This window comes from Intrasporangium sp. DVR, assembly GCF_040365325.1.
GTDB lineage: Bacteria > Actinomycetota > Actinomycetes > Actinomycetales > Dermatophilaceae > Intrasporangium.
In genome coordinates this window covers 1-113,332 of the sequence record NZ_BAABZW010000015.1, presented here as the reverse complement: position 1 = coordinate 113,332, position 113,332 = coordinate 1, and the positions used below count along the sequence as shown (strand labels likewise).

Here is a 113,332-nt window from a genome sequence, read left to right as displayed (position 1 = left end):
CCAGGTAGGCGACCAGCTTGGCTGCCCCGACGATGGGGCGCCGGGCGGCTCCGCGGACCTTGCCACCGCCGTCGGCGACGGAGACGACGTCCGGTGCGAGCACGTCCATGAGGCCCTGGAGGTCGCCGGTGTTGAAGGCTCTGAGGAATCGGCCCAGCACCTCTTGCTGCTCGGTGCGGTCGACCGTGACGCGAGGGCGCCGGGCTGCCACGTGTCGCTTGGCCCGGTGGGCGATCTGCCGCACGGCGGCCGTCTCCTTGTCGACGGCTGCGGCGATCTCGGCGTAGGGCACGTCGAAGACCTCGCGCAGGACGAAGACGGCCCGCTCGGCCGGCCCGAGGGTCTCGAGCACGGTGAGCATCGCCATCGACAGGCTCTCGGCGAGCTCGACGTCCTCGGCGACGTCGGGGCTCGTGAGGAGCGGCTCGGGCAGCCACTGCCCCGTGTACTCCTCCCGCCGGCGCGACAGGGTCCGCAGGTGGTTGAGCGCCTGCCGGGTGACGACCCGCACCAGGTAGGCGCGGGGGTCGCGCACGACCGCCTGGTCGGCCCCGGCCCACCTCAGCCACGACTCCTGCAGGACGTCCTCGGCGTCGGCGGCCGAGCCGAGCATCTCGTAGGCGACGGTGAAGAGCAGGTTGCGATGGGTCATGAACGGGTCGACGTCCATCTCCCCACCCTAGGAGGCGGTCGGCGTCGACCGGGACTGCGTGCCCTGCGCGAGCGGCGGCAGGCCGCAGGAGTCGGCGAAGTGCTCGGAGCGGATTCCGAGCGCGACGTTCTGGCGGGCGGTGGCGTTCATCAGGCCCACTCGGGCCGCGAGCTCGACGAGAGCCGCAGGTCCGAGGTCCGCGAGCAACGCGTCGGAGAGCTCGTCCGTGACCTCCACCGGCGTCTGGCACATCGCCTCCGCGTACTCCATGACTCGCCGCTCGAGTGGGCTGAAGACGGTGGAGCTGCGCCAGCGGGGCACGTCGCGCGCCTTGCCCTCGTCGAGGTGCTTGTTGTGGGCCATGAAGTAGTGCAGGTCGAGGCAGAAGCTGCACCCGACGCTGGCCGCTGCAGCCATGGTGGCGAGGGAGGCGAGGGTGGGGTCGAGGGCGTCCCACTTCTCGGACTTCCGGCCGAGCGTCATGAAGTCCTTGAGCACGGGGCGGTGGTGCCACGCGACTCCGATGGAGTCGGGGACCTTGCCGAGCATCTTCTTCGAGCCTGCCTTGATGAGCGCGCCGTACACCCCGGTGACGGGTGCCGGTGGAACCCTCGTCGTGTCGTTCATGGTGTCCTCCGTGAGTCTCGTTCTCGAGCTGTCCACATGGAGACACCAGTCGGCTGGCCGGCGTGACAAATCGGGGTGAGCTGGGCGGCCGGCTCTGGGAGATTGGGCCGTATGCCGCTGAGTTCCTTATCGTTCCGGTCCACCTCCGATCCAGCTGAGGCCACGACGTGGTTCGCCGACCTCGTCGCGGCCGAGCCGGTCCGCATGTCCGTGATCGCGAGCGTCACCCACGGTCTGGCCGGCGACCCGGGGCGGTACGAGGACCCCCGATGGTGGGCCGGCACCGACACCTCGGGACGGGTCGTCGCGGCGTTCATGCGCACCCCTCCGTTCCCCCTGCACGTGGCAGTCGCAACGGAGCCGCAGGCCGCCGCGCTCGCCGAGCGCCTCGCGGAGCAGGGTTTCTCCGTGCCCGGCGTCGGCGGTCGACGCCGGCCCGTCGAGGCCTTCTGCGATGCGTGGGTGCGGCTGACCGGCGGAGCGGCGCGCACGGTCATGGAGCTCGGCGTGTTCGAGCTCCCGGTGTCGCCGAGGGTGCCGTTCGCGGTCAGTGGGCACTACCGACAGGCCCACGAGGACGAGCAGGACCTCGTCTCCAGGTGGGCCCAGGACTTCGCCGACGCCGTCCACGATCCCACCGCGACGCCCCGCCCGGCGCCGCGTCTCGACTCCCACGTCGCAGCGGGGCGAGTCGGTTTCTGGGTCGATGGCGGCACGCCGGTGTCGATGGCGTACGCGTCCGCGGCGAACGGTGGCGTCACCCGGGTCAGCGGCGTGTGGACCCCGCCGGCGCTGCGTGGACGTGGCTACGCCAGCGGGCTCGTCGCGGCCCTGAGTGGCGAGCGGATGGAGGCCGGTGAGCGATGCATGCTCTTCACCGACCTGTCCAACCCGACCAGCAACAAGATCTACGCGGCGATCGGCTACCGGCGGATCGGTGACGACATCGAGGTCGAGCTGGGCTGATGAGCCGCCCGCGACGGGAGGAGACCGCGCCTGCCCACGCTCACCGCGTGACGCCGCCCGCGCGGAGGCCGGCCCGGATCATCGGCCACTGCAGCGGCAGGCGAGCCACGGTCGCCGCCAGGTAGGCGCGCCGCCCCGCGTCCGAGGGGTCGCGGCTCAGCCGACGCGCCGCCTGGGCCGTCATGGTGACGTTGGCCGGGAAGACCGCGACCAGCACTGCCGCTGAGGCGACTCCGGCTGCGCGACGGGTGGCGGGCAGGAGCAGGCCGATGGCACAAGCGAGCTCAGCGGCACCCGAGGCGTACACCAGACCGCGGCGGTTCGGCAGCGCCTTGGGCACGATCGGCTCGAAGACCTGCGGTCGGAGGAAGTGCAGCACCCCGGACACGAGGAACAGTCCGGCGAGCGCGGCGCCGTCCTTCCGCAGCCGGGTGTCCGGGGTGGTGCGGCTGCGCTCGTCCATGCGGGCCACCCTACGTGGCCTCTCCGGGTCAGAGCAGGACGGTCGTGAAGGCGCCGACCTCACGGAACCCGCACCGGGCGTAGGTCGCGCGAGCGGGGGCGTTGTAGTCGTTGACGTAGAGGGACACCTCGTCCGCGAGCGAGTCGAGGACCTGCTCCACGACGGCGGCCATCGCCGGCACGGCGAGGCCCTCTCCGCGCAGCCGCGGATGCACCCAGACACCTTGGACCTGGGCGCAGCCGAGGGCGAGCGAACCGACGTCGGCCTTGAAGATCACCTCGCCGTCCTCGACCCGGACGAAGGTGTGGCCCTGCCGGATGAGGGCCGCCACGCTGGCGCGGTAGCCACGGTCGGAGCCGAAGTAGGGCGGGTAGCCGATCTCCTCGGTGAACATGTGAGCGGCGGCGGGGACGACCGCGCTGAGCTCGTCGATGCGGGCCGGCCGGACCTGCGGGTCGATCGGCACGCCGAGCTCGGACGGCCGGGTCGAGGTGGCGAGCAGGGGCTGGTGGCTCCGGATCGCCCGGACCGGGCCCCATGACGGGCCGAGGCGGTTCCACAGACCGACGACTTGGTCGGTGGGACCGAAGATCGAGGCGCACTGCCGGCGCTGCCGGACGATCCTCGCTGCCAGGTCCGCGACGCCGGCGTCGTCCAGCCCCACGGGAACGACGTTGGCCGAGACCCACGCGAGCCCGTCGAGCCGCCCCTCCGCCCAGTGGCCCAACAGCGCCCCGGGGCTGGAGCGGAGCGCCCCCTCCTCGATTCGCGCCGCGACGAAGACGTTCGCCACCCGGTCACGCGCGCACCAGTCGAGGGCGGCACGGCGGTCGTCGGCCGTCACTGGCCGGACCGGGAGGCGTTGGCGAAGCACTCCCACACTCTGCCTCCCCGCACCGGCGCCTGTCATCCCGGCTCGCGGATCAGTGAGGTTCGGACGATGCCGCCGCCCACCTCGGGAGGAGCAGGAGGGTGCCGACCGGTGGAGCGAGCACAGCGGCATACCTCTCGGGTGAGAGGGCGCCGGAGCGCGGCATCAACTGACTGTCACCGTCGGGGTGCCCGCGGACTCCTCGTCGACGGGCTCGCCCATCTCCTCGGCGAGGCGCATGGCCTCCTCGATCAGCGTCTCGACGATCTGGCTCTCTGGCACCGTCTTGATGACCTCGCCCCTGACGAAGATCTGACCCTTCCCGTTGCCGGAGGCGACCCCGAGGTCGGCCTCCCGGGCCTCCCCCGGGCCGTTGACGACGCAGCCCATGACCGCGACCCGCAGCGGCACGGTCATGCCCTCGAGGCCCGCGGTGACCTCGTCAGCCAGCTTGTAGACGTCGACCTGGGCCCGCCCACAGGAGGGGCACGAGACGATCTCCAGCTTGCGCGGACGCAGACCGAGGGACATGAGGATCTGGCTGCCGACCTTGACCTCCTCGACCGGCGGGGCCGAGAGGGAGACCCGGATCGTGTCGCCGATGCCCTTGGAGAGGAGCGCACCGAAGGCGGTGGCCGACTTGATCGTGCCCTGGAACGCCGGCCCGGCCTCGGTCACGCCGAGGTGCAGCGGCCAGTCGCCGCGCTCGGCGAGCAGCTCGTAGGCACGGACCATGACGACCGGGTCGTTGTGCTTGACGGAGATCTTGAAGTCGTGGAAGTCGTGCTCCTCGAAGAGGCTCGCCTCCCAGACCGCCGACTCGACGAGCGCCTCCGGGGTCGCCTTGCCGTACTTCGCCAGCAGGCGCGGGTCGAGCGAACCGGCGTTGACCCCGATGCGGATGGAGACGCCGGCCTCCTTGGCGCGGCGCGCGATCTCGCCGACCTGGTCGTCGAACTGGCGGATGTTGCCGGGGTTGACCCGGACCGCGGCGCACCCGGCATCGATGGCGGCGTAGACGTACTTCGGCTGGAAATGGATGTCGGCGATGACCGGGATCTGGGACTTCTGGGCGATCGCCGGGAGCGCGTCTGCGTCGTCCTGGCTCGGGCAGGCGACCCGGACGATGTCGCAGCCCGCGGCGGTCAGCTCGGCGATCTGTTGCAGCGTGGCGTTGATGTCGGTCGTCGGCGTCGTCGTCATGGACTGGACCGAGACCGGGAAGTCGCTGCCCACACCGACCTTGCCGACCCGGATCTGGCGGGTCTTGCGCCGCGGCGCGAGAACGGGGGCCGGCGCCGAGGGCATGCCGAGGGAGACAGTCATGGTCGCCATTATCCCCCGCCGATCGAGAGAGCAGTTCACGACACCTCCGCGGGGCCCGCGTCCGGGCGCCAGCGTTGCGACGTGCTCTCTCGACGGCTAGCCGAAGAGGCTGATCGGCTTGACGATGTCGGCGTAGATGAGCAGGACCGACATGGTGATGAGCACCAAGGACATGCCATAGGCGATCGGCAGGCCCTTGGCGACGTCGACATAGCCGGGGTCAGGGCGCTGGCGGACCTTCGCCCAGCCCCGCTTGATCGCCTCCCACGTGGCGCCGGCGACGTGACCCCCATCGAGCGGCAGCAGCGGGATGAGGTTGAAGACGAAGAGTGCCAGGTTGAGCGAGGCGATGAGCAGGACGAGCTGGGCGATCTTGAGCCAGTTGCCACCCTCGTCCGCCGGGATCTCCAGGGCCGCGACCTCTCCACCGATGCGGCCGACACCCACGACGGAGATCGGGCCGTTGGGGTCGCGCTCGCCGGACCCGAAGGCCGCCTGGGCCACCCCGACCATCTTCTCCGGGATCCGCCAGATGACCGAGGCCGTGTCGACGACCCGGTCCCACACGAAGCCCGGGGCCTCCGCGAGGGGCGTCGTGACCAGCTCCTGACCGGGCGTGATGCCCATGAAGCCCATCGTCTCGAGGACGAGCTCGCCGTCCTTGACGACGGGTTTGCCCTCGTCGTCATAGGTCGCCCGCTCGAGTCGCGCCGGCGTGACCGTCAAGGTCAGCTCCTGCTCGCCACGCTCGACGAGGAACGTCATCGGCGTGCCGGCGCTCCTGCGGATCGCCGTCGACACCTCCGTCCACGTGCTGATCGGCTCGCCGTTGACCGCGAGGATCCGGTCCTTCTCCTGGAACCCCGCGGCCTTGGCCGGGGCCGCCGGGTCGCCGGGCGCGCAGTCCGGGTGCGGTGTGGTGACGCTCGGGGCCGACGTCGGCACGCACTCGGAGATCAGCCCGACCTTCGGCGCCACCTGCGGCAGCCCGTAGAGGGTGATCACACCGGTGATGAGCACGGCCCCGATGAGGAGGTTCATGAACGGGCCCCCGAGCATGACGACGACCTTCTTGCCGGGGCTCAGCTTGTAGAAGACCCGGTCGCGGTCCTGCGGGCGCACCTCCTCCATGGAGTCGGCGCGGGCCTGGTCGACCATCTGGCTGAAGCGACCGGTCGACACGGTCCGCAGCTGGCCCTCGACGTCGCCGGGACGAGGCGGCAGCATCCCCACCATGCGCACGTAGCCGCCGAGCGGGATGGCCTTGATGCCGTACTCGGTCTCGCCGCGGCGGCGGGACCAGATCGTCGGGCCGAAGCCGACCATGTACTGCGTCACCTTGACGCCGAACTTCTTGGCCGGCAGGAGGTGGCCGATCTCGTGCAGCGCAATGGACAGCGCCACACCGACGACGACGACGAGGACCCCTAGGAGAAACAGCACCTCCCCATTGTCACATCCGCGCCCGCCACACCCTCCCCTGATTCGATGTGATCGATCGAGGCATGGCTCGATCGATCACATCGAACCGAGACGGTCCACATCCCCCTCGGGGTGTCCGCTGGCGTCCACAGCCTTCGCATCCGGCTCAGCGAGGGATCCGGCCGCGCAGCACCCTCACTCCATGAACCGCGCGGACTGCGAGCATGCCGTTGCCGAGCTGGTGGACGAGCAGGGCGGCGTGGCAGCACGCCGCCAGCTGACAGCCCTCGGCGTCAGCCATGACGACATCAGACGCGAGGTCGACGCGGGACGGTGGGCCCTGAGGGGCACGCAGACCGTGGCGCTCCACCACGGATCGCCCAGCGTGGCCGCACGACGATGGACCGCCATCTGGGAGACCGGGGCCGCGATCGGGGTGCTGGACGGGGTGACGGCACTGCACCAGGCGGGCCTGAGCGGCTACGAGGATGACGACGTGCACCTGTCCGTCGTGCACAACCACAACACACGTCTCCTGCCGGGGGTGCGCATCCACAAGGTGATCAGACGGGTCTCGGGCGAGGTCGTCAGCGCCGGCATCCCTCGGACCAGACCCGAGGTCGCTGCCATTCGGGCTGCGCACTGGGCCAGGAGCGACCGGCAAGCAGCACTCCTGCTCCTGCTCCCCGTCCAGCAGCGGCTCACCACGCCCGTCCGGCTCGCCGCGGCTCAGCGACTGGTCCGTGGCCGCACACGTCGAGCGCTCATTCGAGGAGTTGTGCGCGACATCGCCTTCGGCGTCCAGAGCCTCGGTGAGCTCGACTTCGCCCGACTCTGCCGGACGCGAGGGCTGCCTGAGCCGAGCCGACAGGTCGTGCGGCACGGCCCCCGAGGTCGCATCTATCTCGACGTCAGATGGGACCGCCACCGTCTGGTCGTGGAGATCGACGGGGTCCACCACGGCCTCGGGCTGAATCCGACGTTCGACAACCTCCGGCAGAACTCGATGACCTTGGCCGGCGAGCGCGTCCTGCGGATCGACGTGGTCGGTCTGCGCCTCGAGACAGACCGATTCATGGATCAAGTCGAGGGTGGCCTTCTCTCCGATTCGATGTGATCGATCGAGATATCACTCGATCGATCACATCGAATGGCCGAGGCGGCGGTCAGGTGAGGCGGGCCCGGGCGGCTTCCCGGGCCCACGCGTCGGCGGCGAGGACGTCGTCGAGCGTGAGGTCGGAGAGGCTGGAACCGGGCTCAGCGGCATACGAGTCCACGACGGCCGCCACGGTGTCGACGATGCCCACGAAGCTCAGCCGACCCTCATGGAACGCGTCGACGGCGACCTCGTTGGCGGCGTTGTAGACGGCCGGCCACGTGCCGCCCGCCTCCCCGACCCGCCGGGCCAGCGCCACCGCCGGGAAGGCCTCGTCGTCGAGCGGCTCGAACTCCCACGACTGCGCCTTCGTCCAGTCGCACGGCACGTCGGCGTCGGCGATCCGCTCCGGCCAGGACATCCCCAGGGCGATCGGCACGAGCATCCGCGGCGGGCCGGCCTGGGCGATCGTCGAACCGTCGACGAACTCGACCATCGAGTGGATCATCTGCTGCGGGTGGACGACGACGTCGATGCGGTCGAAGGGGATGTCGAAGAGCAGGTGCGCCTCGATGACCTCGAGGCCCTTGTTGACGAGCGTGGCGGAGTTCGTCGTGATGACCCGCCCCATGGCGAAGTTCGGGTGGGCGAGCGCCTGCTCCGGGGTCACACCGGCGAGCTCGGCGCGGGTGCGCCCGCGGAACGGGCCGCCGCTCGCCGTCACGACGAGCCGCCGCACCTCCTCCGCGCGCCCGCCGCGGAGGCACTGGGCGATCGCGGAGTGCTCGCTGTCGACGGGCACGATCTGGCCCGGAGCCGCCAGCGCCTTGACGAGCGGACCGCCGATGATGAGCGACTCCTTGTTGGCGAGCGCGAGGGTGGTGCCTGCGCGGAGGGCGGCCAGGGTCGGCTCGAGGCCGATCGCACCGGTGATGCCGTTGACGACGACGTCGGCGGGGCGGGCGGCCAGGGCAGAGCTCGCGTCGGGCCCGGTCAACAGCTCCGGGTCGTATGCCGCTGGGCTCGCTCCCGCTCCCCCGCTGCCCCAGGTGGGTGGCCGGGTGGCGGCGGCGGCGCTCGCGATCGCGGCCGCCAGCTCCTCCGGAGTGGCGCTGGCAGCGGCGACGACCGGCACCCGAAGGGCGACGGCCTGCTCGGCCAGCAGCCCGAGGTTGCCGCCGGCAGAGAGGCCGACGACCTCGAAACGGTCCGGGTTGCGCCGCACCAGATCGAGGGCTTGCGTCCCGATCGAACCGGTGGAGCCGAGCAGGATGACGCGACGGGGGCGCGGCGGGGCAGAGGCGGGCGCATCGGTCACGCCGCCATCCTCCCCCACCCGGCCGACGACGTGACTCCCCGGGCACGCACGACCCCGGTCGGGCAGGATGAGGGCGTGCGAGACACGACACGACGGCCACTCCTGCTGGTCCTGCTCGTCGTCAGTGTCGTGCTCGCCGTCTGGCTGGTCGCCCGCGCCGCCGGCCCGGGGCAGACAGGGGCCGGCCCCGTCGGCGGGCCGCTCAGCCGGAGCGCCACCGTCACGTCAGGCGCTGAGCCGACCCAGCGGCATACGGCATCGTCGGAGCCCACTGACGGCACGACGGACCCCGCGTCGGGGCTCCCTTGGATCGAGGAGTCGGACCTTCCCCCCGAGGCCCGTGACACGCTCGCGCTCATCGCAGCCGGCGGCCCGTTCCCCTACCCGCGCAGCGACAACCAGACCTTCCAGAACCGCGAGCGCCTCTTGCCCGCCCAGCCGCGCGGCTACTACCGCGAGTTCACCGTCGAGACCCCGGGCTCCGACGACCGCGGCCCCCGCCGCATCATCACGGGCGCCGCGGGCGAGAAGTACTGGACCGACGACCACTACGCCTCGTTCAGCCGGATCCGGGAGGGCCCATGACGACGTTCCTCGGCAGGCACGACGAGGTCGACGACCACCTCATCTCCCTCATCGGTCACGGAGCCGATGTGCGGATCGTGCGCGCGGGCACGGACAAGCGCTCGGTGCTGGAGGAGTTCGCTCACGCGCTGGGGCTGCCGCCGTGGTTCGGCCACAACTGGGATGCCCTCGTCGACGCGCTGCGGGAGCTGTCCACCGACGAGGGCCGCCACCTCCAGCTCGTCTGGGACCACACCCACGAGCTGCGCGACCGGGACCCGGAGACGTATGCCACGGTCGTCGACATCCTCGAGCAGGTCGCCGACGAGCGCGACGACCTCGGTCTCACGGTCATCGACCGCTGAGCGCGACGGCACCGGCTGGCGGCTGCTCAGGTGGTGAAGAGACGCTCGTCGATGAGCCGCTCGCGCACCTCGTTGCCCTGCGTGTGGAACCGACCGTGCTCGAAGTCCTTCGCGAACTCGAGCTCGACGTGCCCGCGCCCGTGGCGGTTCTTCTCCACCGTGAGGACGGTCCAGCCGCGGAAGCGCTGGACGTTGCCGAGGTCGTAGACGAGGTGCTCGCGTGAGACGACGTCGACCTTGTCGCTGAGGATGAGCACCACGTCGGCCTCGTAGGCGAGCGACGAGGTGCCGCGCAGGTCGTGGGTGCGCATCCGGTGGCCTGAGGCGAGCGCGTCCTTGTCCGCGGCGGAGATCGCCACGATGGGGGCGCCGACCTCGAGTGCCAGGTCCTTGAGGCCCTCGACCGCCACGGTCGTGCGCTCGTCCTCCGCCGCACCGGGGACGGGCACCTTCTGGAGGTAGTCGACGAGGACGAGCGGCGCTCTACCTCCGGCCGCCGTCACCTCCCGGACGACGTGGCTGATCTCGTCGAGTGTCGTCGTCGCGCCGGACGCCTCATGGATGTGCAGGCGGTCGCCGTACCCGGCCAGGGCCGCTTGTGCCTCGGCCCCACCCGGCAGGCCGGTGAGAAGCGCACTGAGCGGCGCCCCGCCGGAACCCGCCTCGAGGGCCCGCCGGACGGAGTGGACGTCGGCTGCGTTGCTGATCCCGAAGCTGTCGACGGCCCCGGCGCCCTCGAACCCCTCCATCGCCTCCATCGCCTCCATCGCCTCCATCGAGATGAGCCTCTCGAGGAGGGTGTGGGCCTCGTGCTCGTAGGAGAAGACGAGTGCGCTTCCTCCGGCCGCGACCGCGTTGCGCGCGAACTGGAAGCCGATCGTCGTCTTGCCGTTGCCCGCCGGGCCGCCGACGAGGATGAGCTCGCCCGAGCGGAACCCGCCGGTCAGCGTGGCGTCGAGGGCCGCGAAGCCGGTGGGGTGGACCGTGGCCCCCGGTGCCAGACCCCGCTGGAGCACGTGGTCGACCTCGGTCAGGAGGCTGCTCACCGAGTGGAGGGAGGTGCTCGTGCCGGTCGGGCCGTGTCCTGCCGCAGTCGCCATGCGCCGATTCGACCACACGGGAGCCCGGCCGCGTGGCCGTTCCCCGGCATCGGTCGAGTCGCCCGCGGCTCAGGTCCAGATCGCGGCGGGGTGGCCTCCCCTGTATCAGCAGTCCCGACGCCACTCTCTGAAACGCGTCGCCTCCACGGCGGGCTGGAGCAGCCCGCACGACACCTGAACGGGAGCCGGAATGCGCACCAGACCCAACATCGACTGCCTGTCGAGCGAGCAGCTGCACGACCTGCGCGAAGCACTAGCGGGGCTGTACGCCTTGCCTGCCAGTCATCCTCACGGCTTCGCCAACCTCGCGGGCTTCCATGGCGGACCGCCGACGAGCTACTGCAGACATGGGGCGCCCGGCTTCTTCACCTGGCACCGCGCCTACCTGATGGCCTTCGAGGACGCCCTCCGGGCGGTCCGTTGCGACGTCACCCTCCCCTACTGGGACTGGTCGTCGGGCCCGTCCACCGGGGTGCCGGCGGCTTGCCGCGACGCGACGTACGTCAACCGGGCCGGTGTGACGGTCGCCAATCCGCTCTTCGCGGGTCCCGCCCGCACCGGCGGCATGACCTCGCGCCGGTCGGACATCGACACCACGCCCTACGACGACCTGGCCAGCCAGGCGCAGACGGCACTGGGGGCGGCCGACTTCGTGTCGTTCCAGAACCAGGTCAACGCCGTTCACGGCGGCGTCCACGTCCGGACGGGCGGTGACATGTCGAACGTGCCCGAGGCCGCCTTCGACCCGATCTTCTATCTCCACCACGCCACCGTGGACCGCTTGTGGGCTCAGTGGCAGGCCACTCACCCGGCAGCCCTGCCACCCGGTGAGGCAACCTGGCCGCTGGCACCGTTCAACCGCCCCTTCTCGACGCAGTGGCAGGTCGGCTCGGACGTTGAGTCGACCGTGGCGATGGGGTATCGCTACCGGCGGTGGTGCTTCTTCCTGCCGCCCATCCGGCTGTGGGAAACCGTCATCCTCAAGCTGCCGCGGGAGATGCGGAGCGGCACCCCGTCGGCGAGGCTCGTCGTCGACGGCAGCGTCCCGATGTCCCGGTCGGCCGAGATCCGGGTCTTCGTCGGCGACCCCGGGGCCGACGACCGTACCCCCACGATCGGCAACCCGGCCTTCGCCGGCACCATCGCACTCTTCGCCGGCCACGCCGACCTCGACAGCACTCAACCGGTGCCGCCGCCGGGGCACTCAGGAGCCGACACCGACCAGTGCCGGGAATGTGCGCGGCTCGGCCACACCCACGACCATGACGGGCATGCCCAGCGCCATCAGAGGGGTGGCGGTGAGGTGCAGCACGTAGAGGAGCGCATCGACCTCGAGCTCGAGCTCGCACCCGCCATGGGCCGCACGGATGCCGAGGCGGACGAGCTGACCCTGCGACTCGTGGCGGTCGACGTCGATGGCAGACCGCTCAAGGATCTCCCCATCGGCGAGGTCAGGCTGGAGACGGACTGACTCAGGGGACGGGCTGCGCCCCGGCGAGGCCCGTCAGCTGCGGAGCTCTCACAGAGCCAGGCCGACGTACTTGGTCTCGAGGTACTCCTCGATGCCCTCGAAGCCGCCCTCGCGCCCCACCCCGGAGGTCTTGACACCACCGAAGGGCGCGGCGGGGTTGGAGACGATCCCCTGGTTGACCCCGACCATGCCGTACTCGAGGGCCTCGCTCGTCGTGATGGCCCGGGAGAGGTCGCGCGTGAACAGGTAGGCGACCAGGCCGAACTGGGTGTTGTTCGCGAGGCGGATGGCCTCCTCGTCGGTCCGGAAGGTGGTCACGGGCGCGACCGGCCCGAAGATCTCCTCCTGCGACAGGTCGGCCTCGATCGGCACGTCTGCGAGAACGGTCGGCTCGAAGAACCAGCCGGCCCCGTCCCGGGCGTTCCCCCCGACCATGACACGCGCACCCTTGGAGACGGCGTCGTCGACGAGGGACTGGACCTTGTCGCGCGACTTCTCGTCGACGAGCGGGCCGACGTCGACACCGTCCTCGGTGCCCCGGCCGAGTCGCAGGGCGCCCATCCGCCCGGCCAGTCGCTCGGAGAACTCCGAGGCGATCGACTCGTGGACGTAGAACCGGTTGGCCGCCGTGCACGCCTCACCCATGTTGCGCATCTTGGCGAGCATGGCTCCGTCGACGGCGCGGTCGAGGTCGGCGTCGTCGAAGACCAGGAAGGGGGCGTTCCCGCCGAGCTCCATGGACACCCGAAGGACACCCTCGGCCGCCTGCTCGATGAGCTTCTGGCCGACCGCCGTCGACCCGGTGAAGGTCAGCTTGCGCAGCCGGCGGTCGCGGATGATCGGCTCCATGACGGCTCCGGTGCGCCCGTGCGCCGTCGTGATGACGTTGAGGACTCCCTTGGGCAGGCCGAGCTCGTCGAGCAGGTCAGCGAGGGCGAGCATCGTCAGCGGGGTCTGGCCCGCCGGCTTGACGACCATGGTGCAGCCGGCCGCGATGGCCGGGCCGATCTTGCGGGTGCCCATGGCCAGCGGGAAGTTCCACGGCGTGATCATCAGGGTGGGACCGACCGGCTGCTTCATCGTCAGGAGGCGCGTCGCGCCGTTGGGGGCGACGCTGTAGCGGCCGTGGACCCGGACCGCCTCCTCGGAGAACCAGCGGAAGAACTCGGCGCCGTAGACGACCTCGGCGCGGCTCTCGGCCAGTGGCTTGCCCATCTCGAGCGTCATCAGCATGGCGAGCTCGTCGGCCCGCTCGACGATCTTCTCGTAGGCGGCGCGCAGCAGCTCCCCGCGGTCGCGCGGCGGCGTGCGGGCCCAGTCGGCCTGGGCGGCGACGGCGGCATCGAGCGCGGCCCGGCCGTCCTCCACCGTGGCGTCGGCCACGTGGGTCAGGATCTCTCCCGTGGCCGGGTCGTCGACGGCGAGGGTGGAGCCGTCGGAGCTGTCGCGCCACTCCCCCGCGATGAACAGGCCCTTGGGCACCGAGTCGATGACGGACTGCTGTGTCACTGCTGTCATGCGTTCAGCCTAGATCTGTCGTTCGTCGGGCGACGGGGCTCCGCCGCCTCATCGGTCCTCCACTCCCCACGGGGACTCGTAGCCGGCCGGTTTGGGCGCCGCGAGCAGCTCGAGGAACGGCTCTGCATCGAAGGCCTCCGGGCCGAGGACGCCGCTGCCGCTCCAGGTGCCCCGGGCGAGCAGCTCGAGGGCGACGACCGGGTTGACGGCGGTCTGCCAGACGACGCACTGGGCACCGTAGGTCGCCATCGACCACTCGTTGTCGACGACGTGGTAGAGGTAGGTCCGCCGCGGGCGGCCGTCGGTGCCGGTGCCGGTCACGAAGACCCCGGCACACGTCTTGCCCGTCATCTGCGGGCCGATCGTCGCCGGGTCGGGCAGGCACGCTGCGACGACGTCGCGGGGAGAGACCTCGACCGGGCCGGCGGAGCTCGGGACGCGCACCTTCTCGGTCCGGTCGAGGCCGAGGGTGTTGAGCGTCTTGAGCACGCCGATGAACTCGTCGCCGAGGCCGTACTTGAAGGTGACCCTCCTGGCGTCGATCCAGCGCGGCATGAGGAGGACCTCCTCGTGCTCCACGTTGACGCACTCGACCGGCCCGATGCCCTCCGGGAAGTCGAAGACCTCCGGCTCGCTGAACGGCTCGGTGGTGAACCACCCGCGGTCCTTCTCCCACACCACGGGCGGGTTGAGGCACTCCTCGATCGTCGTCCAGATCGAGAAGCTCGGCGCGAAGATCTCGTTGCCGTCCGCGTCGTGGACGACGAGGTTGGCGCCGTCTCGGGTGCCGAGCTCGTCGATCTCGCTGAACAGGTGGTCGCTGGCGTAGCGGGCGAGGACGTCGGAGAGGCCGGGCTCGACGCCGATGCCGACGAGCGCGAGCCGGCCGGCCGCCTCCCACTGCTCGGCCTGGGCGAACTGCTCGTCGCCGAGCTTGACCCCGACGGTGCCGTGCGGGTCCGTCGGGTGCCGGCGGGAGAGACTCATCGCCATGTCGAGGTAGTCGGCCCCGGCAGCCAGGGCCCCTTCGAAGATGGGCAGGACGAAGCGGGGGTCGACGGCGTTGAACACGTGGGTCGCGCCGTGCTCGCGAGCGAGCGCCGTCACCGCCGACGCGTCGGACGCGTCCACCTGGGCCGCGACGAAGCGCTTCGGGTCCCCGGGCAACGAGTGGGTCGTATGCCGCTGGGTCACCTCCCGCACGGTCCGCTCGGCCCGCGCCACGTCGTAGTCGGCCACCACCCAGAGGTCGAAGAAGCCGCGTTCGGCTGCGATCCGGGCGGCGGCGTCACCGACGCCTCCGGCGCCGATCATGAGAACCCGCATGGAGAATCAGGCCACCTGTCGGTTGCGTCGGTTGCTGACGACCTGGCCGCCGATGACGACGGTCAGGGCGATGAGGAACATCACGGTGCCGATGACGTAGACCTGGACCGGCACGCCGCGCGCCGACGCGCCCCAGACATACATCGGGAAGGTGATCGAGCTCGGGCTGGCGTTGAAGTTGGTGATGATGTAGTCGTCGAAGCTGAGCGAGAAGGCGAGCAGCGCGCCGGCGGCGATGCCGGGGGCGGTGAGCGGCAGGGTGACTCGCAGGAACGTCTGGAACGGGGTGGCGCCGAGGTCTGCGGCCGCCTCCTCCAACTGGGGGTCGAGGGTGGCGACCCGTGCCTTGACGGCGACGACGACGAACGAGATGCAGAACATGATGTGCGCGATGAGGATCGCGAGGGGGCCCACGGGCAGGCCCATCATGAGGAAGAGGGTCAGCAGGCTCGAGCCCATCACGACCTCGGGGGTCGCCATCGGCATGAAGATGAGCAGGTTGGTGCCGGACCGGCCGCGGAAGCGGTAACGGCCGAGCGCGAAGGCGATCATCGTCCCGAGCACGGTGGCGACGAGCGAGGCGGTGATCCCGATCCGCAGGCTGAGGCCCACCGCGTCGCAGATGCCGGAGGTGCCGCACGGGTTGGTCCACCCCTCGGTGGAGAACCGGTTGAAGTTGTAGTTGAACTTGCCCTCGGGGTCGTTGAAGGAGAAGACCGCGACGATGACGTTGGGCACGAGGAGGTAGACGAGGACCACCAGGGCCGCGAAGGCGATGAGGTGGCGCCGGATCCAGTTGACCAGGGTCATGTCAGAGCAGCTCCTCGGTGCCGGCCTTGCGGACGTAGAGGGCGACGAGGGTGACGATGATGACGAGCAGGACGAACGACAGGGCCGCCGCGAGCGGGTAGTCGAGGACCCGCAGGAACTGGCTGTCGATGACCGAGCCGATCATCGTCGTCTGGGTGTTGCCGAGCAGCCGGGCGTTGATGAAGTCGCCGCTGGCCGGGATGAAGGTGAGCAGCGTGCCGGCCACGACACCCGGCAGCGACATCGGCCAGGTGACCCGACGGAAGGCCTGCCAGGGGGTGGCGTAGAGGTCGCTGGCCGCCTCGAGCAGCCGGGGGTCGAGCCGCTCGAGCGAGGCGTAGAGCGGCAGGATCATGAACGGCAGGAAGTTGTAGGTCAGGCCCATCACCACGGCGAACGGTGAGAAGAGCAGGGAGTCCGTCGACGTGAGGCCGATCGCCTGGAGGACGTCGGTGATGCCCAGCTGCTGCGCCCACTGGGTGACGACCCAGTTGTCGGAGAGGATCGTCTTCCAGGCGAGCGTCCGGATCAGGAAGCTCGTGAAGAAGGGGGCGATCACCAGGACGAGGACGACGTTCTTCCACCGTCCGGCCTTCTGCGCGATGAAGTAGGCCAGGGGGTAGCCGAGCAGCAGGGCGAGCACCGTCGCCAGGCCGGCGTAGCTCAGCGAGCGGACCATGTGCGGCCAGTAGCGGCCCAGCGCGTCCGCATAGATGCCGACGTTGCCGGTGAAGACGTAGCCCTCGTCGATGTTGCCCTCTTGGAGGGACTGGGAGCCCAGGGTGATCATCGGCAGGACGAAGAACACCAGCAGCCAGAGCAGGCCGGGAAGCAGCAGCGCGTAGGGCACCCAGGTGCCACGCGCGGAGTCCGGCGGCGCCGACCCGGTCGGGCGAAGCGGCGGGGCGGGTGCCGTCGCCTCAGACATCGTCATCGATGATCGCGCCGGCGTCGGCGTCCTGCGAGGCGTCGAGAGCGAAGCCGTGCTCTGCGGCCCACGAGACGGTGACGTCCTCACCCAGCCTGGCTCGCGTGGACCCGTCGTTCTGCTGGACCACCGTCAGCTCGCGCCCCCACGGCAGGTGGACGATGTAGTGCGTCGCCACGCCGGTGAACGAGACGTCACGGACGGTGCCGCGCAGCCGGTTCGGGCCGCCCGACTCGCCGAGTCGCAGCTTCTCCGGGCGCACCCCGAGCCACACGTCGCTCACCCCGTCGGGCAGGTGCTTCTCGTCGACCTCGAGGTCGACGTCGTGACTGCGCACCATGGTGACCCCGCCGCGCCCGGAGCCGGGCACCACCTTGGCGCGCAGCAGGTTGGACTGGCCGAGGAAGTTGGCGACGAAGGTCGAGCGCGGCTGCTCGTAGAGGGTCGCGGGGTCGCCGATCTGCTCGACGTGGCCGGCGTTCATGACCGCGATGGTGTCGGCCATCGTCATGGCCTCCTCCTGGTCATGGGTGACGTGGATGAACGTCAGGCCGACCTCCTGCTGGATCCGCTTGAGCTCGATCTGCATCTGCCGGCGCAGCTTGAGGTCGAGCGCGCCCAGGGGCTCGTCGAGGAGCAGGACGTCAGGCCGGTTGACCAGCGCGCGGGCCAGGGCCACCCGCTGCTGCATGCCGCCGGAGAGCTGGGTCGGCTTGCGGGCCCCCAGGCCCTCGAGCTGGACGAGCTCGAGGGCCTCCAGGGCCTTGCTCCGGGCGTCCTTGTCCCCGCGGCGCTTCAGCCCGAACATGACGTTGTCGAGGACCGACATGTGCGGGAAGAGGGCGTACGACTGGAAGACGGTGTTGACGTTGCGCTGGTGCGCCTTCCTCGCCGTGATGTCCTGGTCCCCGATGCGAATCGTGCCGGCCGTCGGAGCCTCGAGCCCAGCGATCATCCGCAGGGTCGTCGTCTTGCCACACCCGGACGGACCGAGCAGGGCGAAGAACGACCCCTGCGGGATCGTCAGGTCCATCGGCTCGACGGCGGTGAACGTGCCGAAGGTCTTGGTCAGGCCGACCAGGTGCAGGTCGCCCTTGTGGGACTCCGCCATCAGCCCGTGACGATGGACTGGAACGCCCGGTTGTACTTCGTCTCCTCGTCAGGCGTCAGGCCGCGGAAGACGTGCGACCGGCTCAGCACCTCCGAACTCGGGGCGATGAGCGGGTTGTCGCCGAGCTCCGCGTCGATCTTGACGAGCTCGTCCCGAGCCCCCTTCACCGGCGGGATGTAGTTGACCCACGCGGCGACCTCGGCCATGACCTTCGGGTCGTAGTAGTAGTCGATGAGCATCTCGGCGTTCTTCTTGTGCCGGGCCATCGCGGGGATGACGAAGTTGTCGGACCAGATCATGAAGCCCTTTTCCGGCAGGGCGTACTGGATGTCCTCGTCGTCGAACTGGAGCTGGACGACGTCGCCCGTCCACGCGACGCAGGCGGCGATGTCGCCCTTGGCCAGCCCGTCGGTGTACTCGTTGCCGGTGAACTTGAGGATCTGGCCGGAGTCCTTCGCCTGCTGGATCATCTCCATCGCGGCGTCGAAGTCGGCGTCGGTGAAGCTCGCCGGGTCCTTGCCCTGCTCGAGCAGGACGAGCCCGACGGTGTCGCGCATCTCGGTGAGCAACGTGACCTTGCCCTTGAGGGCCGGGTCGGTCAGCAGCTGGGTCATCGACTCGATCTTCTTGCCCCCGGTCGCCTTGAGGTTGTAGCCGATCCCGGCGAAGCCGCTCTGCCACGGCAGCGAGTACAGACGGCCGGGGTCGAACTCGACGTTCTTGAGGGAGTCCTCGAGGTTGGCGGCGTTGGGGATGTTGGCCAGGTCGAGCTTCTGCACGTAGCCCTGGCGGATCAGGCGGGCGACGAGCCAGTCGGTCGAGCACCACACGTCCCGACCGGTGTCCTGCCCGCCCTCGAGCAGCGGTCGCACCTTCGCGTAGAACTCGTCGTTGTCGAGGTAGTCCTCGGTGTAGTTGACCTCGATCCCCGTCTTCTTGGTGAAGGCGTCGATCGTCGGGCGCGACTTGCCGTCGTCGGTCACGTCGATGTACTCGGTCCAGTTGGACCAGTTGACGATCTTCTCCGTGTCGCTCATGTCCTGCGCCGCCTTCGCGGTCGGGGCGGCGGACGTGGCGCTGGCGCCTCCGGTCCCCGGTGTCGAGGGGTTGCGCCCCTCCGAGCCGCAGGCGGCGAGGAATGCGGCAGCGCTGAGCCCGGCGGCGCCGAGCATCGCCGATCGCCGGCTCACGAGGCCCCTGGCCAGGGCGGCGCGGAAGGCGAGGTTGTCGTGCTTGTCGATGCCCGCGAGCGGGCGGTTCGAGTTGTCCATGACGGGCTCCCAGGGGTGAAGTGAAGGGGTGTGGACGAGTCCGTATGCCGCTGAGCTGGCTCCCGAGGTCAGCTGGCCGTGGGAGCGAGCCCAGCGGCATACGGCTCAATGACTGCTCACGACCGGCTCACTGGCTCATGAGTTGATGTTGGCCATCACGTGCTTGATGCGCGTGTAGTCCTCGAACCCGTACATCGACAGGTCCTTGCCGTAGCCGCTGTGCTTGAAACCCCCGTGAGGCATCTCGGCGACGATCGGGATGTGGGTGTTGATCCAGACGGCCCCGAAGTCCAGGCGCTTGCTCACCCGCATCGCGCGCCCGAAGTCCCTCGTCCAGACGCTCGAGGCGAGGCCGTACCTGACGTCGTTGGCCCAGGCGACCGCGCGGTCCTCGTCGGTGAACTGCTGGACCGTGATCACCGGGCCGAAGATCTCGTTCTGGATCTGCTCGTCCTCCTGCTCGAGGCCGGCGAGCACCGTCGGCTCGAAGAAGTAGCCCTCGCCGAGGCTCTTGACCCGCGAGCCGCCCGCGACGATCCGGGCGTGGTCCGGGAGCCGGTCGATGAAGCCGGAGACGTGGGCGACCTGGTTCGGGTTGTTGACCGGGCCGAAGGCCGCATCGGGGTCCTCGGGCATGCCGACCTTGACCGACGAGGCGGCGTACTCACCGAGGGCCGCGACGAAGTCGTCGTGGATCCGCGGACCGGCCAGAACGCGGGTCGCCGCCGTGCAGTCCTGCCCGGCGTTGAAGTAGCCGGCGCCCGCGATCCCCTCGACCGCAGCCTCGATGTCCGCGTCGTCGAAGACGATGACCGGCGCCTTCCCGCCGAGCTCGAGGTGCACCCGCTTGAGCCGGTGGGCGGCGCTCTCGGCGACCTGCATCCCGGCCCGGACCGATCCGGTGATCGCGACGAGCGCGGGTGTGTCGTGCTCGACGAGCAGTCGGCCCGTCTCACGGTCGCCGGTGATGACGTTGAACGTCCCCTCCGGGAGGAACTCCGAGGCCACCTCGGCGAGCAGCAGGGTCGTCTCGGGAGTCGTGTCCGACGGCTTGAGGACGACCGTGTTGCCCGCGGCGAGCGCCGGCGCGATCTTCCACATCGCCATCATCATCGGGTAGTTCCACGGCGTGACCTGCCCGACGACGCCGATCGGCTCCCGGCGGATCCACGAGGTGTGGCCGGCCATGTACTCACCGGCCGCCCGGCCCTCGAGCACCCGCGCCGCGCCGGCGAAGAAGCGCAGCTGGTCGACCATCGGCGGCACCTCCTCCGACGCCGTCAGCGCGTGGGGCTTGCCGGTGTTGTCGCCCTCGAGGCGGACGAACTCCTCCGCGCGGGCCTCGATCGCGTCGGCGAACTTGAGCAGTGCCTGCTGCCGCTCGCTCGGCGTCGTGTCCCCCCACGTCCCGAAGGCCTTCGCCGCTGCGGCGTAGGCGCGGTCGACGTCGGCCGCGGAGCTGACCGGCGCCTTCGCGACGACCGCCGCCGTCGCCGGGTTGACGATGTCGGTCGTGGTCCCGGCGTCGCTGTCGACGTACTGGCCACCGATGAAGTTGCGGAGCTGGCGAACCTCGGAAGTCATGCGCGCACTCTAACCACCGGACCTCCTGATTCGGAATAGATCTGTCCAACCATCTTCGGAATCCGTCGTGCGAGTGCTTGCCAACCGCGCGATCCACCCGTCAAGATCAGGCCATGCCCACGAAGCCGAGCGCCAACCTCGATGCCGTGTCCAAGGCGATCATCGAGCAGCTGCAGCATGACGGGCGCAAGTCGTATGCGTCGATCGCCACCGAGGTCGGGCTCTCCGAGGCGGCCGTGCGCCAGCGGGTCCAGCGCCTCCTCGACGCGGGCGTCATGCAGATCGTCGCCGTCACCGACCCGCTCCAGGTGGGGTTCCTGCGGTCGGCGATGATCGGCCTGCGGGTCTCCGGAGACATGACCGAGGTCGCCGACGCCCTCACCACGATGGACGAGGTCGACTACGTCGTCACGACGGCCGGCAGCTTCGACATCCTCGCCGAGGTCGTCTGCGAGGACGACGACCATCTCCTGGAGCTGCTGACCAAGCGGATCCGGACCCTCCCGAACGTCACTGCGACCGAGACGTTCGTCTACCTGAAGCTGAACAAGCAGCTCTACAACTGGGGTACACGATGACACTCAACCCGAACGACGTCTGGGAGCCCTCGTCGGACCGGCGCACACCGGCCGGCACGCTGCTCTCTGACGCGGCCCGCGACCACCTGTGGATGCACTTCACGCGCCACTCGGTCTTCGAGGAGCCCGGCTCCGGCGGGCTCGGGCACGCCGTCCCGATCATCACCAAGGGGGACGGCTGGAAGATCTGGGACGACCGGGGCAACGAGTACATCGACGGCCTCGCTGGCCTCTTCGTGGTCCAGGTCGGCCACGGGCGCGAGGAGCTCGCCGAGGCCGCGGCCAAGCAGGCGCGCGAACTCGCGTTCTTCCCCCTCTGGTCCTACGCCCACCCGAGCGCCATCGAGCTGGCGGAGCGGCTGGCGGGCTACGCCCCGGGCGACCTCAACCGCGTCTTCTTCACGACCGGCGGCGGCGAGGCGGTCGAGTCCGCGTGGAAGCTCGCCAAGCAGTTCTTCAAGCTGACCGGCAAGCCGACGAAGCACAAGGTCATCTCGCGGGCGGTGGCCTATCACGGCACGCCCCAGGGCGCCCTCTCGATCACGGGCATCCCTGCCGCCAAGGAGATGTTCGAGCCGCTCGTGCCCGGAGCGCACAAGGTGCCCAACACCAACCTCTACCGGGCGCCGGAGCACCTGCGCCACGACGAGAAGGCCTTCGGCCGGTGGGCGGCGGACCGGATCGCCGAGGCGATCGAGTTCGAGGGGCCCGACACCGTCGCCGCCGTGTTCCTCGAGCCGGTGCAGAACTCCGGCGGCTGCTTCCCGCCGCCGGCGGGCTACTTCGAGCGGGTCAGCGAGATCTGCGACGAGTACGACGTCCTGCTGGTCGCCGACGAGGTCATCACCTCGTTCGGGCGCATCGGCTCGATGTTCGCCAGCATCGACTTCGGCTTCCAGCCGGACATCATCACCTGCGCGAAGGGCATGACGAGCGGCTACTCCCCGATCGGCGCGATGATCGCGAGCGAGCGCCTCTTCGAGCCGTTCAAGAAGGGCACGACCTACTTCCCGCACGGCTACACCTTCGGCGGGCACCCCGTCTCGGCTGCGGTGGCCCTCGCCAACCTCGACATCTTCGAGCGCGAGGGGCTGAACCAGCACGTCAAGGACAACGCACCCGCCTTCAAGGCCACGCTGGACCGGCTCCTCGACCTGCCCCTCGTCGGTGACGTCCGGGGCGCCGGCTACTTCTACGGGATCGAGCTCGTCAAGGACAAGACGACGCGCGAGACGTTCAACGACGAGGAGTCGGAGCGTCTCCTGCGCGGCTTCCTCTCCAAGGCCCTCTTCGACGCCGGGCTCTACTGCCGCGCCGACGACCGGGGCGACCCCGTCGTCCAGCTCGCCCCGCCGCTGATCATGGGCCAGGAGCAGTTCGACGACATCGAGTCCCGGCTGCGCTCGGTCCTCACGGAGGCCGAGAACCACCTCTGACCCGCTCCAGCACACCGCCTTCCCCCGCAACACACCCGGATACCGACTGCCTGGGCCGCCTGTAGGCGGCCCAGGCGCGCCGCAACCGGGTGTGTTGCTCGGCGTCGGGTGCGGAACCGGCTGGGTACGGCTGTCGTTGACAGGACTGACGACGTCGCCGACACCTGGGAGTGGACATGGGATTCCTCGATCGACTGCTCGGGCGTGAGCCCCTCCAGCAGCAGCACCAGCCGGCCCCTCCGACTGGCCGCCCCTATGACGTGCCCACCCCGAGGGGTGGCGCGTCGAGCGAGGACGAGCGGGCCATCGCGCGCTACCGCTACCTGCTGCGCACCGCACCTCCCGAGGACATCGAGAAGGTCCACGCCGAGGCATTCGGACAGCTGTCGCCAGAACAACGCCAGATGGTGCTCCAGCGCCTGACCGAGGACCTGCCCGAGGCGGAGCGTCCCCGGAGCGACCAGCCCGCGGACCTGGCCCGCAGCGCCACCCGCGCCGAGATGCGCCAGCCGGGCTATCTCCAGGGCGCCTTCGGCGGACGCGGGGGCATGGGGATGGGCGGCATGTTCGCCGGTTCGATGCTCGGGACCATCGCCGGGTTCGTGGTCGGCTCCGCGATCGCCGACGCGATGCTCGGCGGCTACGAAGGCTCGCCCGAAGCAGCCGAGGCAGGCGACGCCGGTGGGGACGCCGGTGGGGACGCCGGTGGGGACGCCGGTGGGGACGCCGGTGGCGATGTCGGTGGTGGGGACCTCGGCAGTGATGCGGCCGGAGACGCAGGAGGCGGCTTCGGCGACTTCGGTGGCGGCGACTTCGGTGGCGGCGACTTCGGTGGCGGCGACTTCGGTGGCTTCGGAGACTTCTGACCCCTCGCCACCGCAACACACCCGCTTACCGTCTGCTCGCGCCGGCTGCAGCCAGCACCATCACGCGGTAAGCGGGTGTGTTGCGGGGTGACGGGTTCAGACGCCGGCGACGGCGTGGAAGAGTCCGGCGATCCCGATGATCACGGGCACCGACGCGAAGGTGCTGATGAAGATCGCGTCCCGGGCCAGCGTGACCTCGCGGCGGTACTTGACCGCGTAGGTGAAGATGTTCTGCGCCGTCGGCAGCGCGGCCGTGACGACGACAGCGAAGAGCGGCTGGTCCCGCAGGCCGAGGGCCAGGCCGAGGCCGAGCGCGATGGCCGGCATGGCCAGCACCTTGAGGCCGACGATGGTCCAGACGTGGCCGGCGGAGGCCCCGGCGGCTGGGCGCGGTCCCCGGCGCAGGGAGATCCCGAAGGCGACGAGCATCGAGGGCACGGCCATGTTGCCCAGCAGCTCGATCGGGTCGCTGACGACCCTGGGCAGGTGAAGGTCGAGGACGGCGATGAGCAGGCCGCCGATGGCCCCGATGGTGATGGGGTTGCTGAACATGCGGCGCACACTCCGAAGCAGCCGGGGTCGCTCCCCGCGGGCATCGCTGTCGAACAGCGCCATGTAGACCGGCGTGATGAGGAGCAGCTGCATCAGCAGCGTCGGTGCGACCCAGGCGACGTCGCCGAGCACGTAGAGCGCGATGGGGATGCCGAGGTTCCCGGCGTTGACATAACCCGCTGACAGGCTGCCGATCAGCCGCGAGCCCAGGGACTCTCGGGGCCAGCGGAGCCGGGCCAGGAGCAGGTAGAGGACCGCGATGAGTCCGAAGCTGGCCAGGGAGGTCAGCAGGTTGCGCGACAGGACGGCATCGAGCGGCGTGCGCTGCATGACCGTGAGCAGCAGGGCGGGCGAGGCCGCGTAGAAGGCGAGGCGCGACAGGTTCACCTGAGCCGAGTCGTCGAGGATTCGCAGGTGGGCGAGCAGCCAGCCGGCCGCGACGATCACCGATATCGTCGCGAACCCCTCGAGGACACCGAGCACGCGCCGATCCTGTCAAAGCCCGGGACAGCGCGCCGGGCCGGTCCAGATCCCGGTGGCCCGTCCGGTCCTCGGCGGGCCAGGTTCACCGGCATCATGGCGACATGGAGATCGAGACCCTGGACGCCCTCGACGAGCACCTCGACGAGGGTGACAGTGTGCACGGGCTGCGCCTGCAGAACCTCGATCTCACCGACTACGCACCCGCCCTCGGCGCACACGGGGACCTCACCGGGCTCGTGGTCCTCGGTGGCGTGGTGCCTCCTGATGTCGCCGAGGTGCTGCACCGAGGCGGCGCCATCGTGTTCCCGCAGGTGGCCGACGCCCCGATCGACCCGTGGCGCGGCCTCTACTACCCCGAGGACCTCTACGCAGGCCTCGAGGACGGCTACTCAGCCACCCCGGATGCCCGCGCCTATGCCTGGTCCATCGACGGGCGCCTGCGCACGGACGCCTACGCGACCCTGGTCCGGGCCATCCATGACGACTCCGTCACGGACGACCTCGACGAGTTCGTCGAGGGCCGCTCCTGCGTCGGGGTCATGGGCGGACACGCCCTCCAGCGCGGCACCACGGCATACGCGGAAGCGGCCCACCTGGGCCGACGCCTGGCTGAGGCAGGGCACGTGGTCATCACCGGCGGTGGTCCGGGCGCGATGGAGGCCGCCAACCTCGGGGCCTTCGTTCCGGACGCCGACGCCCTCCCCGAGGCCCTGACCCGCCTGGCGGCCGTACCGTCGTTCCACCCCGACATCACGACTTGGGCGCGGACGGCGATGGGCGTGCGGCACGACCTCCTCAGGGACGCCCTCGGTGAGTTCGACGCGGACCCCAGCCTCTCGGGGGTCGAACCAGTCCTCCCGGCCCAGACCCTGGGCCCGACAGCCCGGTCGCTGGGAATTCCCACCTGGTTCTACGGACACGAGCCGCCCAACGTCTTCTGCGACGTCGTGGCGAAGTACTTCTCCAACGCGATCCGCGAGGACGGGATCCTGGCCCGGAGCAACGGCGGCATCGTCGTGCTGCCAGGCGCTGCCGGGACCGTCCAGGAGATCTTCCAGGCGGTGACGCCGCTCTACTACGCGCCCGACGACCGGGCCCTCCCCCCGTTGATCCTCGTCGGGCGCAAGCACTGGACCGAGACCGTCCCGGTCTGGCCCGCGCTCCAGCAGCTGGCGGCTGGGCGCCGCATGGCAGCAGCGCTGCACGTGGTGGACAGCGTCGACGACGTGTGCTCCCGACTGCCACTCGCCACGGGTTAGCGCGGGCCGGCGACATCGTGCGCGGATTATTACTACGGCCGATTCCGGTACTACGATCCGTAGTATCGCGTTTCCGATCGAGGGTGAAGACATGACCGAGCGAGACCGCCTCCACCGCGTCGTCGTCGTGGGGGGAGGGATCACCGGCCTGGTCGCCGCCCGACGACTCGCGCAGGCCGGCCATGACGTCACCCTGGTCGAGGCCGCGCGCCGGCTCGGAGGCCAGGTGAACACCGTGCAGCTCGGCTCGCGACGGGTCGACGTGGGCGCAGAGGCGATCCATCTGGGCTCGCCCACCGCACGCAGCCTCGTGGAGGAGCTGGGCCTCACCGAGAGCGTGCTCGGCAGCCGCCCGGGCCAGAGCTGGCTGTGGACCGGCCGAGGCCTGCGTGCCCTACCCGCCGGGGTCACCCCGTCGGGACCGACGCGTCTGCGACCCGTCGTGACGAGCGGAGTCATGTCCGTCCGCGGCCTGGGGCGGGCCGGTCTGGAGCCACTGCTCGCGCGCCTGCGCCCCGGACTGGCCGACGACGAGGACATCTCGGTCGGCGAGTTCGTCTCCTCCAGGTTCGGGCACGAGGTGACGCAGCGCTTCATCGACCCACTGCTCGGCAGCCTCCACGCCGGAGACGTCCACCGACTGAGCCTGCGCGCCTGCGCTCCGGCGCTCGTCGATGCCGCGACCCAACGCCGATCGCTGGTGCGGCGACGCCCGGCGCCGCCCTCCGCCCCGGGTGCGGCCCAGCTGCCGATGTTCGCCTCGTGGCCGGGCGGTCTTGCGACCCTGACGGACGCCGTCCTTGCGGACCTGCCGGTGCGGGTGCGCCTCGGCTGCCGTGTCGAGCGCATCACCAGGGAGCCGGACGGCTACACCGTCGAGGTGACGCAGCTGGAGGCGCCCGGCGAGGCGCCCGGCGAGGCGGCCGGCGCCACCGAGCAGCTCCGTGCCGACGGCATCGTCCTGGCAGTCCCGGCGGCGGCCGCAGCCCCCCTCCTCGCCCCGCACAGCCGGCGCGCAGCCGGCATCCTCGACTCGGCCGAGGTCGCCAAGGTCGCGACCGTCGTGCTCGGCTTCGACCGATCGGCGACGAAGGACCTGCGCGCCTTCGCCGGGACAGGAGTGCTCATGCCATCCACGGCCGGCATGCTGCTCAAGGCCGCCACCCACCTCTCCCGCAAGTGGCCACAGTTCGCCGATGACGAGTACTCCCTCGTCCGCCTCTCCGCCGGGCGAAGTGGCGACAACCGCATCGCCGAGCTGTCCGACGACGAGCTCGTCAGCCAGCTCGTCGACGACTACCGCACGGTGACCGGGCTCGACGCCGCCCCGCACGTCCTCCACGTCCAACGGTGGTCCGACGGCCTGCCGCAGCTGCGCGTGGGCCACACCGCCCGGCTCAGCGCTCTCCGGGAGGAGGTCGCCCAGACCTTGCCGGGCGTCGTCCTGGCCGGTTCGGCCTACGACGGGCTCGGTCTGGCTTCCTGCATCGCCTCCGGAGAGACCGCAGCGGCAGCCCTGTCACCCCACCGGACGGCTCCGGCCGCCAGCACGAGCCCGGTCGGCGCATGACGACGGTCACGGAGCGCGCCGCCGTCCGCCGGCTGCGCCACGCCCCAGAGGACCGCCCGATGATCGTCATCTGGGAGGTCACCCGCGCCTGCGCCCTCGTCTGCCTCCACTGTCGCGCGGACGCGCAGCACCGCCGCAATCCGCACGAGCTGACGACGGAGCAGGGCCGGGCGCTGCTCGATGACATCGCCGGCTATGGCGCGCCCTACCCGATCGTCGTCCTGACCGGTGGGGATCCCTTCGAGCGGCCGGACCTGGCCGACCTGGTCCGCCACGGATCCTCCATCGGCCTGCACATGGCCCTGTCGCCCTCGGTCACGCCACGGCTGACCCGTGACGTGCTCGACGAGCTGCGCGCGGCCGGCGCGGGCGCCCTGTCGTTGTCCCTCGACGGCAACACCGCCGCCACCCACGACGCGTTCCGTGGTGTCCGTGGCGTGTTCGACGCGACCCTGCAGGCGGCTCAGGACGTCCGGGATGCCGGGTTCCGGCTCCAGATCAACTCCACCGTCACGCGAGCCAACGTCCACGAGCTGCCCGACCTGCTGCGCACCGTCATCGACCTCGGCGCCTCGCTGTGGAGCGTGTTCTTCCTCGTCCCCACCGGTCGCGGCGAGATGCTCCAGCCGCTCGAGCCGCAGGAGGTGGAGGACGTGCTCCACTGGCTCCACGACGTCTCCGACCTCGTCGCGATCAAGACGACCGAGGCTCCGCACTACCGGAGGGTCGCGATCCAACGCGCGCGGGCGCGCGACGACGCCCCGGACAGCCGCGCACCTGCCGTCGGCGAGCTTCACCACGAGCTGACCGCCGCTGTGGCCGAGCTGCGAGCCGAGCGGCATACGGCCATCCGACGTCCTCGCCCGCCGATCGAGGTCAACTCGGGCCGCGGCTTCGCCTTCATCGACCACCTCGGCGACGTCTATCCGAGCGGGTTCCTCCCCCACCGGTGCGGCAACGTCAAGGAGACCGGTTTCCGGGACATCTACCAAGCGAGCCCGCTGCTGCGCTCCCTGCGCGACCCAGCGCAGTTCGAGGGCAAGTGCGGTGTCTGCGAGTTCCGCGACGTGTGTGGCGGGAGCCGGTCGCACGCCTACGCCGTCACCGGCAACCTGCTGGCCTCCGACCCGACCTGCGTCTACGAGCCGACCGGCCAGCCCGAGCACTGACCGGCCCCACACGATGTCACGGCCTAGCTGCCCCGCAGCACCGGGCCGAGGCGATCGAGGACACTCGCGTCCTCGATCGTCGCCGGCACGGCAGGTGATCCGCCATCGGCGATCTCGCGCATCGTCTTGCGCAGGATCTTGCCCGAGCGTGTCTTCGGCAACCCGTGGACGATGTCGACCTGGTGCAGGGCCGCGACGGCTCCGACCTCCGACCGCACTCGCGCGACGAGCTCCTTGCGGATCCGCTCCCCCTCGGCCTCGCCGTCGATCCCGCTCTTGAGCACGACGAGCGCCCGAGGGACCTGACCCTTGAGCTCGTCGTGGACGCCGATGACGGCGCACTCCGCCACCGCCTCGTGGCCGGCGAGGGCGGCCTCGATGGAGCCGGTCGAGAGCCGGTGGCCGGCGACGTTGAGCACGTCGTCGGTCCGCCCCATGACGAAGAGGTAGCCCTCCTCGTCGACGTACCCTCCGTCGCCGGTGAGGTAGTAGCCCGGGTAGGCGGACAAGTAGGAGGACACGTAGCGCTCGTCGTCCTGCCACAGCGTGGGCAGCGTGCCCGGAGGCATCGGCAGCTTGATGCAGATCGCGCCCTCCTGGCCGGCCGGCAGCTCGTTGCCCTCGCTGTCGAGCACGCGGACGTCGTAGCCCGGCACCGGCACCGACGGCGACCCCGGCTTGATCGGGAGCATCTCGATGCCCTTGGGGTTGCAGGCGATCGGCCAACCGGTCTCGGTCTGCCACCAGTTGTCGATGACCGGGACGCCGAGCGCGGCCGACGCCCACTCGTAGGTGTCCGGGTCGAGTCGCTCACCGGCGAGGTAGAGCGTTCGGAAGGAGGAGAGGTCGTAGTCCTTGACCAGGGACGCCGACGCGTCCTCCTTCTTGATGGCCCGGAAGGCGGTCGGCGCGGTGAAGAGGCACACGGCGTCGTACTCGGAGATGACTCGCCAGAGCGCTCCCGCGTCGGGGGTCCCGATCGGCTTGCCCTCGTAGAGCACCGTCGTCGCCCCGATGAGCAGCGGGCCGTAGACGATGTACGAGTGGCCGACGACCCAGCCGACGTCGCTCGCGGTGAACATCGTCTCGCCCGGTTGGACGTCGTAGAGCCTGTCCATCGACCAGCGCAGCGCCACGGCGTAGCCGCCGCTGTCTCGGTAGATGCCCTTCGGTTTCCCCGTCGTGCCCGACGTGTAGAGGATGTACAGCGGATCGGTGGCGGCGACCGTGACGGGCTCTGCGCCGGCCTGGGCCGCCTCACCGGACTCGAACTCGTCCCAGTCGATGTCGCGCTCGCCCAGCTCGGCGCGCTCCTGCGGGCGCTGGAGGATGACGCACGCGTCGGGTTTGTGCGCGGAGCGGTGGATCGCCTCGTCGAGGAACGGCTTGTACTTCACGACGCGGGACGGCTCGATGCCACAGGACGCGGAGAGCACGACCTTGGGCGCCGCATCGTCGATCCGGGCAGCGAGCTCCTGCGGGGCGAACCCCCCGAAGACGACGGAGTGGACCGCGCCGATCCGGGCGCACGCGAGCATGGCGATGACGGCCTCCGGGACCATCGGCATGTAGATGACGACCCGATCACCCTTCTCGACGCCGAGGCCGCGCAGGCCTCCGGCCACGGCTCGCACGCGAGCGAGCAGAGCGGCATACGTGATGGTTTCCTTCGTCCCCGTCACGGGTGAGTCATAACGGATGGCGGGCTGGTCGCCACGACCCGCGGCGATGTGCCGGTCGATCGCGTTGTGGCAGACGTTCAGCTCACCATCGGGGTACCAGCGGTAGAACGGCGGGTTGTCCGAGTCGAGGATGCGCGTGGGCGGCGTCACCCAGTCGATGAGGCCGGCGGCCTCCGCCCAGAAGGCCTCGGGATCGGTCAGGCTCGCCTCGTACATCGGGCGGTAGCTCGAGGGGTATGCCGCTGGGCTGGCTCCGTCGCTCATGTTTCCACCCTGCCCGCTCCCCCACGGCGAGGGCCAGACCCGATTTCGTCACACGAGCCGAGCGGTCAGATCCCGTCGGCGAGCGGAGCCTCGACCCGTACCTCGACCGCAGCCTCCACCCGCGCCCCCGAAGGGGCGCTCGACCGTCAGGCGGTCGCCGCGGCGAGCTGGCCGCAGGCTCCGTCGATGTCCTGGCCGCGAGTGTCCCGGATCGTCGTCGGGATGCCGTGGGCGCGGAGCCGCTCGACGAAGTTCTGCTCGACGCCGGGCCGGCTCGCGGTCCACTTGGAGCCCGGCGTCGGGTTGAGCGGGATCGGGTTGACGTGCACCCACCCGCGGCCACGTCGGTTGAGCTTCTGCGCGAGCAGGTCGGCCCGCCAGCCCTGGTCGTTGATGTCGCGGATGAGGGCGTACTCGATCGACACGCGACGCCCGGTGACCTGGTAGTACCGGTGGGCCGCGTCGATGGCCTCGTCGACCTTCCAGCGGGTGTTGATCGGCACGAGCTCGTCGCGCAGCTCGTCGTCGGGAGCGTGGAGCGACAGGGCGAGCGTGACCGGGATGCCCTCCGCGGCGAGCTTGTCGATCCCCGGCACGAGACCGACGGTGGACATGGTGATGCCCCGGGCCGACATGCCGAGCCCGTCGGGAGCGGGGTCGGTGAGCCGGCGGATCGCGCCGATCGCGGCGGAGTAGTTGGCGAGGGCCTCTCCCATGCCCATGAAGACGACGTTGCTGACCCGCAGCGGGTGCTCGCGGTCGGCGTCGTCGCCGCCGGCGAGCTCGCCGGTGCGCAGCGCCCGCGCCGCCCAGACGACCTGCTCGACGATCTCGGCAGCCGACATGTTCCGCGTGAGCCCGGCCTGGCCCGTGGCGCAGAACGGGCAGTTCATGCCACAGCCGGCCTGGCTCGAGATGCAGATGGTCACGCGCTTCGGGTAGCGCATGAGCACGGACTCGACGATCGCGCCGTCGTGGAGTCGCCACGCGTACTTCATCGTCTTCCCGTCGTCGGCCTGCCGACGGACGATCGGGGTCAGCAGCGTCGGGAGCAGGTCACGGACGAGGTCGGTGCGGACCGCCTTCGGCAGGTCGGTCATCTGCTCCGGGTCGTCGACGAGCCGCTCGAAGTAGTGGGTGGACAGCTGCTTCGCTCGGAAGCCCTGGTGGCCCAGCGACTCCACCACCTGCTTGCGCTCGGCGGGGCTGAAGTCGGCCAGGTGGCGCGGCGGCTTGCCACGACGTGGCGCCCGGAACGTGAGCTGCCCGGGGATCGGCGGCGCCGTCGTCGGCTCGGGAAGCGAGACAGGCGCTGGGTTCTCAGTCATGGTGCACCCATTGTCTCAGCCGGTGTCAAAACGTCGCGCGGATGCCGCTGGGCTCGCTCCGCGCCCACGACGCGTGTGGACGGGGTGGAGTGAGAGCTCAGGCGACGGCGCGCTCGGCGAGGAGGGAGAGCACCGCCCAGACGATCGGCACGACGACGATGAGGGAGTCGAGCCGGTCCATGATGCCGCCGTGCCCGGGCAGGATGCTCGACATGTCCTTGATCCCGAGGTCGCGCTTGATCAGCGACTCCATGAGGTCGCCGATCGTCGCGGCGACGGCGACGGCCACTCCGAGGGCGATGCCGATCCACCACGGGTGCCCGAGGAAGAAGTGGATCGTCAGCGAGCCGGCGAGGATGCAGAGGACGACGGAGCCGGCGAAGCCCTCCCAGGACTTCTTCGGGCTGATCGTCGGCGCGATCGGGTGCTTGCCGAGCCAGACTCCTGCCGCGTAGCCGCCGATGTCGCTGCTCACCGCGGTGAGGAGGAAGACGAACATCCGCCCCACCCCGTCGGGCTCCGCGAGCAGGAGCACGGCGAAGCCGACGAGCAGCGGCGGGTAGGTGGCGATGAAGATCCCGCCGAGGACATCGCGCCCGGCACCGTCCAGACGGCCACTGCCGCGCCAGAGGAGGATCGCCGCTCCGGTGAGGACCCAGGCGGTGACCAGCCCCGCCGGTCCGTGGACGTAGGCGGCCCACGTCATGCCGGCCATGCCGATCACGGCCGGGACGAGGGGGGCCCGGACCGCGACGTTGCGCAGGGCGACGTGCAGCTCCCACATGCCGATGGCGACCGCGATCGCCACGACGACGAGGAACGACTCCTTCTTGACGAGCAGCGACGTGATGATGATGGCACCGAGCACGACGCCGACCCCGATGGCAGCCTTGAGGTCGCGTCCAGCCCGGGAGACGGGTGCGGTCGGCACCGGCGGGTCGGGCAGTGCGGCGGCGGGTGGGGTGGTCATCGCGAAGTCATCGAGCGCTCGTCGAAGCGGTGGCGGCCCGGGACGGGGCCCGGGGTCGCACCTCAGACCTCGAGCAGCTCCGACTCCTTGTGCTTGACGAGGGAGTCGATGAGTTCGGTGTGCTTCTTGGTCAGCGCCTCGAGCTCCTTCTCCGCCCGGGTGCCCTCGTCCTCGCCGACCTCGCCGTCCTTGACGAGCCGGTCGATGTCGGTCTTCGCCTTGCGGCGGACGTTGCGGATGGAGACGCGGCCCTCCTCCGCCTTGTGGTGGGCCAGCTTGATGTACTCTTTGCGGCGCTGCTCCGTCAGCTCGGGCATAACACAGCGGATCTGGTGACCGTCGCTCGCCGGGTTGACCCCGAGGTCGGAGTCGCGGATGGCCTTCTCGATCTCGTGCATGGCCGACTTGTCGAACGGGATGACCAGGATCGTGCGCGCCTCGGGGTTCTGGAACGAGGCCAGCTGCTGGAGGGGCGTCGGCGCACCGTAGTAGTTGACGAGGAGCTTGTTGAACAGGCCGGGGTTGGCGCGACCCGTGCGGATGCCCGCGAAGTCCTCCTTGAGGACCTCGACGGCCTTGTCCATCTTCTCCTCGGCCTCGAACATCGTCTCTTCGATCATGACTTTCGCTTCCTCGTCCTCATCGGGTCACACGGGTTGGTCGGGCTGGCCGGTCTGGGTCGTGGGGCACGTCACCGGGCTCGGGGTCAGGCGTTCGTGACCAGCGTGCCGATCTTCTCACCCAGCAGGGCGCGGGTGATGTTGCCGGCACCTTCCATCCCGAACACGACCATGGGCAGCTTGTTCTCCTTGCAGAGGGAGAAGGCTGCCGCGTCGACGATGCGCAGCCCGTTGGCCAGACCCTCGTCGAAGGTCAGCGTGTCGTACTTGGTCGCGGTGGGGTCCGTCTTGGGGTCTGCGGAGTAGACGCCGTCGACGCCGTTCTTGGCGATGAGGAGGGCGTCGCACTTGGTCTCGAGGGCGCGCTGCGCGCTCACCGTGTCGGTCGAGAAGAACGGCATCCCGGCCCCGGCGCCGAAGATCACGACCCGGCCCTTCTCCATGTGCCGGATGGCGCGACGCGGGATGTAGGGCTCGGCGACCTGCTGCATGGCGATCGCGGACTGGACCCTGGTCTCGACGCCTTCCTTCTCGAGGTAGTCCTGCAGGGCGAGGCAGTTCATCACGGTGCCGAGCATGCCCATGTAGTCGGCGCGCGTGCGGTCCATGCCGCGCTGCTGGAGCTCGGCGCCGCGGAAGAAGTTGCCGCCGCCGACGACGACGGCCACCTGCACCCCACCTCGGACGGCGTCGGCGATCTGGCGCGCGATCCCGGCGACGACGCTCGGGTCGACCCCCACGGATCCACCTCCGAAGGCCTCACCGGAGAGCTTGAGGAGCACCCTCTTGAACTGGGTGTCGCGGGCGTCGGTCATGACGGAGCCTCCTTGTGGGCAGTTCCGGCGGTCGCCCGATCTTTCCACATCGCGGCGGCCCTGGTCGCATCGGCGCTCAGGCGCGGCCCACGAGTGAGACGAGCGTCTCGGCGAGCCGTGCGTAGTCGTCGTCGTCGTTGTAGGCCTGAGCGGCGAGTCGCACGTAGCCGCGGCCCTCGAAGCTGCCCGGTGGGGCGAGGAAGCCGGCGGCGTGGAGCTGCTGCCACAGTGCCTCCGCCCCGTCGGGTGTCGCCGCCGCCCCGTCGGGCAGGGGGACGAGCGTCATGCAGGGAGGAGAGGGTATGCCGCTGGGCTCGCCCACCGTCCCGAGCGCGGTCGCCACGTGGCGGGCTCCCCGCTGGAGCACGTCGGCGTTGCGCTCGACGTTGCGCCATCCGCCGAGGTCGTGCCAGAACGCGACGGCCTCTGGGATGGCGAGCCACGCGGAGTGGTCGACGGTGCCCTGCAGGTCGAAGGACGCGGGATACGGGCTGCCGTGGCTCCATGAGGTGACGAGGGGCCGGACACCCCCGCGCCGCTGCGCCTCGACCCACAGCACGGCCGACGACCTGGGCGCGAACGCCCATTTGTGGAGGTTGCCCGCCCAGAACGCGACTCCGAGGGCCTCGACGTCCACGGGAAGGGCGCCCGGGACGTGGGCGGCGTCGACGAGCACGGGGACCGGGGCGACTGCGGCCGCGACCTCGCGCACGGGCAGCACGAGCGCGGTCCCGGAGGTGATCTGGTCGATGACGACGAGTCTGGTGTCGGGCGTCAGGGCCTCGGTGAACGCGGCGACGATCTCGGCCGTCGAGGCCCCCAGCCCGAACCGTGCCTCGCGGGTCGAGCCGCCCCGCGCCTGGACCGCCAGCGACACGGTGGGGTAGCCGTGGTTGCTCACGACCACGTCGTCACCCAGTCCGATCGAGAGGCTCTCGAGCACGACCGCGACGGCCTCCGAGACGTTGCGGACCAGCGCCGCAGAATCGGTGGGGACCTCGACGAAGGCGGCTGCCTGCTCGCGCGCGGCGGCGATGGCGTCCGGCAGCTCGTCGCGGAAGGCTCGCATCGGGGCCCCCTCGATCCGCGCGCGGGCCCGGTCCTGGGCCTCACGCACGACCCGTGGAACGGCCCCGAAAGCGCCGTGGTTGAGGTGGGTCAGGGCAGGGTCGAGCTCGAACAGCTCGGCGATGTCTGGGCGCACCGAGCCATCCTGTCCCACCGCGCTCAGCGGTGGTAGTCGGTGTGGAGCCAGGTCGTGCACTCCACGGGAACGGTGACGGCAGCCAGATCGGCCGTGACGTCGGCGGCACTGTCGCGGCCGAGGTTCCAGCCGAGGAGGTCGTCAGGCGGTGCCGGCGGCTTCGACAGCAGGAGGCACGAGGACAGGTCGGCCGGAAGCCCGGCCCTGATGGTCGGCGCAGCGTCGGCGCCCAGGGTGAACAGGTACGCCGTGTCGAGCTTGCCGGTCGCGTGGTAGCGGTCGATGTTGCGCTGCGCCACCCACGCCTCGGGGTTCGCGAGGCCGCCGACGAGCAGGAGGACGGCCGCGGACACGAGCGCGGCACGGGGCAGCCACCACCCGGAGAGGCGGATCCCGGCGACGAGGAGCATCACCACGAGCAGGCCGAGCCAGAGCTCGAAGCCATCCACGAGGACGCGCAGGACGGTGAAGCCGTAGGCCTGCTGGTAGAGGTCCATCCGGTGGAGCGCGGACGCCACGACGACGAGTGTCAGGGTGAGCAGGGACCCGAGCACGAGCCGCAGGACGAGGCGGTGACGTGCAGTCTCCCGCGGCGCCTTGCGCACACCGAGCGCGGTCGTCAGGAGGGTCAGGACCGTCGCCACGGTGAGCTGGCCGAACCCCTGGTGCACGTACTCGGCATAGGTGAGGCCGGTCGTGCGCCGGACGTAGCCGTGGCCGCCGAAGAGCGCGGTCGCCTGTGCGACGACGAAGACGACGAAGAGCGCCACGACGACACCCACCGGCACGACCAACTCCCACAGCCGGGCCACCGGGCGGGCCTGCGGGGCCGTCAGCCGGTCCACCCGCGGGGGGTTGATCGCGAGGTAGCCGGCGGCCAGGACGGTGCCACCGACGACGAAGCCGACGAAGAAGCGCGCCACGAGGCCGTCCAGCTCGAGATCGGGGATGACGGCCTGCGCCCACGAGCCGAAGACCGCGTCGCCGGAGGCGAACAGCCCGCCGAAGAGGACGAGCGCGACGAGGGAGATGGCAACGGTGCGCACGACGGGCCAGACGATCGACACTCGGCTCGTCGCGGAGATGGTGCGGCCGAGGAGCGGCAGCCCGCGCAGTGCGGCGAGGGGCCAGGCTGCGAGCCCGCCGACCAGTGCGAGGAACCCCTTGGCTCCCGTGAGTGCCGTCGCCCCGAGGACGACGATGACGCCGATCGCGAGGACGGTCACCCACTCAGCCGCCCGGAGAACGGTGAGGGAGGCGAGGCCGAAGGCCAGGGCCGCGCTGACGACGGTCCAGGGCGCGGACCGCAGCCGAGCCACTCGGAGGACGAGCGTGCCGGCCATGACCAGCACGAGCAGGAGGGCGACGCCGATGTTGCGCTCCGGCAGGACGGCCCCCGCGAGGACCCCGACCCCGACGGCGCCGAGCAGCAGGCCCACCCGCGGCGCGAGGCCGGCCTCCGGCCAGAGGTCGCCGAAGACCGAGTCGACGAAGGGGCTCGGCGGCACCGCTGGCGGAACGACGGCCGCCGGCGAGGGCACGACCGGGCGGGCCGGGGTCTGGGAGGGGGACGTCGGCGTTGGGGCGGCTGGGCTGGACACGATGGGCTCCTCGGGAGTGGCGGCTGGCCCGGCGTCGCGCTCGGTGGCCACTGGCTGGACGGGCAGGACGGCGCGGACGCGCGCCCCGGTGCTCCCCTCCTCGGTCGGGATCACCGAGATGGACCCGTCATGGAGCTCGCAGACCCAGCTCGCGATGGCGAGGCCAAGGCCCGTCCCACCGCCCGACTCGTCGGGCCGGCTGCCGAAGCGCTCGACGACGCGCCCGGCCCGGTCGGCCGGGATGCCGGGCCCCTCGTCGTCGACCTCGAGGAACCACCGGTCCGGCTCCAGTCGGCCCGCTCGGACGGTGACGACCCCGCCGTGCGGGCTGTGCCGGCTGGCGTTGTCGAGGAGGTTGGCGAGCACCTGCGCCAGGCGGGCCTCGTCGCCCGTCACCTCGAGCGCCGTGGGAACCTCGACGGCGTAGGTCACCGATCGACCGGTCACGTGCGCCTCGGCCACGCCCTTCTCGACGAGGTCATGAACGTTGAGGGGCTGTAGTCGTAGCCGCGCGCGGCCACCGTCGACCCGGCTGAGGTCGAGGAGGTCCTCGACGAGATCGCCGAGCCGCTCGGCCTGGGCGAGGGCCGCGCGGAGCACGTCGTCGTCGGGGCGCACGACGCCGTCGACGAGGTTCTCCAGGATCGCCTGCTGGGCGGTGAGTGGGGTGCGCAGCTCGTGCGAGACGGTCGCGATGAGCTGGCTGCGTTGCTGGTCAGCGGTCGCGAGGTCCTCGGCCATGGTGTTGAACGCGCCCGCGAGACGCCCGACCTCGTCGGCTGAGGTGGCCTCGACCCGCAGGGTGTAGTCGCCGGTCGCCATGGCGCCTGCTGCGCGCGTCATGTCCCGCAACGGGGCGGTCATCCCCCGCGCCAGCCACTGGGTCACGGCGAGCGCCACCGTGACGGTCACCGGGACGGTGAGCCAGGGCGGGACGCCGGCGCGGTCACCGATCTCCGAGACGAGGGCCGCGACGACGATGCTGACGGCCACGAGGAGGCCGAGCTTCGCCTTGATGGAGCGGACCCCCTCCAGGGGTCGATCGGCGTTCACGGCTCGAGGGCGTAGCCGACGCCGTGCACGGTGCGCACCCGGTGGGGGCCGAGCTTGGCTCGGAGCGCCTTCACATGGCTGTCGAGGGTGCGGGTCCCGCGGGCATCCGCCCAGCCCCACACCTCCCTCATGAGGTCGTCCCGGCCACGGACCGTGCCCGGGTCCGCCGCCAGCGCCAGGAGAAGGTCGAACTCGAGAGGCGTCAGGTGCACCTCTCCCCCGTCGAGGCGGACACGGCGGGTGCCGGGGTCGATCGCCAGCCCGTCGACGACGACCGGGTCTGGTCCATTGGCGAGCTCGCGGGCCCGCTCGACCCGCCTGAGCAGCGCCCGGATGCGGGCCACGAGCTCACGCATGCGAAACGGCTTGGTCACGTAGTCGTCCGCCCCCACGCCGAGGCCGACGAGCAGGTCGGTCTCGTCGTCGCGGGCGGTGAGCATGAGGACGGGGACGGGTCGCTCAGCCTGGATGCGACGGCACACCTCGATGCCGTCGAAGCCCGGGAGCATGACGTCGAGGACGACGAGGTCGGGCCGGTGCTCGTCGTGGGCAGCGACTGCCGAGGGGCCGTCGTACGTCTGGTGGACGACGAAACCCTCGGCGCGCAGACGGTCCGTGACGGCCTGGCTGATCGTGGGATCGTCCTCGACGAGGAGGATCTGGCTCATCCCCTGAGCCTAGGAGCGCTGCTGCGGGAACGACGGCAGCACTCTCTGGAGATGGTGTGAAGATCTGCTGCCGCACCGCTGCGCGGTCAGGGCAGGAAAGAGCCCGGGGCGGATGCGCGCGCCCCGGGCCTTCCAGACCCAGCTGTCAGATGAAGAGCAGCTGGGCGCCCGCGGTCATCTCGATGAAGTCCGACGCCGAGATGATGCCCTCGATGTCGTCTCGGAGATCCGCCTCAGTGAGGTGGTTCATGTCCGCGGAGAGTCGGCACGCCCACAGGTGACCACCGGACGCGACGATCTGGTCTAGGAAGTCGGGGACCTCGGGGATGTCGAGCTCGGCGATGGCCTTCTTCAGCTGCGACGTGGCGAGGTGGGTCATCCCCGGGATTCCGCCGAGACCCTGGGGCATGTGCATCGCCGGGTTGCCGAGGATGGTCGCCTTGAGGCTGCTCTGGGTCTTCTTGTTGATCATGTCGAAACCCCAGAAGGTGAAGAACAGGTGGGTCTCGATGCCCTCACCCAGGGCGGCGTTGCCGAGGATGAGACCGGGGTACGCCATGTCCAGCGTGCCCTTGCTGCAGATGATGGCGAGCTTGCGCTCCTCTCCAGCGGGCTCGTCGAAGGACGGGACGAAGGCCGGCTCGGTGGGGGGCTTGAGTGTGTCGGTCATGGGGTGCTCCTGGTGGTCAGTCGTGGTGTGGTCGTCAGGCCGGGGCGCGTCTCACACGCAGCCCTTGGGCTTGGGGACACCGGCGACGTAGGACATCTTCTTGGCCGGCTTGCCGGGGAACATCGTGAACAGCTGCTTGACGGGAAGGCCGAGCTGGGTGCTGACGCGACGCAGGGTCGGCGTCTCGCCCTGGGCCGAGTAGTCGTCGCGCAGGAACTTGACGAGCTTCCAGTGCTCGTCGGTCATCTCGACGCCGATGAGTCGGGCGAACTCCGCTCCGAGCTCCTCGTTCCAGTCGGCAGGGTTGTTGAGGAAGCCTTCCTCGTTGACCTCGATCTGCTTGCCGGCGATGGTCGTGGTGGGCATGGGGTTACGTCCTTTCGAGCTCAGGCGTCGGCCGGGATCTTGCCGGACACCGACATGTGTGGGGGAAGGCCCAGGGGGCGGCCGGGAAGCAGCATGTTCCAGTAGATGTGCCGGAAGGCGAGCTTGCCGACGTGGTTGGCGCGCGACTCCTTCAGTAGCGTCATCGGGCCGATCTTGGGCAGCGGGAACGTACCGGTGAGCGGCTCGGTGTCGTAGTTGAAGTCGAGCAGCAGGGCCTTGCCACCGCCGGACTCGACGAAGCAGTTGGCGTGCCCGTCGAACGAGTGGGTCATCGGCTTGCCGGCGATGAGCTCCATGAAGTTCTCGACGAAGATCTCGACCGAGAAGTGGGCCACGGACCCCGCCTTGGACGTGGGGATGTTGCTCGCGTCGCCGAGCGCGAAGATCTCGGGGTGGGCCGTCGACTGCATGGTGTGCTTGTCGACGGGGACGTAGTTGAGGTCGTCCCCGAGCCCGGACCGCGCCACGAACTCGGCGCCCATGTTGAGCGGGATCGTCACGAGCTGGTCGTAGGGGACCTCGCGTTCGTCGTAGGAGACGAGCACCTTGCGCTCCTGGTCGATGCTCTCGATCATGAAGTCCGTCTCGACGGTGACGCCGCGTTCCTCGAGGAGGTGGCCGAGCTCCTTGCTCGCGACGGGCTTGGTGAACGCTCCGTCCAGGGGCGTGACGAAGACGAGCTCGGTCTTGTCCCGGAGTCCGCGTCCGCGCAGGTAGTCGTCGGCGAGGAAGGTGAACTCGAGCGGTGCCACGGGGCACTTGAACGGCAGCTCCGTGATGTGCACGACGAGACGGCCCCCGGTGAAGGCGCTCAGCTGGTCGCGCAGGGCGACCGCCCCGTCGTACGTGTAGAACTCGCCGACCGACCCGTGCCAGTCGTCGCCGAGCATCCCCGGCGTCTGGTCTGGTCGCGGGCTCGTGCCCGAGGCGATGACGAGGTAGTCGTAGGCGAGTGACCGGCCGTCCGTCAGGGCGACGGACTTGGCCTGGGGGTCGACCTTGTCGACCTCGGCCAGGACGAGCTCGACGCCATCGCCGATGTACGCGTGCTTCGTCTTGCGGATCTGCTCAGGAGTGTTCATCCCGAAGGGGATGAACAGGTACCCGGGCTGGTAGTCGTGAATGTCGGTCTTGTCGACAACCGTGATCTTCCAGTCGGTCTTGGGGAGACGGTGGCGGAGCTTGTTCGCGACCATGGTTCCGGCCGTGCCCGCGCCCAGCACCACCAGGGACTTCTTCGTTCTTGCGGTGGTCATGCCTCCATTGAATACCCCCGTGGGTATCCCCCGATACCACTTGGGCTGTGATCCCTACTACAACTAGTAGTAGGAGCTCGACGGCCTCTCCCCGCACAATCGAAAGAGCAGTTCGCGACGGGCCGCGGGGCCCTGGCCCTGACGGGCCGTGTCGCGAACTGCTCTTTCGATGGGGATGTCGGGGTGTTACGGCCTCACTGGCCGACGCGGAAGCGGGCGAAGCCGGTCAGGGTGGCACCGGCTTCCTCGAGCACCTTGGCAACCGTCTTCTTCGGCTCCTTGGCGAACGGCTGCTCGAGCAGCACGTTCTCCTTGAAGTAGCCGCCGACGCGACCCTCGATGATCTTCGGCAGGGCCGCCTCAGGCTTGCCCTCCTCGCGGGCGGTGGCCTCGGCGACACGCCGCTCGTTCTCGACGGTCTCGGCCGGCACCTCCTCGCGGGTGAGGACGGAGGGGCTGAAGGCCGCGACGTGCATCGCGACGTCCCGTGCCACCTGGTCGTCACCACCCTGGAGGGCGACGAGGACCCCGATCTGCGCAGGCAGGTCGGGCGAGGTCTTGTGCAGGTAGGACACGACGCGCCCACCGTCACTCTCGAGGCGAGCCACCCGGCGCACCTCGATCTTCTCGCCGATCGTGGCGTTGGCCTCGTCGAGGAGGTCCTTGACCGTCCTGCCGTCCTCGAGCGAGCTGGCCAGCAGCGTGTCTGCGTCGGACGACTGCGAGGCGACGGCCTGGGCGAGGACCTGCTCGGCCAGGGCGATGAACCGCTCACCCTTGGCGACGAAGTCCGTCTCGCAGTTGACCTCGACGAGCGTGCCGACGCCGTCGCCGGCCTGGGCCGCGACGAGACCGTTGGAGGCCGAGCGGCCCTCACGCTTCGTCACGCCCTTGAGGCCCTTGACCCGAAGGATCTCGACGGCCTTGGCACGGTCGCCATCAGCCTCGTCGAGCGCCTTCTTGACGTCCAACATGCCCGCGCCCGTCTGCTCGCGGAGCGCCTTGATGTCAGCGGCGGTGTAGTTCGCCATGCTCTGATTCGCTCTTTTCGTCGGTGGTACTGGATATCGACCTGAACGGGTGATGACCGTCGGCTCAGGCCTGCTCGGCCGGGACCTCAGTCGCCTCGGCCGGAGCCTCGGTGGTCTCGGTGGACTCAGTGGCCTCGGCCGGAGCCTCGGTGGACTCGGTCGGAGCCTCGGCCGGAGCCTCGGTGGCCTCGGTCACCTCGGCGACGGGAGGAGCCTCGGTCGTCTCGGTCGTCTCGGTCGTCTCGGTGGCCTGCGCAGCCTCGGTCGCGGCGCCCTCGGCGGCCGGGGTGACGGGCGCCTCAGCGGCTTCCGCGCTCTCCGTGGCGCCGGCGGCGTTGGCGGCCTCGGCGTAGAGCTCGCGCTCCCACTCGGCCAGGGGCTCCTCGGCGCCGGCCTCGGCGCCGGAGCGGCCGGACGAGCGCTGGACGAGGCCCTCGGCGACGGCGTCGGCGATGACCCGCGTCAGCAGGGTGACGGAGCGGATGGCGTCATCGTTGCCCGGGATCTTGTAGTCGACCTCGTCCGGGTCGCAGTTCGTGTCGAGGATCGCGATGACCGGCAGGCCGAGCTTGCGGGCCTCGTCGACGGCGAGGTGCTCCTTCTTCGTGTCGACGATCCACACGGCGGAGGGGACCTTGCTCATCGAGCGGATGCCGCCGAGAGTCTTCTCGAGCTTGTCCTTCTCGCGCTTGAGGATGAGCAGCTCCTTCTTCGTGTAGCTCGAGCCGGCCACGTCGTCGAAGTTGATCTCCTCGAGCTCCTTGAGGCGCGTGAGGCGCTTGGAGATCGTCTGGAAGTTGGTGAGCATGCCACCGAGCCAACGGTGGTTGACGTAGGGCATCCCCACGCGCGTCGCCTGCTCGGCGACCGGCTCCTGCGCCTGCTTCTTCGTGCCGACGAAGAGGATCGAGCCGCCGTGGGCGACGGTCTCCTTGACGAACTCGTAGGCGTTGTTGATGTACGTCAGCGACTGCTGCAGGTCGATGATGTAGATGCCGTTGCGCTCGGTCATGATGAAGCGCTTCATCTTCGGGTTCCACCGACGGGTCTGGTGCCCGAAGTGGACGCCGCTCTCCAGGAGCTGGCGCATGGTGACGACGGCCATGCCGTGTCCTCCTTGATTCGTGGTTGTCAGTTGGTTGTGAGGTCGCCACCGCAGGAACCAGCCCGACGTGCCGGCCGAGCCCAGCGGCATACGCCTCACTCCTGGCGTCTCGACGCACCCCGCCCAACCGGTGTGATTCGGCTGGGACTGCCGTGGTGCGTGCCGGGACGGGCCCGGATGAAGACGCGCGAATTCGGTCCCATGAGCCGAGGCACACGTGACCGTGGACCATCGTAGTGCGTCGCCCCGTGTGCTGGGAAATCGCGCCGACCGGCAAGAATGACCGCCATGTCGAACGGGTCGAGCTGGTCGAGCTGGTGGGAGACCGTGCCGGTCTCTGCCGTCCTCCTGGCGGTTCTCTTCGGGCCCGGCTGGCTCGTCGTCCGCGCGCTCGGCACGCGTGGGCTCGAGGCTGTCGCCGTGTCCCCCGCCGTGTCGGTCGCCGTCATCGCCGCAGGGGCCACCATCACCCAGCGCCTCGGCCTGGCCTGGAGCTGGCTGGTGCTCCTCGGCGTCACCGCGCTCACGGCCGGAGCCGGCTGGCTCCTGGTCCGCAGCATCGCCGGGCGAGACCCCACGCTGTCGCCACGGCGACGACTTCTCGGGCGCCCCGACCCCCACGTGGCCCTGGCCGTCGGCATCGGTGTCGTCATCGCGCTCGCCACGATCCTGCCGGCGATCGGCCGCCCCGACGAGCTCGTCGACAGCCCCGACGCGGTCTACCACCTCAACCGGATCCGGCTCTTCCTCGACACCAGCAACCTCTCGCTCGTCCACCCGACCTTCTACCCCAACGGTTTCCACGCCTGGATCGCGACGGGCCTGCAGAGCGGAGCCGCTCCCGTCCTCCCCGGAACCAACGTTGCCACGGTCATCCTCGCCGCCGTCGTGTGGCCGCTCGGCGTCGTCACGCTCGTCCGGCACGCGCTCGGCACGTCCCACCTCGTGACGTATGCCGCTGGGCTGGCTTCCGCTGCCTTCGTCTCCTTCCCCACCGTCCTCCTCGGATGGGGCGTGCTCTGGCCCAACCTCATGGGCACGGCTCTCACTCCCGCTGCGCTGGCGATCATGCTCCAGGCCGCACGCACGCCGACGGCCCGTCGCCGGGGCGCGGCTCGGCTCTCGCCCGGGCTCGGCCAGTGGCTCGGCTTCGCTGCCGCCCTCGTCGGCCTGGCGCTGATCCAGCCGAACTCCCTCGTCGCCCTCGTCCTCTTCGCCCTCGTCTGGTTCGTCACCGCGCGGCTGCGGGCGGGCGTCCTCGGCCACCGACCCTGGAGCGCGGTCGCGCGTGACCTCGGCGTCGTCGCGCTCGTCGGGCTGGGCGGTCTGCTCACGGCCCCGCTCGTCTCGGAGCGTCTCGCCTCGACGCAGTCCTACGAGTGGAAGGGCCACGTCAGCGTCTGGAGCGCCCTCGTCGAGGTCGTCGGAGGACGGCTGCAGATCCCCGTCGTGCTCTGGGGCCTGCTCGCCCTCCTGCCCCTCGGGCTCGGCTGGATCATCGTCCGGGCGCGAGCCGCGCTCCCGGTCGTCGCCATGTGGGGTGCCTGCGTCGTCCTCTACGTCATGGCGGCGTCGTCGACGGCGTCGTGGACGGCCCTGGTCACGGGCTACTGGTACAACGACAAGGTCCGGCTGGCCTCGCTCGCGGCAGTGCCGGGAGTCGTGCTCGTCGCGGCGGCCGCGCCGGCGGTGCGTGACCTGCTGCTCAAGGTCCCGGCCCTCCGGATCCAGGTGCCCGCGGTGAGCCTGGTGGCCCTGGCGCTCATCCCCCTCGCCACCGTCGTCGCCCACGGCCCGACGCGGTCGACCATGCTCGACGCCTTCTTCCGACCGGCCGACCCGACCCACGTCATCCTGTCCCGCCAGGCGCAGGCCGACCTCTCCCTCCTCGCTGCAGAGATCCCCAGCGGCGAGGGACTCATCGGGCGGCCGGAGAACGGCTCCCCCCTGATGTTCGCCCTCTTCGGGACGAACACCCTCTACCGGTCCATCCCGATCCCGGACACCGGCGACGAGAACCTCCTCGGCACCGGGTTCGACAAGATGACGACGCGGCCCGACGTGTGCTCCGCCCTGCAGCGCCATGACATCCGCTGGGCCATCGACTCCAGCCACGTCTACTGGCTCGACCGCCCCGAGCGCTCCTCCGGGCTCGTCGACCTCGTCTCCGTCCAGGGGCTCGACCAGGTGCGCACCGTCGGGGACTACACCCTGTTCAGGATCACCGGCTGCGACCTGCCGGCGGACTGACCTCGGCCGGCGACCACCCCACCGGGCTGGGACGGCGGGCGACTGCGGACCGAGCCCAGCGGCATACGGCACCGGCGTGGGTAGGGTGCGACGCATGAGGTCACTGCTGACGTCTCGGATGACCCCCTTCGGGACGACGATCTTCGCGGAGATGTCCGCACTCGCCACCCGCACCGGGGCGATCAACCTCGGACAGGGCTTTCCCGACACTGACGGGCCGCAGCAGATGCTCGACGCGGCCAAGGCCGCCATCGACGGCGGACGCAACCAGTACCCGCCCGGCCCGGGGGTGCCCGAGCTGCTGGAGGCGGTGGCCGCCCACCAGGACCGTTTCTACTCGCTGCGGGTGGATCCGGCCTCCGAGGTGCTCGTCACGGTCGGCGCGACCGAGGCGATCGCCGCGGTCATCCTCGCGCTCTGCGAGCCGGGCGACGAGGTCGTCACCTTCGAGCCCTACTACGACAGCTACGCAGCGACCATTGCGCTGGCGGGCGCGACGCGACGCACGTCGGTGCTGCGCTTCCCGGACTTCGCGGTGGACGAGCAGTCGCTTCGTGCCGCCTTCTCCGAGCGGACCCGCCTCGTCCTGCTCAACACGCCCCACAACCCGACGGGCAAGGTCTTCACCCGCGCGGAGCTCGAGCTCGTCGCCGAGCTCGCGCGCGAGCACGACGCGTGGGTCGTCACCGACGAGGTCTACGAGCACCTCGTGTTCGACGATGCCGAGCACATCCCGATGGCGACCCTGCCGGGCATGGCCGAGCGCACCATCACCATCTCGTCCGCCGGCAAGACGTTCTCGGCCACCGGCTGGAAGGTCGGCTGGCTCACCGGTCCGGCCGAGGCCGTCGCTGCGGCCCGGACGGTGAAACAGTTCCTGACGTACGTCGGGTCGGGGCCCTTCCAGCCCGCGGTGGCGGTCGCCCTCGGGCTCGGCGACGAGGTCTACGCCGACCTGGCGTCGTCCCTCCAGGCCAAGCGCGACCTGCTGTGCGAAGCCCTGCAGGCCTCGGGCCTGACGGTCTCCCGCCCTCGCGGCACCTACTTCGTCATCGCCGACGCCGCACCCCTGGGGGCCGTCGACGGACTGGACTTCGCGCGCCGGCTCCCCGAGCTGGCCGGCGTGGTGGGCGTGCCCGTGTCGGTGTTCCATGACGACGAGGGAGCCGCCCGGACCCTCGTGCGGTTCGCGTTCTGCAAACGCGACGAGGTGCTCGTGGAGGCCAGTCGCCGGCTCGCCGGGGCCCGGCTGGCCTGAGCTGCGCGGGCCCTGTCCACATCCCCCGGCAGGGCAACGTGTTGTCCACGACCTGAGCTTCCGCGTCGGGACCCACCCGCCGAACCAGGCGAGCCTTGGCTCATGGTCTTCAGCAGTGAGCTCGTCGCGACCCTGGCCGGAGCCGGCCTGGCCCTCGGCCTGACGACCGGCCTCTCCCCCGCGACCGAGTCGCGGGCGTCCAGTCCCGCTCCCCGCACCGCCGCCGGCGCCGAGCCGCGAGGGCCGGTCGCCCAGCCGGATGACTGGGCCTGGCCGCTGCTGCCGCAGCCGGACGTCGTCCACCGCTTCGCCCCGCCCCGCCGACGGTGGGAGCCCGGCCATCGGGGGGTCGACCTGCGCGCCTCGGTGGGGCAGTCCGTCCACGCCCCGGCCGCCGGGGAGGTCACCTTCGCCGCGAGGCTCGCCGGCCGGGGGGTCGTCGTCGTCCGTCACCCCGGCGGACCGCGCAGCACCTTCGAGCCGGTGGCCGGCTCGGTGTCGGTCGGAGCGACGGTCGCTCGCGGACAGGTCGTGGGCCTGGTCACCGACGACCGGACCCACTGCGAGCCCACCACGTGTCTGCACTGGGGCGTCATCCGTGGCCGCGAGTACCTCGATCCCCTGTCGTTGCTCGGGCGGTTTCCCGTCGTGCTGCTGCCCCTCGGCTGACGGTGGGTCAGGCTCGGGGGTGAGCTTGTTCGTAGCTCTTGCGGAGCCGGTCGACGGAGACATGCGTGTAGATCTGCGTCGTGGCGAGACTCGCGTGCCCGAGCACCTCCTGGACCATGCGTAGGTCCGCCCCGCCCTCGAGCAGGTGGGTCGCCGCACTGTGGCGCAGCCCGTGGGGGCCGAGGTCCGGAGCGTCCGGGAGATGGCTGAGGACCTCGTGCACCAACGAACGCACCTGACGCGGGTCGACCCGCGCTCCTCGGCGCCCCAGGAACAGCGCCGGGCCGGAGCGCGCTCCGACGAGCGCCGGTCGCGCCGCCCGCAGCCACTCCTCGCAGGCCCGGGCGGCCGGCACCCCGAAGGGGACGACCCTCTCCTTGGCGCCCTTGCCCATCACCCGAACCGTCCGATCCCGAAGGTCGAGGTCGTCGACGTCGAGGGACGCCAGCTCTCCCACCCGGATCCCGGTGGCGTAGAGCAGCTCGAGGATGGCTCGGTCGCGCATGTGGATCGGGTCCGCGTCGTCTGCCCTGAGCGCCGCGAGGTCCAGCATCTCGCTCGCCTCACGCTGCTTGAGCACGTCCGGCAGGGTGCGGTTGCGCCGCGGTGCGACGAGCCGGAGTGAGGGGTCGGTGTCGATGCGCCCCGTGCGGTTCGCCCATTTGAGGAAGGTCCTCGCCGCCGCGGCCCGGCGGGCGATGGTCGAGCGTGCCGCACCCCGATCGGCCTGGTCACCCAGCCACGAGCGCAGGTCGGGGAGCCGCAGGTCCTCGAGCCCGGTCACGCCGTGGGTGAGCGCAAAGGAGAGCAGGTGGTTGACGTCGGAGAGGTAGGCCCGGGTCGTGTGCTCGGAACGTCCGCGTTCGGACCGCAGGTGGCGCGCGAAGTCGGCCACGACGGCCGCGAGTCCGGGTGAGAGTGCGGGCGGCGCCGCGACCCGGGCGGACCCTGGCTCTCCGGTGCGGCTCATGTGCGCACCATCGCAAAAGCGAACGGTGGGGGCAAGCACCGGCGACCGGAAGGTGCCATGTCGCGTTCGCATACCCCGGGGGGTATAGTGGGTCGTGACCGGTGACCGCGACCTCCGAGGAGCACACGACCCATGGCCGCCCCCCTCCTGGCCCTCGCAGCCTTCCTGTCCATCTTCATCGGCGTGGCCGTCGGGCTCCTCGGTGGCGGCGGATCCATCCTCACGACCCCCCTCCTGGTGTACGTGCTCGACTTCGAGGCCAAGCAGGCGATCACGGCCAGCCTCTTCCTCGTCGCCGTCACCTCGATGTTCGGGCTCATCCACCACGCGTGGCAGGGCAGGGTCCGGTGGCGCACCGGCGTCATCTTCGGACTCGCCGGCATGGTCGGGGCGTTCATCGGGGGCCAGCTCGGCGCCCACCTCCCCGGCTCACTCCTCCTCGGCGCGTTCGCCATCATGATGGGCGTCACCGCAGTGGCCATGATCCGTGGCCGTCAGAGCACCACCTCCCGCCATCCCAGCGGCCTGCCGCTCTTTCGGATCCTCCTCGACGGCTTCGTCGTCGGCCTCGTCACGGGCATCGTGGGCGCAGGAGGTGGCTTCCTCGTCGTGCCAGCTCTCGTCCTCCTCGGCGGCCTGCCCATGGGCGCCGCCGTGGCCACCTCGCTCCTGGTGATCTCGATGAAGGCCGCAGCCGGGTTTGCCGGCTACGCGCTCCAGTTCGGCGTCGAGGGACAGCTCGTCCGGGCGAACCCGGAGACCGCGATCGACTGGTCCGTCACCCTGCTCGTCACCGGGGTCGCCATCGTCGGCGCGCTGATCGGGAGCAGGCTCGTCGGCAAGATTGCACCGGACCGGCTGCGCACGGCGTTCGGCTGGTTCGTCCTCGTCATGGCTGTGTTCATGTTGAGCCAGGAGGTCGGGGCGGAGGTGATCGCCTACGCACAGCAGGGCTGGCTCAACGGCCTGCTCGTGATCGCAGCGCTCATCACGCTGGTCGGGGTCCTCGGCTGGGTCATCCGCCGCGGACCGGCCGAGCCGCCGGCGATCGACGACCCGAGTCTCCAGGCAGCCCCGGACGCCGACGGCAGCCCGGTCACCGAGGGAGCGCGACGGCCGAACGGAGATGACCGCACCCAGGCACCGCTGCGGCGCTGACCGATGTCGAGAGTTCCTCGGCGCCGGGCACCCTCCCTGGACATCGCACCTAGCCCGCGCGGCGGTTGGCCTTTCGCCACGAGCCGTCGCGACGTTCGGCGAGCCCCAGCTCGACGAGCCGCGCCAGGGCGGCCATCGCCTGCATCGGAGCGAGAGCCGAGGCGTTGCACACCTCGGCCAGATCGACCCAGGCCCGATGGGGTAGCCCATCGTGGACCTTGGCGTCGTCGGGGGCCAGCCCATCGGTGGGCCGCTCCTCGCCCCGTGGCTCTTCGCAGGCGTCCGCGCCGATGTCTCCCACCAGGTCGAGGACCTCAGCTGTCCCGGTGACGAGTGTTGCCATCCCCGACCGGATCTTGGCATGGCACCCGGCTGACGTCATCGAGGTCACCGGCCCCGGGAAGACGCCGACCGGTCGGCCGAGCTCGACCGCGGTGCCCAAGGTGTTGAGAGAGCCCGAGCGCAGGTCCGCCTCGACCACCACCGTCCCCTTCGCCATGGCGGCGATCAGCCGGTTGCGTTGCAGGAACCGGGTCCGCATCGGGGCAGATCCGGGGGCGACCTCGGAGAGGACGGCGCCGGTCTCGGCGATCCGGTCGATGAGGCGGGCATGCCCGGACGGGTAGGGCCGGTCGACCCCGCCGGCGAGCGCTGCCACGGTGACGCCGTCGACCGCGAGCGCGCCCCGGTGGGCCGCCCCGTCGATCCCGAAGGCGGCGCCGGAGATCACGGTCCACCCCCGCTGGGTCACGCCCGCCGCGAGATCTGCGGCCAGCTGTTCGCCGTAGGCGGTGGACAGGCGCGAGCCGACGACCGCGACCGAGCGTCGGGTGGCCGAGGCGAGGTCAGCCGGCCCACGCACCCAGAGGCACCACGGCGGGATCGCGAGGTCGGCGAGCCGCTCCGGCCACTCGTCGTCTCCGGGGACGACGAGCCGCGCCCCGACCTTGGCCGCGGTCGAGAGGTCACGGTCGACGTCCAGCCGGCGGACCCGCTCGGCGAATCGGGCGAGCCTGCCGCTCCCCCGCCTCACCCGCTCCAGCGTTGCCGCCGCACCGTGCTCGGTGAGCAGCGCGTGCACGAGCCGATCACCGGGCTCGGCGAGCCTGGACAACGCCGCCCTGGCCAGTCGGTCGTCCGTCATGCTGCGGCCCCGACCTGCCGCCGCATCGACAGGGCGAGCTCGACCTGGTCCCGTCCCGGCCGTTGCAGACCGGACAGGTCCGCGATGGTCCAGGCGCTGCGCAGGCTCCTGTCATATCCGCGCAGGCTGATGCTGCCTCGGTCGAGCGCGCGGTCGAGCGGGCTCGTCGCCGTGGCTGGGAGACGCCAAGCCGACGAGCGCAGCACGGACCCGGGAACGTGCGCGTTGAGCGCCCAACCGTCGATCAGCAGCCCACGCCACCTCTCGAGCTGGACCGCCCGGGCGGCGGCGACCCGTGCGGCCACCTCGCGCGTGCCGTCACCCGGGGGCTGGGCGGTCAGCGACAGCCCCGGCGGCTGCACGTGGACCTGGAGGTCGACGCGATCGAGCAGCGGCCCGGAGAGCTTGCCGAAGTAGTTGCGCCGCATCGTCACCGAACAGGTGCAGTCGGTCCCCTGGCCCCAGCCGTTGCCGCACGGGCAGGGATTGGCGGCGAGCACCAGCTGGAAGCGCGCCGGGAACGTGACGGACTCGTTTGCTCGGGCGATGGTGACGCTGCCTCGCTCGAGCGGGGTCCGCAGCGACTGCAGGACCCCCTTGTCGAACTCTGGTGTCTCGTCGAGAAAGAGGACACCGCAGTTGGCCTGCGTGATGGCACCTGGGCGGATGTGACCGCTCCCGCCACCGATGATCGCCGCCTGGGAGGCCCCATGGTGCGGCGCCACGAACGGAGGCCGGTTGATGAGGCGCACGTCGTCGAGCAGTCCGAGGACCGAATGGATGGCTGTCACCGACATCGACTGAGCCTCGTCGAGTGGTGGGAGGAGCGCTGGGAGCCGCTCGGCGAGCATGGTCTTGCCTGCACCGGGCGGGCCCGCCAGCAGCAGGTGGTGGCCGCCCGCGGCCGCCACCTCGAGAGCGATCTTGGCCTCCGCCTGGCCCAGGACGTCGGACAGGTCGGTCCGAGGGCCACCATCGCGGATCTCGACCCGTGGCGGCTCCTCGACCGGGGCGACGGCGAGGCCACGAGCGAGGTCGCGGTAGCGCTGGACCAGCTCGCGCACGTCCGCGACCGCGTGCACCTGGAGCCCGGTCACCAGTCGTGCCTCGGCAGCGTTGACCGCTGGCACGACGAGGTGTCGGATGCCCGCGAGGTAGGCGGCGTGCGCTGCGGGCAGCACGCCCGTCACGCCGCGCACGGACCCGTCCAGGCCGAGCTCCCCGAGGTGCACGACCTCTCGAACGACTTGCCGGGGCACGATCCGCATCGCCGCGGCAACCGCGACGAAGATGGCCAGGTCGAACCCGGTCCCGACCTTGCGTCGCCCCGCCGGGGAGAGGTTGACGGTGACGCGACGTTGGTTCACCAGCATCTGGGGAACCAGGGACGAGACCGCCTTGATCCGCTCGGGGGCCTGCTTGACCGCGGAGTCGCCGAGCCCGCTGATGACGAAGCCGGGTAGACCGCCGGCCACATGCGCCTCCACCTCGACGACGAAGCCGTTGACGCCGCTCAGGCCTACCGCCCTGGTGCGTCCGAGGCTCACTGGACGCCCCGCAGGTGCGTGAGTCGGGCCGTGCCCATGTGAGGTCGGAGGATCGAGATGACGTCGATCCGGATCGTTCGCGTGCCCAGTCGCCGCCGGTCCGCCCGCGGGCGGGCATCGAGCCAGAGCAGGGCCAGCCGCCGCAGTCGCCGCAGTTTCTCGCGGGTGACTGCTTCGAAAGGCGCACCGAACTGCTCGGTGCGACGCGTCTTGACCTCACACACGACGAGCGCGTCCGCCTCTCGCGCCACGATGTCGATCTCACCGCGTGCGCAGCGCCAGTTGCGGTCGAGGATGGTGAATCCGGAGTCGGAGAGGTATCGGGCGGCGAGTGCCTCGCCGTACGCGCCCAGGGCCCGGGTCGGTGGGGTGTCCATGTGACCACCCTCGCCGCGTCCGTCGTCTGACGCGGCAGCCGGTCTCGGCCCTGTGTACGACGCGGTGCCTGCCCCGGGGGGTGTGGACAGCAGCCGGCTCAGGGCGATCCGGCGGTGATCTCACGCGGTCAGGAGAACTCCCCGGACTCGGGCAGCTTGATGTCCGGCTTGGGAAGCTCCTCGATGTTGACGTCCTTGAACGTCACGACCCGGACATTCTTGACGAACCGCGCCGGCCGGTAGATGTCCCAGACCCAGGCGTCGGCCATCGTCACGTCGAAGAAGACTTCTCCCCCGTCGGTGCGGACCTTGAGGTCGACGGAGTTGGCCAGGTAGAAGCGCCGCTCGGTCTCCACCACGTGGGTGAACAGGCCCACCACGTCGCGGTACTCCTTGTAGAGCTGCAGCTCCATCTCGGTTTCGTACTTCTCGAGGTCTTCCGAACTCACCTGACCGCCGTTTCTGTCTGGTCTGCCGTCACGAGCGGCGGCGCGTAGGCCTCCGTTCCCTCATTCAACACCTCGTCGAGCAGGTCCACGGAGCCTTCCCCGTAGACCCCGGGCAGCCGCCAGGAGCGCCGGTGCAGCTCGCAGGGGCCCAGTCGGGCGAGCGCGTCGATGTGCTCGGGGGCGGAGTACCCCTTGTTGAGAGTCCAGCCGTATGCCGGGTGCTCGGCTCCCAGCCCGATCATGAGCTCATCCCGCTCGACCTTCGCGAGCACGCTGGCCGCGGCGACCGACGAGCACTTGAGGTCTGCCTTGATCATCGTCGTCACGGGCGGCGTCCTCGGCCCGTCCGGGTCCGCGAAGGCGAGCAGGCCGACGTCGTAGGGAGCCGTGAGCCAGTCATGGTTCCCGTCGAGGATGACGAGGTCAGGGACGACGTCGATCGCGGCGAGCGCCCGGAGGCCGGCGAGCCGGAGCGCGGCCATGATGCCCATGGCGTCGATCTCGTCGGACGATGCGTGGCCGACTGCGTGGGCGGTCGCCCAACGCTGGATCCTCGGCACGAGTCCCTTGCGGGCTCGCTCGGTGAGCAGCTTGGAGTCCTTGACCCCGGTCGGCGCCGACCGCACGGTGTCGTCGATGACGACGACTCCGACGCTGACGGGGCCGGCGAGAGCGCCGCGCCCGACCTCGTCCATGCCGGCCAGGAGCCGGTGACCGGATCGTTGCAGCTGTCGCTCCACTCTGAGCGAGGGCTTCTTCGACGGGGTCCGGCCGGTCATTCCGCTGTCCTCAGGAGGGGTCCGACGTCGCCGAGGCGACGCTCGGGACTGTCACGGCGCTGCGCTCGTGCTGGGTGAGGGAGCTCCCGGTCGGGGCGCTGGACCGCGGTGCGGGAGCCTCGCCAGAGGGTGCGGGAACGTCCTCGAAGGTCCGCTCGGGCACGCCGAGCCAGGTGACGTGGTCGATGGGCCAGACGATGAAGAGGGCCCGCCCGACGATCTTGTCCATGGGCACCGACCCCTCGGTGCCGTTGTTGGACGGCGCGTCGTGGTATCTCGAGTCGGACGAGTCGGACCGGTGGTCGCCCATCACCCATACGTGGTCGGCCGGCACGACGATGTCGAAGGCCTTGCCCTCGCTCGGTGCGTCACCCGGCTTGAGGTAGGTCTCCTGGATGGGGACGCCGTTGATGGTGATCGGGTCGGTGCCGCCCTTGGAGACGACGTGGTCGCCGGGCAGGCCGATGACGCGTTTGATGAGGTGGTTCTCGGCGTCCTCGGGCAGGAGCCCGACGAAGACGAGGAGGTCGTGCAGGGGTCCCCCGACGTCGGACGTGCCGTTGATCGCGGCCCCCCCGAGCCAGGGGAACGGCTCTGCGGGGTCCTCGAAGACGACCACGTCGCCACGCCGGAGGTCGAACGGCCCAGGGGTCAGCTTGCTGACGATGACGCGGTCGTCCCTGACGAGGGTGTCCTCCATCGACCCAGACGGGATGTAGAAGGCTTGGAACAGCCACGTCTTGACGACGAACGAGAGCGCCATGGCCAGCACCACGATGATGAGCAGCTCCTTGAGCGCAGCCACGAGGCCGGCCCCGAAACCACGGCGCTGCTCGTCGTCGTTGTCGTCGTTGTCGTCGCCGTCCCCGACTGCGTAGTCACCCTCGGTGTCGGCGTCGCCGGAGCTCCCGAGGCTCGTGCCGCCGTCCGGACCCGCGTCACGGACGCCTCGCGGGCCATCGCCGAACGGCCCACCATCGGGATCGCCGGCACCGTCCGGCTGCGGTCCCGAGTACTCCGGGCGGCCTGGCACTTGCGACATCACTCACCGTTTCGTCGTGGGGAGCACTTCCGGGTGTGGGGCCTCAGCCCCGGGGGCCTATGGGGCGCCTGAGCTCTCGTCCTGGTCGACTGCTCCGAGTTGATCGAGCGGCCAGTATCGCACCCACACCTTGCCGATGATGTCGTCTCCGGGGACCATGCCGCCACCGGGCTCGCCGAGGTGCGCACGCGAGTCGGAGGAACCGGCTCGGTTGTCTCCCATGACCCAGAGGCGGTCCGGGGGCACGAGCACGTCGAAGGTCATCGTGCTCGCCTGCTGTCCCGGCTTGAGGTAGGGCTCGTCGACGGCGGTTCCGTTGACCTCGAGGCGGCCCTCCGGTCCGCAGCAGCGGACCCGGTCGCCGGGCAGGCCGATGACACGCTTGACGTAGTCGGTCGGGGGGCCGTGCCCGACGAGCCCCTCCAGCGCGTCGACCAGAGCGCCCAGCAGACCCTTGTCGGGGGCCTCGAGGTGGAAGGCCCGGGAGGCGTCGAAGACGATGATGTCGCCGCGCTCGAGCTCGTCGATGCTCGTCGTGCGGTCGACGAGGATGCGGTCTCCGACGTGGAGCGTGTCCTCCATGGAGCCGCTCGGGATGCTGAACGGCGCGACGAAGAGCGCGCGCACGACGAGGACGAGGAGCAGGGCGACGACGGGCCCGACGAGCCACCTCAGGTCGCGGTGTCGCCGACGGGGCCCGGGACCCGACGACCGACCGGACGACCCACCGGACGACCCACCGGACGATGGATCGGACGAGGTGGGCTGCCCCTCTGGCGAGGACGACGAGGACGCGGCGGAGCCCGGGACGGACGGCACCTCGCTCACGAGGAACCGCTCGACCCGGGGACCACCGCGCCTCGTGTCACCAACGCGCCAGGTGTCCGGCGCCGATCAGGCCTTGGCCTCGGACTTCGCCGGGACGGAGTCGCGCTTCTCGCGGATCTTGGCGGCCTTGCCGCGCAGGCCGCGCAGGTAGTAGAGCTTCGCGCGGCGGACGTCACCACGGGTGAGGACCTCGATCTTGTCGATGATCGGGGTGTGGAGCGGGAAGGTGCGCTCGACACCGACACCGAAGGAGATCTTGCGAACGGTGAAGGTCTCGCCGATGCCACCGCCGTGGCGGCGGATGACGACCCCCTGGAAGACCTGGATGCGGGAGCGGGTGCCCTCGACGACCTTGACGTGCACCTTGAGGGTGTCGCCGGCCCGGAAGTCGGGAATGTCCGAGCGGAGGGATGCGGCGTCGATCGCGTCAAACGTGTGCATGGTGCTTCGCTTTCCTGGGTGCCACAGGCCACCCGTGAGGATGTCTGGTCTGCTGTCCGTGCGGCCACGTCTGCCGGCTTTGCGAGCACTGCTCGGTGCCGCTGGCAGGACTCCCCCTGTGGCAGGGGCCGTCGTCAACCGGACGCAAGGACCAAGTTTGCCAGAGCGCGGGCCCATTACGAAAATCCGGCCGTATGCCGCTGGGCCCGGTCCCAGCCGTGGCCTCCCTCCACGGCGCGTCCCGTGCGGTCGGGCAGCATGGCGATCCGACGACTGGAGGATAGCGTCGGACCGTGACCATCAACCCCGGGTGGCCGGTGGCCATCGCGCTCGTCGCCCTCATGCTCGTGGCGGTCGTCGCGAACCTCGCGTTCCGCCACGGGCTGGGCCGCCAGTCCGTCATCGCCGGCCTGCGCGCCGCCGGACAGCTCACGGTGGCCGCCGCGGTCATCACCGGGGTGGTCGGCTCGATCTGGCTCTCGGTGCTGGCCCTGCTGGGGATGTTCGCCATGGCGGTGCTGACCACGAGCCGGCGCATCGGCAGCCCGCGAGCCTGGCCGTGGGCGACCGCTGCGATGGCCGCCGGGGTCCTCCCGGTGCTCGTGATCCTCCTGCTGAGCGGGACCATTCCGTTCAAGGGCATCGCGCTCATCCCCGTCGTCGGCATCATTCTCGGTAACACGATGACGGTGCACACCCTGGTCGGCCGGCGCGCCTTCGCGGCCCTGCGCGAGGAGCGCGCACAGTACGAGGCAGCGCTGTCGCTCGGCCTCCTGCCCGCCCAGGCCATCGACGAGATCATCGCGCGGAGAGTGCCGGAGGGACTCATTCCCAGCCTGGACCAGGTCAAGACGTCAGGGGTCGTCACGCTGCCGGGCGCGTTCATCGGTGTCATGCTCGGCGGTGGCAGTGCAGTCCAGGCGGCAACGGCCCAGGTGCTCGTGCTGTTCGCGATCATGGCGACGCAGGCCGTCACGGCGGGAGTCGAGGCGCGACTGATCCGGGCTCGGCGCACCTTGCCGGCCGACCTGCGCGCGGCCCTCGTTTCCTAGCTGCGCCGGCGCTTGACCAGCTCGACCGCCCCGGGGATCTCGGGTTGCTCTGCGGCAAGGCGGTACCCGGCCTTGCGGTACATCCGGAGGTTGTCGGTGCTGCGAGCTCCAGCGAGGAGAGAGATGGTCCGGGTGCCGCCCGGGGCGGACTCCTCGGCCCAGCGGAGCAGACGCCGCCCGAGCCCGTTGCCCTGCAGGTCCGGTGCCACCATGAGCCTCGAGATGAAGAGGTCATCCCCCCGCACGTGGGTGCGCACCGACCCGACGAGCCGCGCACCCGCACGGGCAATCCACGTCTGCGTCTGTGCGAGGCTGCCGCGGAGCTCGTCGAGGGTCTCGACGAGCGGCGGGATGTCGAGCCGGTCGTTGGCGATGGCCTCCTGGACCCAGCACGCCTTGGTGAGGGTGAACAGCTCTGGCACGTCGGCGGGTTCGGCAGGGCGGATGTCGACCATGAGATCACCGCCCGACGTGACCTGCGCCGGATGGAGCAGATCGGGCCGACGGGCCGCCGTGCGGGCCAGCCGTTGCTCCTGCCTCCACGCCGCAATCGCTGCGTGGTTTCCGGAGAGGAGCACTTCCGGCACGTCGCGGCCGTTCCACACCCGCGGCTTCGTGTAGATCGGGTACTCGAGCAGCCCGTCCTCGTGCGACTCCTCGATGAGCGACTCCGCGTTTCCGATGACCCCTGGCAGCAGCCTCGCGATGGCCTCGACCATGGCGAGAACGGCGACCTCACCGCCGTTGAGCACGTAGTCGCCGAGGCTGACCACGGAGACCGGGAGTCCGAGATCCTCCCGCGCGTACTCGTAGACCCGCTCGTCAATGCCCTCGTAGCGACCGCAGGCGAAGGCGAGCCACGGCTCCTGGGCGAGGTCGCGGGCCATCGACTGCGTGAACGGAGTGCCGCCCGGCCCGGGGACGACCAGGTGGGGGCGCGCGGCCGGTGTGCCGCCGGCTCCCTGGGCGAGCACGTGGTCGAGGGCCTCCGCCCACGGCTGAGGCTTCATCACCATGCCGGCGCCGCCCCCGAAGGGAGTGTCGTCGACGGTGCGATGCCGGTCGTGGGTGAAGTCCCGCAGGTCGTGGGCCGCCACCGTCAGCAGGCCGTCCTCCTGGGCCTTGCCGATGAGCGACAGCTCGAGGGGCGACAGGTAGGCAGGAAAGATCGTGACGACGTCGATGCGCATGCGGGGTCAGGCCCCGGGCTCGCGATAGAGATCGAACAGGCCGGGCGGTGCGACGACGACAACGTGGTCGGCGGTGACCGTCGGGACGATCGCCTCGACGAAGGGGACCTGGACGGTCACCCCGTCGGTGAGGCGAACGACCAACCGGTCCTGGGCCGCACCGAGGTCGAGGCCGGTGACGACGCCGATGACCGCCCCCTCCCCGTCGCGCACCTCGAGGCCGACGAGGTCATCCTCGAACCACGCCTCCTCCTCATCGACCGTGGCGGCCGACTCGTCGATGAGCAGGCGGGTGCCACGCAGACCCTCGGCGCCCGTGCGGTCCGGGATCTCCTCGAAGGCGAGCAGCCAGGTGCCGTTGTGGTCCCTCGTCGACCTGATGGTCAGGCGCTTCGGCACACCGGAACCGGGCGCGGCCTCGGTGTCGAGCTGCTCCCCCGGGACGAAGCGGCGCTCCGGCTCGTCGGTGTGCAGCTGGACGGTCACCTCACCGCGCAACCCGTGCGGTTTGCCGATGCGGGCCACCAGGAGCTTGTCGGCGGTCATGGCGGTCATCCTCTCAGGAGCGCGGTCGGCCGGACGAACCCACCACGCGCGCGCCCCGACGGAGGACCCGCGACCGACCACGAAAGGGGACTCGTCGCGGAAGCGAGCCCAGCGGCATACGTCATCATGTGCCCACACGGAAAAGTGGGGCGCCCCGGAGACCCGGGACACCCCACTCGGCGCTTCTCGGCGCTCAGCGAGCCCGGTCGGTGTCGACGATGTCGACGCGCACGTTGCCGTTGCCTGCCAGGGCGTTGACGACCGTGCGCAGGGCGCTGGCCGTGCGGCCGGATCGACCGATCACGCGGCCCAGGTCCTCCGGGTGGACGCGCACCTCGAGCAGCTCGCCGCGGCGCAGCTCCTTGCGACGCACGACGACATCCTCGTCATGGTCGACGATGCCCTTGACGAGGTGCTCGAGCGCCTCCTCGAGCATGATCAGGACTCGCTCTTCTCGGCGTCGGCGGGAGCCTCGGCGGGCGCCTCGACCTCAGCAGTCGGCTCGGCAGCCGGCTCCGCCGCCTTCTCCGTGGCCTTCTCAGGCGCCTTCTTGGCGGCCTTCTTGCGCGGTGCGCCGGACGCGTCCTTCTCGTCGGTCGCCTTGCCGGCAGCAGCGAGAGCCGCCTCGTAGCGCTCCTTCTTGGACGGGCCCTGCTCCTTGGTCCGGAGCTTGCCGTCGTTGATGACCTTGAGGAGGGCGGCCACGGCCTCGGTGGGCTGCGCACCCTGGCTGATCCAGTAGTTGGCGCGCTCCATGTCGATCTCGATGAGCGAGGGCTCCTCGGTCGGGTGGTACTTGCCGATCTCCTCGATCGCCCGGCCGTCACGCTTGGTGCGTGAGTCCATGACGACGACACGGTAGAACGGTGCACGGATCTTGCCCATGCGCTTCAGACGAATCTTGACTGCCACTGGCGTGGTGTCTCCTGTTTCTTGGTTGTGAACACGGCGAGACCGGGTGGGGAACACCCGGGGAGCCGACGCTCGGTGTAGGCGTCCAGGTCAGGCGAGAGGATGCTGGCCCGACGGGTACAGCCGACCATTCTGCCAGATCACCGAGCGTGCCCCGAACCCGCGCCTCACCGCTCCCCCTGGGCGAACGCGGCCCGGACGCGAAGCGCCCGCTCGACGACCTCACGCTTGCTCGCGTCCGGCATCGGCCCGAAGACCGGGACGGCCACCGGGTCGAGCCCGGCTCGGGCCAGTCCCATGCGCAGCTCAGGCCCGGCGACCTTCGCCTCGATGACGCCGCCGACCGGCGACGCCCGGAGCAGCTCGAACAGGGTCGAGGTCGTGGTGACCGTCGATGCCGAGAAGAGCGGCACGGCCAGCTCCACGGCCAGCTGCGCCGCAAGGCCCCTGGAGTCGAGCGCCGGGGGCCCGGCGACGACGGCGGCGACGCGACGCATCGGCTCGTGCCGGTAGGGCGCCGCCGGCCATGCGCTGGCGAGCATGGTGTAGCGGTCATGGTCGCGCCAGGCCCGACGCCCGTCGTGACCCGGGAGGTGGAGGAAGTCCCGGGAGAAGCCTTCGTGGATGAAGCCGAGCGACCGCACGAGCCCGGCCGACCGGACGTTGGACGGCTGGATGTTGGCCTCGATCCGGTGCAGGCCCATGCCCTGGGGTTCATCGGCGAAGACGAGGTCGAGGACCAGCTGGAGTCCTTCCGCGAAGAGGCCCTTCCCCACATAGGGGTCGTAGGCGTCGTAGCCGATCGTGGCGCTGTTGAACGAACCCCTGACGACGTTCGCGACGTTGGCGCGACCGACGAGGTCGTACTCCCCCTCCGGCTCGAGCGCATGGACCATGAAGGTGCGGTAGGTCGCCGACTGGTTCGCGATGATGGCCGGCAGGTTGTTCGGGTCGGGAACCGCGAACTCCGAGAGCCGCTGGGCCGAGCGCTTCACCGCCGCCGCGTAGCCGGCTTCGTCGGCGGTGGACGGGGGCCGGACCTCGACCCGGTCCCCGCGAACCGGGGCATGGCCCAGGAGCTCAGCGGACAATGCGGCCTCGCAGGACGATCCCCTTGGGCTCGGCGATGACCGTGACGTCGTCTCGGGGGTCGGCGCCGTAGACGACGACGTCCGCGTCCTCGCCCTCCTCGATCGCCGGACGGCCGAGCCAGGCGCGTGCCCCCCACGTCGCGGCGTCCAGCGCCTCGAGCCTGGACAGCCCGGCCTTGGTCAGCTCGACGATCTCCTGGGCCACGAGGCCGTGCGGCAGGCTCCCCCCGGCGTCGGTGCCGACGTAGATCGGGACACCTGCTTCATGAGCCGCACCGATGGTCGCGTGCCGCCGTGCGTGGAGGTCGAGCATGTGCTCGTGGTACGCAGGGAACTTCTCAGCCGCAGGGGCCGCGAGGGCGGGGAAGTTGGCGATGTTGACGAGCGTCGGGACGATGGCGATGCCCCGTCGGGCGAACTCGTCGATCGTGTCCTCCTGCAGCCCGGTGGCGTGCTCGACGCAGTCGATACCGGCCGCGGCCAGGTCACGCAGCGACTGCTCGCCGAAGCAGTGGGCGGTGACGCGAACGCCTTCCTCGTGGGCAGCGGCGATGGCATCGGCGGCGGCCTGAGCCGACCAGCTCGGGGCGAGGTCACCGACCTCGCGGTCGATCCAGTCCCCCACCAGCTTGACCCACCCGTCACCGCGGTGCGCCTCGAGCCGCACGTGCGCGACGAGCTCCGACTCCTCGACCTCGTGGGCGTAGTTGCGGATGTAGCGACGGGTCCGGGCGATGTGGCGCCCGGCCCGGATGATCTTGGGCAGGTCCTCCCGCTCGTCGACCCAGCGGGTGTCGCCGGGCTGGCCGGCGTCGCGGATGAGGAGGGTGCCGGCATCGCGGTCCGTGACCGCCTGCTCCTCGGCGACCTCTCTGGGCACTGCCCCGTGCGGGTCGAGGCCGACATGGCAGTGGGCGTCGACGAGGCCAGGCAGCACCCATCCGTCCAGGGTCTGCACATCCGTGCCGGACCGTGGCGGCGTGAAGGACACCCTGCCGTCGATGACCCAGAGCTCGTCGCGGACCTCCTCGGGGCCGATGAGGACCTGACCACGGACATGAAGCACCGGCGCACTCATGCTGCGACCCTACCCAGACCGGCCCTCGCACGGTCAGCGGCGGCCGCCGGTGGCGCACCGGTCGGCCGTCGGACCGTCAAACACAGGAAGTGTGGCCGCCCACCGCAGGCACACAGGGAGTGAGGAGCCGGACCGGACCTTGGTGTGTTCTTGGAACCCTCCGGACCGAGCCCAGCGGGAGAGAGCAACCCGTGGACGGCGGGTCAGCTCTTGCCGAGGAACTTCTCGAAGCCCTTCGGCAGCTTCGACAGGTCGAGGTCGGACAGCGGGTCCGCCGCGCCGTTCCCGTCAGCCGGCCCCGCGCCACCGGGGAGACCCGGCGCGCCGAAGGCGGACGCTGCCGCCTTGGAGCGCCCCTCGGCAGCCCGCTGTGCCGCCGCCCGCTCCTCGGCCGCGCGCTTGGCCGGGTTGCCGCTCTTGCTCTTCTTGCGCTGCGGCTGCTGGGCCCGGCCCTTCTTGCCGGTGCCGGGGATCCCCGGCATGCCCGGCAGCCCACCGCCCCCACCGCGGGCGAGCGACTTCATCATCTTCTGCGCGTCGCGGAAGCGCTCGAGCAGCTGGTTGACGTCGGTGACCGTGACGCCGGAGCCCTTGGCGATGCGGGCGCGTCGCGATCCGTTGATCTGCTTCGGGTGGGTCCGCTCGAACGGCGTCATCGAGCGCACCATCGCCTCGACCCGGTCGAACTCGCGGTCGTCGAACGCGTCGAGCTGGGCCCGCATCTGCTGCATGCCCGGCATCATCTTGAGCATCGACTTGAGCGAGCCCATCTGCTTGATGGCGCTCATCTGCTGGAGGAAGTCCTCGAAGGTGAAGTCCTCCTCGGCGAGGAACTTGCGGGCCATCTCGTCGGCCTGGCGCTTGTCGAACGCCTTCTCCGCCTGCTCGATGAGCGTGAGCACGTCGCCCATGTCGAGGATCCGGCCGGCCATCCGATCGGGGTGGAACACCTCGATGTCGGTGACCTTCTCGCCGACGGAGGCGAACATGATCGGCTCGCCGGTGACCTCACGGATCGACAGGGCGGCGCCACCGCGGGCGTCGCCGTCGAGCTTGGAGAGCACGACGCCGGTGAAGGCGACGCCCTCGTGGAAGGCCTGCGCGGTCTCGACCGCGGCCTGGCCGATCATCGCGTCGATGACGAAGAGGACCTCGTCGGGCTGGATCGCCGCCCGGATGTCGGCGGCCTGCTGCATGAGGTTGGTGTCGACCGCGAGCCGGCCGGCGGTGTCGACGATGACGACGTCGTGCTGCTGGGCGCGGGCGTGCTCGACTCCGGCGCGGGAGACGGACACCGGGTCGCCGAAGCTGCGGGTGCCCTCCCCGGTCGACGCGACGGCGTCGTGGCCGCCGACGTTGCCGCGCTCGGGTGCGAAGACCTTGAGGCCGGCGCGCTCGCCGACAACCTCGAGCTGGGTGACGGCGTTGGGGCGCTGCAGGTCGGCTGCCACGAGGAGCGGCGTGTGACCGCGGTCCTTGAGCCAGCGGCCGAGCTTGCCGGCGAAGGTCGTCTTGCCGGAGCCCTGGAGGCCGGCGAGCATGATGACCGTCGGGGGGTTCTTGGCGAACCGGATCTGGCGGGTCTCGCCGCCGAGGATGGTGACGAGCTCCTCGTTGACGATCTTGACGACCTGCTGGGCCGGGTTGAGGGCCTGGTTCACCTCCTCGCCGAGCGCGCGCTCGCGCACCGCCGTGGTGAACCGCTTGACGACGGGCAGCGCCACGTCGGCGTCGAGGAGCGCCAGTCGGATGTCTCGAACCGCCTTGTTGACGTCGGACTCCGAAAGGCGGCCCTTGCCGCGGAGGTTCTTGAAGGTGGCGGTCAGCCGGTCAGACAGGGTTGCGAACACCCGGCAACTTTAGCCGCTGCGTCGCTCACTTCCGATTCGGCGCAGCAGACCCCGCCGTATGCCGCTGGGCTCCCTTCGCATCGAGAGAGCAGTTCGCGACATGGCGGGTGTCGCGAACTGCTCTCTCGATGCCCGGGGGGTGTCGCGAACTGCTCTTTCGATGGAGGTCAGCCGGCGTCACACGTGTCGATGATCATCGCGACGGCCTGGGCGGCTCGCGCCGGAGCGAGCCGGGCCCCGCCGAACTCCGTGACGTAGAAGGTGTCCAGGGTCTGGCCGGCGTACGTCGCGATGTGCGCCGAACGGACGGCGAGCGAGGCCCGGGCGAGGGTGATGCCGATGTCCTGGAGGAGCCCGGGCCGGTCCGTGGCACGGACCTCGATGACCGTGGCGCTGTCGGAGGCGCTGCTGATGACCATGGCGCGCGTCGAGTCCGGTGAGCCGGAGCCGGGGCTGCGCACCGGTCGGTGGGCCCGGCGTCGCTGGAGCCGACCGAGTGGAGTCCGGTCACCCGAGCGCACCCGGGTCAGGTCGCGGGTGATGAGCTCCGGCAAGGGGCTCTCCCCTCCCGGGGAGTCGATCCACCACTCGTTGACGGCCACGCCGTCGAGCGTCCTGACGATGGCCGACCGGACGACGAAACCGTGGGCCGCGAGCAGTCCGGCGGTGTCGGCGAACAGGCCGGCACGGTCTCGGTCGATGATGTCGATGCGGTGTGCGCCCCCGAGGGATGCGACGGCGACGTGGGGCTCACCGACCGCGACCTTCTCGAGGACCTCCTTGGAGAGCGGCCGCGGGTCCATCGGTTCGACCATCCGCGATCCGTCGGCGCCGTTGGCCGCGACGAGGGCGGTCCGGCACGCCTCGTGGAGCCGGTTGACGAGCCCGGCCCGCCAGTCGCTCCACGCCTTCGGCCCCGCGGCCGACGCATCCGCCTCGGTGAGAGCACGGAGCAGGTCCAGCGTCGTCACCGACCCACCGACGGCGTCGGAGAGCGCCGCGATCGTCGCTGGGTCCTCCGGGTCGCGGCGGGTGGCGAGGTCGATCAGGGTCAGGTGCTCGCGGACGAGCCGCACGACCACCTCCCGGTCTGGCCCGGGGATCCCGATCCGCCGAAGGATGGTGTCCGCGAGCTCGGCGCCCTTGATCGAGTGGTCGATGGCACCTGGCACCTTGCCGATGTCGTGCAGGAGGGCGGCGAGGACGAGCAGGTCGGGCCGGGCGACGTCGCGGACCATCCCACTGGCCGAGACGACCGTCTCGACGAGGTGTCGGTCCACGGTGTGTCGGTGGACGGCGTTGCGCTGCGGGCGGCTGCGCACGGCTGCCCACTCCGGGATCCACCGCTCCACGACGCCGGCCAGGTCGAGCCCCTCCCAGACGGTGACGACGCCCGGCCCCGCCCCGAGGAGGTCCGCGAAGACGTCTCGGGCGACCTCCGGCCACGGCTCCGGCAGCTGCGGTGAGTGCGCCGCGAGGTTGCGCAGCGTCGTCGGGGACAGCGGGATGGCGTTGCGCGCCGCGACGAGCGCCGCCCGCAACGGGATCACCGGGTCGGAGGCCACGTCGGCGGACGGCCCGAGGACCGCCTCGCCGTCGTGCCGGTAGAGCCCGTAGCCGAGCGGGACGAGCTGGGGTCGCCGCGGGCCCACGCGGAGGGTACGGGCCCGTTGTGACTGCAGTGCTCGGCGCAGGGTGCCGTCCGCCGCGTAGGCGATGGTCCGCGCCGCGCCCGACAGCTCGGTGAGCAGGTCGTCGGAGTCGGGGTGGCCGAGCAGGGCGGCGCAGGCGTCCTGGTCGTCGCGAGTGAGTCGGTCGCGACCCCGGCCGGTGACGACGTGGATCGCGTCGCGGACGTCGAGGATCCGCTCGTAGGCCGCATCGACCTCGCCGTGCGGCCGGTCTGTCAACCAGGCCTCGGTCAGCGCCCTGAGAACGGTCATGTCGCGCAGGCCCCCCCGAGCCTCCTTCAGGTCCGGCTCGATGAGGTGCGCGAGGTCCCCCTGCCTCGCGTGCCTGGCCAGGACGGCCTCCTGGATCTCGGAGAGGCGGGTCCGGGCGTTCGCCCTCCAGTCGTGCGCGACCGTGGACCGCGCCGCGTTGACGACGTCGGCATCGCCTGCGACGTGCGTCAGGTCGAGCAGGCCCATCGCCGCCGAGAGGTCCTCGGAGGCCACGGCGCGGCATTCGGCCACGGTCCGCACACTGTGGTCGAGGCGCACCCCGGCGTCCCAGATCGGGTACCAGAGCCGGTCGGCGAAGGCTCCGACCTCCTTGCCCGTCAGTCCTCTCGGGTGGTGGACGAGGACCAGGTCGTAGTCGCTCATCGGCCCTCCGTCACCTCGGGCGAGGGAACCGACCGCGGCGAGGGCGACGCCTTCGTGACGTCGTCCTGCGCAGGCCTCCCGCCATAGCTGCTGGAGCCACCTGAAACCGAACTCCGCGAGCGCCCGGCGGCGGGTGGGTCCCGCCCCGGACGTCGCGAAGTCCCGGGTCCCGGCGAGGTCCAGTCGTCGTGTCGTCACATCGGTCATCGGACCTCGCCGGGCCTTTCTCGGTAGGGCGTCGTGTCGGGGCCCGGCCGGCGTCGGCGGGCTCGGTTCCCCGGGCGGTGCTGGGTGGTCACCCGTCAGAGGGCGTCGGCCCCCCGTTCACCGGTGCGGACCCGGACGACCTCGTCGACGGGGACCGACCAGATCTTCCCGTCGCCGATCCGTCCCGTCTGGGCCGACTTGAGGATCACGTCGATGACGTCCGGTGCGTCGATGTCGTCGACGAGGACCTCGAGTCGCACCTTGGGCACGAAGTCCACGGTGTACTCGGCGCCGCGGTAGACCTCGCTGTGACCGCGCTGCCGGCCGTAGCCGCTGGCCTCGCTGATCGTCATTCCCGAGACTCCGAAGGCCTCCAGGGCCTCCTTCACCTCGTCGAGCTGGTGCGGCTTGATGATGGCGGTGACGAGCTTCATGCGTTCGCTCCTTCGACCTTCTGGGTGAGGTCAATCGTCTCGGAGGGGACCGTGGACCGTGCGATGGCGACGCCCCGGGCGCCACCGGCGGCGAAGCCACCGAGGTCGTAGCCGGACTCCGCGTGCTCGGCCTGGTCGATGCCGGCCGTCTCGCTCTCGTCGGTGATGCGCCACCCGATGGTGTACTTCAGGGCGAGGCCGATGAGCGCCGTGAGCACGCCGGAGACGACGAGGGACACGAGCGCGATGATGATCTGCAGGGCGGTCTGCTGGAAGCCGCCGCCGTAGAGCAGGCCGGTGGTCGTGGACAGCAGCCCTGCACCGATGGTGCCCCAGAGCCCGGCGACGAGGTGGACGCCGACGACGTCGAGCGAGTCGTCGTAGCCGAACCGGTACTTGAGCCCGACCGCCAGCGCCGCGAAGGCTCCGGCGACGACGCCGAGGATGAGCGAGCCGACCGGGGACAGTGCCCCGCAGGCCGGCGTGACCGCGACGAGGCCCGCGACGACACCGGAGGCGGCCCCGATGGAGGTGGCGTGCCCGTCCCGCAGCTTCTCGACGATGAGCCAGCCGATGATCGCGGCAGCGGTCGCGGCGGTGGTGTTGAGCCAGACGACCGAGGCCACGCCGTCGGCCGCCAGCTCGGAGCCGGCGTTGAAGCCGAACCAGCCGAACCACAGCAGCCCCGCGCCGATCATGACGAGCGGGACGTTGTGCGGCCGCATGGCGGTCTTGCCGAAGCCCAGACGCTTGCCGACGATGAGGGCGAGGACGAGGCCGGCGATCCCGGCGTTGATGTGGACCACGGTCCCGCCGGCGAAGTCGATCGGCACCACGGTGGCCGCGCCCTCGGTCACGCCGAAGATCCTGGCCGACAGGCCGTTCTCAGAGGCCGACAGCAGGCCGCCGCCCCACACCATGTGGGCGATCGGGAAGTAGACGATCGTCGCCCAGATGCCCGCGAAGACGAGCCAGGTCGAGAACTTGACCCGGTCCGCGATGGCACCGCTGATGAGGGCGACCGTGATCACGGCGAAGGTCAGCTGGAAGCCGGCGACGATCACCTCGGGGATGAAGACCCCCGCCCCGAAGACGTCGATGAGCTTCGGGCTGCCCGAGCCGTCGTCGAGGAGCTGGCCGAGGCCGAAGTAGTCGAAGGGGCTGGCGAAGATCCCGCCGATGTTGGTGGGCCCGAAGGACATCGAGTATCCCCACAGGATGTAGATGACGCCGACGACGCCGAGCGCACCGAAGGACATCATCATCATGTTGAGGACGGACTTGGCTCGCGTCATGCCTCCGTAGAAGAGCGCGAGGCCGGGGGTCATGAGGAGGACCATCGCGGAGGCGATCAGCATGAACGCCGTCGCCGCCTCGTTGATCTCCGGTGCTTCTGCCGCGAGCGGCACCAGTGCGGTAGTCATGGCGTTGATCTTGGGGAGGGGCCGTTTCACCGGCAGGCACCCCGTGTTACGGCCGTGTCAACAACCCCGCCCGACTGTTAGCGCCGCGTTTCGTACGAGGGGCCCGCCCACGATGTGGACGGGCCCGGCCGATGCTCGTCTCCGGGCCGGCGATGTCGGCAGCCGATGTCAGTCCAGGATGGCGTCGACGAAGTCAGCCGGGTCGAACGGCGCCAGGTCGTCGGGGCCCTCGCCCAGGCCGACCAGCTTGACGGGCACCCCGAGCTGCCGCTGGACCGCGACGACGATCCCGCCCTTGGCCGTGCCGTCGAGCTTCGTCAGGACGATGCCGGTCACGTCGACGGCCTCGCTGAACACCTTGGCCTGCTGCAGGCCGTTCTGGCCGGTCGTCGCGTCGAGGACGAGCAGCACCTCGTCGATCTCGCTCTGCTTCTCGATGACGCGCTTGACCTTGCCGAGCTCGTTCATCAGGTCGACCTTGTTGTGGAGCCGGCCGGCCGTGTCGATGATGACGACGTCGACCTCCTGCTCGATACCCGCCTTGACCGCGTCGAAGGCCACGGCGGCGGGGTCGGCGCCCTCCCGGTCGGACCGCACCGTCGGGACCCCGACCCGGGCTCCCCACGTGTCGAGCTGGTCGGCCGCTGCCGCACGGAAGGTGTCGGCGGCACCGAGCAGCACGTCGCGGTCCTCGGCGACGAGGACGCGGGCGAGCTTGCCGACGGTGGTCGTCTTGCCGGTGCCGTTGACGCCGACGACGAGGATCACCGCCGGGCGGGTGCCGACGCGGGACGAGGTGATGCGGCGGTCCATGTCGGGCTGGACCAGCCGCAGCAGGTCCTCGCGGAGCCACTCCCGCACCGTCGACTCGTCGGTCGTGCCGTCGACCTTCACGCGGGTCCGCAGGGACGCGATGAGCTCCTCGGTCGCCTCGACACCGAGGTCGGAGGCGATGAGCGTGTCCTCGACGTCCTCCCACGCCTCCTCGTCGAGCCGGCCGCGGGACAGGAGGGCGAGCAGTCCCTTGCCGAGCGCCGTGTTGGACCTGGCCAGCCGCGCCCGCAGCCGCTGGAGGCGACCTCGGGCCGACTCCGGACGCTCGATGGTCGGCGTCGGCTCCAGGACGGGTGGGAGCAGGTCCTCCGGGGCCTCGGTGGTGACCGTCCCTCCGGGGCCCGTCGCACCCTCGCGGTCGAGGTCCTCCTCGGACGGGGCGGGCACACCCGGCGCCGGGCGGCGCGGCGCCTCGACCTCGCGCTCGGGACGGCCACGGCCGCGCAGGAGGGTGACGGCGAACCCGATCCCCAGGGCGAGGATGACGACGCCGACGATCACAAAGGTCCAGAGAGTCTCCACGTCGCCCATCCAATCACGGCCCACGGGCCGGTCCGGCCGACCGCGCCACCCCTCCAACGGGGCGGGACAGGCCCACCGAGCCCAGCGGCATACCCCTCATGCCGTATGCCGCCGGGCTCGGTCCCGCGCGTGGGTGCGCTCAGGCGGTGCGCTGGTCGGTGACGTCCCGCAGCCGCTGCGAGACGACCGTGGTGACCCCGTCGCCGCGCATGCTGACGCCGTAGAGGGCGTCGGCGATCTCCATCGTCTTCTTCTGGTGGGTGATGACGATGAGCTGCGAACTGTCGCGGAGCTCCTCGAAGAGGGTGATGAGGCGGCCGAGGTTGGCGTCGTCGAGCGCGGCCTCGACCTCATCCATGATGTAGAAGGGCGAGGGCCGGGCCTTGAAGATCGCCACGAGGAGCGCGACGGCGACGAGCGACCGCTCACCACCGGACAGCAGCGAGAGCCGCTTGATCTTCTTGCCGGGCGGTCGGGCCTCGACCTCCAGGCCGGTCGTGAGCAGGTTGGCCGGGTCGGTGAGGACGAGGCGTCCCTCCCCGCCGGGGAAGAGCCGCTGGAAGACCCGCTCGAACTGGACGGCGGTGTCCTCGAAAGCCTCGGCGAAGACCCGCTCGACCCGCTCGTCGACCTCCTTGATGATGTCGAGCAGGTCGCGCTTGGAGCTCTTGAGGTCCTCGAGCTGCTCGGTGAGGAACTTGTGCCGCTCCTCGAGGGCGGAGAACTCCTCGAGCGCGAGCGGGTTGATCCGCCCGAGGGCGGACAGCTTGCGCTCCGCCTGCCGCAGCCGCTTCTCCTGCGCCTCCCGGACGAAGGGCACCGGGTCCGGTTGCGGCGCCTCGGGGTCGGCGTCCGGGTCGGGTACGAAGGGGACGCGCTGGTGAGGGCCGTACTCCTCGACCAGCGACTCGGGCGCGATGCCGAGCTCCTCGACGGCCCGCTGCTGCAGCTGCTCGATGCGCAGCCGCTGCTGGGCGCGGGCCACCTCGTCGCGGTGGACGCTGTCGGTCAGCTCGCGCAGCTCGTTCTGCAGGGTCGCCAGGTCACGCCGGACGAGCGCCAGCTCGGCATCACGCTCGTTGCGGGCCTCCTCAGCCGTCCGACGAGCAGCGTCGGCCTCCTCGGCGGAGTCGACGAGCAGGCCGTGGGCCCAGCCGGCAGCGATGCGGACGGCTTCGGCGACGTGCGCCTCGCGCTCCCGCCGGGCTCGTCGTGCAGCCAGCCGCTCCCGGGTCTCCTCCTCGTGCCGGGCGGCGCGTTCGAGGGCCTCGGCCCGGTCGCGGAGGGCTCGCACGCGTTCCTCGCGCGTGCGCAGGCCGAGGCGCAGCTCGGTCTCCGTCGCGCGGGCCTCCCTCGCGACGGCGTCGAGCCGGTCGCGTTCCTCGGTGGACGGCTCGGCCTCGATCTCCCCCTCGGCGCTCGCGGCCTCGAGGCGTTCGAGCAGCTCGGCGTGCCCGGCCTGGTCGGCCTCGAGAGCCGCTCGGGCGTCGGCGATGGCCTTCTCGGTGCGCTCGACCTCGGCCCGCGCCGCTCGGAGCGTCTGGCCGAGAGAGCCCAGCCGCTCGGCGATCGCGGACATCCGGGCGTCGCTCTCGTGGAGCCGCTCGAGGGTGGCCTCGACCCGGTCGTTGACCTCGGCTCGAGCGGACTCAGCCGCGGCAAGCGCGAACCGGGCCCGCTCCCCCTCCCGCGTGGCCTGGGTGGCCTCGGCCTGGGCCGACTCCAGGGCCGCCTGCAGCTCGAGCAGGCTCGGCGCGGTGAGGCTTCCACCGCGCACGAGGCCCGGTGCGTAGACGTCCCCGTCACGGGTGACCGCGGTGACCCCCGACCGGGACCGGACGAGCCGAGCGGCGGCAGCAGTGTCGTCCACGAGCGCGACCCGCTCGAGCGCCTGGTCCACGGCCGGGCGCAGCACCTCCGGGCACTGGACCACGTCCCGGGCCCAGCGCGCGCCGCTCTCGAGCGGGGGCCACGTCGAGACGTCGATCCGTTGGGCCGACTCCGGCACGAGCAGGCTCGCCTGACCGGCGTCCTCGGAGCGCAGCGTCTCGAGCGCCCGGGCGGCGGCGTCGAGAGAGCTCACCGCGAGGGCCTCGGCCACGGTCCCGAGGGCGGCCGCAACGGCGTTCTCCAGGCCCGGGTCGACCGTGACGAGGGAGGCGACCGAGCCGATGATGCCGTGGGAGTCGAGGTCGTCCTGCGCCGCGGCGAGGAGGGTGGCGGCCCCGTCCTTGCGGCTCAGGCTCAGCTCCAGGGCCTCGATGCGCGCGGCGGCCGTCGTGCGGGCTCGCTCGGAGGCCTGCTCGGCGTCGCGCCACCGGGCGACCTCGGCCTCGGCGGCCTCGAGCTCGGCGGCGGCCCGCTCGTAGTCGGAGTCGAGGCCCTCCTCGCCCTCCTCGTCCTCGGCGACGCTGGCCTCGAGGCTCGCGAACTCCCGCTCCGCCTCGGCCGCCCGCAGCTGGGCCTGCTCTGCGGTGGAGCGGAGGCGGCCGAGCTCAGCCTCACGCGCCTCGATCCGGGACGCCTGGGCTCCGACCTGTCCGCCGAGCTTGGCCAGGCCCTCACGGCGGTCGGCGGCTGCCCTGGTGGCCCGCGCCAGCCGGGAGGTCTCCTCGGCGAACCGGCGCTCGGCGTCGTTGCGGGTGAGGACGGCCTCCTCGAGGGTGGCCTTGAGCTCGTCGAGCTCGGCACCGAGCATCTCCTCCTGCTCGCGGACCTCCGCAGCCTGGGCGCGCAGCTGCTCCGGGTCGCGCGCCGACTGGCTCGCCTGGGCGTCGCTGTCGTCCTCGCTGAGCAGGCGGACCCGCTCCGAGGCGAGGGAGAGGGTCGAGGCCATCCGCTCGACGAGCCGGCTGAGCGAGAGGTACTGGTCCTGGGCCTGCGCGAGTGCGGGGCGGGCGTCCTCGGCGGCCCGCTCGAGCCCGCCGATCCGGTGGTTGAGCTCGGCCATCGCCTCCTCGACCTCGGTGCGGCGCTGGATCAGCGCGGACTCGTCCGCGACCTCCTGCTCGAGGGTCGAGGTGAGCTGGACGAGGTCGTCGGCGAGCAGACGCAGGCGAGCGTCGCGGGCGTCGGTCTGGATGACGGCCGCCTTGCGAGCGGTCTCGGCCTGCCGACCGAGGGGTCCGAGCTGGCGGCGGATCTCGCCCGTGAGGTCCTGGACCCGGGTGAGGTTGGCGTCCATGGCCTCGAGCTTGCGCAGCGCGCGTTCCTTGCGCTTGCGGTGCTTGAGGACGCCAGCCGCCTCCTCGATGAAGCCGCGCCGCTCCTCCGGCGTGGCCCGCAGCACGGTGTCGAGCTGGCCCTGCCCCACGATGACGTGCATCTCGCGGCCGATGCCGCTGTCGGAGAGGAGCTCCTGGATGTCGAGCAGCCGGCACGGCGTGCCGTTGATCGAGTAGTCCGACCCGCCGTTGCGGAACATCGTCCTGGCGATCGTGACCTCGGTGTAGTCGATGGGCAGGGCGCCGTCGGTGTTGTCGATGGTCAGCGCCACCTCGGCGCGGCCGAGCGGGGCGCGGCCGGCTGTGCCGGCGAAGATGACGTCCTCCATCTTGCCGCCGCGCAGGGACTTGGCGCCCTGCTCCCCCATCACCCACGCGAGGGCGTCGACGACGTTGGACTTGCCCGAGCCGTTGGGCCCGACGATGCAGGTGATCCCCGGCTCGAGGCGCAGGTGGGTCGCCGACGCGAAGGACTTGAAGCCCTTCAGGGTGAGGCTCTTGACGTACACGACCCGTGGATTCCTTCTGCCGACCTGCGGTGCGACCTCCGCCTCAGTGACGGTGCCACCTGCGCAAGATCCCGGTCAGACTACTAGGCGGCCGGCGTCGAACCGTGGACCTTCCGCCGGACGTGGCCCGTGGACACGCGGGTTAGGGTGACCCGCGTGAGCACGATCGACCATCTCGTGGTCGCCGCGGCCACGCTGGACGAGGGCAGCCGGTGGGTCGAGGAGCGCCTCGGCACGCCGCTCGAGCCGGGTGGACGGCACGAGGCCTTCGGCACGCACAACCGGCTGCTCTCACTGGGCCCCGACCACTACCTCGAGGTGATCGCCGTCGATCCCGAGGCGCCGCATCCCGGGCGGCCGCGGTGGTTCGAGCTCGACACCGAGGCGATGCGGGCGCGCCTCGCGGACGGGCCGGCGCTGGTCCATTGGGTCGTGCGCGTCGAGTCGCTGGCCGGCGAGGCTGACGTCCTCGAGCTGCGTCGGGGTCCGAACGAGTGGGCCCTCACGGTCCCCCATGACGGCCGTATGCCGCTGGGCGGGCTCGCCCCGTCACGGATCCTCTGGCACACTCCCCCACCGTCGACCCTGTTGCCCGACAGCGGTATCCGACTGCTCGAGCTGAGACTGTCGACGCCCGAGCCGGAGGCAGTAAGGGAGACGGTCAGGGCCGTCCGCGGCCCCGTCGTGGTCCTGGACGGACCGCATGGCCTGGCGGCGACGTTGCTCACCGGGGGCGGGCCCGTGGTCGTGGGCGACCTACAGTGATGTCGTGAGCGACCTCCACAGCATCACCTCCATCGAGCGCCTCCTCGAGGTGTACCCGCACCAGCCGGCGTTGCCCTCGGTCCAGAAGGAGTCCCGCACGATCCTGCCGAGCCAGGCCGACATCATCGAGGCCTCGCCGTTCTGCGTCATCGCCACGGTCGGAGAGGGCGGCCTCGACCAGTCACCGCGGGGCGACGCACCCGGGTTCGTCGTGGTCCACGACGAGCGCACGCTCGTCATCCCGGACCGCCGCGGCAACAACCGGCTCGACACCCTGCGCAACATCGTGCGCGACCCGCGTGTCGGGATCATCTTCCTCGTGCCCGGCATGGGCGAGGAGGTGCGCGTGCGCGGCACCGCCGTCATCTCCACCGATCCGCAGGAGCTGGCTCGACATGCCGTCAAGGGCACCGAGCCGGCCGCCGTCCTCGTCGTCACCGTCGAGCGGGTCTACTTCCAGTGCGCCCGGGCGATGAAGCGGTCCCGGCTCTGGGACTCGGCGACCTGGCCCGAGCGGTCGGCCCTGCCCACGGCAGGTCGGATGACCCGTGAGGCGGGCGGCTTCACCGAGCAGGAGGCCGCCGAGTACGACGCCGCCCTCGATGTGCGCCAGGACGCGACGCTCTACTAGCCCGTCGAGAGCGCAGTTCGCGACACCACCCGTGCGATCGAAAGAGCAGTTCGCGACACCCCCCGTGCGATCGAGAGAGCAGTTCGCGACACCACCCGTGTCGCGAACTGCTCTTTCGATCGTCATTCCTCGCCGGAGGCGATCTGCTCGTGGTGGTGGATGACCTCGGCGATGATGAAGTTGAGGAACTTCTCCGCGAAGACCGGGTCGAGCCCGGCCTCGTGTGCGAGCGTGCGCAGCCGAGCGATCTGGCGCTCCTCGCGAGCGGGGTCGGCTGGGGGGAGGTTGCGCTCCGCCTTGAGCCGTCCCACCTGCTGCGTGCACTTGAACCGCTCCGCCAGCAGGTGGACCAGGGCCGCATCGATGTTGTCGATGCTGCTCCGGAGCCGAAGCAGCTCGGCGGGCATCTCGGGCGTCTCGCGGTCGCTCACCGCATCAGGCTAGGTCAGACCAGCGCCGGCTCGTCCGCCCGACCGGTGGGCGGACCGGCGCCGGGAGATCCGTCGCCTGCTCAGCGCTCCACGAAGCCGGACAGGTCGTCGCGCGGGGCGCCGGGCAGGACCACGACCGACTCGACCAGGCCAGGGCGTCCCGTCGTCGTGGGCTCCTCACGAATGAGCTCCTCGAGCCGGGACACCGCGGCGGCGGAACCCTGCGCCACGACCTCGACCCGTCCATCCGCCATGTTGCGCGCATGTCCGACGAGGCCGAGCTCGAGCGCCCGGGCCCGGGCCCACCACCGGAAGCCGACGCCCTGCACGCGGCCTCGGACGAACACCGTCACGCGCCTCAGGTCGCTCATGGCACCACCGTAGGGCGACCGCCACGTCCGAACCGACCACCCACCCACCCGGGCGAAACGGTCGAAGCCGGCCCAGCGGCATACGGCCCCTGCAGCGAGTCGGCGCACGTGCGGACGCCGCTCACGGACCCCGCGGCCCACCGCGCGCCTCCGTCCCGGGCTCCTCTTCCGTCCCTATGCTCACAGTGGGGCCCGGCCCCCGGTCGACCACCAGTCGAGAGCGGAGGGAGCCACGTGACGACGTCGGCCACACCTCGAGTGGCCCGCAGCGCGCATTCGGAACCGGTCACGGCCTCGCACCCGCGACCGGGCGGCAGCACGTCGCCACCCGGAGGACCCCGACGTCGACCAGACCGGATCGAAGGACTCGACGGCATCCGGGCGCTCGCCATCGTCGCAGTGCTCGTCTTCCACCTCAACGCCCCGTGGCTCCCCGGCGGCTACCTCGGCGTCGACGTGTTCTTCGTCGTCTCGGGGTTCCTCATCACCACCCTCCTCGTGCGGGAGCACGAACGAACCGGCCGGATCCGGTTCCGGGACTTCTGGGTCCGGCGCGCCAGGCGGCTGCTGCCGGCGCTCGTCGTGACCGTCACGGTGAGCACCCTCATCGCCCGCCTCGTCAGCGGCGACCTGCTCGTCCACATCGGCCGCCAGATCGTCGGCGCGTTGACCTTCTCGACGAACTGGGTGGAGATCACCGCAGGGTCCAGCTACTTCGACCAGACGGCGCCGCAGCTGTTCATGAACTTCTGGTCGCTCGCCGTGGAGGAACAGTTCTACCTGCTCTGGCCGGGCCTCACCCTCCTGCTCGTCAGCGTCGCCGCGGCCCGGGCCCGGGTCGCGGTCGCGCTCGTCGCGGCAGCGACGTCAGCCCTCCTGATGGCCGTCCTCGTGGAGCCCGGGGCGGACGCGACCCGGGTGTACTACGGCACCGACACGCACCTGATGGGCCTGATGATCGGGGCAGCTCTCGCGTTCGCGTGGGCCAACCCTCACATCGCCAGGCGAATCCGCCTCTCCCGCCTCGGCGCCGGCGGGCGGCTGGCCGTCCCCGGAGCCCTGCTCGTCCTGGTGACCGGCTTCCTCCTCCTCGACGAGAGCGACGTCGCCACCTTCCGAGGCGGGATCCTGCTCGCGTCACTCGCGTCGGGCATTCTCGTCCTCGGGGTGCTCGACCGGTCCACCACCCGGCCACCGACGGTGTGGCAGCGACTCACCGGAAACCCGGTGGCGGTCTGGGTCGGGGTCCGGTCCTACTCGATCTACCTGTGGCACTGGCCGGTCATCCTCCTCGTCGCACGGGACAACCCCTCCGCACCCGGCACCATGAGCCACCTGCTCACGCGCGGCTGGTGCGTCCTGGTGACCCTCGCCCTGGCTGACCTGACGCACCGGTTCGTGGAGACGCCGTTCCGGCGGCTCGGCTTCTCGGGTGTGCTGCGGGTCGTCGGCGCCTTCCTGCTCTCGTGGTCACGACGCACCCGGCAGGTCGTTGCCGGCACGACGCTGGCCGCGACGCTCGCCCTGACCGCCATCGTGCTCACCGCGCCCGACCAGTCCGAGACGGCCCGCATGCTCGAGGCCAACGAGAAGGCAGCTGCGGCCGCTGCCCCGGCGACCCCGCGTGGAGGTGCTACCACGACGCCGGGACGTGCCCCCGCCGAGCAGCCCGCGGTCGCAGCCCCGACCCTGTCGAAGTCCGTCGCCGCCGACGACGCCAAGGCTGACTTCACCATGCCCCTGGGCAAGGAGATCGACGGGTACGGGGACTCGATGATGGTCGGCAGCATCCATGCCCTCGCCTACTACTTCCCCGGCATCCGCCTCGACGCGAAGTCCAACCGGCGCTGGGCCGACGGGCTGGCCGCGGTCGACGCGCGGGCTGACCGCAACCGTCGGGCCGTCGTGCTCGCCTTCGGCACCAACGCGGGAGTCGACCCGGGAGCAGTTGAGGCCGTGCTCGATGCCCTCGGCCCGGACCGCATGGTCGTGCTCGTCAACCTCATGGGCCCGTTCGCTCGCATCGAGGAAGACAACGCCACCTTGGCAGCGGCCGCCCAGTCGCGTGCCAACGTCATCGTGGCCGACTGGGCTGCCGCCGTGCGCAACCATCCTGAGCAGCTGCAGGCCGACCGGATCCACCCGAGCCTCGAGGGCTCCCATCTCTTCGCCAAGACGGTTCGTCAGGCCTTCGCGACCCTGAGCGAGCGGCACACGGGTCAGCGGGTGGCGCTCAAGGACCTGCCGATGCCCTGAGGGCTTGCGTCAGCCGCCGTGCGCGGCCCGGGCGCGACGGCGCCTTCCGCCGAGGGGTGGGCCGGGCGGCCCTCACTCGGCGAGCCAGGCTGCGTAGGCGTCGAAGGTGTAGGGGCGGCCCAGGAAGTCCGCGACGAGGTCGGCCGCGTCGCGGCGCCCGCCCGGCGCGAGCACCTTGTCACGGTAGGCCCCGGCCACCTCGGGGTCGAAGAGGTCGTGCCGGTCGAAGGCCGAGAACATGTCCTTGGCGATGACGAGGGACCACATGTAGGTGTAATAGGCGGAGCTGTAGCCGTCCAGGTGACCGAAGTGGCAGTGCATGTGCGTCCCCTCGATGTACGGGAAGACGGAGTAGGCCGCCATCAGCTCCTTCAGCCGCCCCGTCAGGTCCGCCGTCTCGTTGACGTGCAGGTCATAGGACAACGCCGCGTAGAACATCTGGGTCCGGGCGTCGTAGCCCTTTCCGAAGTCGTCCGCGCGACGCATCGCCGCCACGAGGTCAGCCGGGATCGTCTCTCCCTCAGCGTTGCGTGCGAACGTCGCGAGGACGTCCGCGTCCCAAGCCCACTCCTCGAGCATCTGGCTGGGCGCCTCGACGAAGTCCCACTCGGTGGCGACGCCGGAGAACCGGACCCACTCCTGGTCCCCGGCGACGACGTGGTGCACCAGGTGACCGAACTCGTGGAAGAGCGTGACGACCTCGTCGTGCTCCATGAGCCCACGGTTGAAGTTGCACACGAGGACCCCCTCGGCGAGCTGGACGCCCCGGACCCCGCGCACGAGGTCGAACTGCGCGGCGTGCTTGTACTTGCCGTCGCGGGGGTGCAGGTCGAGGTGGATGCGACCGATCCGCCTGCCGTGGAAGGCCACGTCGTATGTCGCGACCTCGGGGTGCCAGGTGGCGGGGTCCTCGGCGGGCCTCCACTCGAGGCCGAAGAGACGACCTGTGACGTCGAGCAGCCCCTGGCGCACCGCCTCGAACGGGAAGTAGGTGCGCACTCGTTGGGCGTCGACCGCGAGCTGCTCCTTGCGGACCAGCTCGGCGTAGTAGGCATGGTCGGCGCCGTCGATGTCGGTCGCCCCGGGTCGGTCCTGCCGCATCCGCTCCAGCAGCACTGCCTTGTCGCGGGCGGCGCTGTCGGCCGCGAGCTCGGTGATTCGGTCGATGAAGTCGGCGATCGCCTTCCCCGTGCCGATCATCTTGACCTCGGCGTCGTAGTCGGCCCACGACTCGTAGCCGAGCAGGGCCGCTGTCTCACGCCGCACGGCGAGGATGTCCTGGAGCACCGCGTCGTTCGCCGGCCAGCCGATGGTGAGGAACTCCTTGACGAGAGCACGCCGCGCGTCGGCGTCCTTGGCGAACGTCCGGAACGGGACCACGTCGGGGTAGTCGGTGGTGACCGTGACCAAGCCCTCGTCATCGACCGGGTGCGCGTCGACCCAGTCCTGCGGCAGGCCGTCGAGCTGCTCGGGACGGAGCCGCACCGACCGGACGTTCTCGCGGATGTTCTTGCTGAACTCCTGGCTGAGGAGCAGCCCCTTCTCGCTCAGCTCGCGAAGCCGAGCGCGGGTCTCATCGTCCCGGTCGACGCCTGAACGGCGGAAGTCACGCAGGGTGCGCTCGAGCAGACGCAGGGCGTCCGCATCCAGTCCCGCCGGGTCGAGCCCGGCGAGCACGCCGTACAGCTGCTGGTCGAGACCGAGATCGGTGTCGACCTTCTGAACCCCCTGGGCGACCGCCTCGGCCCGATCACGGACTGCCTTGTCCGGATGGATCTCGGCGAAGAGGGACCCCACCGCGGCGGCGTTGGACAGGGCGACCTGCGCGTCGTTCCACAGGTGCAAGGCGTCGAGCGCCTCCGTCGGGGGCGACGCCTTGAGCTCCTCGACGAGGGACTGGCAGCGGGCCAGCTCGTCGTCGCCGCGGCGGCCGACCCAGTCGAGCCAGTCCGCGCCGGAGTCGCCGGAGTCGCCGGAGTCGCGGGAGTCGCGGGAGTCGCGGGAGTCAGCGGCGGGGAGGGTCAGCGGGTGCGGCTGGATCGTCACCACGGCACTGTATGCCGCTGGGCTCGGTCAGCGCCCGCCGTTTCCCAGCCGCGTGGTCAGTCCCAGAGCCGGAGTGACCGGGTGATGATTCCGGCCAGGTCCTCCGCGGTGACGGTCCGCGGGCTCATGGCCAGGAGGCGCTGTTGCTTGAGCGCCCCCTCGACGAGCGCCTCGACGTCGGACTCTCCGTAGCCCACGGCGCCGAGACCGGACGGCAGGCCGATCTCCCGCATGAGGTCGATGAGGATCGCCGGGAGCAGGTCCTGCGGCGGCCCGTCCCACGGTCCCCGGCGCTGCGGGTCGAGCAGCTCCGCCGCGGCGAGATGCCGCTCGGGGCCGGCGGCGAAGGTCCAGCGGAAGGCCTCCGGAGCGGTCATCGCGACGGCCATGCCATGAGGCACCATCGGCTCCTCCTGCGGATAGTCGCGAGGGTGGAAGCCACGGACCCGACCCGCGATGGGGTAGGCGTTGGCGTGCGGGACGTGGACGCCTGCGTTGCCGAAGCCGAGACCGGCGAACGTTGCGGCAAGCGCCATGTCGGCACGGGCCGTCTCGTCGTCTCCATCCCGGACGGCGGGCCGGAATGCTCGCGCGAGCAGGCTCAGGGACCGCTCTGCCCAGAGGTCTGCCACGGGATTGGCGCCGCAGTAGGGCACGCGCTCCTGGGGGGCCTTGCGCGGATAGCTGTCGTAGGGTCGCGCGGTCCAGCTCTCCAGGGCGTGACACAGGATGTCCATGCCGGCGCTCGCCGTCACCCCCGCGGGCTGGGTCATGGTCAGTCGGGGGTCCACGACCGCAAGGGCGGGCCGGAGCCGCTCGTGGCTGATGCCGGTCTTGACGTGGAGCGACAGGACGTCGAGGACGCAGATGGTCGTGCTCTCCGCTCCCGTCCCCGTCGTCGTCGGCACGGCGATGAGCGGCAACAGCGGGTGCTGTGGTGGACGGGCGCGGCCGATGGGCGCGTTGATGTAGTCCATGAGGTCGCCCGGGTTGGTCAGGAGCAGGTCGACTGCCTTGGCCGTGTCGATCGCCGACCCGCCGCCGACGGCGAGCACGGCGTCGAACGGCCCGTCGGCCCTGGCCCGGGCGACCGCCGCGTCCAGGCTTGCGTCGGTCGGCTCGACGTGTGCGGAGTCGTGGACGACCGCCTCGCCGCCGTGGGCCCGAACCTGCGCGGCGACCCGCTGCGGGACTCCGGTGGCCAGCACCCGGGGGTCCGTCACGACGAGCACCCGTCGTGCGCCCATCCGCTCGAGGTCGTACCAGAGCTCGTCTGCCGCCCCCGCGCCGAAGCGGAGCCGCGGCGCGGCGTAGGTGAAGACCGACTCGTTCATGGGGACACCCTTGCAGTGACGCGTCCTGCGTGGGGCGGAGAGGACGGCGGGATTCGGCGAGGACCTCGCGAGACCTGACCTCAGGACAGGCGAGGCGCCAGGTCGTCCCGCCTGGGCCTGGGCCGCGGCTGGCAGACCGGGCAGGAGAACGACGAGCGGTTCATGAACTGCTCTCGGCGCATCTGCGCGCCGCACCGGTCACAGGCGGTGCCCTCGCGCCCGTAGGCGTGCAGGGACCGGTCGAAGTAGCCGCCCGCTCCGTTCACGTTGACGTAGAGGGTGTCGAAGCTGGTGCCCCCCTGTTCGAGGGCTTCGGCCATGACCTGGCGGGCATGGTCGAGGACTCGACCCAGCATCGGCTTGGTCAGGGTCGCGCAGACGCGCTCACCATGGACCTTCGCACGCCAGAGCGCCTCGTCGGCGTAGATGTTGCCGATCCCTGACACCAGCGACTGGTCGAGAAGGGCCCGCTTGACCGCGCTCTCCCTCAGCTTCATCCGTCTGACGACGGAGGGTTGGTCGAACGCGGCCTCGAACGGGTCCGGAGCGATATGGGTGACGGCGTCGGGGATGCCGTCGCGGCCGAGAGGTGAGAGCGCGAGCCCACCGAAGGTGCGCTGGTCGACAAACCGGAGCTGGGGGCCGTCGTCGGCGAAGTCGAAGACCGCGTGGCAGTGCTTCTCTCGTGGCGCGTCGACCGGCTTGACGAGCATCTGTCCGCTCATCCCGAGGTGGATGATGAGGGCTTCGTCAGCGTCGAGCACGAGCCAGAGGTACTTGCCCCGACGAGCAGCCGCGGTGACAGTGGTCCCCCGGACCCGGTCGGCCAGGTCCTCGGGGCCGGCGACGTGCCGACGAGCGACGCGCAGGCCGGTGATCTGTGCGCGGTCGATGCGCCGTCCGACGACGTGGTCGGCCAGGCCACGACGAACGACCTCGACCTCAGGCAGCTCAGGCATCGGGCGACCCGCGCTCAGGGCAGGCGAGAGCGCTCGGCTCTCGGATCGGCATCGGCCTCGGCCATGGCCGTCCGCCGACGGTCCAGCGAGTGCCAGGCCTCCTTCGCAGCCTTCTGCTCCGCCTCTTTCTTGCTGCGGCCGTGGCCCTCCCCGAGCACCTGCTCGCCGAGCACGACTCGAGCGTGGAACTCCTTCTCGTGGTCCGGTCCCTGCTCCCCGACCCGGTACTCGGGAGTTCCCTGTCCGACGGCAGCGGCCATCTCCTGCAGGCTGGTCTTCCAGTCCAGACCGGCCCCCAGTGTCGCGGCTTCCTCGATGAGCGCGTCGAAGTGGTGATGGATGAACTGCGCGGCGCGCTCGATGTCGGTGCAGAGGAAGACCGTGCCGATCAGCGCCTCCATCGTGTCGGCGAGGATCGAAGCCTTGTCGCGACCGCCGGTGGCCTCCTCACCCTTGCCGAGCATGACGTACTGCCCCAGGTCGAACGTACGGGCCACGTCGGCGAGCGCGCGCATGTTGACGACCGCGGCCCGCAGCTTGGCCAGCTGTCCCTCGGCGAGATCGGGATGGCTGCGGTAGAGGGTCTCGGTCACGACGAGCCCCAGCACCGAGTCGCCGAGGAACTCCAGGCGCTCGTTGTTGGGGACGCCGCCGTTCTCGTAGGCGAAGGAGCGGTGCGTGAGGGCACGCAGCAGCAGCGGCTCGTCGATGTCCTGTCCGACCACCTGCTGGAGGTGGGCGAGCAGAGCATCGACGGGCCGCTGAGGGACCGCCACAACACCCGCGTCGCCGTCGCTCACGGGGCTGCCCACGGCCGGGTCAGGCCTGGTGCTCGGTGCGCTCGGCGACGGCGTAGTAACGGCCCTTGTACGTCCCGCAGGACGGGCACGCGATGTGCGGCTGGGCAGCTGCACCGCACTGGGGGCACGTGGTCAGCGTGGTCGGCGTTGCCTTCCAGTTCGCGCGACGCGAACGGGTGTTGGACCGCGACATCTTCCGCTTCGGGACAGCCACGTCAGTTCCTCTTCTCTTGCGGGTCGTCCGCCAGCAGACCGCTGAGGGAAGACCATCGGGGGTCGATCACTTCATGGTGGTGGTCCGGGTCGTCGGCGAGGCGAGCCCCGCACTCGGAGCACAGCCCCGGACAGTCGTCCCGGCACACCGGTTGGAACGGCAGCGCGGGCACGACCGCGTCCCGGAGCACGGTCTCGAGGTCGACCAGGTCGTCCACGAGCTCGTACACGTCGTCCTCGTCCGAGTCGCCCGCCACCTCGTGGTGGTGCGCCGCCCGATCGGTGTAGGCGAACAGCTCCTGGAATCCTACGACGAGCGGGAGCTCGACCGGATCCAGGCACCGCACGCAGGCACCGGTCGCCGTGCCGGAGACCGAACCCGTGACGAGCACTCCCTCGACGACCGACTCGAGCCGCACCTCGATCTCGACCGGCGAGCCGGCCTTGATCGCGATGACATCGGTGCCGAGGTCCTCGGGGAGCACCACGGTGCGCTGGAGCTCGTGCATCGTCCCGGGTCGCCGGTACAGCTCCCTGGTGTCGAGCACCAGGGGCGAACGGGGATCGGGACGGTCCATGACTCCTGCACAGCGGTAGATGTGGGTTCGGTCCGCGCCAAGACAGACGTGGACCGACGTCCAAGGCTACCGGAGCGGGTCGGTGCGACCCAAATCAGCGCATCCGTGACTGCAGTGCCTCGAGCACTGCGTCAGGGACCAGCCCCGAGACGTCGCCGCCGAAGCGGACGACTTCCTTGATGAGGGAGCTCGACACGTGCTGGAGGTCGGGGGCCGAGGAGAGAAAGAGCGTCTCGACGCCGGTGAGGTGGCGGTTCATGTGGGCCATCGGCAGTTCGTAGGCGAAATCCGTCCCGCCCCGGAGCCCCTTGACCATGGACGTGGCGCCCACCTCGAGGCACACGTCGACGACGAGCCGGTCAGCCCAGGCTGCGATCCGCACGTTGTCCAGGTGGCCGAGCGAGGTGTGAAGGAGGTCGAGCCGCTCGTCGATGGTGAACGTGCCCCGCTTCGCCTCGTTGTGCAGGACGGCGACGACGACCTCGTCGAAGAGGGCCGCTGCCCGCTCGATGACGTCCACGTGCCCGTTGGTGACCGGGTCGTAGGAGCCGGGACACAGGCAGCGGCGCAGGTCGGTCGTCACGGTGCTCAACCTACGCGACCCCACCGCTCAGGGGAGGCTCGGCGAACCAGATGGTCGTCTCGCCGTACCGTTTCTCGCCAGACAGCTCCAGGCCCGGCGGCCAGGTCGGTTGGGGCGAGCGGGTGGAGCGTTCGACCACGACGAAGGCCTCCGGACCGAGCCACCCCTGCTCGACGAGGGCCGTGAGCACGCCGGTGAGTGCGGCCTCCCCCACGTCGTAGGGCGGGTCGAGGAAGACGAGGTCCATCCTGATCCCGGCCGGCGGGCCGGCCCGAAGGACCCGCTCGACCGTGTCGGTGACGACGCGCACGCCGGGCACCCCGACGATCTCGATGTTGCGCGCGATGACCTCGGCCACCTTCTTGTCCGCCTCGACGAGGAGGACGATCGAGGCGCCCCGGCTCGCTGCCTCGAGCCCGAGAGCGCCGGACCCGGCATAGAGGTCGAGCACGTGGGTGCTGTCGAGCAGACCGTGGTGCTCGAGCCGGCTGAAGAGGGCCTCGCGAACCCGGTCCGAGGTCGGCCGGGTCCCGGTGCCGGGCGGTGTGCGTAACGTGCGGCCACCTGCTGAGCCGCTGATGATCCTCGTCATCTCACCCCCGCTCGAGCCAGACGGCCTGGTCCTCGTCGAGGCGGGTGGCGACGGCCGCTGCCAGAGCGGGATGGACGCGGAGGTCCGGGTCGGCCTCGACGAGCTCGAAGGCGTCCTCGCGCGCCTCGGCGATGATCTCCTCGTCCTCCGCCCGCGTGAGCCGTAGGTGCCGGATGGAGCTGCCCCGGCCGCTCTGGCGGGCTCCCAGGACGTCTCCCTCTCGCCGGAACTGCAGGTCGGCACGCGCGAGCTCGAAGCCGTCGGTGGTGCTGGCCACCATGTCGAGGCGTTCGGCCGCCCGCTCCCCCGGGTCCTTGGTCAGGAGCAGACAGAGCCCCGGCACGGACCCTCGGCCGACCCGACCCCGCAGCTGGTGCAGCTGGGAGATGCCGAAACGGTCGGCGTCGACGACGACCATGACCGACGCGTTGGGGACGTCGACCCCGACCTCGATGACCGTCGTGGCGACGAGCACGTCGATGTCGCCGGCACCGAAGGCGCGCATGGTCGCCTCCTTCGTCTCGGGGTCGAGCCGGCCGTGCAGGACGCCGATGCGGACCCCCTCCAGCTCCGGCTTGGTCGTCAGCTCGTGCCACATCGTGTAGACACCGGTGAGCTCGGACGGTGGTTGGGCGGGCTGCCCCTCCCCGTCGTCGCCCCAGTCGGCCTCTGACCAGTCGGCCTCGGACCAGTTGACCGGCTCCCAGTCGGACGCGTCCTCCTCCGAGGTGTCGGACGAGAGGATCGACCCGGGGTCGGGCTCACCGATCCGAGGACACACGACGTAGGCCTGGTGGCCCTTGGCGACCTCCTCGGCGACGCGTTGCCAGGTCCGCTGCATCCAGGCCGGCCGGTCGGCCTTGACGACGTGGGTGGCGATCGGGGACCGCCCGCGGGGAAGCTCTCGCAGCGTCGAGGTCTCCATGTCCCCGAAGACGGTCATCGCCACGGTCCGGGGGATCGGGGTCGCCGTCATGACGAGCACGTGTGGCGGCGCCACCCCCTTCTCCCGCAGCGCGTCCCGCTGCTCGACGCCGAACCGGTGCTGCTCGTCCACGACGACGAGGGCGAGGTCGGCGAACTGCACGTGCTTCTGGATGAGGGCGTGGGTGCCGATGACGATTCCTGCCTCGCCGGACGCCGCGTCGAGCAGCGCTGCACGCCTTGCACCCGCGCTCTGGCTGCCGGTCAGCAGCGCGAGCCTGGTCCCGATGTCGCGGCCGCCGAGCATGCCGCGCACCGCCAGGTCGCCGAGCAGTGCCGAGATGGACCGGTGGTGTTGCGCGGCGAGGACCTCCGTCGGCGCGAGCAGGGCTGCCTGTCCCCCGGAGTCGACCGCAGCGAGCATCGCCCGCAGGGCCACCACGGTCTTGCCGGAGCCGACCTCCCCCTGGAGCAGCCGGTGCATCGGGCGCTCCCGGCCCAGCTCCTCGAGCAGGACCTCCCCGATCGCGCGCTGGCCGTCGGTGAGCTCGAAGGGAAGGCGGTCGTCGAAGGCAGCGAGCAGGCCGTCCGGGCGCGGCCGCCGCGGGGTGCCGACGAGCGCCTCCGAGGCCTTGCGACGCTGGGCGAGGATGGTCTGGAGGACGAACGCCTCGTCGTACTTCAGGCGCCGCACCCCGGCGTCCGGACGCTTCGTCAGGGGCGGCCGGTGCACCAGCTCCAGGGCTTCGGCCCGGCCGAGCAGTGACCGGCGCTCGCGGACCTCGTCGGGCACGGGCTCGCGGACCCGGTCGACCGTGTCCAGTGCCTGGTGGACGAGCTTGCGCATCCGGAAGGCATTGAGCTTGCCCGTCGTGGAGTAGACCGGCACCCAGTGCGTCCGGTAGTACTCGATCTCCCCGGCCGTGTCCTGCTCGTCGATCAGCTCATAGTCCGGATGGGTCAGCTGCAGCCGCCGGCCGTAGGAGCCGATCTGGCCGATGAAGAACCCGCGCACCCCCGGGCGGAGCTTCCGTTCGTGCCCGTAGGCGTTGAAGAAGGTCACCTCGAGCTGGTGGCCCGCGGAGTCCGCCAGCACGACGTTGAGCAGCTGTCCGCGTCGGTTGCGCATGGGCCGGGTCGTCGCGGCCGCGACCTCTGCGACGATGAGGACGTTCTCCCCCACGCGCAGCCGTGACAGGTCGGTGAGCTCGTTGGGCGGGAGGTACTTGCGAGGGACGAACTCGAGCAGGTCGCCGATCGTCTCGACCCCCTTGTTCTTGGCCATCGCCGCCGCGTCCGCCTTCTTCAGCAGCTTGGTCAACGGCGACTCCTCGGTGAGCAGCACCATCTCACTCGACTCCGACCAAGGCGGTGTAGACCGGCTGGCCCCCGTCGATGACGCTCACCTCGACACCGCGGTGGGCTTGGCGGGCGGTCGCCTCGACGGCGGCCACGAGACCGTCGGGAGCCGAGTCCCCGAGCACGAGGGTGACCAGCTCCCCGCCGCTCGACAGGAGCCGGTGCACCACCTCCCGGGCGACCGTGAGCTGGTCGGAGCCGACGATGACGATGTCACCGTCGACGACCCCCAGCACATCGCCCGGCTGACACGGGCCGCCGCTGGTCAGGCCCACCCGGTTGGCGATCGTGACGGCCCCGTGTCGGGTGCCGGCTGCAGCGGCCTGCATGGCGACAAGGTTGGTCGCGGGGCCGAGGTGGCGGTCGAGGACCGCCACCGCCGCCACGCCCTGGACCGCGGTCCGGGCCCGGACGACGTGCGCCTCGATCCCTTCGTCGGCCACGACACGGGCGGCTGCTGCCGCCGCCAGCTCGGTGTCGGCGTCGTTGGGCAGGACGATGACCCCCCTGACTCCGGTCGCGTGCTGCCTGCGGATGGCCTCGATGAACTGACCGGTGGTGGCTCGGTGTCCCGGGCCGGACGAGAGGACGACGGCTCCGACCTCCTCGAAGACGTCGGCCAGGCCCCGCCCCGCGGCGCACGCGACGACGCCGGTCAGCGCCCCCTGGACGTCCCCGGCCGTGGCCGCCTCGGCTCCGGGTCGGCCCGCCGCGTCGGTGCCACCACTGGACACGGCGGGGAGGTCGCTGATCAGCCGGGTGATGCGGATCCGGTGCGGCCGCCCCGCCTCGATCCCGGCCTCGACGGCAGCCCCGGGGTCGTCGACGTGGGCATGGACGTTCCACTCCCCGTCGCCGCCCACGACGAGGACCGAGTCGCCGAGCTCGACGAGGCGATCGCGGAGGCCGCCGACGAGCACCTCGTCCTCCACGGCGAGCAGGTACATCACCTCGTACTCAGGGCCGGGAGGCTCCCCCGGACCCACGAGGTCTGCGTCAAGCGGCCGGGTGACCTGCGGCGGCCGGTGGTCCGGGTGCGCAGGGCCCCGGCGGTCAGAGGACGACAGACCGAGGACGACCCTGCCGTCGTCGCCGGCAGCCAGCCGCTCGAGGCACTCCAGGACGAGGACCAGACCGGCGCCGCCGGCATCGACGACCCCGGCCCGGGCGAGGACGGGCAGCTGCTCCGGAGTCCGCGCCAGGGCCTCCTGGGCCGCCTCGAGCACGCGCACCGTCAGAGGATGCAGGCCGACGGCCCCGTCCCGCGTGTCGGCGCCGCCCGCAGCCAGGGCTGCGGCCCGGGACACCGACAGGATGGTCCCCTCCTTCGGGTCGGTCACGCCCTGCCAGGCCCGCTCGTCGGCCCGGGCGAGCCCCGATGCGAGGTCGCTCGCGCGAACCTCTGCGCTGTCTCCGACCCCCTCGGCGAGACCCCGGACGAGCTGGCTCAGGATCACCCCAGAGTTGCCGCGAGCTGTCCACAGCATGTTGGCCGCGAAGTCCTTGAGCAGGTGCGCGACGTTCTCCGGAGGCGGTTGGTCCGCCGAGCCGGTGAGCATCCGGTCGATGGCCGCGTCGAAGGTGAGGTAGAGGTTGGTGCCCGTGTCGCCGTCGGGCACCGGGAAGACGTTCAGGGCGTCGATCTCGGCACGCCGCGCGGCGAGGACGGACCGGACGAGGACGGCCCAGCGGCGCACCGCATTGACGTCAAGGGCCTCGAGGGCCCCCACCGGGCTCACTGACCCGCCAGCCATCCGGCTCCTTCCGCTCCATCCGCACCGGTCCGCGCCGCGCTCGGGTGACCCTCCGTGACCAGAGGTCGTGTTCGGCAGGCTACTGCGTCGTCCCGACGCTCTGGCGCCGTGGCCCTCTAGCGTTGTCCCGTGCCCACCCGACCCGCACCCGGCATCCACCGCAAGACCAGAGCGGATGCGCCTGATGGCTTCTTCCGGGCCGAGGCTGCGGGACTTCGGTGGCTCGCCGAGGCGGAGCCCGTCGACGGGGCGAAGGTGGTCGAGGTGGTCGGCGTGGGACGACGGCACATCGACCTGCGACATCTCAGCGCGGCTGGTGCGACCGCGGCGGCGTCCGCAGCGCTCGGAGCCGCCCTCGCCGTCACGCATGCCACAGGTGCACCTGCATTCGGTGCGCCTCCGGCTGGATGGGTCGGGCCTGCGTGGATCGGCAGACAGCCGCAGAGCAACGACCCGGAGCCGTCGTGGGGGCGCTACTTCGCCGAGCAGCGCGTCCGCCCCTTCGTCCGCAGGGCCGTGGACGTCGGCCACCTCGACCCCGGTGACGCGAGGCTGGTCGACGCCCTCTGTGACCGCATCGCGGCGGGCGACTATGACGACGGCCGCCCTCCCGCTCGGATCCACGGCGACCTGTGGGCGGGCAACATCGTCTTCACCCCCGACGGGGCCGTTCTCATCGACCCTGCTGCCCATGGCGGCCACGGCCTCACCGACATCGCCATGCTGATGCTCTTCGGCTGTCCTCATCTCGATCGGGTCCTCGGTTCGTACGCCGACACCGCAGGGCTCACCGCGGGCTGGCGCCGCCTGGTCCCCCTGCACCAGCTCCATCCGCTCGCCACCCACACGGCCTCCCATGGCCCCAGCTATGCCCGAGGACTCGTCGAGGCGGCCCGGGCCGTCGCCTGACGACGTCGCCGTTTTGTTGAGTCGGGCTCCGGTCGGCTACTCTTGACCGGTTCCCTTCGCGTCGAGCGGGTGAAGCACGCCCCGCGGACGTGCCGAGCGCCGAGCCGGTGCTGACGGGGGCACCAGTACGTGATCAAGACCCCGACATTCAGGAGATACCCGTGGCTGCCAACTGCGACGTCTGCGGCAAGGGACCGAGCTTCGGTCACAACATCTCGCACTCGCACCGCCGCACCAAGCGCCGCTGGAACCCCAACATCCAGCGCGTTCGGACGCTGGTGGGCGGTGTGACGCCGAAGCGCATCAACGTCTGCACCTCATGCCTGAAGGCGGGCAAGGTCGTTCGCTGACCGCATCCGCCTTCGCGAGGCCGGCTCCCGTCAGGGACGCCGGCCTTCGCCATTTCTGAAGTGGTCCCATCCGGTCTGCCGGGGCTGCCGACCCTCGATGAGGACACCCGGCGCCTCTCCCTCCGACGGCGCGCGCACCGCGCCGATGACCCTCCAGCCGGTCGGAATGCCTCGTGGGAAGGTCGCGAGCAGCGAGTGCTCCTCGCCACCGGCCAGGACGCAGTCCCAGGCGGTCTCCTCGCCGACCGCGTCGGCGATCCGCGCCACGTCATCTCCCAGTGAGCGCCGGTCGAGCTCGAGGACGACACCGCTCGCGCGGGCGATTCGGCCACCGTCTCGCATCAGGCCGTCCGAGACGTCGAGCATCGCGCTGGCCCCAGCAGCCGCCGCCTGCGGTCCGGCCTCAAGGGGTGGGGTGGGGCGCCGCTGGACGGCCACTGCCTCCGGGTGCCGGTCAGCCCGGTCGTGCATCAGCAGGTGCAGGCCGGCTGCGGCGAGGCCGAGCGACCCACGGACCGCGAGCCGGTCCCCGGGGCGCGCGCCGGATCGCAGGACCGGGGAGGCGTCGACGTCGGCCAGGTTGCCGAGCGCGGTGACGGACACCATGACGACCCCGGGCGGCGCCGATGACAGGTCTCCGCCGAGCACCGCGACGCCCACCCGGTCGCACGCGTCGGCGATCCCCCGGGCCAGGTCGACCACCCACTCGAGGGAGGTCATCGGGTCGGCGACCAGCGTGACGAGCACCCCGGTGGGGCGGCCACCCATCGCCGCCACATCCGCGAGGTTCTGGGCCACGACCTTGGTGCCGACGTCCGCTCCCGACGACCACGCATCGAGCCAGTCCCGACCGAGGACCACGGTGTCCGTCGTCACGATGGTCCGGTCCTCGGTCGACATGACGGCGGCATCGTCACCCGGAGGCACGATGAGGCCGGCGACGGGACGGAACAACGGGAGGATCCGACCGAGGACCTCCTCCTCGTCGAGGCCACGGAGGGGTGTGCCACCCGTCAGGCTGGGTCCGGGCCGGCTTGACACGAATCACACCTCTTCATCGCGGTTCGGCACCGATCGCGCCGGTTTCCATGGGACGAGACGTCCCATGGCAAGGTAGCGTCAGAGCACGGCCCTTGGCACATCGGCTCCCTCCGCGGCACCCTGCCGTCGTGCGAGCCGAGGGCGTGGGCCGTGGGAGCCGGCTCCCCACCGGAAGACAAGCGCAGGTTCGTCAACACAGTGAGGTGACACGTGGTCCAGGCCTACATCCTGATCCAGACCGAGGTCGGCAAGGCGGCGACGGTTGCGGAGGCGATCGCCGGCATCAGCGGCGTGACGCTGGCCGAGGACGTGACCGGCCCCTACGACGTCATTGCGCGGGTCGAGGCGGCCAACGTGGACGACCTGGGGCGCCTCGTCATCGCCAAGCTCCAGGACGTGCCGGGCATCACGCGGACCCTGACCTGCACCGTGGTGCACGTCTGACGCGCACGTCGGAGGCGCCCGTCTGGACCACTCGTCTCGTCGACACCGGAGGGTCGCCGCTGCATGAAGCCCGGGTCCCGTCGGTCCGTGCACCCATGATGCCGCTGGCGCGCTCCCCTCGTTCCAGTCCCGGGACGAGGCGCTTCAGGACCGCTGCGGCGACCCTGGGAGCCCTGCTCCTGGCAGCCGCGTGCTCATCCGCACCTGAGGTGAGCCTCGCGCCGCTGGCCGACGAGCCGGCCTGCTCGTCCGCTCGGTGGCCGACGGAGGTCAGTGGGCTGCCGTCGGTGCCGACGGCTCCCGACGACCCCTCGCTGGCGGCCTGGGGCGATCCACCCATCATTGCCCGGTGCGGGCTCCCGGCACCCGCCCCGACCGTGGACTCGTGCGTCGCAGTCGACGGTGTCGACTGGGTCGTCCGCCAGCTGTCCGACGGCACGGCGGCCGTCACCTACGGGCGCGAGCCGGCCATCGAGGTGCTGGTCCCGGAGGCGCACGGCCCGGTCCCCCTCCTCCTGCCGGCCTTCGGCGACACTGCCCGCGCCCTGCCCGAGACCGGTCGACGCTGCTCCTGATCTGTCCCGGCCGCACACGGCAGCCGGGGACGTTCAGCGCAGCCCGGTGCGGCGCTCGAGGGCCAGTGAGACGAGCTCATCGATGAGCTCGGTGTAGGTCAGCCCTGAGGCGGCCCACATGCGGGGATACATCGAGTGCGGGGTGAAGCCCGGCATGGTGTTGATCTCGTTGATGAGGACCCGACCGTCGTCGGTGTAGAAGCAGTCCACCCGGGCCAGGCCCTCGCAGCCGAGCGCCTCGAAGGCCGCAGCGGAGAGGCGCCGGACCTCGTCGGAGATGTGCGAGGGCACCTCGGCGGGGCACGTCAGGTCGACGTCGGCCTCGGCGAGGTACTTCGCCTCGTAGTCGTAGAACGCGTGGTTGTCATGGACCGCGACCTCACCGACCTGTGAGGTTCGGGGAGCGTCGGTGCCGTGCCCCTCGAGGACGGCGCACTCGATCTCGCGGCCCCGGATGGCGGCCTCGACGATGACCTTGGGGTCGTGCTCCCTGGCCTGCTCGATGGCCGTCTCGAGGAGCGCTGGGTCGTCGACCTTGCTGATGCCCATGGACGAACCGGCCCGCGCCGGCTTGACGAAGAGCGGGAGACCCAGGGCGGAGCAGGAGTCCAGCGCGGCGGCCGGGTCGGATCGCCAGGCCCGGTCCGTGATGACGGTGTAGGGGCCGACCGGGAGGCCGTGGCCCGCGAACACGACCTTCATGTAGTGCTTGTCCATCCCGGCCGCCGAGGCGAAGACCCCGGACCCGACATAGCGGATGTCGGAGAGCTCGAGGAAGCCCTGGAGCGTCCCGTCCTCACCGAAGGGGCCGTGGAGCAGGGGCAGCACGACGTCGACGTCGCCGAGCTCCTTGGGCGGCTGGCCGGCCTCGAGGATGGTCAACCCGGTCTCGCGGGTCGACAGGGGCAGGACGACGTGGGCCCGGTCGGGGAGCACCTCTGGGGTGCGTCCCGCGGTCAGCTCGAACCGGGCAGGGTCGTCCGCGACGAGCACCCACTGGCCGTCCCTCGACACCCCGATCGGGACGATGTCGTACTTGTCCCGGTCGATCGCACGCATCACCCCGGCGGCGGTGGCGCACGACACCGCATGCTCCGAGGAGCGGCCACCGAAGACGATGGCGACGCGGGGCCGGCGACCCCGGTGTCCGTTCGACGCGGCGTCGACGGCGTCGCGCTGGTCCGGATCGCTTGGCTGCACGGGCTGGTCGCTGGTCATCAGACGAGACTCTATACGGGTGGTCAGGGGTGGCCCGTAGGCTGACGCGGTGAGCGAGACTCCCGCCTTCCACGTCGACACCATCCTCGTCTCGGCAGGTCGGCCGGCCCACGTGCCGGGCGGCCCGGTGAACCCTCCCGTGGTGCTCTCGTCGACCTACATCCCCGATGCGGCCGTCAACTACGCCCGTGTCGGCAACCCCACCTGGGATGCCTTCGAGGCGGCCATCGGCGAGCTCGAGGGGGGCCGGGCGCTCGTCCACGCCTCCGGGATGGGCGCCATCGCGGCGGCACTCGCGCTCGTGCCGCCCGGCGGGACGATCGTCGCCCCGGACACGACGTACAACGGGACGGTCCTGCTCCTCGAGGACTTCGAGAAGGCCGGTGGCACGGTCCGTCGTCGACACGCCACCGACACCGAGGGTTTCGTGGCCGACCTCGCCGGCGCCGATCTCGTGTGGCTCGAGTCGCCGACGAACCCGCTCATGGACGTCATGGACCTTCCGGCCGTGCTCGACGCCGCCCGCTCACAGGGGGTGCTCAGCGTCGTCGACAACACGCTCCCCACGCCGCTCGGGTGCCGGCCACTCAGCCTGGGGGCCGACGTCGTCGTGCACTCTGCGACGAAGTACATCGCCGGGCACAGCGACGTGCTCCTCGGGGTCACCGTGGTCGCGAGCGACGAGCGCGGCTCCGAGCTGGGAACCCGCCTGCATCGCCACCGCACGCTGCACGGCGCCATCGCCGGTCCGATGGAGGTCTACCTCGGCCTGCGCGGGCTGCGCACCCTCGGAGTGCGCTACGAGCGGGCCTGCGCCAGCGCCGCCGAGCTCGCCGCGCGGCTCGAGGGCCATCCAGCCCTGGAGCGGGTCCGTTATCCGGGGTCCGGCGCGATGCTGTCCATCGACGTCGCCGGCGACGCCGATGCGGCCGAGCGGGTGTGTGCGGCGACGCGCGTCTGGCTGCACTCCACGAGCTTGGGAGGGGTCGAGTCCCAGCTCGAGCGGCGCCGTCGCCAGCCCGCGGAGCCGGCGACCGTCCCGCCCAACCTCGTCCGGCTCTCCGTCGGCATCGAGCACGTCGAGGACCTCTGGACCGACTTGGACCGGGCGCTGCGCACCGTCCTCTGAGCGACGCCGTATGCCGCTGAGCGGGCTCCCGCACGCTCGCTCCGTTTCGCGGCCCGTCCCTTCACCGGCCCGCCAACACCACTCGAGTGGCCTCGGTGTGCACACGCACCTTGTGGACGGTCAGGCCACTCGAGTGGCCTCGGTGTGCACACGCACCCTGTGGACGGTCAGGCCACTCGAGTGGCCTCGGTGTGCACACGCACCCTGTGGACGGTCGGGCCACTCGAGCTCGGGACGGCGGTGGCCGGGAGGGCACGTCGGAGCGGCGGCGAGCCCAGCGGCATACGGCCTAGTGGTGCTCCGACTTGAGGTCTCGGGCCATCAGCCTCGGGCCCACCTCGGTGACCGGGTCGCCGTCGCGGACGACCCCGACGACCTGTTCCACGATCGGCATGTCGACGCCGTGGTGCTGGGCCAGGCTGAGGATCGACTCGCAGGACTTGACCCCTTCGGTCGTCTGCTTCATCTCCTCGGTGGCCTGCTCGACCGTCAGCCCACGGCCGAGCATGACGCCGAACGAGTGGTTGCGCGACAACGGCGACATGCACGTCGCGATGAGGTCACCGACGCCGGCGAGCCCGAGGAACGTCTGTGGCTCCGCGCCGAGAGCGAGGCCGAGCCGGGTGGTCTCGGCCAGCCCGCGGGTGATGATCGTCGCCTTCGTGTTGTCGCCGAACCCCATCCCCTCGGCCATGCCCACGGCGAGCCCGACGACGTTCTTCGTGGCGCCGCAGATCTCGGTGCCGACGACGTCGTGGGTCGTGTACGGGCGGAAGACCCGCGACGCGCACGCGGCGGCGACGCGCTCGGCGGCGGCGAGGTCCACGCACGCGACAGTGCTCGCGGCCGGCTGGTGGAGGGCGATCTCCTTGGCGAGGTTGGGACCTGACACGACGACGATGCGCTCCTGCTCGACCCCGGCGACCTGGCCGATCACCTCGCTCATCCGCAGCGTCGTGCCGAGCTCGACACCTTTCATGAGGGAGACGATGTCGGCTCCGGCCGGCATCGCATCGCCCCACTCGGCGAGGTTGGCTCGGAGCGTCTGCGACGGCACGGCGAGCACCACGATCTCGGCTCCGTGACAGGCCTCCGCCGGATCCGCCGTCGCCCGGATCGTGTCCGGCAGCTCGAGGTCCGGCAGGTAGTCGCGGTTGCGGCCGGCGTTGATCTGGTCGACGACCTCCTGACGGCGTGCCCACATCGTCACCTGGCTGCCGGCTTCGGCGAGGAGCGAGGCGAAGGCGGTGCCCCAGCTGCCGGCGCTCATCACTGCCACGCGGGTCACGCTGGCTCTCCTTCGGTTGTCGTGCCGGGCTGCGAACGCCCGAGCTCGTGGTGCTTCATCGGGTCACCGATCTCGGGCACCCCGTGCTGGCGCGGGTCGAAGCGCTCATGGGTGTGCTCCTCGCCGCGGATCTCCTCGAGCAGCTCGGTGATGCGGTCCATCAGCCGGTCGGTGGCCTCGCGCAGGGTCCGGGTGTCGATCGGTCGGTCGTAGAGGTCGGACAGGTCGACCGGCGGCCCGGCCAGCAGGTGCATCGTCTTGCGGGGGAACAGCCTCGGCCGGTGGCCGTACGGCGAGAGGATCTCCTCCGGCCCCCACTGCGCCACGGGGATGAGGGGGCACCTGGTCTCCAGCGCCACCCGGGCCGCCCCTGTCTTGCCCCGCATCGGCCAGAGGTCCGGGTCCCGGGTGATCGTGCCCTCGGGGAAGATCGCCACCGCCTTGCCTTCTCGCACCGCGGCCACCGCGGCGCGGTACGCCTGGGCGGCGGCGACCGAGTTGCGGTAGACGGGGATCTGCCCGGCCCGGCGGATCACCCAGCCGACCCCGGGAATCGTGAAGAGGCTCTCCTTGGCCAGGAAGTACGCCTCGCGCCGGTTGTCGTACATGAAGTGCGCGAAGATCAGCGGGTCGACGTAGGAGATGTGGTTCGGGGAGACGACGAAACCGCCGGTCGCCGGGAGGTGCTCGACGCCGCGCCACTCCCGCTTGGTCAGAGCCATGAGCAGCGGACGCAGCAGGAACGCTGCGAACCGGTAGGCCATGGGCAGCCGCGTGGGGCGCGCACCTCTCACTCGTCGGCACCTCTCTTCGGGGCGCCCCGGGAGGGAGCGCCATGGGCCTTCATCTTGTCCACCTCGCGGCGCACTGTCGAGCGGCCGGCTCCCCGGTGGGAGAATTCTGCCCAGCATGAGCCAGCCACGCACCGACACCCTGCCCACCCGACCGCCGGAGTGGCACCTCGTCGTCCCGGTCAAGGCCGCAGCAGTCGGCAAGTCACGACTGGCGCGGGACCTCGACCGCAGGGGGCTGCGCGCCGACCACGAGGCGCTCAGCCGAGCACTTGCGCGCGACACCCTGCGCACCGCCACGCTCACCGTCGGGGCAGCGCGCGTCGTCCTCGTCACGGCGGACCTCATCACGGCCACCGAGTGGTCGAGACACGGCGTGATCGTCGTCCCTGACCCGGGCCGGGGACTCAACGCCGCCATAACGCTGGGGCTGGCGGCCACGCCCGCCCACCAGGCGGTCGCCGCCCTGCTCGGCGACGTGCCGGCCGTCACCCCGGCTGACCTGGAGCAGGCACTGGCCGCAGCCGCAGCCCACCAGCAGTCCTTCGTCCCGGACGCCGCGGGGACGGGCACGGTCCTGCGGGCGGCCGTCAGCGGCCGCTTCACCTCTCGCTTCGGCGCGGGCAGCGCCGACCGCCATGCCGCGGACGGGGCCACCCGACTCGAGCTCGACCTGCCGCGGCTGCGCACCGACGTGGACGACGTCGGCGCGCTGGCACGCGTGCTGGAGCTCGGCGCCGGATCCTCGACCCGAGCCGCCGTGGAGGGTCTCGATCTGCTTGGATGGGCGCATGCAGGCAACGGTCCACGCCTTTGACCCCATCTCGCAGACGGGCAGCCTGATCCGTGACGACGGCGTCCTGCTCCCCTTCGACAACGCGGCGTTCGAGAGGAGCGGCCTGCGCCTGGTCCGCGTCGGCCAGCGGCTCACCGTCGACCTGGTCGACGACCGGGTGACGGCGGTGCGGATCGTCGGCATCGAGCCGGCCAACGGCACCTACTGACACCGGACGTCGCGTCGGAGCCCGACCAAACGAGGTCGGACTCCGACGTGCGTGCGGTCGTGGCTCAGCCGGCCGTCTTGCGAGTGGTGGTGCGCTTGGCAGCAGCTCGCTTGGCGGTCGTCTTCGCTGCGGTCTTCGTTGCGGTCTTCGTTGCCGTCTTCACGGCCGTCTTGGCGGTGGAGGCCTTCTTCGCGGGGGTCGCCTTCGACGCGGTCGACCGTGCGGTTGACGTTGCGGCCGTGGCGGTGGACCTGGTCGCGGTCTTGGCGGCCGACTTCGTTGCCGTCTTCCTGGTCGGCGTCGACGTGGCGGCAGCCGCCTTCGTGGCCGTCGTCCGCGCCGCTGACTTCGCGGCCGACTTCGCCGCTGACTTCGCCGCGGTCTTGGCCGGCGTCGCCTTCTTCGCGGCGGCCTTCGCGGGCGTCGCCTTCTTCGCGGTGGCCTTCTTCGCCGCCGCCTTCTTTGCGGCCGCGCCCGTCAGGGCCGCCGCAGCCGTCCCGGCCGAGGCACGAGTCGCTGCGGAGCCGGTCTTGGCCAGCTTCTTCTGTCCGGAGACGATCTCCTTGAAGTTCGTGCCCGCCCGGAACTTGGGGATGCGCGTCTTCTTGATCTTGACCGTGTCACCGGTCTTGGGGTTACGACCCGTCCGCGCCGCGCGGTCCGCCCGCTCGAACGTGCCGAAGCCCGTGATTCCCACCTTGCCGCCCCTCGCCACCTCGCGGATGACGATGTCGAGGACGGCCTCGAGAGCTTCAGAGGCAACCCTGCGGCTGCCGAGCTTGGCCTCAAGGGCGCCGATCAGTTCTGCCTTGTTCACGTCTTCCCTCCAGAGGACTGTCGGTTTGCGCGACCGACCTGCGTCCGGATCGAGTCCGGTTACCCACGACGTTAGGCCGTGCGGGGGTCGAGGTCCATCACCTGAGGCCAGTTCTTTCCGTTGTGTCGCAACGACTTTGGCGGGCGTCGGCAAGGTGGCTCAGGGTGAGGAGAGGCGTCCGAGACGGCGGGCAGACCACGGGTTGGCTTGTCCGGCAACGAAATCGGCCGAAGCGAAGTCTCAGGAAACGGGTGTCGGAGGGATGGTCACCGGCTTGTGCGCGGCCCGGGACTGCTCGAACCGGGAGACCTCATCCTCATGTCGCAGGGTGAGCCCGATGTCGTCGAGGCCCTCGAGGAGGCGCCACCTGGTGTAGTCGTCGATGTCGAACGGCGCGACGATCTCCCCCGCGGAAACCGTCCTGGCCAGGAGGTCGACGGTCACCTCGGCGCCGGGGTTGTTCTCGAGGTACTTCCAGATCAGCTCGACGTTGTCCTGAGAGACGACGGCCGTGAGCAGACCCTGCTTGCCGCTGTTGCCCCGGAAGATGTCGGCGAAGCGCGAGCTGATCACGGTGCGAAAGCCGTAGTTCATCAGGGCCCAGACCGCATGCTCCCGGCTCGAGCCGGTCCCGAAGTCGGGGCCCGCGACGAGGACGGAACCCTGCGCGTAGACCGGGTTGTTCAGGACGAAGGAGTCGTCCCGGCGCCAGGCGGCGAACAGGCCGTCCTCGAAGCCCGTCCGCGTCACCCGCTTGAGGTACTCGGCGGGGATGATCTGGTCGGTGTCGACGTTGCTGCGGCGCAACGGCACCCCGATGCCCGTGTGGGTCTCGAACTTCTCCATGACTCAGGCCTCCTGGGCGACGGGGGGCTCGACCGACAGGTCGGCGGGGCTGGACAGGGTGCCGCGGATCGCGGTCGCCGCGGCGACGAGGGGGCTGACGAGGTGGGTCCGGCCCCCCTTGCCCTGCCGGCCCTCGAAGTTGCGGTTGGAGGTCGAGGCGCTGCGCTCCCCCGGCGCGAGGGTGTCGGGGTTCATGCCGAGGCACATCGAGCAGCCGGGCAGACGCCACTCGGCTCCGGCGTCGCTGAAGATCGCGTCGAGCCCCTCGGCCTCCGCCTGGAGCCGGACGCGCGCGGAGCCTGGGACCACCAGCATCCGCACTCCGTCGGCCACCTTGCGGCCCTTGACGACGGCCGCTGCAGCCCGGAGGTCCTCGATGCGGCCGTTGGTGCACGATCCGACGAAGACCGTGTCGACCCGGATCTCGCGGAGCGGGGTGCCTGGCTCGAGACCCATGTAGGTGAGCGCGTTCTGGGCAGCGAGCCGGTCGGACTCGTCCGCAAATGACTCGGGGTCCGGCACCGAGGCCGCGAGGGGCAGCCCCTGCCCGGGGTTGGTGCCCCACGTGACGAACGGCGCGAGCTCGGACGCGTCGAGATCGACCTCTGCGTCGAAGACCGCGTCGTCGTCGGTTCGCAGCGCGGACCACTCGGCCACGGCGGCGTCCCAGTCCGCGCCGGTCGGGGCGTGCGGCCGGCCCTTAAGGTAGGCGAACGTCGTCTCGTCGGGGGCGATCATGCCGGCGCGTGCGCCGGCCTCGATCGACATGTTGCACACCGTCATGCGGGCTTCCATCGACAGGGACTCGATGGCCTCACCGCGGTACTCGAGCACGTATCCCTGCCCGCCGCCCGTGCCGATCTTGGCGATGACGGCCAGCACGATGTCCTTGGCCGTCACACCCTCGGCCAGCCGGCCACGGACATTGACGGCCATGGTCCGGAAGGGCTTGAGCGGCAGGGTCTGGGTCGCGAGGACGTGCTCGACCTCAGAGGTGCCGATCCCGAAGGCCAGCGCACCGAAGGCCCCATGGGTCGAGGTGTGGCTGTCGCCGCACACCACGGTCATCCCGGGCTGGGTCAGCCCCAGCTGGGGCCCGACGACGTGGACGATGCCCTGCTCGACGTCCCCCATCGGGTAGAGCCGGATCCCGAACTCCTCGCAGTTGCGGCGGAGCGTCTCGACCTGGACCTTGGAGACCGGGTCGGTGATGGGTCCCGGAGTGGTGGGGACGTTGTGGTCCTCCGTGGCCAGAGTGAGGTCGGGCCGGCGGACGGGGCGGCCGGCGAGCCGAAGGCCATCGAAGGCCTGGGGGCTCGTCACCTCGTGCAGCAGGTGCAGATCGATGTAGAGAAGGTCAGGCTCGCCCTCCGCGCGACGCACGACGTGCGCGTCCCACACCTTCTCGGCCAACGTCCCGGACATTGCTCTCCTTCACCCACGAATCGGACAGGATCGCGCGGCCATCCGTCCACCGCGACGTCCCTCTGCGCTCAGCCTGTCCGCAAATTCCGCCGTATGAATTGACGTCTCAGTGCCTGAGACGTCAATATCAGTGCATGGACAACTCTAGTGGAGTCGGCGTTCTCGACAAGGCGGCCACGGTGCTCGGCGCCCTCGAGGCGGGTCCGGCCACGCTCGCCCAGCTCGTCGGCGCCACGGGACTCGCTCGCCCGACGGCGCATCGACTGGCGGTCGCACTCGAGCACCACCGGCTCGTGTCCCGCGACATGCAGGGCCGCTTCGTGCTCGGGCCGCGTCTCGGGGAGCTCGCCTCGGCCGCCGGGGAGGACCGCCTCCTCGCTGCTGCGGGACCGGTGCTCGGCGCCCTGCGCGACCACACGAACGAGAGCGCCCAGCTCTTCCGCCGGCAGGGCGACATGCGCATCTGTGTCGCGGCGGCGGAGCGGCCCGTCGGACTGCGTGACTCCATCCCGGTCGGGGCGACGTTGTCGATGCTGGCCGGCTCGGCCGCCCAGGTCCTGCTCGCCTGGGAGGAGCCCGACCGGCTCCACCGCGGACTGCAGGGCGCGGCCTTCACCGCGACGGCCCTGTCCGGAGTCCGGCGACGCGGCTGGGCCCAGAGCGTCGCCGAGCGCGAGCCGGGCGTCGCCTCGGTGTCGGCCCCCGTGCGCGGGCCGTCGGGACGCGTCGTCGCGGCGGTCTCGATCTCCGGACCCATCGAGCGGCTCTCCCGCCAGCCCGGGCGCCTGCACGCGGCCACCGTGGTGGCGGGGGCGAACAAGCTGACCGAGGTGCTCCGTCGTCACCACGCGATGCAGCAGCAGCAACAACAGCAACAGAACGTCTAGAGCCGGGCGGCTGCGGTGCGTCGTCTCCCCCACATCCGCTCCGCAAGCCGCCGGACACCTGTCACAGTGGAGGTGTGCTCCGGCAACGGAACGATCACGATCAACTCCGTGTCGCTCTGACAGGACAACCTTTGCCGGAGTCATGGCGTCAGGCTGTGTGACATCTCGTTGCACGGATTGGGGAAACCATGCGTCACGCACTGCCTCGGGGGACGGCCCGACACACCCTCACCGTCATCGCCTTCGCCGCCCTGACGCTGACCGCCACCGCCTGCGGCCCCGCCGTTCCAGCAGGGCCTGGTGCCGATGGTCCGCCCGCCTCGACCTCCAGCGCGTCGAGCACCGCCCCAGTGACGACGCCGGCGACCAGCCCGACGAGCACGCCGGCACCGTCGACGACGAAGCCGGTGAAGACGCCCGTCAGCAAGCCGCCTGCCAAGCCGACTGCCAGGCCGACGAGCAGCCCCAGCACGACTGCCGAGCCGACCAGGCCGCCTGCTCCGCCCGTCGTCGTGATCCTGCGACCGGGCGACTCAGGACCCAAGGTGCGGGCCATGCAGGCGCGGCTGAAGCAGATCGGCTGGTTCTCCGGCGACGTGACCGGCTACTACGGGTCGCGGACCACGAACGCCATCAGCGGCTTCCAGGCCAAGCGCGGGTTCCCGGTCACGGGAATCGCCGACCAGCGCACCTACGAGCGACTGCTGTCCATGACGAGGCCGCCTACGAGCGACGAGCTCAACAACGTCAAGCCGAAGCCGGCGACACCGGCGGCCGGGACCGCGACGTGGGACGCGGACCCTCGCTGCATGACGGGGAGGGTCATCTGCATCAGCAAGGCGAGCAGATCCCTCACGTGGGTGATCGACGGGAAGGCGCAGTACTCGATGGACGTCCGATTCGGGAGCGAGGCGACCCCCACCCGCGAGGGAGTCTTCTCGATCACCTGGAAGAAGATCGACGTCATCTCGAATCTCTACGGGTCGGCGATGCCGTACTCGATGTTCTTCAGCGGAGGGCAGGCGATCCACTACTCGGCCGACTTCGCGGCGAACGGCTACAACGGCTCCTCCCACGGCTGCGTCAACGTCCGCAACATGACGCTCCTGAAGCAGCTCTACAACACGGCGCCGGTCGGCACCAAGGTCGTCGTGCACTGGTGATACCACCCACGACAGCCCGACCAGCCGGGAGTTCCGGAGCCTGGCCGGGCTCGTCGTAGGGCTCGTCGTAGGGCTCGTGGTAGGGCTCGTCGTAGGCTGAGGGCCCCTGGGCATCCCCGGGGTCCCGCGGCGAGGAGGTCTGATGCTCAAGGTTGGTTGGAAGGCTTCGGCGGAGCAGTTCGGCCCACGGGAGCTCGTCGAGCACACCGTGCACGCGGAGCGCGCCGGGCTCGACTCGGTGTTCATCTCGGACCACTTCCAGCCGTGGCGCCACCGGGACGGGCACGCCCCGTTCGCGATGGCGTGGCTGGCGGCCGCCGGTGAGCGCACCGAGCGGGTGGTCCTCGGCACGTCGGTGATGACGCCCACCTTCCGGTACAACCCGGCGGTCGTGGCGCAGGCCTTCGGCACTCTCGGGGCCCTTCATCCGGGTCGGGTCGTCCTCGGAATCGGGACCGGCGAGGCGCTCAACGAGGTCGCCGTCGGGGCGGCCGGCTCGCCGTGGCCCGAGTTCAAGGAGCGGTTCGCCCGGCTGCGTGAGGCGGTCACCCTGATGCGCCGCCTCTGGAGCGAGGAGCGCGTCACCTTCGAGGGCGACTTCTACCGCACCCACGACGCGACGATCTACGACCGGCCGGACCAGCCGGTGCCGGTCTACGTCGCCGCGGGAGGCCCGCTCGTCGCCCGCTACGCCGGCCGGTCCGGCGACGGCTTCATCTGCACGTCCGGCAAGGGACGCGAGCTCTACGCGGACCAGCTGTTGCCTGCCGTGGACGAGGGACTGGCCAAGTCCAGTCGCAGCCGCGACGACATCGACCGGATGATCGAGATCAAGCTGTCCTACGACCGCGACCCCGACGCCGCGCTGCACAACGTCCGCTTCTGGGCGCCGCTGTCACTCACCGCAGAACAGAAGCACGGCGTCCACGACCCCGTGGAGATGGAACGGCTCGCCGACGAGCTGACCGACGAGCAGGTCGCCAAGCGCTGGATCGTCACCAGTGACCCAGCTCAGGCCGTGGAGCAGATCCGGCAGTACGTCGATCTCGGCTTCAACCACCTCGTCGTGCACGCCCCCGGCAACGACCAGGCCCGCTTCCTCGACCAGTTCACGGCGGACGTTCTTCCGGGGCTGCGGTCTCTCTGAGCCGGCCGCTCGACCGCCAGCTCAGCTGCCCGGGAGCGCCGCGCGCCTGCGCCGTCCCTGCAGGGGGCTGACTCCGGTCGCCGCGGCGAGCCCGATGGGCGGCATGGCCAGATAGAGGCTCTCATGGCCACCCGCCGGCACGGCGTAGGTCTCGTGCCAGATCCCCACCGCACCGGCCGCGCGACGGCCGCGCTCGTAGAACGCCTTGACCGCCGGGCGATGCGCGCGGTCGCCGTGGCCGGCCCAGGCATGGATGTGCTCGGCCGAGCGCCAGTACTGCACGATGGTGGGGCCGCCGGCACCCACGAGGGTGCGGTGCCCGAGGAACCCCAGGTCCTCCCCCGCGCCCCGGGCAGCCGCCGCCCGAGCGGAGTGGAGCTCGGCGACCATCGGCCCCATGGCGCGCAATGCGGGGAGCCAGAGGTCGGGGCGCCAGACCTGGTTGATGCGCAACCCGATGAGGAACACGGCGATGTCGCCCTCGTGCGCGTGCGTCCTTGGCTGAAACCCAGTCGCCATGGTCTCCCCTTTGGATAGTTGGACTATCCAGTATTGGGGAGCGCTACTATCCACGTCAAGGAGGATGCCCATGCAGATGTCGATGCTCGCGGCGCGCACCCAGGTGCCCGTGGCCACCATCAAGTACTACCTCCGCGAGGGGCTGCTCCACCCCGGCCTGTCACGCGGTGCGACGCGGGCCGACTACGACGAGTCCCACGTCGATCGAGTGCACCTGATCCGGACGCTGGTCACCGTGGGTCACCTCAGCATCGAGCGCGTGCGTCTCGTCGTCGCAGCCCTCGAACACCCCCCGAGGACGCGGCACGAGCTCCTCGGGACGGCCCACGCGGTTCTGCAGCCGACGCCGCCACCACCTCCCACGGACGACGAGAAGGAACTGGCGGGCTCCATCGTCGCCCTGCTCGGCTGGCCGATCAGCGCGGACTCCGCCGCAGCGCGTCAGCTTGCTGCAGCGGTGTCAGCAGCGCGAGCGGGAGGATGGGCGTGCCCCGACGACATGCTCGTGAAGTGGGGTGGGCTCGCTCGCTCGATCGCCGAGGTCGACGTGGCGGATGAGCTGGCGACCATGCCCCCCGCGGACGCGCTGCAGCACGCGATCGTCGGCACGGTCCTCACCGACCCCATCCTCGTCGCGATGCGGCGACTCGCCCAGGAGGCCGTGAGTGCAGAGCGACTCGCCTGAGGGAGCACGAGTCGACCGACCCATGGACGCGGCGCCCCAGCGACAACAGGAACAAGGCCCGGATCCAGAGGATCCGGGCCTTGTCACGTGGTAGCCCCGACGGGATTCGAACCCGCGCTACCGCCTTGAGAGGGCGGCGTGCTAGGCCACTACACAACGGGGCCACGCGCTTGCCGAGCGACTCGGCACTCGGAGAACCTTACCGTGTCGGCGCTGTTTCTCCGAATCGGTCCCCCCGTCCCGAAGGACCGGCGGACCAGAGCTGGGGTACCAGGACTCGAACCTAGAACGACTGAACCAGAATCAGCTGTGTTGCCAATTACACCATACCCCAAGGGGTATCACGTCCCAGCGCGCCCGAGGGTCTGCTGCGAGGTGAACCGAGAGGGAATACTACCGGTCCGCCGCTAGGGCCCCAAATCGGCGGACTTCGTCGCGAGCAGCGCCGCGGTCACCTCGCTCAGGCTCGCCACCCGGGTCACCCCCGGCGGCGCTCCATCCCCGTCGGACCGGTCGAGCCACACCGCGCGAAGTCCCGCGCGGCGGGCACCGAGGACGTCCCACTCGAGGCTGTCCCCGACGCACACGCTGACGGCCGGGTCGGCGCCGACGATCCGGCACACCTCGCGGTAGACGCGGGGGTCCGGCTTGCCGAAGCCCAGCGTGTCCGTGGTGACGACGAGCCCGGCGAACCGCTCGGCCAAGCCGAGGGCCTCCAGCTTGATCATCGTGTCCGCAGTGGTGGAGTTGGTCAGCAGGGCCACGTCGAGACCTGCCGCCTCAGCGGCGGCGAGGAGTCCCGGAACGTCGTCGAAGAGCCGCTGCGCCCGCCGGAAGGCCGGCCAGTAGGCCACGAGGTAGCGCTCGACCGCATCCTCCGGCAGCTCGACGCCGAACTCGCGGGCCACGTCGCCGAGTCGCTCCGTGCGCATCCGCTCGATGGTGATCTCCCCGGCCGTGTAGCGGTGGAACCAACGCCCCGGGTCGTCGTAGTACCGCACCGCCATGCGCTCGTGACGGTCCGCCTGCTCGGGCCACAGGGCCCGGGCCGCGTGAGTGCCCGCCTCGGTCATCGCTGCCCGCGTGTCGAGGATCGTGTCGTCGATGTCGAGAACGAGGGCCCGTATGCCGCTGAGCTCGCTCGCGAGGGTCCGCTCAGTCATGCTCGTCCCCCAGTCCGAAGAGGGGCAGCGCGGGCTCGACGCCGCAGATCTGCACGGACGATCCGCGCCCGGACCGGAGCCAGTCGTCCCGCTCGAGGCGCAGGTGCTGGAGGGTCTCGCCACGGTGCTCGAGGACCGAGGTGTGGGTGTCGCGGTACCCGAGCGACCGGGAGACCCCGAGCGACGATGCGTTGGCGAGCACGGCCGAGCTGATGGCGGCCGCTGCCCCGAGGTGCCGGAAGGCGAGCTCGAGGACTGCCGTGCGCATCTGTTTGCCGAGGCCGAGGCCTCGAGCCGTCGGGACGAGCCAGGAGGCCGAGTCCACGACGAGATCCGCGCTGAAGTCCGGCCCCTCGAGCCACTGCAGCCCGATCGGCTCGCCGTCGCGTCGGCGGACGACGAAGGGCAGCGCCCACCGCGCCGGGCTCCACGTGCCCATCGCCCGCCAGTACTCCTGGGCCACGACGGCGCTCCGACTGGCCCGCTCGCCCAACGCCGGGTACCTGGTCGCGGCGGGGTCCTGGTCGAGGTCGTCGGGCAGGACCTCACAGACGGGGTCGATGTCGGCCTCCTGCATAACCCGCAGCTCCAGGTCGGCCGTGGCCAGCCGGAGCCGGTGCAGCGGCCAGACCTGCACGCTCACGTCAGAGTGAGTCCCGAAGCGCGCGAAGGCGGCTCAGGGTCGAGGTCTTGCCGAGGATCTCCATCGACTCGAACAGTGGTGGGGAGATCCGCGCCCCCGACACGGCGGTGCGCAGCGGGCCGAAGGCGAAGCGCGGCTTGATGCCGAGCCCGTCGACGATGGCCTCGCGCAGCTTCGCCTCGATCGTCGCCGCCACCCAGCCGCCCCCGGTGCCGAGGACGCCGTCACCGTGGTCGTCGATGTCACCGAGCACCCGGATCGCCGCGTCGAGGACGGCGGGCGCGTCGTCCTTGAGCTGGGCCCGGGCGTCCTCCTGGATCTCCAGCTGGTCGTCGGCGACGAAGAACGGAGCGACGAGGGCCGGCGCCTCCGTCAGCAGGGACATGCGCTCCTGGATCTGGGCGGCGACGAGCTTGAGCCGGCCGAGCTCACCGAGCGACGGGTTGTCGCCGAGGATGCCGGCCTCGTGGAGGTAGGGCAGCAGGCGGGTGGCGAACTCGCCCACCTCGAGCTGGCGAATGTAGACGCCGTTGAGCCACTCGAGCTTCTTGAGGTCGAAGATCGGGCCGATCGGGTTGACCTTCGCCCAGTCGAAGGTGCGGCTGAACTCATCGAACGTGAAGACCTCGACGTCGTTGCCCTCGGCGTCCTGCTGTGGCGGATAAGCCAGCAGGGCAAGGAAGTTCACGAGCGCCTCGGGGAGGAAGCCCTGCTCTCGGAACCAGGTCAGCCGCGCGGCAGGGTTCTTGCGCTTGGAGATCTTGGACTTGTCGGTGTTGCGCAGCAGCGGCATGTGCGCGAACTTGGGCGGCTCGAGCCCCAGCCACTGGAAGAGCAGGATGTGTTTGGGCGTAGAGCTGATCCACTCCTCGCCGCGCACCACGTGCGTGATGCCCATCTCGTGGTCGTCGACGACGACGGCGAGGTGGTAGGTCGGGAACCCGTCCGCCTTGAGGATGACCTGGTCGTCGGGCCGCGGCGCGGAGACGCGGCCGCGGATGACGTCGTCGAAGACGAGCGGCGCATCCTCGGGGATGAACATGCGCACGACCGGGGTGTCCGAGAAACCGGGCAGCTCGGCCCGCTCCTCGCGGCTCTTGCCGTGGCAGAGCCGGTCGTAGCCGGTCGGCTGCTTCGTCTTCTGCTGCCGGTCGCGCATCTCGTCGAGGCGCTCCTTGGAGCACCAGCAGTAGTAGGCGTGACCGGCCTCGAGGAGCCGGTCGACGTAGGGACGGTAGGTGTCCAGCCGCTCGGACTGGCGGTACGGCGCGAAGGGTCCCCCGATGTCGGGGCCCTCGTCCCAGTGCAGGCCGAGCCAGGCCAGCGTGTCGTAGAGCTGCGCCTCGCTGTCCTCGCGGAACCGGGCGCGGTCGGTGTCCTCGACCCGCAGGACGAACTGGCCGCCCTGCTGCCGGGTGAAGGCGAGGTTGAAGAGCGACATGTAGGCGGTGCCGACGTGCGGGTCACCGGTCGGGGACGGCGCCACGCGGGTGCGGACCGGGCCGCTCCCGTCGGACGTGCTCACCCGCCGCTGCGGAGCCTTCTGGAACTCGACCTGGTCGTCGAGGATGGTGGTCTCGGGGACCGAGCCCAGCGGCATACGGCCTGGGGTGTCGTTTGTGTCGCTCATGGTGCGACCAGCCTAGTGCGGCTCAGCGGCGCACGAAGGTGTTGGTCAGCGAGCCGATCCCCTCGACGTCGATGGTCACCTGCTGGCCCGGCTGGACCAACCCGACCCCGGCGGGGGTGCCGGTGAGGATGACGTCACCGGGCAGGAGGGTGAACGCGTTGGAGGCGTACTCGATGATCCGGGCGACGCCGTGGACCATGTCGGCCGTCGTGCCGTCCTGCTTCACCTCGCCGTCGAGCGTCGTCGTGATGCGCAGGTCGGCGGGGTCGAGCTCGGTCTCGATCCACGGCCCCAGCGGACAGCTCGTGTCGAAGCCCTTGGCGCGGGCCCACTGCCCGTCGGTGCGCTGCCAGTCGCGCGCGGTCACGTCGTTGGCGATCGTGTAGCCGTAGATGCACTCGGCGGCGTTCTCGGCCTTGACGCCCTTGGTGATCGTCTTGATGACGACAGCGAGCTCACCCTCGTAGGAGACCTCGTCGCTGCCCTGCGGCAGGACCACTGGGTCGAACGGTCCGACGACGGCAGTGTTGGGCTTGAAGAAGAGCATCGGGTGCTCCGGCGGCGTCGTGCCACCCATCTCGCGGACGTGGTCGGCGTAGTTCTTGCCCACGGCGACGATCTTCGAGCGTGGGATGACCGGCGCGAGCAGTCGGACGTCCTCGAGCAGGACCGGGCCCGCGCCGGAAGGCTGCAGGCCGACGTAGAGCGGGTCGCCGGTGAGAGGCGTGATCACCTCCGCGCCGGGGTCGCCCTGGACGATGCCGTATGCCGGGTCGTCCCCGGTCGTGAACCTCGCGATGCGCACGTGGTCAGCCTACGGCCCGCCCGGTTGGGTCCCGGCCGTAACCCCACGGCGGCGGCGTCGTTCTCAGCGTGTTCGTAGGGTCCACGATCGCTCCCGGAAGGGGTCCCCATGTCTCACCGTCGTTCGCTGCTCGTCTCACTCTCCGCTGGAGGTGGAGCCGCGGCCCTCGCCCTCGGCCTGACCGTCGGCGCGCCGAGCGCCTTCGCCGTGCCCGTCCCGACTGCACAGTCCTCGCCGAGCGGGGACGGGCTGGAGGACGTCCTCACCGAGCCGAGCGACGTCGTCGAGGACGTGACGGACCGTCTCACGTCCGGAGGATCCGGCTCGACGGCCCCGTCTGCGCCCGGCGGCGGTGAGTCGTCGACCGGCAGCGGCTCGGATGGGTCAGGCTCGACCTCTGAGGACGCGCCGCTCGCGCCCGTCGGCTCCGCCGTCAAGGACGTCCTCGGCCAAGCCGACGAGAAGACGAAGGACACGGCGCTCGCGCCGGTCGTCCCCGGGCCCGCGCCTGGTGGGGTGCTCAAGCTCAGGGTGAACGCAGCGCCACTCGCCACCGCGTGTGCGGAGGTGACCGGCACCGGCACCGCCGTCGCCAACCTCGACGTCACGGTCGGCGGCCACGACGTCGGCACGCCGTTGATCGAGGCGCTGCCGGGGCTGCTCGCTCCGTGCCCGTCTGGGTCCGACTCCGGGTCTGGCTCCGGGTCTGGCTCCGGGTCTGAGCCGGGGTCCGGGACGGGATCGGGGTCCGAGGGGGCCGACGCGTCGGTGTCCGAGCTGGTCGGGGCGTGTGTGCGGGTCAAGGCCGAGCCGCCCATGGAGGCGAGCGTGCTGTTGCTCGACCACGAGCTCGTGGCCGAGCTGACGGAGGCCGGGGTGCCGTTGGAGAAGCTCGTCGTGCCGTGCCCACGGCCTGGCGGCGACGGGGATGGCTCCGGCCCGGGCAACGATGGTGGCTCCGACGGAGACGGGTCCGACGGCGGCGCCGGTGACGGGTCTGGCGGAGGGTCCACCGGCGGCGGCTCGGCGGGCGGGTCCGGGACGGCCGACGGCGGCGGGGACGACGCCTGCGAGCCGACGATCAACGCGCAGACGACGGCCAGCAGCTTCCTGCCGAGCAGCGGACCCCAGGCCCTGCCCTGGGTGCTGCTCGCGCTCGCCCTCGTCGGCCGTCGGCGGCTGACGCAGCTCGTCGGCTTGGCGGGCCTCACCAGGTCCGGCGGTGCGACGCGCGCCACACAGTCGTGATTCTGCGGTTGCGTCGACGCCCGAGGGGGTAAGACTGAAGGTGGCGGGGCCGGGATCGTGGAGGGTCCGGCCCCGCCTCACCACGTAACCTGCTCGGGTGAGAATCCTGGACGGGCCCGAGTGGCGTGCGGCGACCGCCGCCCACGAGGCCCGCGTCGACGCTCTCACCGCGGGACACCGCGCCCGGCGCTCGGACGGGCGCAAACACCCGGTCGAGGACTTCCTCTTCACCTACTACGGCTGGACCCCCGGCCGTCTCCGACGCTGGCACCCCGGAGCCGGGGTCGGGCTCGCTGAGGCCGCACAGGCGCCGCACCGGGACTGGCGCTTCTACCGGGTGGACGCAGAGGTGGTGAGCGTCGACGTCGCCGCCTTCCTCGAGGCGCGCGGTGACACCGTCCGGTTCGTCCGCGACCTACTCGAGCAGACCGCGTCCCGGCCGGGCCGCTTCGGGTGCTTCGGCCTGCACGAGTGGGCGATGGTTTACCGGCTCGCTCCCTCCGACGTCCGGCACTCGACCTGGCCGCTGCGCCTCGGGTCTGACGGGACCGACGCGGTCGTCGACAGCCACCAGATCGCCTGCTCCCACTTCGACGCCTACCGGTTCTTCACGACAGAGGCGGCCCCCCGCAACCTGATGGCGCCCACGCGAACCAGCCAAGCGGCATACGAACAGCCCGGGTGCCTCCACGCCGGGATGGACCTCTACAAGTGGGCGATGAAGTTCTCCCCCGCTGTCGGCAGCGACCTCTCGGCGGACGCCTTCGAGCTGGCCCGCGACATCCGCGAGCTGGACATGCGGGCCTCGCCCTACGACCTGCGCGAGCTCGGCTACGAGCCGGTGCCGATCGAGACCGCCGAGGGCAAGGCCCGCTACGTCGAGGAGCAGCGAGGGTTCAGCGAGCGCAGCCAGGCACTGCGCAGCCGTCTCATCGCGGCGATCGACACCGGGATGACCGTGACCGGGAGGCCGGCCGGCGCTTAGCTCGGAGAGGGAGTCTCTGGGGACTCTCGAGAGCGGCATCGGGTCGTCGCGGCAGCCGAAGGTCGCCTGCCCAGTATCGCTCCAAGACCGCGGGCTCAGCCGCGGCGTCAGGCGATGGCGCAGGACTTGGACGTCTTCCCTCCGAGTATCCAAACCCCCGGGCGACCGTACCTGGCTCTCCGCATTTGAGCGGGGCACCCGGTAGTTGATGGGGCTCATGGCCCCGACATGCTGTTGGTCTCTCACAACACAGCAGCAGCGAGGCCACGAGCATGAACGAGGGTACGTCAGTGCTGCTCGGGCTGGAGGACGAGTTCCGCGTCCTTCAGGTCGAACGGCGCGGCCCGGACACCGTCCGGGTCGTCATCGAGGTCGCCGACGTCGAGGGCGGGTGCCCGGGTGCGGGGTGCTCTCTTCGAGGGTCAAGGAACGGCCGCTGGTGCGGGTCAAGGATCTGCCGGCCTCAGGTCAGCAGACCCAACTGTGGTGGCTCAAGCGACGTCTTGTGTGTCGCGAGTCGCACTGTGCCACAGTCACGTTCACGCAGCAGTTCGCCGCGATACCGGCACGCGCCAGGTTGACCGGTCGGTTGCGGGAGAAGCTCGCGATCGCGTCCGGGAACCGGGCCGTCAGCGAGGTCGCTGCCGAGCACGGCGTGGCCTGGGCGACCGCGCACCGGGCGCTGATCGCCGCGGCCACGAGGTGGCTGCCCGAGCCCGAACCGACCCGGGTGCTCGGGATCGACGAGACCCGCGCCAGGTCGGTGCGCTGGGTCCTGCAGGAATCTGGCTGGCGCCGCTCGAACCCGTGGATGACCTCCTTCGTCAACGCCGACACCGACGCGCCGGGCCGGCTGCTCGGGCTGACCCCGGGACGCTCCGGCTCGTGTGTGACCGAGTGGCTGGCGCTGCAGACACCAGGCTTCCGTAACGGGATCGAGCTGGTCGTGATCGACCCGTCCGCGCCGTACGCGGCCGGGATCCGCGCCGCCCTGCCCACGGCGCGGATCGCGGTCGACAAGTGGCACCTGGTGGCCCTCGGGAACCTGATGGTCACCCAGGTCAGGCAGCGGATCAGCAGGCAGCTGCACGGAAGACGTGGCGTCGCGACCGACAAGGTCTGGGCCTCCCGCCAGCTGCTGCTGACCGGGTACGAACACCTCACTCCGAAGCAGCGGGCCCGGTTCAAGGCCGCCCTCGCCGTCGAGGACCCGACCAACGAGATCGGCGCCGCGCACGCCGTCAAGGAACGGCTGCGGCTGCTCCTTGGCGAGCGGGAGCCACACCGGATCCGGCGCCGCCTGTACGACTTCTACGACGCCGCGGCCCGGGCCGAGATGGACGAGACGACCCGACTCGCCCGCACCATCGAGACCTGGTGGCCGGCCGTGCTCACCGCCCTGACCGAGGAGGTCACCAACGCCCGCACCGAGGGCTTCAACCGGATCATCAAGCCTGAGTTGCTTCACCTGACGGGTTTTGGTGGGTGTACAAGCTGTTGACCTGCGGCGTTGCGGGGCAGGGTGGTCACTAAGAATTGCTCTCGTGGGGTCGGTA

Annotated in this window: 108 protein-coding genes and 2 tRNA genes (1 of these 110 cut by a window edge); 33 read left to right on the top strand and 77 right to left on the bottom strand. The window is 70.9% G+C overall.

All coding sequences use genetic code 11. The features are described 5' to 3' along the window. Positions 1-670, bottom strand: partial view of an RNA polymerase sigma-70 factor gene (locus ABWV20_RS11590; RefSeq protein ID WP_353355315.1) — the 5' portion only. Its footprint begins 206 nt before the window's first position; only the first 670 of its 876 coding nucleotides appear in the window; the start codon lies at positions 668-670; its stop codon lies off the left edge, out of view. Between the two features lie 9 nt (positions 671-679). Next, complete coding sequence (locus tag ABWV20_RS11585; RefSeq protein ID WP_353355314.1) at positions 680-1,279, bottom strand: carboxymuconolactone decarboxylase family protein; 600 nt, start codon at positions 1,277-1,279, stop codon at positions 680-682. A 111-nt stretch (positions 1,280-1,390) separates the two neighbouring features. Here ABWV20_RS11585 and ABWV20_RS11580 point away from each other — a divergent pair, with 111 nt between their 5' ends. Beyond that, positions 1,391-2,245 (top strand): GNAT family N-acetyltransferase, encoded by an 855-nt coding sequence (locus ABWV20_RS11580; protein WP_353355313.1) that lies wholly within the window; start codon positions 1,391-1,393, stop codon positions 2,243-2,245. Between the two features lie 40 nt (positions 2,246-2,285). On the opposite strand, the gene ABWV20_RS11575 is transcribed toward ABWV20_RS11580, so the two are convergent. The 4 genes from ABWV20_RS11575 to ABWV20_RS11560 form a co-directional block, all read right to left on the bottom strand. Further along, positions 2,286-2,708, bottom strand: a complete 423-nt coding sequence (locus ABWV20_RS11575) for a DoxX family protein (protein ID WP_353355312.1) — start codon at positions 2,706-2,708, stop codon at positions 2,286-2,288. A gap of 28 nt (positions 2,709-2,736) precedes the next feature. Beyond that, a complete protein-coding gene (locus ABWV20_RS11570; RefSeq protein ID WP_502901781.1) occupies positions 2,737-3,588 on the bottom strand; it encodes a GNAT family N-acetyltransferase in 852 nt (283 codons plus the stop codon). 156 nt (positions 3,589-3,744) lie between these two features. Then, positions 3,745-4,905, bottom strand: a complete 1,161-nt coding sequence (ispG, locus tag ABWV20_RS11565; RefSeq protein WP_353355310.1) for a flavodoxin-dependent (E)-4-hydroxy-3-methylbut-2-enyl-diphosphate synthase — start codon at positions 4,903-4,905, stop codon at positions 3,745-3,747. A gap of 96 nt (positions 4,906-5,001) precedes the next feature. Next, complete coding sequence (locus tag ABWV20_RS11560; protein WP_353355309.1) at positions 5,002-6,348, bottom strand: M50 family metallopeptidase; 1,347 nt, start codon at positions 6,346-6,348, stop codon at positions 5,002-5,004. 181 nt (positions 6,349-6,529) lie between these two features. On the opposite strand from ABWV20_RS11560, the gene ABWV20_RS11555 reads away from it, so the two are divergent. Further along, the gene (locus ABWV20_RS11555; protein ID WP_353355308.1) at positions 6,530-7,444 is read left to right on the top strand and encodes a putative endonuclease domain-containing protein; all 915 of its coding nucleotides are present in this window, start codon (positions 6,530-6,532) and stop codon (positions 7,442-7,444) included. Positions 7,445-7,493: 49 nt separating this feature from the next. Here the strand turns inward: ABWV20_RS11555 and dxr are convergent, their stop codons facing one another. Beyond that, positions 7,494-8,741, bottom strand: coding sequence for a 1-deoxy-D-xylulose-5-phosphate reductoisomerase (gene dxr / locus ABWV20_RS11550; RefSeq protein WP_353355307.1), 1,248 nt, complete (start codon positions 8,739-8,741; stop codon positions 7,494-7,496). Between the two features lie 75 nt (positions 8,742-8,816). Here dxr and ABWV20_RS11545 point away from each other — a divergent pair, with 75 nt between their 5' ends. Both ABWV20_RS11545 and ABWV20_RS11540 read left to right on the top strand, forming a co-directional pair. After that, the gene (locus ABWV20_RS11545) at positions 8,817-9,326 is read left to right on the top strand and encodes a guanyl-specific ribonuclease (RefSeq protein ID WP_353355306.1); all 510 of its coding nucleotides are present in this window, start codon (positions 8,817-8,819) and stop codon (positions 9,324-9,326) included. Then, complete coding sequence (locus tag ABWV20_RS11540) at positions 9,323-9,670, top strand: barstar family protein (RefSeq protein WP_353355305.1); 348 nt, start codon at positions 9,323-9,325, stop codon at positions 9,668-9,670. The genes ABWV20_RS11545 and ABWV20_RS11540 overlap by 4 nt, the downstream gene beginning before the upstream one ends. Positions 9,671-9,696: 26 nt before the next feature. Here the strand turns inward: ABWV20_RS11540 and ABWV20_RS11535 are convergent, their stop codons facing one another. Continuing rightward, positions 9,697-10,770, bottom strand: coding sequence for a DnaB-like helicase C-terminal domain-containing protein (locus tag ABWV20_RS11535; RefSeq protein ID WP_353355304.1), 1,074 nt, complete (start codon positions 10,768-10,770; stop codon positions 9,697-9,699). A 190-nt stretch (positions 10,771-10,960) separates the two neighbouring features. Here ABWV20_RS11535 and ABWV20_RS11530 point away from each other — a divergent pair, with 190 nt between their 5' ends. Continuing rightward, positions 10,961-12,241 carry a tyrosinase family protein gene (locus ABWV20_RS11530; RefSeq protein ID WP_353355303.1) on the top strand — a complete coding sequence of 427 codons (1,281 nt, stop codon included), beginning with the start codon at positions 10,961-10,963 and terminating at the stop codon, positions 12,239-12,241. Positions 12,242-12,289: 48 nt separating this feature from the next. Here ABWV20_RS11530 and ABWV20_RS11525 read toward each other — a convergent pair whose 3' ends face one another. The 7 genes from ABWV20_RS11525 to ABWV20_RS11495 all read right to left on the bottom strand — a co-directional run bounded on the left by ABWV20_RS11525 (position 12,290) and on the right by ABWV20_RS11495 (position 20,789). Next, positions 12,290-13,759, bottom strand: a complete 1,470-nt coding sequence (locus ABWV20_RS11525) for an NAD-dependent succinate-semialdehyde dehydrogenase (RefSeq protein WP_353355302.1) — start codon at positions 13,757-13,759, stop codon at positions 12,290-12,292. A 48-nt stretch (positions 13,760-13,807) separates the two neighbouring features. Next, positions 13,808-15,085 (bottom strand): saccharopine dehydrogenase family protein, encoded by a 1,278-nt coding sequence (locus tag ABWV20_RS11520; protein ID WP_353355301.1) that lies wholly within the window; start codon positions 15,083-15,085, stop codon positions 13,808-13,810. A 6-nt stretch (positions 15,086-15,091) separates the two neighbouring features. After that, positions 15,092-15,895 (bottom strand): ABC transporter permease, encoded by an 804-nt coding sequence (locus ABWV20_RS11515; RefSeq protein WP_353355300.1) that lies wholly within the window; start codon positions 15,893-15,895, stop codon positions 15,092-15,094. A 1-nt stretch (position 15,896) separates the two neighbouring features. Beyond that, a complete protein-coding gene (locus ABWV20_RS11510) occupies positions 15,897-16,823 on the bottom strand; it encodes an ABC transporter permease (RefSeq protein WP_353355299.1) in 927 nt (308 codons plus the stop codon). Then, entirely contained in the window at positions 16,816-17,934 is a 1,119-nt protein-coding gene (locus ABWV20_RS11505) for an ABC transporter ATP-binding protein (protein WP_353355298.1), read from the bottom strand. The genes ABWV20_RS11510 and ABWV20_RS11505 overlap by 8 nt, the downstream gene beginning before the upstream one ends. Then, on the bottom strand, positions 17,934-19,205 hold the full coding sequence (locus ABWV20_RS11500) for an ABC transporter substrate-binding protein (RefSeq protein WP_353355297.1): 1,272 nt from the start codon (positions 19,203-19,205) through the stop codon (positions 17,934-17,936). Before ABWV20_RS11500 ends, ABWV20_RS11505 begins: the two co-directional genes overlap by 1 nt. 135 nt (positions 19,206-19,340) lie before the next feature. Beyond that, positions 19,341-20,789 (bottom strand): gamma-aminobutyraldehyde dehydrogenase, encoded by a 1,449-nt coding sequence (locus ABWV20_RS11495; protein ID WP_353355296.1) that lies wholly within the window; start codon positions 20,787-20,789, stop codon positions 19,341-19,343. A gap of 113 nt (positions 20,790-20,902) precedes the next feature. On the opposite strand from ABWV20_RS11495, the gene ABWV20_RS11490 reads away from it, so the two are divergent. The 3 genes from ABWV20_RS11490 (at position 20,903) to ABWV20_RS11480 (ending at position 23,669) form a co-directional block, all read left to right on the top strand. Next, positions 20,903-21,367, top strand: a complete 465-nt coding sequence (locus ABWV20_RS11490) for an Lrp/AsnC family transcriptional regulator (RefSeq protein ID WP_353355295.1) — start codon at positions 20,903-20,905, stop codon at positions 21,365-21,367. Next, complete coding sequence (locus ABWV20_RS11485; protein ID WP_353355294.1) at positions 21,364-22,803, top strand: aspartate aminotransferase family protein; 1,440 nt, start codon at positions 21,364-21,366, stop codon at positions 22,801-22,803. Before ABWV20_RS11490 ends, ABWV20_RS11485 begins: the two co-directional genes overlap by 4 nt. A 176-nt stretch (positions 22,804-22,979) precedes the next feature. Then, positions 22,980-23,669 (top strand): hypothetical protein, encoded by a 690-nt coding sequence (locus tag ABWV20_RS11480; RefSeq protein WP_353355293.1) that lies wholly within the window; start codon positions 22,980-22,982, stop codon positions 23,667-23,669. A 96-nt stretch (positions 23,670-23,765) separates the two neighbouring features. On the opposite strand, the gene ABWV20_RS11475 is transcribed toward ABWV20_RS11480, so the two are convergent. Beyond that, complete coding sequence (locus ABWV20_RS11475; protein WP_353355292.1) at positions 23,766-24,704, bottom strand: AEC family transporter; 939 nt, start codon at positions 24,702-24,704, stop codon at positions 23,766-23,768. Positions 24,705-24,805: 101 nt separating this feature from the next. Between ABWV20_RS11475 and ABWV20_RS11470 the strand changes: the two genes are divergently transcribed. From ABWV20_RS11470 to ABWV20_RS11460, 3 genes are all read left to right on the top strand, one after another. Next, the gene (locus ABWV20_RS11470; RefSeq protein WP_353355291.1) at positions 24,806-25,963 is read left to right on the top strand and encodes an LOG family protein; all 1,158 of its coding nucleotides are present in this window, start codon (positions 24,806-24,808) and stop codon (positions 25,961-25,963) included. A 91-nt stretch (positions 25,964-26,054) separates the two neighbouring features. After that, on the top strand, positions 26,055-27,533 hold the full coding sequence (gene hemG / locus ABWV20_RS11465; RefSeq protein ID WP_353355290.1) for a protoporphyrinogen oxidase: 1,479 nt from the start codon (positions 26,055-26,057) through the stop codon (positions 27,531-27,533). Beyond that, positions 27,530-28,702: a TIGR04053 family radical SAM/SPASM domain-containing protein gene (locus tag ABWV20_RS11460; protein ID WP_353355289.1), complete on the top strand. Its 1,173-nt coding sequence runs from the start codon at positions 27,530-27,532 to the stop codon at positions 28,700-28,702. Before hemG ends, ABWV20_RS11460 begins: the two co-directional genes overlap by 4 nt. Positions 28,703-28,725: 23 nt before the next feature. Here ABWV20_RS11460 and ABWV20_RS11455 read toward each other — a convergent pair whose 3' ends face one another. The 13 genes from ABWV20_RS11455 to rpsB form a co-directional block, all read right to left on the bottom strand. Further along, positions 28,726-30,648, bottom strand: a complete 1,923-nt coding sequence (locus ABWV20_RS11455; RefSeq protein WP_353355288.1) for a propionyl-CoA synthetase — start codon at positions 30,646-30,648, stop codon at positions 28,726-28,728. A gap of 146 nt (positions 30,649-30,794) precedes the next feature. Beyond that, positions 30,795-31,976, bottom strand: coding sequence for a dual-specificity RNA methyltransferase RlmN (gene rlmN / locus ABWV20_RS11450; protein ID WP_353355287.1), 1,182 nt, complete (start codon positions 31,974-31,976; stop codon positions 30,795-30,797). A 97-nt stretch (positions 31,977-32,073) separates the two neighbouring features. After that, positions 32,074-32,946, bottom strand: coding sequence for a phosphatidate cytidylyltransferase (locus tag ABWV20_RS11445; protein ID WP_353355286.1), 873 nt, complete (start codon positions 32,944-32,946; stop codon positions 32,074-32,076). 62 nt (positions 32,947-33,008) lie between these two features. Further along, complete coding sequence (gene frr, locus ABWV20_RS11440; RefSeq protein WP_353355285.1) at positions 33,009-33,566, bottom strand: ribosome recycling factor; 558 nt, start codon at positions 33,564-33,566, stop codon at positions 33,009-33,011. An 86-nt stretch (positions 33,567-33,652) separates the two neighbouring features. After that, entirely contained in the window at positions 33,653-34,381 is a 729-nt protein-coding gene (pyrH, locus tag ABWV20_RS11435) for a UMP kinase (protein ID WP_353355284.1), read from the bottom strand. A gap of 76 nt (positions 34,382-34,457) precedes the next feature. After that, entirely contained in the window at positions 34,458-35,585 is a 1,128-nt protein-coding gene (locus ABWV20_RS11430) for an aminotransferase class V-fold PLP-dependent enzyme (protein WP_353355283.1), read from the bottom strand. Positions 35,586-35,608: 23 nt separating this feature from the next. After that, positions 35,609-38,239: a DUF4153 domain-containing protein gene (locus ABWV20_RS11425; protein ID WP_353355282.1), complete on the bottom strand. Its 2,631-nt coding sequence runs from the start codon at positions 38,237-38,239 to the stop codon at positions 35,609-35,611. Next, positions 38,236-38,907, bottom strand: a complete 672-nt coding sequence (locus ABWV20_RS11420; RefSeq protein WP_353355281.1) for a response regulator — start codon at positions 38,905-38,907, stop codon at positions 38,236-38,238. The genes ABWV20_RS11425 and ABWV20_RS11420 overlap by 4 nt, the downstream gene beginning before the upstream one ends. 145 nt (positions 38,908-39,052) lie before the next feature. After that, the gene (locus tag ABWV20_RS11415) at positions 39,053-39,577 is read right to left on the bottom strand and encodes a DsrE/DsrF/DrsH-like family protein (RefSeq protein ID WP_353355280.1); all 525 of its coding nucleotides are present in this window, start codon (positions 39,575-39,577) and stop codon (positions 39,053-39,055) included. A gap of 51 nt (positions 39,578-39,628) precedes the next feature. Continuing rightward, positions 39,629-39,943: a TusE/DsrC/DsvC family sulfur relay protein gene (locus ABWV20_RS11410; RefSeq protein WP_353355279.1), complete on the bottom strand. Its 315-nt coding sequence runs from the start codon at positions 39,941-39,943 to the stop codon at positions 39,629-39,631. A gap of 20 nt (positions 39,944-39,963) precedes the next feature. After that, positions 39,964-41,220, bottom strand: coding sequence for a type III sulfide quinone reductase, selenoprotein subtype (sqr, locus tag ABWV20_RS11405; protein ID WP_353355278.1), 1,257 nt, complete (start codon positions 41,218-41,220; stop codon positions 39,964-39,966). Positions 41,221-41,414: 194 nt separating this feature from the next. Continuing rightward, positions 41,415-42,251: a translation elongation factor Ts gene (gene tsf / locus ABWV20_RS11400; RefSeq protein ID WP_353355277.1), complete on the bottom strand. Its 837-nt coding sequence runs from the start codon at positions 42,249-42,251 to the stop codon at positions 41,415-41,417. A gap of 64 nt (positions 42,252-42,315) precedes the next feature. Beyond that, a complete protein-coding gene (rpsB, locus tag ABWV20_RS11395; protein WP_353355276.1) occupies positions 42,316-43,356 on the bottom strand; it encodes a 30S ribosomal protein S2 in 1,041 nt (346 codons plus the stop codon). A gap of 288 nt (positions 43,357-43,644) precedes the next feature. Between rpsB and ABWV20_RS11390 the strand changes: the two genes are divergently transcribed. From ABWV20_RS11390 to ABWV20_RS11380, 3 genes are all read left to right on the top strand, one after another. Continuing rightward, positions 43,645-45,606, top strand: a complete 1,962-nt coding sequence (locus tag ABWV20_RS11390) for a DUF6541 family protein (protein WP_353355275.1) — start codon at positions 43,645-43,647, stop codon at positions 45,604-45,606. 94 nt (positions 45,607-45,700) lie between these two features. Next, positions 45,701-46,864 (top strand): pyridoxal phosphate-dependent aminotransferase, encoded by a 1,164-nt coding sequence (locus tag ABWV20_RS11385; protein ID WP_353355274.1) that lies wholly within the window; start codon positions 45,701-45,703, stop codon positions 46,862-46,864. A 102-nt stretch (positions 46,865-46,966) separates the two neighbouring features. Continuing rightward, a complete protein-coding gene (locus tag ABWV20_RS11380) occupies positions 46,967-47,533 on the top strand; it encodes a murein hydrolase activator EnvC family protein (RefSeq protein WP_353355273.1) in 567 nt (188 codons plus the stop codon). Between the two features lie 7 nt (positions 47,534-47,540). Here ABWV20_RS11380 and ABWV20_RS11375 read toward each other — a convergent pair whose 3' ends face one another. Beyond that, entirely contained in the window at positions 47,541-48,503 is a 963-nt protein-coding gene (locus ABWV20_RS11375; RefSeq protein WP_353355272.1) for a tyrosine recombinase XerC, read from the bottom strand. Between the two features lie 132 nt (positions 48,504-48,635). On the opposite strand from ABWV20_RS11375, the gene ABWV20_RS11370 reads away from it, so the two are divergent. Then, entirely contained in the window at positions 48,636-49,661 is a 1,026-nt protein-coding gene (locus tag ABWV20_RS11370; RefSeq protein WP_353355271.1) for a sulfite exporter TauE/SafE family protein, read from the top strand. Positions 49,662-49,710: 49 nt separating this feature from the next. Here the strand turns inward: ABWV20_RS11370 and dprA are convergent, their stop codons facing one another. From dprA to rplS, 8 genes are all read right to left on the bottom strand, one after another. Continuing rightward, on the bottom strand, positions 49,711-50,805 hold the full coding sequence (gene dprA / locus ABWV20_RS11365; protein ID WP_353355270.1) for a DNA-processing protein DprA: 1,095 nt from the start codon (positions 50,803-50,805) through the stop codon (positions 49,711-49,713). Then, positions 50,802-52,352: a YifB family Mg chelatase-like AAA ATPase gene (locus ABWV20_RS11360; protein WP_353355269.1), complete on the bottom strand. Its 1,551-nt coding sequence runs from the start codon at positions 52,350-52,352 to the stop codon at positions 50,802-50,804. Before ABWV20_RS11360 ends, dprA begins: the two co-directional genes overlap by 4 nt. Next, positions 52,349-52,729, bottom strand: a complete 381-nt coding sequence (locus ABWV20_RS11355; protein WP_353355268.1) for a YraN family protein — start codon at positions 52,727-52,729, stop codon at positions 52,349-52,351. Before ABWV20_RS11355 ends, ABWV20_RS11360 begins: the two co-directional genes overlap by 4 nt. Before the next feature lie 128 nt (positions 52,730-52,857). Continuing rightward, positions 52,858-53,178 (bottom strand): DUF2469 domain-containing protein, encoded by a 321-nt coding sequence (locus ABWV20_RS11350; RefSeq protein WP_013493108.1) that lies wholly within the window; start codon positions 53,176-53,178, stop codon positions 52,858-52,860. Further along, positions 53,175-53,957: a ribonuclease HII gene (gene rnhB / locus ABWV20_RS11345; protein ID WP_353355267.1), complete on the bottom strand. Its 783-nt coding sequence runs from the start codon at positions 53,955-53,957 to the stop codon at positions 53,175-53,177. The genes ABWV20_RS11350 and rnhB overlap by 4 nt, the downstream gene beginning before the upstream one ends. Before the next feature lie 10 nt (positions 53,958-53,967). Continuing rightward, the gene (lepB, locus tag ABWV20_RS11340) at positions 53,968-54,999 is read right to left on the bottom strand and encodes a signal peptidase I (protein WP_353355266.1); all 1,032 of its coding nucleotides are present in this window, start codon (positions 54,997-54,999) and stop codon (positions 53,968-53,970) included. Positions 55,000-55,056: 57 nt separating this feature from the next. Further along, the gene (gene lepB, locus ABWV20_RS11335) at positions 55,057-55,827 is read right to left on the bottom strand and encodes a signal peptidase I (protein WP_353355265.1); all 771 of its coding nucleotides are present in this window, start codon (positions 55,825-55,827) and stop codon (positions 55,057-55,059) included. Positions 55,828-55,893: 66 nt separating this feature from the next. Further along, the gene (gene rplS / locus ABWV20_RS11330) at positions 55,894-56,268 is read right to left on the bottom strand and encodes a 50S ribosomal protein L19 (RefSeq protein ID WP_353355264.1); all 375 of its coding nucleotides are present in this window, start codon (positions 56,266-56,268) and stop codon (positions 55,894-55,896) included. Between the two features lie 293 nt (positions 56,269-56,561). On the opposite strand from rplS, the gene ABWV20_RS11325 reads away from it, so the two are divergent. Further along, positions 56,562-57,320, top strand: coding sequence for an ABC transporter permease (locus tag ABWV20_RS11325; RefSeq protein ID WP_353355263.1), 759 nt, complete (start codon positions 56,562-56,564; stop codon positions 57,318-57,320). Here ABWV20_RS11325 and trmD read toward each other — a convergent pair. The 12 genes from trmD to smc form a co-directional block, all read right to left on the bottom strand. After that, positions 57,317-58,510 (bottom strand): tRNA (guanosine(37)-N1)-methyltransferase TrmD, encoded by a 1,194-nt coding sequence (gene trmD / locus ABWV20_RS11320; RefSeq protein ID WP_353355262.1) that lies wholly within the window; start codon positions 58,508-58,510, stop codon positions 57,317-57,319. The genes ABWV20_RS11325 and trmD overlap by 4 nt on opposite strands. Before the next feature lie 6 nt (positions 58,511-58,516). Beyond that, positions 58,517-59,056 (bottom strand): ribosome maturation factor RimM, encoded by a 540-nt coding sequence (gene rimM / locus ABWV20_RS11315; protein WP_353355261.1) that lies wholly within the window; start codon positions 59,054-59,056, stop codon positions 58,517-58,519. 193 nt (positions 59,057-59,249) lie between these two features. Further along, complete coding sequence (locus tag ABWV20_RS11310) at positions 59,250-59,492, bottom strand: RNA-binding protein (RefSeq protein ID WP_353355260.1); 243 nt, start codon at positions 59,490-59,492, stop codon at positions 59,250-59,252. A 2-nt stretch (positions 59,493-59,494) separates the two neighbouring features. Then, positions 59,495-59,968: a 30S ribosomal protein S16 gene (gene rpsP / locus ABWV20_RS11305; protein WP_353355259.1), complete on the bottom strand. Its 474-nt coding sequence runs from the start codon at positions 59,966-59,968 to the stop codon at positions 59,495-59,497. Positions 59,969-60,135: 167 nt separating this feature from the next. After that, a complete protein-coding gene (locus ABWV20_RS11300; RefSeq protein WP_353355258.1) occupies positions 60,136-61,059 on the bottom strand; it encodes a GNAT family N-acetyltransferase in 924 nt (307 codons plus the stop codon). After that, complete coding sequence (locus ABWV20_RS11295; protein WP_353355257.1) at positions 61,049-62,137, bottom strand: amidohydrolase family protein; 1,089 nt, start codon at positions 62,135-62,137, stop codon at positions 61,049-61,051. Before ABWV20_RS11295 ends, ABWV20_RS11300 begins: the two co-directional genes overlap by 11 nt. Positions 62,138-62,340: 203 nt before the next feature. After that, positions 62,341-63,987, bottom strand: coding sequence for a signal recognition particle protein (gene ffh, locus ABWV20_RS11290; RefSeq protein ID WP_353355256.1), 1,647 nt, complete (start codon positions 63,985-63,987; stop codon positions 62,341-62,343). A gap of 167 nt (positions 63,988-64,154) precedes the next feature. Continuing rightward, complete coding sequence (locus ABWV20_RS11285) at positions 64,155-66,521, bottom strand: [protein-PII] uridylyltransferase (RefSeq protein WP_353355255.1); 2,367 nt, start codon at positions 66,519-66,521, stop codon at positions 64,155-64,157. A 95-nt stretch (positions 66,522-66,616) separates the two neighbouring features. Then, positions 66,617-66,955: a P-II family nitrogen regulator gene (locus ABWV20_RS11280; RefSeq protein ID WP_353355254.1), complete on the bottom strand. Its 339-nt coding sequence runs from the start codon at positions 66,953-66,955 to the stop codon at positions 66,617-66,619. Beyond that, positions 66,952-68,379 carry an ammonium transporter gene (locus tag ABWV20_RS11275; RefSeq protein ID WP_353355253.1) on the bottom strand — a complete coding sequence of 476 codons (1,428 nt, stop codon included), beginning with the start codon at positions 68,377-68,379 and terminating at the stop codon, positions 66,952-66,954. Before ABWV20_RS11275 ends, ABWV20_RS11280 begins: the two co-directional genes overlap by 4 nt. Before the next feature lie 168 nt (positions 68,380-68,547). Continuing rightward, positions 68,548-69,744: a signal recognition particle-docking protein FtsY gene (gene ftsY / locus ABWV20_RS11270; RefSeq protein ID WP_353355252.1), complete on the bottom strand. Its 1,197-nt coding sequence runs from the start codon at positions 69,742-69,744 to the stop codon at positions 68,548-68,550. 130 nt (positions 69,745-69,874) lie between these two features. Then, positions 69,875-73,468, bottom strand: coding sequence for a chromosome segregation protein SMC (smc, locus tag ABWV20_RS11265; protein WP_353355251.1), 3,594 nt, complete (start codon positions 73,466-73,468; stop codon positions 69,875-69,877). A 156-nt stretch (positions 73,469-73,624) separates the two neighbouring features. On the opposite strand from smc, the gene ABWV20_RS11260 reads away from it, so the two are divergent. Next, complete coding sequence (locus ABWV20_RS11260) at positions 73,625-74,233, top strand: VOC family protein (protein ID WP_353355250.1); 609 nt, start codon at positions 73,625-73,627, stop codon at positions 74,231-74,233. 4 nt (positions 74,234-74,237) lie between these two features. Continuing rightward, complete coding sequence (locus ABWV20_RS11255; protein ID WP_353355249.1) at positions 74,238-74,864, top strand: MSMEG_1061 family FMN-dependent PPOX-type flavoprotein; 627 nt, start codon at positions 74,238-74,240, stop codon at positions 74,862-74,864. Between the two features lie 122 nt (positions 74,865-74,986). Here ABWV20_RS11255 and ABWV20_RS11250 read toward each other — a convergent pair whose 3' ends face one another. Then, positions 74,987-75,295 (bottom strand): chorismate mutase, encoded by a 309-nt coding sequence (locus ABWV20_RS11250; protein WP_353355248.1) that lies wholly within the window; start codon positions 75,293-75,295, stop codon positions 74,987-74,989. A gap of 80 nt (positions 75,296-75,375) precedes the next feature. Next, on the bottom strand, positions 75,376-75,666 hold the full coding sequence (locus ABWV20_RS11245) for an acylphosphatase (RefSeq protein ID WP_353355247.1): 291 nt from the start codon (positions 75,664-75,666) through the stop codon (positions 75,376-75,378). A gap of 234 nt (positions 75,667-75,900) precedes the next feature. Here ABWV20_RS11245 and ABWV20_RS11240 point away from each other — a divergent pair, with 234 nt between their 5' ends. After that, a complete protein-coding gene (locus ABWV20_RS11240; RefSeq protein ID WP_353355246.1) occupies positions 75,901-77,922 on the top strand; it encodes an acyltransferase family protein in 2,022 nt (673 codons plus the stop codon). A gap of 72 nt (positions 77,923-77,994) precedes the next feature. Here the strand turns inward: ABWV20_RS11240 and ABWV20_RS11235 are convergent, their stop codons facing one another. From ABWV20_RS11235 to ABWV20_RS11190, 10 genes are all read right to left on the bottom strand, one after another. After that, positions 77,995-79,968, bottom strand: coding sequence for a M3 family metallopeptidase (locus ABWV20_RS11235; RefSeq protein ID WP_353355245.1), 1,974 nt, complete (start codon positions 79,966-79,968; stop codon positions 77,995-77,997). 56 nt (positions 79,969-80,024) lie between these two features. Beyond that, positions 80,025-81,302 carry a hydroxyacid-oxoacid transhydrogenase gene (locus ABWV20_RS11230; protein ID WP_353355244.1) on the bottom strand — a complete coding sequence of 426 codons (1,278 nt, stop codon included), beginning with the start codon at positions 81,300-81,302 and terminating at the stop codon, positions 80,025-80,027. A gap of 80 nt (positions 81,303-81,382) precedes the next feature. Then, the gene (mutM, locus tag ABWV20_RS11225; RefSeq protein ID WP_353355243.1) at positions 81,383-82,261 is read right to left on the bottom strand and encodes a bifunctional DNA-formamidopyrimidine glycosylase/DNA-(apurinic or apyrimidinic site) lyase; all 879 of its coding nucleotides are present in this window, start codon (positions 82,259-82,261) and stop codon (positions 81,383-81,385) included. A 14-nt stretch (positions 82,262-82,275) separates the two neighbouring features. After that, positions 82,276-83,061 carry a ribonuclease III gene (rnc, locus tag ABWV20_RS11220; protein ID WP_353355242.1) on the bottom strand — a complete coding sequence of 262 codons (786 nt, stop codon included), beginning with the start codon at positions 83,059-83,061 and terminating at the stop codon, positions 82,276-82,278. A gap of 19 nt (positions 83,062-83,080) precedes the next feature. Next, positions 83,081-83,275, bottom strand: coding sequence for a 50S ribosomal protein L32 (rpmF, locus tag ABWV20_RS11215; RefSeq protein WP_353355241.1), 195 nt, complete (start codon positions 83,273-83,275; stop codon positions 83,081-83,083). 1 nt (position 83,276) lies between these two features. After that, positions 83,277-83,852, bottom strand: a complete 576-nt coding sequence (locus ABWV20_RS11210) for a YceD family protein (protein WP_353355240.1) — start codon at positions 83,850-83,852, stop codon at positions 83,277-83,279. 94 nt (positions 83,853-83,946) lie between these two features. Beyond that, positions 83,947-84,435 (bottom strand): pantetheine-phosphate adenylyltransferase, encoded by a 489-nt coding sequence (gene coaD, locus ABWV20_RS11205; protein WP_353355239.1) that lies wholly within the window; start codon positions 84,433-84,435, stop codon positions 83,947-83,949. Between the two features lie 10 nt (positions 84,436-84,445). Continuing rightward, the gene (rsmD, locus tag ABWV20_RS11200; RefSeq protein WP_353355238.1) at positions 84,446-85,027 is read right to left on the bottom strand and encodes a 16S rRNA (guanine(966)-N(2))-methyltransferase RsmD; all 582 of its coding nucleotides are present in this window, start codon (positions 85,025-85,027) and stop codon (positions 84,446-84,448) included. 1 nt (position 85,028) lies between these two features. Beyond that, complete coding sequence (locus ABWV20_RS11195) at positions 85,029-87,299, bottom strand: ATP-dependent DNA helicase RecG (protein WP_353355237.1); 2,271 nt, start codon at positions 87,297-87,299, stop codon at positions 85,029-85,031. A 1-nt stretch (position 87,300) separates the two neighbouring features. Next, positions 87,301-89,064: a DAK2 domain-containing protein gene (locus ABWV20_RS11190; RefSeq protein ID WP_353355236.1), complete on the bottom strand. Its 1,764-nt coding sequence runs from the start codon at positions 89,062-89,064 to the stop codon at positions 87,301-87,303. A 129-nt stretch (positions 89,065-89,193) separates the two neighbouring features. Here ABWV20_RS11190 and ABWV20_RS11185 point away from each other — a divergent pair, with 129 nt between their 5' ends. Both ABWV20_RS11185 and rpmB read left to right on the top strand, forming a co-directional pair. After that, positions 89,194-89,973, top strand: a complete 780-nt coding sequence (locus ABWV20_RS11185; protein ID WP_353355235.1) for a fructosamine kinase family protein — start codon at positions 89,194-89,196, stop codon at positions 89,971-89,973. Between the two features lie 161 nt (positions 89,974-90,134). Continuing rightward, positions 90,135-90,323: a 50S ribosomal protein L28 gene (gene rpmB, locus ABWV20_RS11180; protein ID WP_353355234.1), complete on the top strand. Its 189-nt coding sequence runs from the start codon at positions 90,135-90,137 to the stop codon at positions 90,321-90,323. A 30-nt stretch (positions 90,324-90,353) separates the two neighbouring features. Here rpmB and thiL read toward each other — a convergent pair whose 3' ends face one another. Beyond that, positions 90,354-91,364: a thiamine-phosphate kinase gene (thiL, locus tag ABWV20_RS11175; RefSeq protein ID WP_353355233.1), complete on the bottom strand. Its 1,011-nt coding sequence runs from the start codon at positions 91,362-91,364 to the stop codon at positions 90,354-90,356. Positions 91,365-91,574: 210 nt separating this feature from the next. Between thiL and ABWV20_RS11170 the strand changes: the two genes are divergently transcribed. Both ABWV20_RS11170 and ABWV20_RS11165 read left to right on the top strand, forming a co-directional pair. After that, positions 91,575-91,808: an Lrp/AsnC family transcriptional regulator gene (locus ABWV20_RS11170; RefSeq protein WP_353355232.1), complete on the top strand. Its 234-nt coding sequence runs from the start codon at positions 91,575-91,577 to the stop codon at positions 91,806-91,808. Positions 91,809-92,017: 209 nt separating this feature from the next. Beyond that, positions 92,018-92,383, top strand: coding sequence for a DUF3515 family protein (locus ABWV20_RS11165; RefSeq protein ID WP_353355231.1), 366 nt, complete (start codon positions 92,018-92,020; stop codon positions 92,381-92,383). Between the two features lie 33 nt (positions 92,384-92,416). Here ABWV20_RS11165 and ABWV20_RS11160 read toward each other — a convergent pair whose 3' ends face one another. Further along, on the bottom strand, positions 92,417-93,601 hold the full coding sequence (locus ABWV20_RS11160) for a D-alanine--D-alanine ligase family protein (protein WP_353355230.1): 1,185 nt from the start codon (positions 93,599-93,601) through the stop codon (positions 92,417-92,419). Between the two features lie 49 nt (positions 93,602-93,650). Between ABWV20_RS11160 and ABWV20_RS11155 the strand changes: the two genes are divergently transcribed. Beyond that, positions 93,651-94,730, top strand: coding sequence for a trans-sulfuration enzyme family protein (locus ABWV20_RS11155; RefSeq protein ID WP_353355229.1), 1,080 nt, complete (start codon positions 93,651-93,653; stop codon positions 94,728-94,730). A gap of 289 nt (positions 94,731-95,019) precedes the next feature. On the opposite strand, the gene ABWV20_RS11150 is transcribed toward ABWV20_RS11155, so the two are convergent. Both ABWV20_RS11150 and ABWV20_RS11145 read right to left on the bottom strand, forming a co-directional pair. Beyond that, complete coding sequence (locus ABWV20_RS11150) at positions 95,020-96,018, bottom strand: NAD(P)H-dependent glycerol-3-phosphate dehydrogenase (protein ID WP_353355228.1); 999 nt, start codon at positions 96,016-96,018, stop codon at positions 95,020-95,022. Next, the gene (locus tag ABWV20_RS11145; RefSeq protein ID WP_353355227.1) at positions 96,015-96,812 is read right to left on the bottom strand and encodes a lysophospholipid acyltransferase family protein; all 798 of its coding nucleotides are present in this window, start codon (positions 96,810-96,812) and stop codon (positions 96,015-96,017) included. Before ABWV20_RS11145 ends, ABWV20_RS11150 begins: the two co-directional genes overlap by 4 nt. A gap of 115 nt (positions 96,813-96,927) precedes the next feature. Here ABWV20_RS11145 and cofC point away from each other — a divergent pair, with 115 nt between their 5' ends. Then, complete coding sequence (cofC, locus tag ABWV20_RS11140; protein ID WP_353355226.1) at positions 96,928-97,626, top strand: 2-phospho-L-lactate guanylyltransferase; 699 nt, start codon at positions 96,928-96,930, stop codon at positions 97,624-97,626. Continuing rightward, complete coding sequence (locus ABWV20_RS11135; protein WP_353355225.1) at positions 97,601-97,813, top strand: cold-shock protein; 213 nt, start codon at positions 97,601-97,603, stop codon at positions 97,811-97,813. Before cofC ends, ABWV20_RS11135 begins: the two co-directional genes overlap by 26 nt. A 64-nt stretch (positions 97,814-97,877) precedes the next feature. On the opposite strand, the gene ABWV20_RS11130 is transcribed toward ABWV20_RS11135, so the two are convergent. From ABWV20_RS11130 to leuC, 3 genes are all read right to left on the bottom strand, one after another. Then, positions 97,878-98,630, bottom strand: coding sequence for an HU family DNA-binding protein (locus ABWV20_RS11130; RefSeq protein ID WP_353355224.1), 753 nt, complete (start codon positions 98,628-98,630; stop codon positions 97,878-97,880). A 240-nt stretch (positions 98,631-98,870) separates the two neighbouring features. Next, on the bottom strand, positions 98,871-99,476 hold the full coding sequence (gene leuD / locus ABWV20_RS11125; protein ID WP_353355223.1) for a 3-isopropylmalate dehydratase small subunit: 606 nt from the start codon (positions 99,474-99,476) through the stop codon (positions 98,871-98,873). A 3-nt stretch (positions 99,477-99,479) separates the two neighbouring features. Next, entirely contained in the window at positions 99,480-100,901 is a 1,422-nt protein-coding gene (gene leuC, locus ABWV20_RS11120) for a 3-isopropylmalate dehydratase large subunit (protein WP_353355222.1), read from the bottom strand. 134 nt (positions 100,902-101,035) lie between these two features. On the opposite strand from leuC, the gene ABWV20_RS11115 reads away from it, so the two are divergent. Further along, positions 101,036-101,788, top strand: coding sequence for an IclR family transcriptional regulator (locus ABWV20_RS11115; RefSeq protein ID WP_013493155.1), 753 nt, complete (start codon positions 101,036-101,038; stop codon positions 101,786-101,788). A 193-nt stretch (positions 101,789-101,981) separates the two neighbouring features. On the opposite strand, the gene ABWV20_RS11110 is transcribed toward ABWV20_RS11115, so the two are convergent. Then, positions 101,982-102,344, bottom strand: a complete 363-nt coding sequence (locus ABWV20_RS11110; RefSeq protein WP_353355221.1) for a hypothetical protein — start codon at positions 102,342-102,344, stop codon at positions 101,982-101,984. Between ABWV20_RS11110 and ABWV20_RS11105 the strand changes: the two genes are divergently transcribed. Both ABWV20_RS11105 and fgd read left to right on the top strand, forming a co-directional pair. Then, complete coding sequence (locus ABWV20_RS11105; protein ID WP_353355220.1) at positions 102,343-102,951, top strand: L,D-transpeptidase family protein; 609 nt, start codon at positions 102,343-102,345, stop codon at positions 102,949-102,951. The genes ABWV20_RS11110 and ABWV20_RS11105 overlap by 2 nt on opposite strands. Positions 102,952-103,093: 142 nt before the next feature. After that, complete coding sequence (fgd, locus tag ABWV20_RS11100; RefSeq protein WP_353355219.1) at positions 103,094-104,098, top strand: glucose-6-phosphate dehydrogenase (coenzyme-F420); 1,005 nt, start codon at positions 103,094-103,096, stop codon at positions 104,096-104,098. Positions 104,099-104,119: 21 nt separating this feature from the next. Here the strand turns inward: fgd and ABWV20_RS11095 are convergent, their stop codons facing one another. Next, on the bottom strand, positions 104,120-104,617 hold the full coding sequence (locus ABWV20_RS11095) for a DUF4188 domain-containing protein (RefSeq protein WP_353355218.1): 498 nt from the start codon (positions 104,615-104,617) through the stop codon (positions 104,120-104,122). Between the two features lie 70 nt (positions 104,618-104,687). Here ABWV20_RS11095 and ABWV20_RS11090 point away from each other — a divergent pair, with 70 nt between their 5' ends. Beyond that, complete coding sequence (locus ABWV20_RS11090; protein WP_353355217.1) at positions 104,688-105,302, top strand: MerR family transcriptional regulator; 615 nt, start codon at positions 104,688-104,690, stop codon at positions 105,300-105,302. Positions 105,303-105,390: 88 nt separating this feature from the next. Here the strand turns inward: ABWV20_RS11090 and ABWV20_RS11085 are convergent. The 6 genes from ABWV20_RS11085 to ABWV20_RS11060 form a co-directional block, all read right to left on the bottom strand. Beyond that, positions 105,391-105,466 (bottom strand) — tRNA-Glu (locus ABWV20_RS11085). A 98-nt stretch (positions 105,467-105,564) separates the two neighbouring features. Beyond that, positions 105,565-105,636: transfer RNA gene (locus ABWV20_RS11080), tRNA-Gln, on the bottom strand. A gap of 73 nt (positions 105,637-105,709) precedes the next feature. Then, positions 105,710-106,465, bottom strand: coding sequence for an HAD family hydrolase (locus tag ABWV20_RS11075; RefSeq protein WP_353355216.1), 756 nt, complete (start codon positions 106,463-106,465; stop codon positions 105,710-105,712). Next, positions 106,458-107,108: a GNAT family N-acetyltransferase gene (locus ABWV20_RS11070; RefSeq protein ID WP_353355215.1), complete on the bottom strand. Its 651-nt coding sequence runs from the start codon at positions 107,106-107,108 to the stop codon at positions 106,458-106,460. The genes ABWV20_RS11075 and ABWV20_RS11070 overlap by 8 nt, the downstream gene beginning before the upstream one ends. Position 107,109: 1 nt before the next feature. Beyond that, positions 107,110-108,549 carry a glutamate--tRNA ligase gene (gene gltX, locus ABWV20_RS11065; RefSeq protein WP_502901784.1) on the bottom strand — a complete coding sequence of 480 codons (1,440 nt, stop codon included), beginning with the start codon at positions 108,547-108,549 and terminating at the stop codon, positions 107,110-107,112. Positions 108,550-108,760: 211 nt separating this feature from the next. Further along, entirely contained in the window at positions 108,761-109,543 is a 783-nt protein-coding gene (locus ABWV20_RS11060; RefSeq protein ID WP_353355213.1) for a fumarylacetoacetate hydrolase family protein, read from the bottom strand. A gap of 108 nt (positions 109,544-109,651) precedes the next feature. Between ABWV20_RS11060 and ABWV20_RS11055 the strand changes: the two genes are divergently transcribed. The 3 genes from ABWV20_RS11055 (at position 109,652) to ABWV20_RS11045 (ending at position 113,277) form a co-directional block, all read left to right on the top strand. Further along, positions 109,652-110,791, top strand: a complete 1,140-nt coding sequence (locus tag ABWV20_RS11055; RefSeq protein WP_353355212.1) for a hypothetical protein — start codon at positions 109,652-109,654, stop codon at positions 110,789-110,791. Between the two features lie 97 nt (positions 110,792-110,888). Beyond that, on the top strand, positions 110,889-111,776 hold the full coding sequence (locus ABWV20_RS11050; RefSeq protein WP_353355211.1) for a 3-methyladenine DNA glycosylase: 888 nt from the start codon (positions 110,889-110,891) through the stop codon (positions 111,774-111,776). Positions 111,777-111,984: 208 nt separating this feature from the next. Next, positions 111,985-113,277: an ISL3 family transposase gene (locus ABWV20_RS11045; protein ID WP_353355210.1), complete on the top strand. Its 1,293-nt coding sequence runs from the start codon at positions 111,985-111,987 to the stop codon at positions 113,275-113,277. Positions 113,278-113,332 lie beyond the last annotated feature (55 nt).

Coding starts and splice junctions, on each gene's coding strand:
- ABWV20_RS11480 (WP_353355293.1), top strand. CDS start 22,980: ATGGGATTCCTCGATCGACTGCTCGGGCGTGAGCCCCTCCAGCAGCAG.
- ABWV20_RS11535 (WP_353355304.1), bottom strand. CDS start 10,770: ATGGCGACTGCGGCAGGACACGGCCCGACCGGCACGAGCACCTCCCTC.
- ABWV20_RS11190 (WP_353355236.1), bottom strand. CDS start 89,064: ATGGCTGGCGGGTCAGTGAGCCCGGTGGGGGCCCTCGAGGCCCTTGAC.
- ABWV20_RS11285 (WP_353355255.1), bottom strand. CDS start 66,521: ATGACCGATGTGACGACACGACGACTGGACCTCGCCGGGACCCGGGAC.
- ABWV20_RS11515 (WP_353355300.1), bottom strand. CDS start 15,895: ATGACCCTGGTCAACTGGATCCGGCGCCACCTCATCGCCTTCGCGGCC.
- ABWV20_RS11525 (WP_353355302.1), bottom strand. CDS start 13,759: ATGACAGCAGTGACACAGCAGTCCGTCATCGACTCGGTGCCCAAGGGC.
- ABWV20_RS11385 (WP_353355274.1), top strand. CDS start 45,701: ATGAGGTCACTGCTGACGTCTCGGATGACCCCCTTCGGGACGACGATC.
- ABWV20_RS11230 (WP_353355244.1), bottom strand. CDS start 81,302: ATGAACGAGTCGGTCTTCACCTACGCCGCGCCGCGGCTCCGCTTCGGC.
- ABWV20_RS11090 (WP_353355217.1), top strand. CDS start 104,688: ATGCAGATGTCGATGCTCGCGGCGCGCACCCAGGTGCCCGTGGCCACC.
- ABWV20_RS11135 (WP_353355225.1), top strand. CDS start 97,601: ATGCAGGCAACGGTCCACGCCTTTGACCCCATCTCGCAGACGGGCAGC.
- ftsY (WP_353355252.1), bottom strand. CDS start 69,744: ATGGGCGACGTGGAGACTCTCTGGACCTTTGTGATCGTCGGCGTCGTC.
- rimM (WP_353355261.1), bottom strand. CDS start 59,056: ATGACCGCCGACAAGCTCCTGGTGGCCCGCATCGGCAAACCGCACGGG.
- ABWV20_RS11375 (WP_353355272.1), bottom strand. CDS start 48,503: ATGAGCCGCACCGGAGAGCCAGGGTCCGCCCGGGTCGCGGCGCCGCCC.
- ABWV20_RS11415 (WP_353355280.1), bottom strand. CDS start 39,577: ATGACCGACACACTCAAGCCCCCCACCGAGCCGGCCTTCGTCCCGTCC.
- ABWV20_RS11310 (WP_353355260.1), bottom strand. CDS start 59,492: ATGCTCGAGGAGGCGCTCGAGCACCTCGTCAAGGGCATCGTCGACCAT.
- leuD (WP_353355223.1), bottom strand. CDS start 99,476: ATGGAGAAGTTCGAGACCCACACGGGCATCGGGGTGCCGTTGCGCCGC.
- ABWV20_RS11095 (WP_353355218.1), bottom strand. CDS start 104,617: ATGGCGACTGGGTTTCAGCCAAGGACGCACGCGCACGAGGGCGACATC.
- ABWV20_RS11160 (WP_353355230.1), bottom strand. CDS start 93,601: ATGACCAGCGACCAGCCCGTGCAGCCAAGCGATCCGGACCAGCGCGAC.
- ABWV20_RS11540 (WP_353355305.1), top strand. CDS start 9,323: ATGACGACGTTCCTCGGCAGGCACGACGAGGTCGACGACCACCTCATC.
- ABWV20_RS11490 (WP_353355295.1), top strand. CDS start 20,903: ATGCCCACGAAGCCGAGCGCCAACCTCGATGCCGTGTCCAAGGCGATC.
- sqr (WP_353355278.1), bottom strand. CDS start 41,220: ATGACCACCGCAAGAACGAAGAAGTCCCTGGTGGTGCTGGGCGCGGGC.
- ABWV20_RS11445 (WP_353355286.1), bottom strand. CDS start 32,946: ATGACCACCCCACCCGCCGCCGCACTGCCCGACCCGCCGGTGCCGACC.
- ABWV20_RS11105 (WP_353355220.1), top strand. CDS start 102,343: ATGCAGGCGCGGCTGAAGCAGATCGGCTGGTTCTCCGGCGACGTGACC.
- ABWV20_RS11555 (WP_353355308.1), top strand. CDS start 6,530: ATGAACCGCGCGGACTGCGAGCATGCCGTTGCCGAGCTGGTGGACGAG.
- ABWV20_RS11530 (WP_353355303.1), top strand. CDS start 10,961: ATGCGCACCAGACCCAACATCGACTGCCTGTCGAGCGAGCAGCTGCAC.
- fgd (WP_353355219.1), top strand. CDS start 103,094: ATGCTCAAGGTTGGTTGGAAGGCTTCGGCGGAGCAGTTCGGCCCACGG.
- cofC (WP_353355226.1), top strand. CDS start 96,928: ATGAGCCAGCCACGCACCGACACCCTGCCCACCCGACCGCCGGAGTGG.
- ABWV20_RS11045 (WP_353355210.1), top strand. CDS start 111,985: ATGGGGCTCATGGCCCCGACATGCTGTTGGTCTCTCACAACACAGCAG.
- rpsB (WP_353355276.1), bottom strand. CDS start 43,356: ATGGCCGTCGTCACCATGCGCCAGCTCCTGGAGAGCGGCGTCCACTTC.
- lepB (WP_353355266.1), bottom strand. CDS start 54,999: ATGTCGCAAGTGCCAGGCCGCCCGGAGTACTCGGGACCGCAGCCGGAC.
- dprA (WP_353355270.1), bottom strand. CDS start 50,805: ATGACGGACGACCGACTGGCCAGGGCGGCGTTGTCCAGGCTCGCCGAG.
- ABWV20_RS11380 (WP_353355273.1), top strand. CDS start 46,967: ATGGTCTTCAGCAGTGAGCTCGTCGCGACCCTGGCCGGAGCCGGCCTG.
- hemG (WP_353355290.1), top strand. CDS start 26,055: ATGACCGAGCGAGACCGCCTCCACCGCGTCGTCGTCGTGGGGGGAGGG.
- leuC (WP_353355222.1), bottom strand. CDS start 100,901: ATGTCCGGGACGTTGGCCGAGAAGGTGTGGGACGCGCACGTCGTGCGT.
- ABWV20_RS11355 (WP_353355268.1), bottom strand. CDS start 52,729: ATGGACACCCCACCGACCCGGGCCCTGGGCGCGTACGGCGAGGCACTC.
- gltX (WP_502901784.1), bottom strand. CDS start 108,549: ATGTCGCTCTTCAACCTCGCCTTCACCCGGCAGCAGGGCGGCCAGTTC.
- rplS (WP_353355264.1), bottom strand. CDS start 56,268: ATGCACACGTTTGACGCGATCGACGCCGCATCCCTCCGCTCGGACATT.
- ABWV20_RS11460 (WP_353355289.1), top strand. CDS start 27,530: ATGACGACGGTCACGGAGCGCGCCGCCGTCCGCCGGCTGCGCCACGCC.
- ABWV20_RS11280 (WP_353355254.1), bottom strand. CDS start 66,955: ATGAAGCTCGTCACCGCCATCATCAAGCCGCACCAGCTCGACGAGGTG.
- ABWV20_RS11495 (WP_353355296.1), bottom strand. CDS start 20,789: ATGACTTCCGAGGTTCGCCAGCTCCGCAACTTCATCGGTGGCCAGTAC.
- tsf (WP_353355277.1), bottom strand. CDS start 42,251: ATGGCGAACTACACCGCCGCTGACATCAAGGCGCTCCGCGAGCAGACG.
- ABWV20_RS11245 (WP_353355247.1), bottom strand. CDS start 75,666: ATGAGCGACCTGAGGCGCGTGACGGTGTTCGTCCGAGGCCGCGTGCAG.
- ABWV20_RS11580 (WP_353355313.1), top strand. CDS start 1,391: ATGCCGCTGAGTTCCTTATCGTTCCGGTCCACCTCCGATCCAGCTGAG.
- ABWV20_RS11195 (WP_353355237.1), bottom strand. CDS start 87,299: ATGGTGCTGCTCACCGAGGAGTCGCCGTTGACCAAGCTGCTGAAGAAG.
- ABWV20_RS11370 (WP_353355271.1), top strand. CDS start 48,636: ATGGCCGCCCCCCTCCTGGCCCTCGCAGCCTTCCTGTCCATCTTCATC.
- rsmD (WP_353355238.1), bottom strand. CDS start 85,027: ATGACGAGGATCATCAGCGGCTCAGCAGGTGGCCGCACGTTACGCACA.
- frr (WP_353355285.1), bottom strand. CDS start 33,566: ATGATCGAAGAGACGATGTTCGAGGCCGAGGAGAAGATGGACAAGGCC.
- ABWV20_RS11110 (WP_353355221.1), bottom strand. CDS start 102,344: ATGGCCCGCACCTTGGGTCCTGAGTCGCCCGGTCGCAGGATCACGACG.
- ABWV20_RS11485 (WP_353355294.1), top strand. CDS start 21,364: ATGACACTCAACCCGAACGACGTCTGGGAGCCCTCGTCGGACCGGCGC.
- ABWV20_RS11420 (WP_353355281.1), bottom strand. CDS start 38,907: ATGAGCCAGATCCTCCTCGTCGAGGACGATCCCACGATCAGCCAGGCC.
- ABWV20_RS11275 (WP_353355253.1), bottom strand. CDS start 68,379: ATGACTACCGCACTGGTGCCGCTCGCGGCAGAAGCACCGGAGATCAAC.
- ABWV20_RS11510 (WP_353355299.1), bottom strand. CDS start 16,823: ATGTCTGAGGCGACGGCACCCGCCCCGCCGCTTCGCCCGACCGGGTCG.
- ABWV20_RS11075 (WP_353355216.1), bottom strand. CDS start 106,465: ATGACTGAGCGGACCCTCGCGAGCGAGCTCAGCGGCATACGGGCCCTC.
- ABWV20_RS11115 (WP_013493155.1), top strand. CDS start 101,036: ATGGACAACTCTAGTGGAGTCGGCGTTCTCGACAAGGCGGCCACGGTG.
- ABWV20_RS11390 (WP_353355275.1), top strand. CDS start 43,645: ATGTCGAACGGGTCGAGCTGGTCGAGCTGGTGGGAGACCGTGCCGGTC.
- ABWV20_RS11210 (WP_353355240.1), bottom strand. CDS start 83,852: ATGGACCGTCCCGATCCCCGTTCGCCCCTGGTGCTCGACACCAGGGAG.
- ABWV20_RS11055 (WP_353355212.1), top strand. CDS start 109,652: ATGTCTCACCGTCGTTCGCTGCTCGTCTCACTCTCCGCTGGAGGTGGA.
- pyrH (WP_353355284.1), bottom strand. CDS start 34,381: ATGACCGACGCCCGCGACACCCAGTTCAAGAGGGTGCTCCTCAAGCTC.
- ABWV20_RS11455 (WP_353355288.1), bottom strand. CDS start 30,648: ATGAGCGACGGAGCCAGCCCAGCGGCATACCCCTCGAGCTACCGCCCG.
- mutM (WP_353355243.1), bottom strand. CDS start 82,261: ATGCCTGAGCTGCCTGAGGTCGAGGTCGTTCGTCGTGGCCTGGCCGAC.
- ABWV20_RS11585 (WP_353355314.1), bottom strand. CDS start 1,279: ATGAACGACACGACGAGGGTTCCACCGGCACCCGTCACCGGGGTGTAC.
- trmD (WP_353355262.1), bottom strand. CDS start 58,510: ATGCGCATCGACGTCGTCACGATCTTTCCTGCCTACCTGTCGCCCCTC.
- ABWV20_RS11295 (WP_353355257.1), bottom strand. CDS start 62,137: ATGAGTGCGCCGGTGCTTCATGTCCGTGGTCAGGTCCTCATCGGCCCC.
- ABWV20_RS11500 (WP_353355297.1), bottom strand. CDS start 19,205: ATGGACAACTCGAACCGCCCGCTCGCGGGCATCGACAAGCACGACAAC.
- ispG (WP_353355310.1), bottom strand. CDS start 4,905: ATGACTGTCTCCCTCGGCATGCCCTCGGCGCCGGCCCCCGTTCTCGCG.
- ABWV20_RS11410 (WP_353355279.1), bottom strand. CDS start 39,943: ATGCCCACCACGACCATCGCCGGCAAGCAGATCGAGGTCAACGAGGAA.
- ABWV20_RS11505 (WP_353355298.1), bottom strand. CDS start 17,934: ATGGCGGAGTCCCACAAGGGCGACCTGCACCTGGTCGGCCTGACCAAG.
- ABWV20_RS11575 (WP_353355312.1), bottom strand. CDS start 2,708: ATGGACGAGCGCAGCCGCACCACCCCGGACACCCGGCTGCGGAAGGAC.
- rlmN (WP_353355287.1), bottom strand. CDS start 31,976: ATGACTGAGAACCCAGCGCCTGTCTCGCTTCCCGAGCCGACGACGGCG.
- ABWV20_RS11520 (WP_353355301.1), bottom strand. CDS start 15,085: ATGCGGGTTCTCATGATCGGCGCCGGAGGCGTCGGTGACGCCGCCGCC.
- rnhB (WP_353355267.1), bottom strand. CDS start 53,957: ATGACCGGCCGGACCCCGTCGAAGAAGCCCTCGCTCAGAGTGGAGCGA.
- ABWV20_RS11470 (WP_353355291.1), top strand. CDS start 24,806: ATGGAGATCGAGACCCTGGACGCCCTCGACGAGCACCTCGACGAGGGT.